77 protein-coding genes, 1 pseudogene and 1 CRISPR repeat array (2 of these 79 only partly in view) are annotated in these 115343 nt (G+C 45.4%); of the genes and pseudogenes, 16 read left to right on the top strand and 62 right to left on the bottom strand.

Annotated elements, in window-relative coordinates; genetic code table 11:
- The 7 genes from DWW23_RS06520 to DWW23_RS06490 form a co-directional block, all read right to left on the bottom strand.
- Positions 1-369, bottom strand: the 5' portion of a protein-coding gene (locus tag DWW23_RS06520) for a glycoside hydrolase family 99-like domain-containing protein (protein WP_122352467.1). 747 nt of this gene lie to the left of the window's left edge; 369 of the gene's 1116 nt are visible here — the first part of the coding sequence; its start codon is at positions 367-369; its stop codon lies beyond the left edge, outside the window.
- Between the two features lie 107 nt (positions 370-476).
- Complete coding sequence (locus tag DWW23_RS06515) at positions 477-1724, bottom strand: O-antigen polymerase (RefSeq protein WP_122352466.1); 1248 nt, start codon at positions 1722-1724, stop codon at positions 477-479.
- A gap of 5 nt (positions 1725-1729) precedes the next feature.
- Positions 1730-2749, bottom strand: coding sequence for a glycosyltransferase family 2 protein (locus tag DWW23_RS06510; RefSeq protein WP_122352465.1), 1020 nt, complete (start codon positions 2747-2749; stop codon positions 1730-1732).
- 1 nt (position 2750) lies between these two features.
- Positions 2751-4193 carry a lipopolysaccharide biosynthesis protein gene (locus tag DWW23_RS06505; RefSeq protein ID WP_122352464.1) on the bottom strand — a complete coding sequence of 481 codons (1443 nt, stop codon included), beginning with the start codon at positions 4191-4193 and terminating at the stop codon, positions 2751-2753.
- Entirely contained in the window at positions 4186-5121 is a 936-nt protein-coding gene (locus DWW23_RS06500) for a UDP-glucuronic acid decarboxylase family protein (RefSeq protein WP_122352463.1), read from the bottom strand. The genes DWW23_RS06505 and DWW23_RS06500 overlap by 8 nt, the downstream gene beginning before the upstream one ends.
- Entirely contained in the window at positions 5118-6434 is a 1317-nt protein-coding gene (locus DWW23_RS06495; protein ID WP_122352462.1) for a UDP-glucose/GDP-mannose dehydrogenase family protein, read from the bottom strand. Before DWW23_RS06495 ends, DWW23_RS06500 begins: the two co-directional genes overlap by 4 nt.
- An 8-nt stretch (positions 6435-6442) precedes the next feature.
- The gene (locus tag DWW23_RS06490; protein WP_187576559.1) at positions 6443-8377 is read right to left on the bottom strand and encodes a UDP-N-acetylglucosamine 4,6-dehydratase family protein; all 1935 of its coding nucleotides are present in this window, start codon (positions 8375-8377) and stop codon (positions 6443-6445) included.
- A 437-nt stretch (positions 8378-8814) separates the two neighbouring features.
- Here DWW23_RS06490 and DWW23_RS27035 point away from each other — a divergent pair, with 437 nt between their 5' ends.
- Positions 8815-9024, top strand: coding sequence for a PD-(D/E)XK nuclease family transposase (locus tag DWW23_RS27035; RefSeq protein ID WP_309568336.1), 210 nt, complete (start codon positions 8815-8817; stop codon positions 9022-9024).
- A gap of 100 nt (positions 9025-9124) precedes the next feature.
- A complete protein-coding gene (locus DWW23_RS27030; protein WP_309568337.1) occupies positions 9125-9616 on the top strand; it encodes an Rpn family recombination-promoting nuclease/putative transposase in 492 nt (163 codons plus the stop codon).
- A gap of 98 nt (positions 9617-9714) precedes the next feature.
- Here the strand turns inward: DWW23_RS27030 and DWW23_RS06480 are convergent, their stop codons facing one another.
- The 14 genes from DWW23_RS06480 to DWW23_RS06415 all read right to left on the bottom strand — a co-directional run bounded on the left by DWW23_RS06480 (position 9715) and on the right by DWW23_RS06415 (position 40279).
- Positions 9715-11991: a GH92 family glycosyl hydrolase gene (locus DWW23_RS06480; RefSeq protein WP_122352461.1), complete on the bottom strand. Its 2277-nt coding sequence runs from the start codon at positions 11989-11991 to the stop codon at positions 9715-9717.
- Between the two features lie 24 nt (positions 11992-12015).
- A complete protein-coding gene (locus DWW23_RS06475) occupies positions 12016-14286 on the bottom strand; it encodes a GH92 family glycosyl hydrolase (protein ID WP_122352460.1) in 2271 nt (756 codons plus the stop codon).
- 18 nt (positions 14287-14304) lie between these two features.
- Positions 14305-16620, bottom strand: coding sequence for a GH92 family glycosyl hydrolase (locus DWW23_RS06470; RefSeq protein ID WP_122352459.1), 2316 nt, complete (start codon positions 16618-16620; stop codon positions 14305-14307).
- Positions 16621-16875: 255 nt separating this feature from the next.
- Positions 16876-18444 (bottom strand): RagB/SusD family nutrient uptake outer membrane protein, encoded by a 1569-nt coding sequence (locus DWW23_RS06465; RefSeq protein WP_122352458.1) that lies wholly within the window; start codon positions 18442-18444, stop codon positions 16876-16878.
- 29 nt (positions 18445-18473) lie between these two features.
- Positions 18474-21851 (bottom strand): TonB-dependent receptor, encoded by a 3378-nt coding sequence (locus DWW23_RS06460; RefSeq protein WP_122352457.1) that lies wholly within the window; start codon positions 21849-21851, stop codon positions 18474-18476.
- Positions 21852-22011: 160 nt separating this feature from the next.
- Entirely contained in the window at positions 22012-22986 is a 975-nt protein-coding gene (locus tag DWW23_RS06455) for a FecR family protein (RefSeq protein WP_122352613.1), read from the bottom strand.
- A gap of 69 nt (positions 22987-23055) precedes the next feature.
- Positions 23056-23619: an RNA polymerase sigma-70 factor gene (locus DWW23_RS06450; protein WP_122352456.1), complete on the bottom strand. Its 564-nt coding sequence runs from the start codon at positions 23617-23619 to the stop codon at positions 23056-23058.
- A 223-nt stretch (positions 23620-23842) separates the two neighbouring features.
- Positions 23843-26740: a glycoside hydrolase family 38 C-terminal domain-containing protein gene (locus tag DWW23_RS06445; RefSeq protein ID WP_122352612.1), complete on the bottom strand. Its 2898-nt coding sequence runs from the start codon at positions 26738-26740 to the stop codon at positions 23843-23845.
- A 6-nt stretch (positions 26741-26746) separates the two neighbouring features.
- A complete protein-coding gene (locus tag DWW23_RS06440; RefSeq protein WP_122352455.1) occupies positions 26747-27892 on the bottom strand; it encodes a sugar MFS transporter in 1146 nt (381 codons plus the stop codon).
- Between the two features lie 12 nt (positions 27893-27904).
- Positions 27905-30268 (bottom strand): GH92 family glycosyl hydrolase, encoded by a 2364-nt coding sequence (locus DWW23_RS06435; protein WP_122352454.1) that lies wholly within the window; start codon positions 30266-30268, stop codon positions 27905-27907.
- A 125-nt stretch (positions 30269-30393) separates the two neighbouring features.
- Positions 30394-31488: an ROK family protein gene (locus DWW23_RS06430; protein ID WP_187576560.1), complete on the bottom strand. Its 1095-nt coding sequence runs from the start codon at positions 31486-31488 to the stop codon at positions 30394-30396.
- A gap of 31 nt (positions 31489-31519) precedes the next feature.
- Entirely contained in the window at positions 31520-33271 is a 1752-nt protein-coding gene (locus tag DWW23_RS06425; protein WP_122352452.1) for a class I mannose-6-phosphate isomerase, read from the bottom strand.
- Between the two features lie 3 nt (positions 33272-33274).
- Positions 33275-34573 (bottom strand): GH36-type glycosyl hydrolase domain-containing protein, encoded by a 1299-nt coding sequence (locus tag DWW23_RS06420; protein WP_122352451.1) that lies wholly within the window; start codon positions 34571-34573, stop codon positions 33275-33277.
- Positions 34574-34726: 153 nt separating this feature from the next.
- A complete protein-coding gene (locus DWW23_RS06415) occupies positions 34727-40279 on the bottom strand; it encodes an alpha-2-macroglobulin (RefSeq protein ID WP_122352450.1) in 5553 nt (1850 codons plus the stop codon).
- 132 nt (positions 40280-40411) lie between these two features.
- Between DWW23_RS06415 and DWW23_RS06410 the strand changes: the two genes are divergently transcribed.
- The 3 genes from DWW23_RS06410 (at position 40412) to pbpC (ending at position 43296) form a co-directional block, all read left to right on the top strand.
- Positions 40412-40618 (top strand): hypothetical protein, encoded by a 207-nt coding sequence (locus tag DWW23_RS06410; RefSeq protein WP_122352449.1) that lies wholly within the window; start codon positions 40412-40414, stop codon positions 40616-40618.
- 10 nt (positions 40619-40628) lie between these two features.
- On the top strand, positions 40629-40904 hold the full coding sequence (locus DWW23_RS06405) for a type II toxin-antitoxin system YafQ family toxin (protein ID WP_122352448.1): 276 nt from the start codon (positions 40629-40631) through the stop codon (positions 40902-40904).
- Positions 40905-40998: 94 nt separating this feature from the next.
- The gene (gene pbpC / locus DWW23_RS06400; protein WP_187576564.1) at positions 40999-43296 is read left to right on the top strand and encodes a penicillin-binding protein 1C; all 2298 of its coding nucleotides are present in this window, start codon (positions 40999-41001) and stop codon (positions 43294-43296) included.
- An 8-nt stretch (positions 43297-43304) separates the two neighbouring features.
- Here the strand turns inward: pbpC and DWW23_RS06395 are convergent, their stop codons facing one another.
- Genes DWW23_RS06395 through DWW23_RS06385 form a run of 3 tightly spaced genes read right to left on the bottom strand, consistent with a single transcriptional unit; the run spans position 43305 to position 44841 of the window.
- Positions 43305-44153, bottom strand: coding sequence for a D-Ala-D-Ala carboxypeptidase family metallohydrolase (locus DWW23_RS06395; RefSeq protein WP_122352447.1), 849 nt, complete (start codon positions 44151-44153; stop codon positions 43305-43307).
- A complete protein-coding gene (locus tag DWW23_RS06390) occupies positions 44146-44349 on the bottom strand; it encodes a hypothetical protein (protein WP_122352446.1) in 204 nt (67 codons plus the stop codon). The genes DWW23_RS06395 and DWW23_RS06390 overlap by 8 nt, the downstream gene beginning before the upstream one ends.
- Positions 44350-44394: 45 nt before the next feature.
- Positions 44395-44841, bottom strand: coding sequence for an HU family DNA-binding protein (locus DWW23_RS06385; protein WP_187576561.1), 447 nt, complete (start codon positions 44839-44841; stop codon positions 44395-44397).
- Between the two features lie 171 nt (positions 44842-45012).
- On the opposite strand from DWW23_RS06385, the gene DWW23_RS06380 reads away from it, so the two are divergent.
- The gene (locus DWW23_RS06380; RefSeq protein WP_122352445.1) at positions 45013-46146 is read left to right on the top strand and encodes an ATP-binding protein; all 1134 of its coding nucleotides are present in this window, start codon (positions 45013-45015) and stop codon (positions 46144-46146) included.
- A 42-nt stretch (positions 46147-46188) separates the two neighbouring features.
- Here the strand turns inward: DWW23_RS06380 and DWW23_RS06375 are convergent, their stop codons facing one another.
- From DWW23_RS06375 to DWW23_RS06290, 18 genes are all read right to left on the bottom strand, one after another.
- The gene (locus tag DWW23_RS06375) at positions 46189-46683 is read right to left on the bottom strand and encodes a hypothetical protein (protein ID WP_122352444.1); all 495 of its coding nucleotides are present in this window, start codon (positions 46681-46683) and stop codon (positions 46189-46191) included.
- Between the two features lie 207 nt (positions 46684-46890).
- Positions 46891-47172 (bottom strand): HU family DNA-binding protein, encoded by a 282-nt coding sequence (locus tag DWW23_RS06370; protein ID WP_122352443.1) that lies wholly within the window; start codon positions 47170-47172, stop codon positions 46891-46893.
- Positions 47165-48346 (bottom strand): tetratricopeptide repeat protein, encoded by a 1182-nt coding sequence (locus DWW23_RS06365; protein ID WP_122352442.1) that lies wholly within the window; start codon positions 48344-48346, stop codon positions 47165-47167. Before DWW23_RS06365 ends, DWW23_RS06370 begins: the two co-directional genes overlap by 8 nt.
- Positions 48347-48378: 32 nt before the next feature.
- Complete coding sequence (locus DWW23_RS06360) at positions 48379-50463, bottom strand: DUF4906 domain-containing protein (protein ID WP_122352441.1); 2085 nt, start codon at positions 50461-50463, stop codon at positions 48379-48381.
- 6 nt (positions 50464-50469) lie between these two features.
- A complete protein-coding gene (locus DWW23_RS06355) occupies positions 50470-52575 on the bottom strand; it encodes an FISUMP domain-containing protein (RefSeq protein ID WP_158583162.1) in 2106 nt (701 codons plus the stop codon).
- A 26-nt stretch (positions 52576-52601) separates the two neighbouring features.
- Positions 52602-53663 carry a hypothetical protein gene (locus DWW23_RS06350; RefSeq protein WP_122352439.1) on the bottom strand — a complete coding sequence of 354 codons (1062 nt, stop codon included), beginning with the start codon at positions 53661-53663 and terminating at the stop codon, positions 52602-52604.
- Positions 53664-53678: 15 nt separating this feature from the next.
- A complete protein-coding gene (locus tag DWW23_RS06345) occupies positions 53679-54767 on the bottom strand; it encodes a fimbrillin family protein (RefSeq protein WP_122352438.1) in 1089 nt (362 codons plus the stop codon).
- Between the two features lie 13 nt (positions 54768-54780).
- Positions 54781-55878, bottom strand: a complete 1098-nt coding sequence (locus tag DWW23_RS06340; protein WP_158583161.1) for a fimbrillin family protein — start codon at positions 55876-55878, stop codon at positions 54781-54783.
- A gap of 28 nt (positions 55879-55906) precedes the next feature.
- Entirely contained in the window at positions 55907-56905 is a 999-nt protein-coding gene (locus DWW23_RS06335; protein WP_122352436.1) for a fimbrillin family protein, read from the bottom strand.
- A gap of 61 nt (positions 56906-56966) precedes the next feature.
- On the bottom strand, positions 56967-57944 hold the full coding sequence (locus DWW23_RS06330) for a fimbrillin family protein (protein WP_122352435.1): 978 nt from the start codon (positions 57942-57944) through the stop codon (positions 56967-56969).
- 431 nt (positions 57945-58375) lie between these two features.
- Complete coding sequence (locus tag DWW23_RS06325; RefSeq protein ID WP_122352434.1) at positions 58376-58612, bottom strand: hypothetical protein; 237 nt, start codon at positions 58610-58612, stop codon at positions 58376-58378.
- Positions 58613-58751: 139 nt separating this feature from the next.
- Positions 58752-59759 carry a fimbrillin family protein gene (locus DWW23_RS06320; RefSeq protein ID WP_122352433.1) on the bottom strand — a complete coding sequence of 336 codons (1008 nt, stop codon included), beginning with the start codon at positions 59757-59759 and terminating at the stop codon, positions 58752-58754.
- Positions 59760-59863: 104 nt separating this feature from the next.
- Positions 59864-60811 carry a fimbrillin family protein gene (locus tag DWW23_RS06315; protein ID WP_122352432.1) on the bottom strand — a complete coding sequence of 316 codons (948 nt, stop codon included), beginning with the start codon at positions 60809-60811 and terminating at the stop codon, positions 59864-59866.
- Positions 60812-60820: 9 nt separating this feature from the next.
- Complete coding sequence (locus DWW23_RS06310; protein WP_122352431.1) at positions 60821-61780, bottom strand: fimbrillin family protein; 960 nt, start codon at positions 61778-61780, stop codon at positions 60821-60823.
- Between the two features lie 13 nt (positions 61781-61793).
- Entirely contained in the window at positions 61794-62678 is an 885-nt protein-coding gene (locus DWW23_RS06305) for a DUF5119 domain-containing protein (RefSeq protein WP_158583160.1), read from the bottom strand.
- Between the two features lie 16 nt (positions 62679-62694).
- Complete coding sequence (locus tag DWW23_RS06300; RefSeq protein WP_122352429.1) at positions 62695-64011, bottom strand: DUF3575 domain-containing protein; 1317 nt, start codon at positions 64009-64011, stop codon at positions 62695-62697.
- 1016 nt (positions 64012-65027) lie between these two features.
- Positions 65028-65960, bottom strand: a complete 933-nt coding sequence (locus DWW23_RS06295; protein ID WP_122352609.1) for a site-specific integrase — start codon at positions 65958-65960, stop codon at positions 65028-65030.
- A gap of 516 nt (positions 65961-66476) precedes the next feature.
- A CRISPR array of direct repeats spans positions 66477-67034; the repeat unit is 30 nt; unit sequence GGTTTAATTGTACCTTAGTGGTATTTAAAG.
- Positions 67035-67055: 21 nt separating this feature from the next.
- Positions 67056-68606, bottom strand: a complete 1551-nt coding sequence (locus DWW23_RS06290) for an ATP-binding protein (protein ID WP_122352428.1) — start codon at positions 68604-68606, stop codon at positions 67056-67058.
- 513 nt (positions 68607-69119) lie between these two features.
- Between DWW23_RS06290 and cas6 the strand changes: the two genes are divergently transcribed.
- From cas6 to DWW23_RS06265, 5 genes are read left to right on the top strand one after another with little or no spacing between them, the layout of a single operon-like run.
- Positions 69120-69779, top strand: coding sequence for a CRISPR-associated endoribonuclease Cas6 (gene cas6, locus DWW23_RS06285; protein ID WP_122352427.1), 660 nt, complete (start codon positions 69120-69122; stop codon positions 69777-69779).
- A gap of 10 nt (positions 69780-69789) precedes the next feature.
- Positions 69790-70383, top strand: a complete 594-nt coding sequence (locus tag DWW23_RS06280; RefSeq protein ID WP_187576562.1) for a hypothetical protein — start codon at positions 69790-69792, stop codon at positions 70381-70383.
- Complete coding sequence (gene cas3, locus DWW23_RS06275; RefSeq protein ID WP_122352425.1) at positions 70380-72533, top strand: CRISPR-associated helicase Cas3'; 2154 nt, start codon at positions 70380-70382, stop codon at positions 72531-72533. Before DWW23_RS06280 ends, cas3 begins: the two co-directional genes overlap by 4 nt.
- Before the next feature lie 11 nt (positions 72534-72544).
- Complete coding sequence (locus DWW23_RS06270; protein ID WP_122352424.1) at positions 72545-73864, top strand: hypothetical protein; 1320 nt, start codon at positions 72545-72547, stop codon at positions 73862-73864.
- A gap of 20 nt (positions 73865-73884) precedes the next feature.
- Complete coding sequence (locus DWW23_RS06265; RefSeq protein ID WP_122352423.1) at positions 73885-74952, top strand: CRISPR-associated protein Cas7; 1068 nt, start codon at positions 73885-73887, stop codon at positions 74950-74952.
- 270 nt (positions 74953-75222) lie between these two features.
- Here DWW23_RS06265 and nhaA read toward each other — a convergent pair whose 3' ends face one another.
- The 7 genes from nhaA to DWW23_RS06230 form a co-directional block, all read right to left on the bottom strand.
- Positions 75223-76578, bottom strand: coding sequence for a Na+/H+ antiporter NhaA (gene nhaA, locus DWW23_RS06260; protein ID WP_122352422.1), 1356 nt, complete (start codon positions 76576-76578; stop codon positions 75223-75225).
- Positions 76579-76637: 59 nt separating this feature from the next.
- Positions 76638-77840 (bottom strand): sodium:proton antiporter, encoded by a 1203-nt coding sequence (locus tag DWW23_RS06255; protein WP_122352421.1) that lies wholly within the window; start codon positions 77838-77840, stop codon positions 76638-76640.
- 102 nt (positions 77841-77942) lie between these two features.
- Positions 77943-78539 carry a YigZ family protein gene (locus tag DWW23_RS06250; protein WP_122352420.1) on the bottom strand — a complete coding sequence of 199 codons (597 nt, stop codon included), beginning with the start codon at positions 78537-78539 and terminating at the stop codon, positions 77943-77945.
- Between the two features lie 3 nt (positions 78540-78542).
- Complete coding sequence (locus tag DWW23_RS06245; protein WP_122352419.1) at positions 78543-78761, bottom strand: hypothetical protein; 219 nt, start codon at positions 78759-78761, stop codon at positions 78543-78545.
- Positions 78762-78763: 2 nt separating this feature from the next.
- On the bottom strand, positions 78764-81607 hold the full coding sequence (uvrA, locus tag DWW23_RS06240; RefSeq protein ID WP_122352418.1) for an excinuclease ABC subunit UvrA: 2844 nt from the start codon (positions 81605-81607) through the stop codon (positions 78764-78766).
- Positions 81608-81625: 18 nt separating this feature from the next.
- The gene (locus tag DWW23_RS06235) at positions 81626-82600 is read right to left on the bottom strand and encodes a transglycosylase SLT domain-containing protein (protein ID WP_122352417.1); all 975 of its coding nucleotides are present in this window, start codon (positions 82598-82600) and stop codon (positions 81626-81628) included.
- Positions 82578-83957, bottom strand: coding sequence for a gliding motility-associated C-terminal domain-containing protein (locus DWW23_RS06230; protein ID WP_122352416.1), 1380 nt, complete (start codon positions 83955-83957; stop codon positions 82578-82580). The genes DWW23_RS06235 and DWW23_RS06230 overlap by 23 nt, the downstream gene beginning before the upstream one ends.
- An 80-nt stretch (positions 83958-84037) precedes the next feature.
- Between DWW23_RS06230 and DWW23_RS06225 the strand changes: the two genes are divergently transcribed.
- On the top strand, positions 84038-85837 hold the full coding sequence (locus tag DWW23_RS06225; protein ID WP_122352415.1) for a LysM peptidoglycan-binding domain-containing protein: 1800 nt from the start codon (positions 84038-84040) through the stop codon (positions 85835-85837).
- Positions 85834-86502: a porin family protein gene (locus DWW23_RS06220; protein WP_122352414.1), complete on the top strand. Its 669-nt coding sequence runs from the start codon at positions 85834-85836 to the stop codon at positions 86500-86502. Before DWW23_RS06225 ends, DWW23_RS06220 begins: the two co-directional genes overlap by 4 nt.
- An 11-nt stretch (positions 86503-86513) precedes the next feature.
- On the opposite strand, the gene DWW23_RS06215 is transcribed toward DWW23_RS06220, so the two are convergent.
- Positions 86514-90440 (bottom strand): hybrid sensor histidine kinase/response regulator transcription factor, encoded by a 3927-nt coding sequence (locus DWW23_RS06215; protein ID WP_122352413.1) that lies wholly within the window; start codon positions 90438-90440, stop codon positions 86514-86516.
- Between the two features lie 522 nt (positions 90441-90962).
- Here DWW23_RS06215 and DWW23_RS06205 point away from each other — a divergent pair.
- The gene (locus DWW23_RS06205; protein WP_122352411.1) at positions 90963-93278 is read left to right on the top strand and encodes a family 20 glycosylhydrolase; all 2316 of its coding nucleotides are present in this window, start codon (positions 90963-90965) and stop codon (positions 93276-93278) included.
- 5 nt (positions 93279-93283) lie between these two features.
- A complete protein-coding gene (locus DWW23_RS06200) occupies positions 93284-96388 on the top strand; it encodes a glycoside hydrolase family 2 TIM barrel-domain containing protein (RefSeq protein WP_122352410.1) in 3105 nt (1034 codons plus the stop codon).
- 431 nt (positions 96389-96819) lie between these two features.
- Here the strand turns inward: DWW23_RS06200 and DWW23_RS06195 are convergent, their stop codons facing one another.
- The 9 genes and pseudogenes from DWW23_RS06195 to DWW23_RS06155 form a co-directional block, all read right to left on the bottom strand.
- A complete protein-coding gene (locus DWW23_RS06195) occupies positions 96820-97266 on the bottom strand; it encodes an HU family DNA-binding protein (protein ID WP_122352409.1) in 447 nt (148 codons plus the stop codon).
- A 205-nt stretch (positions 97267-97471) separates the two neighbouring features.
- Entirely contained in the window at positions 97472-99496 is a 2025-nt protein-coding gene (locus DWW23_RS06190; RefSeq protein ID WP_122352408.1) for a RagB/SusD family nutrient uptake outer membrane protein, read from the bottom strand.
- 11 nt (positions 99497-99507) lie between these two features.
- A pseudogene (locus DWW23_RS27025) lies at positions 99508-102789 on the bottom strand (SusC/RagA family TonB-linked outer membrane protein).
- Positions 102790-103157: 368 nt separating this feature from the next.
- Positions 103158-103619, bottom strand: coding sequence for a DUF4293 domain-containing protein (locus tag DWW23_RS06180; protein WP_122352407.1), 462 nt, complete (start codon positions 103617-103619; stop codon positions 103158-103160).
- 76 nt (positions 103620-103695) lie between these two features.
- A complete protein-coding gene (locus tag DWW23_RS06175; RefSeq protein ID WP_122352406.1) occupies positions 103696-104028 on the bottom strand; it encodes a DNA-directed RNA polymerase subunit omega in 333 nt (110 codons plus the stop codon).
- A gap of 25 nt (positions 104029-104053) precedes the next feature.
- A complete protein-coding gene (locus tag DWW23_RS06170) occupies positions 104054-104866 on the bottom strand; it encodes an outer membrane protein assembly factor BamD (RefSeq protein WP_122352405.1) in 813 nt (270 codons plus the stop codon).
- A 67-nt stretch (positions 104867-104933) separates the two neighbouring features.
- Positions 104934-105359, bottom strand: coding sequence for an amino acid-binding protein (locus DWW23_RS06165; protein WP_028726750.1), 426 nt, complete (start codon positions 105357-105359; stop codon positions 104934-104936).
- Positions 105360-105381: 22 nt separating this feature from the next.
- On the bottom strand, positions 105382-106683 hold the full coding sequence (locus DWW23_RS06160; protein ID WP_122352404.1) for a phenylacetate--CoA ligase family protein: 1302 nt from the start codon (positions 106681-106683) through the stop codon (positions 105382-105384).
- Positions 106684-106776: 93 nt separating this feature from the next.
- On the bottom strand, positions 106777-107958 hold the full coding sequence (locus tag DWW23_RS06155; RefSeq protein ID WP_122352403.1) for a 6-bladed beta-propeller: 1182 nt from the start codon (positions 107956-107958) through the stop codon (positions 106777-106779).
- 368 nt (positions 107959-108326) lie between these two features.
- Here DWW23_RS06155 and DWW23_RS06150 point away from each other — a divergent pair, with 368 nt between their 5' ends.
- A complete protein-coding gene (locus DWW23_RS06150) occupies positions 108327-109496 on the top strand; it encodes an MFS transporter (RefSeq protein WP_122352402.1) in 1170 nt (389 codons plus the stop codon).
- 160 nt (positions 109497-109656) lie between these two features.
- Here DWW23_RS06150 and DWW23_RS06145 read toward each other — a convergent pair whose 3' ends face one another.
- The 3 genes from DWW23_RS06145 to DWW23_RS06135 form a co-directional block, all read right to left on the bottom strand.
- On the bottom strand, positions 109657-110676 hold the full coding sequence (locus tag DWW23_RS06145) for a metallophosphoesterase family protein (RefSeq protein WP_122352608.1): 1020 nt from the start codon (positions 110674-110676) through the stop codon (positions 109657-109659).
- A gap of 104 nt (positions 110677-110780) precedes the next feature.
- Complete coding sequence (locus tag DWW23_RS06140) at positions 110781-112268, bottom strand: SusD/RagB family nutrient-binding outer membrane lipoprotein (RefSeq protein ID WP_122352401.1); 1488 nt, start codon at positions 112266-112268, stop codon at positions 110781-110783.
- A 15-nt stretch (positions 112269-112283) separates the two neighbouring features.
- Positions 112284-115343 carry the 3' portion of a SusC/RagA family TonB-linked outer membrane protein gene (locus tag DWW23_RS06135; protein WP_122352400.1) on the bottom strand. The gene runs 123 nt beyond the window's last position, so 3060 of the gene's 3183 nt are visible here — the last part of the coding sequence; its start codon lies off the right edge, out of view; the stop codon is at positions 112284-112286.

Raw genomic sequence — 115343 nt, 5'->3', positions numbered from 1 at the left:
TTTACTCATCCATGAATGATTAGCCCATCCTAAACAAAATGGGAAATCCGGCTGATTAGATTGAACAACTTCATCAAACGGACGTTCCAGCAACTCTTTTCCATTACCAAACCAATAATGCCAATAACAAAAAGCGGTAACTCCTGCTTCCTTAGCCAATTCAGCCTGCTGTTGACGCACCTCCGATAATCTCAAATCATAAAACCCTAAATCAGCAGGAATCCTGGGTTGATAATGCTCCTTAAACAAAGGCTTGGCACTTGCTACGTTTGTCCACTCTGTAAACCCTTTTCCCCACCATTCATCATTCTCTGGTATTGGATGAAATTGGGGCAAATAAAATGCTATTACTTTTACTTTACTAGACATTATAATATTACTTTATCATTTTCACTATACTAATTCTTGTTTATCAAATTTGAGAACTAACAATTTAATCCAACACATAGATTCTATTGATCTGAATATTATTCTATTTATCTACAAGAAATTTTAGATTTTGTTTTAGTTATAGAAAAACTTGTTTTCAAGAACAGATAAACAATAAGGTTTAAAGCGAACTCTATTACATAATTTTCAGCCCAAGAAAATCCCCCTATAAATAACTTCAAATAAACGAAAGAAAAAAAACAGACCCCTTCTATACTATAACGCTTTAACTTCAACATATTTAATGAAAAAAACAGAACAAACAATGCCATAACAAAAGTCAAATAAGGACCTATATCCACATAGATACTACCCACAAAAGTATAGAACTTAGTAATCCATCGTGTTCCTGATGTAAAATTCACAAAAGCATCATTTCCAAACAACATTTCACATCCATAAATACCATATCCAAAATCAGTTATAGGATATACACTTACATTCCAATGTAAAAAAGACATTCCCGCATAACTCAGTAATGATGTTATACCATTATATTCCTCGTAAAAACTATAATTAGAGTCTAAGTCTCCAAATCTAGAAACAGTAACAATTAGAAAATAATTCACAAATATCACCAAATAAACAATAATCACCCTATTAATTTGCTTAACTAAGCGAACAGGAATTTTTTTAAAAAAGATCAAATAAGGCACCATTATAGACATAAAAATAATCAAAAATAGCCCCCTAGAGCCATTCATTAAAGCCAACATAGACTGAGATAATACAAAACACATTAACACTATTAATGCCAAATATTTTCTTTTACCAATAATCAACATAAAAAAACTTATAGTAACCATAAAAATCTTTATGCTAGAATTAAATACAACAAATAGTTGTTCAATGAAAGAATTGTAATTAAAAGCCACTTCTAATTCTTCAGAGGCTTCTTTAGCCTCTGCCCATTCTCCAGAACTAATATTTAACACAACTGTTCCTATAGACAAATAAAAAACCACTATAGTTGACAAGATATATACAAACATCAATATATATATCTTGTTCCATCTCCCGTCTGTATAGATATTGGTAAGATTACACAAGTCTACCTTACAAAAATACCAAGTAAACATGATAAATACAGGAAATAAGTACAAGAAAGGCTCCAATGTAACATCATCAAGATCATGCAATAATTCTATTGAAATCAAATACCTAGGTATCGCCATAATTGCTACAGTAGTATATAACACTATCAATATAATCCCTAATATATTTTTGCGATTACTCCTCAGATAGCACAACAATAGGACAATATAAAGCAGAGCATTAACTATTACGTAGATCATAAAACCTATCTTATAATTTTTTTCATGCAAACCATCATAATCAAAACAGTAAACAGCAACATATCAGATAATCTATGTATAAAATATAAGCCTATGGAAATTTTTTCTATTCTATTATTAGTTGTATATTTATTAAATTTCATATCGCTATAAAATCCAACAATCCCCCTATACTTTTCATTTATATTCATTTTATCAGAAGATAAAATATATTCACCCCAAACTCGAATAGATCTATAAATACTATGTAATAAAATATCCTGAAAATCTATATCTTTAATTTCTCTTATATAAGATTTTTTATACAGAATAAAATCCATCAACATAGCAACCTCTCTCTTTGATATATGACTTTGTATCCTATCCATAAAAGAGTTAGGTCTTATATAGTATAAATATGTAACTTTATTAATGTACGAAAAAGATTGAACATATCTTTCTACATTAAAAGAAAAATATAGATCTTCACAATGATGTCCAGGTATACAACGTATACAGTTTTTCTTTAAAAAGGATAGACTATACAGCTTATTCCATGTAAACACAGGGAATAAATGATTTTCTAGATAATGATAATTCATTAATATTCCAACACCTCTTCTACTTATATTTTCCAACTGTAGGTGTTCAGATACCATTCCATTCATATTTATGGATTGACTTGATCCCACAATCATATCTACCTTCTCTTCCATCATCCTATCATACAACACCTGTATGCAATCCGGCGTAATCTCATCATCACTATCCATGAAATACAGGTATTCTCCCTGAGCATTGTCTATAGCTGTATTTTTTGTAGCCCCAGTACCTATATTATGTGGATGCTCTATGATTTTTACGTCTTTCCCTCTGGGATGATCCTTGATGGTTTGACGAACAATATCCATACTGTTATCCGTACCTCGGTCATCTACTAATAAAAACTCGATACTTTCAAATGTTTGGTTCAAAGCTGAAAGTAAAGCACGCTCCACATAGGGAGCCACATTGTAGATCGGCATAGACAAAGTGACTTTATACATCCTATCTAAATTTTTTGATCAATAATAACACTTGTTGAAATTCTCGTATCCGAAAAATAAAACCGAGTAGTATATAAATAACGAAGGCAACAATACAACCCAACGCAAGCCGTAACAACAACGTACCTCCATTAAGAAACATTTGGTAGAGATAAATACTTATCCCCATTCCCAATGAAAGCAAGAAAAAGGGTATTATATTTCGGGCTTGTTTCTCATATCCGGAACTTATCACCTTCCTTGAGTAATAAATGATGATTCCCATATCAAAGAAATTATAAAGTACGATTCCCCAACACAAGATACGGACTCCGAACGGCAACGTGGCACACAAAATACCGATAGCCACCACTTTCTTTATGATCTCTGCCCTCAAGAAATAGTCTGAACGACCTTTCACGTTCAATATCTGATTGTTGATAACCATCACCGGATACCACATATACGCAAAGCATAAGATGGACAACAGTTCCGCCGAAGGAAGCCACTTGTCCGTCAATAGCAATCTCACCAGAGATTCTGCCAACACACCTAACATCGTCATCAGAGGAAATATGATATAACATGACATCCGTAAGTATTGTATAAAAGAGGCATTCAACCGCTCATCATCATCTTGCATCTCACATTGCAAGGGATAGATTGCACGAGTTATGATCCCGACAATATTAATAGATGGAAAACCGGCTAATTGATAGGACCGATTATAGAACCCCACATCCATAGCAGAATATCTCCTTCCAATAACGAGGCTGTATAGGTTTATATAAATAGTATGCAACAATCCTGACAACAGTAACTTAGAACCAAAGAAAAACAAAGACTTGAACGCCCCCCAAGAAAAACACCACAAAGGCATCCACCTCGCAAACATCCACAGTAGAAGCGTATTTAAGAAACTACTTGATAACGTTTGGAACACCAACGCCCATACCCCGTATCCTTGATAAGCCAAAAGAACACCTATCAGACCGCTTACAATCACCGCAACCAAGGAGGCTTTCGCCTGCGTCCTGAAATCCATACGAATCATCAGTTTAGCCCGTTGAACAACAGAGAGACCGTTCAATATGAGACTTAAACCCACCCATCTCGTCACATCCGTAAGCGCTGGCTCCCGATAAAACGAAGCGATATAAGGTGCGACAGCAAACAATACCCCATAAATAATCAAAGCGATAAGGATATTGAAATAAAATACCGTAGAAAAGTCCACTTCTGTCCGGTCTTTTTTCTGGATCAAGGCATTCGAGAAACCGCTATCCACGAATGTCTGAGCAATCGCCAAGAAGATACCCAACATAGCGATCAATCCGTATTCCGAAGGTAATACCAAGCGAGCTATAATAATAGTCAGCGCAAACTGTATCCCTTGCACAGAAAACCGTTCAATAGCACTCCACATCACACCTTTTACGGCTCGATGCTTTACAGAATCACTCATGTAATTTTACAAAATAAGCAATTGCTTTCTTTAACCCTTCTTCCAATGGAATTTTAGGTTCCCAATCCAATTTCTCTTTCGCCAATGTAATATCAGGTCTTCTCTGTTTCGGATCGTCACCTGGTAACGGGCAATACACAATCTTTGAGGTCGAATGCGTCAACTCAATCACCTTCTCTGCCAATTCCAACATGGTGAACTCTCCGGGGTTTCCCGTATTCATCGGACCGATAAAGTCATCACTGGTTGCCATCATTCGGATCATGGCTTCTATCAAATCGTCTACGTATTGGAAACTTCTAGTTTGAGTTCCATCTCCATAGATTGTGATATCTTCACCTTTTAACGCTTGTACGATGAAATTAGAAACGACACGTCCGTCATTCGGATTCATTCGTGGACCATACGTATTGAAGATGCGGATGATTTTAATTCGTACACCGTTCTGACGATGATAGTCCATAAACAAAGTTTCGGCTGCGCGTTTGCCTTCATCGTAACAACTACGAATTCCAATTGGGTTCACATTTCCCCAATAAGATTCTACCTGCGGATGAATAGCCGGATCTCCATACACTTCGCTGGTCGATGCCTGGAGAATCTTTGCTTTAGTTCGTTTAGCCAACCCCAACATATTCATTGCTCCATAAATGGAGGTTTTCATTGTCTTGATGGCATTATATTGATAATGAGGAGGCGATGCAGGACAAGCCAAATTATAAATCTCATCGACCTCAGCATAATAGGGAGAGGTTACATCGTGACGAACCAACTCAAAGTTGTCATACTGCAACAGGTGACGAATATTATCCTTACTTCCGGTAAAATAATTATCCAGGCAAATCACATCATTGCCTTCTTTCACCAAACGTTCACATAAATGGGAACCAAGAAAACCGGCTCCACCTGTTACTAATATACGTTTCATTTTTGTCCGATTCTCGAATAAATAAAACCTAACTCTTTCAATTCTTCACCATCATAGATATTCCGTCCATCCACAACCACGTAATTCTTCATGGCTTTACGGATGATAGCCCAACTAGGCATACGGAATTGTTTCCACTCCGTCATCAAAGCAATAGCATCTGCATCGATCACTGCTTCATACATATCCTTACAATAAGTGACTACATCCCCTATCCTACGCTTTGTTTCATCCATAGCTATAGGATCGAATACATTGACCACAGCACCTGCTTTCAGGAGTTTATCAATCACAACCAACGCAGGAGCTTCGCGCATATCGTCTGTTTCAGGTTTAAAAGACAATCCCCACATAGCAATAGTTTTACCTTTCAGATCTCCATTAAAAGCCTTACTCAATTTATCAAACACAATATTCTTTTGCTCTTCATTTACCGATTCTACAGCTTCTATAACACGCATGTGGTATCCGTTTTCTATTCCCGTATGCAATAGAGCTTTTACATCCTTTGGAAAGCAGGAACCTCCATACCCACAACCGGCATACAGGAAACGGCTACCGATACGGGAATCCGCCCCCATACCTTTACGCACATTGTCTACATTTGCTCCGATACGTTCACAGAGATTTGCTATATCGTTCATAAAGCTGATACGGGTTGCTAACATGGCATTTGCTGCATATTTCGTCATTTCAGCTGAAGGAACATCCATGATCAGGATGGGATAGCCATTCAATGTGAAAGGACGGTATAATTTCTCCATCATTTTCTTTGCCTGTTCACTTTCAACTCCGACCACCACCCGGTCCGGAGCCATAAAGTCTTTAATGGCTGCTCCTTCTTTCAGAAATTCAGGATTAGATGCCACATCAAAAGGTATAGCAACTCCCCGTTTATTTAATTCTTCCTGAATAGCAGCCTTTACTTTCTGGGCAGTTCCAACCGGAACCGTACTTTTCGTTACAAGTAATGTATATTTATTGATGAAACGACCAACTGTATGTGCCACATCTAAAACATATCTCAAATCGGCACTTCCATCTTCTTCTGGGGGAGTTCCTACAGCACTGAAAACAACAGATACATTATCTAAACAAGTGGTTAAATCAGTTGTGAAATGTAACCTACCTGCTTCTACATTTTTTTTAACCAAGTCTTCTAAGCCTGGTTCATAGATTGGCATTACACCTGACTGCAAAGCTTTTATCTTCGCTTCATTGATATCCACACAGGTCACATCTACTCCCATTTCAGAGAAACAAGTACCTGTAACCAGGCCTACATAGCCTGTTCCTACAATTGCAATATTCATTATTAGAATTATTTATCCAGTTTTTCGTACTCCGAATTCTTACTCATGAACTCCGGCACAATCGATTTCATCACTTTCACTGTTTCCAACTTTTCTACTCGAATAGCCAAATTTACCAAATGCGAAACGATAGTTGATATATCAGTAAAATTATATTCCCTCACTTTCGCATGAAAGATTTTAGTATTGTTTGTAGGAAGAGTATTTTCTTTGGTTGCCAGCAACTCTTCATACAACTTCTCACCCGGACGAAGACCGGTATATTTTATTTCAATATCTTTTTCAGGGATAAGACCGGCCAATTCTATCATTCGACGTGCTAGGTCGGCAATCTTTACTGGAGTACCCATATCAAATACGAAAATCTCATTTCCTTTTCCCATAAAAGCTGCTTCCAAAACAAGACGACAGGCTTCAGGGATCGTCATGAAATAACGGATAATATCAGGATGGGTGACTGTTAAAGGGCCGCCTTTCGCCAGCTGTTCACGGAAACGAGGAATAACAGAACCGTTACTACCTAATACATTACCAAAGCGGGTAGTGATAAAACGGGTTTTTCCCGGGTGTAATCCTTTGCTTATCGCAATACTCAGGCTTTGCACATAGATCTCTGCCAGGCGTTTGGAAGCCCCCATCACATTGGTTGGATTGACTGCCTTATCGGTAGAGATCATAATAAATTTATCTGTTCCATATTTTACGGACATGTCAGCCATATTACGGGTTCCCTGGACATTGGTATGTACAGCTTCACAAGGATTTTCCTCCATCAGAGGGACATGTTTATAGGCTGCTGCATGAAAGACATATTGGGGATGGAAACTTTTAAAAACACTTTCTACACGGGCTAGCATCCGGACATCACCCATAATCGGAGTAAAAACAACATCCGGGAATCGGTCTTCCAACTCCAGACGAATGGTATGCATAGGTGTCTCGGCACTGTCAAACAAGATCAGTTGCTTCAAACCAAATGTACAAAGTTGTCGACAAAGTTCACTGCCGATAGATCCGGCAGCACCTGTAACCATAACGACTTTACCCCCTAATTCATCTGCAATCTCTTTCAGATTAATATTAATTTCATCACGTCCTAACAGATCTTCGATACGGACCTCCGGTAGATTTCGTAAATTGACTGTCCCCCCTTTTAACTCATCCACAGTAGGAAGCATCAACATACGAACCTTTTTCCGCTCACAATAACGAACCAGGCGCTCACTTTCTGCTTTTACTGCATGATAGTCGGTAAACAAAATAGCCTTGATACCTTTTCGGTTTACCAAACCATTAAATTCCAACTGATCCTTTACCGAATAGACCGGACATCCTCCTATGCGGATCTTACTTCTTTTTCCTATTCGTATATATCCTTCGATCTGATAATTATCAGATTGTTTCCAAAGAGAAATCGCAGGCGAATTAGAGACAGCGTCTTCCTCCCTGTAAATTAACAGCTTTTCGTTATTGGAAGCCACACTTTTGACTATCATGCTATACATTATTATTAATAAAGCACGAAATATTGTCAAAACGAAGAAAGTCAGGAATAGGTCAAGCAGACCTCCTAAAAAGATTTGTAGAAAAGATAACGAGTGGATAAAAAAGGAAAGAGCAGAAGTCATCAAAGCAACTTTCACAAAAGAGGCAATAGCAATACGCCCCGTTTCTGTAAAAGTTGAATGACGAATAATACCTTTATAAGTCTGGCAGGAAAGAAAACTGATTGTACTGCAAACGATAGCAAAGAGGCTTATATAAATAAACTCATGTATCGGCAGATTTATTTTCAAAATATTGCCAAGGGTCGCAAAAACTAAAAAAGTAGATAAAACTGAGAAAAATAGGTCTATAAAAAAGATTATCCAGCGATTAAAGTATTTTTGCTTCGAGAACAGAATGATAAGATCGTTGATTTTCAACACATTAATACTAGCCATATTTCACAAAAATGTTCGTCAGTCCCAAAATGAAACTAACACTTAAAGCTTATTTTTCAAAGCATACATAAGAAAAAGAGTGACTAGAAAAAACGATCGTTTTTTTTAGTCACTCTTTTTCTGTTTAAAATCGTTAATTGTTGATTAACAGATATTTTGCTAAATTCAAAGACAGCATATTGATATTTAAGAGAATAATTATTCAGAAAACACTTTGATTATTGGATTATAAAGAATACTTTTGCACACGAATAAATGACTAAAAAAAACGATCGTTTTTCCTAGTCATTTCACTTCAATTCAATCAATTATTCATCCTTATTTCTTAATTTATATATATAGATACAAAAACAATTCTATTTTTACACCGTGTATTAAAGAATAATTGCATACATTTGCTGAAACTCTATTTACAGAGGTAACTAAAACAATTGATTATGAACAAATTTGTTAATCCATTCTCAGACTACGGCTGGAAAAAGATTTTTGGCAGTGAAGTAAGTAAAGATCTTATCATCAGTTTCCTTAATGAAGTCATTCAACAAGAAGTAATCGTAGACATCACCTTTCGCAAAAAAGCCGACAGAAATACTTCTCCGACAGAATGCTGTATTATGCATCATTTGCTATCCAACAACAATCCATGATCGTAAAGAGAAGTTGGAGAAGGAACCGGATGAAAGGATTCGCAAACGGTGGAACTATCACATAAGTAAAGTATATGTCATTTGCGTACTAAACTATATCATGGAACCATCACGTTCGGAGAAATACCGTTGGGATATTGTACGCATGGATCGGGAACTGAAGATTCCTTTCAGTGAAACGCTTAATGAAATCTATCTGGAAATGCCGAAATTTGTATTACCTTTGCATGAGTGTGATACGCTTTATAAGAAGTGGTTATATGTATTAAATAATATCGAGATCATGGAACGATTACCTGAAGAACTGAATAATCAGATATTCCGCAAACTGAAAAGTATTGTGGAAGTAGAAAGAATGACTCCTGATCAACGACTGGAATATGAACTGAGCCTCTCTGTAGAACGTGACCTTTCCGCTGCACTCGATACCAGTTTTGATGATGGCATGGAGAAAGGGGTAGAAAAAGGAAAGGTTGAAGGAAAAGCAGAAGAACAACGCCTTATTGCTGCTAATTTCAAAAAGAAGGGAATTAATATCGAAACAATTGCCCAATGTACAGGTCTGTCAGTCGAAGAAATTGATAAATTGTAACTTATCCATTATAAAAAATCAGCAAAGTAGCTACTATCTATACTACTTTGCTGATTTTTTTTAAGTATTTTCCGGATCAAACGCGAAAAAAGAGGTCATTATTGAGGCATCGGAGCTGCTGAAGGCGGAGGAGTCTTTGTTCCCCATGTCTTATTGGCTTTCGGTCCCATCTCCAGTTCCAGCAGACCGCCCTGAGCGATGTCGCTGTGCTGGAACCACGGTTGGTTCAACACTTCACCGTTCAGGCGGGCAGACTGTACGTACTTGTTCTCAGGAGAAGCATTATTTGCTTTGACCTCGAATGTATTACCATTACCCAGGTCGACCTTCACATCCGTAAATACCGGGCTACCTATATTATATGTAGGCGAACCGGGAGTAACCGGATAGAATCCCATCTGACTGAAGACAACGAAAGCAGACATACCACCACCGTCTTCATCACCAGGAACACCCATCACGTCGTTACGGAACCACTGGTTCAACAACGTACGGATACGCTTCTGTGTCTTCCAGGGCTGACCGGCGTAGTTGTACAGATACGGGATATGCAAACTCGGTTCGTTCGCCATCGAGAACATACCCACATTACCGGTATGGTCGGGAAGGAAGGAGTAAAAACTCCATTTAGACATACCCAGCGGTTCGTTGAACATAGAATCGAGAGCCGAAGTGAAAGCTTTGTCTCCACCGATCATAGAGATCAGGTCGCCGATATTATGCTGTACGTCCCAACGGTATACATATCCGTTATTCTCGTCGTAGTAATCGCGTGCACCCAGACCACCATCGTAACGGTAATCCATCGGCTCGATGAACTTGCCGTCCTTATCCTTCGGATGGAAGAAACGGGTATCGGGGTTGAAGAGGTTACGGTAGTTGTACGATTCGCGCAGGTAATGTTTAGCTTCGTCAGTCTTACCCAGTTCAGCAGCGATCTGTGAAAGACACCACTGGTCGTAAGCCGTACCCAAGGTAACAGCTACCGGCTGGCGTTTTTCCCAGGGAGAAACATTGGCTACAGTCTCTTTTTCGCCTGGTTTCAATGCCGGGATATAACCGTGTTCCTTATAGAAATCATCCAACCATCCGGCAGGTGCAGCCGACCAGGGGATCAGTGTTTTCTCTTCGATACCTTTCTTTGAGGCAATATAAGCCTTTTCCAGGTCGAAGCCACGTAAACCTTTCTTCCAGGCATCGATCACGGTGGCTACGGCATGGTTGGAGTTCATACGACGCGAATCGCCGGTAACTTCCGGGAAGGTCGGCATCCAGTTCGTACCCATCTGTTCTGCCATCAGCAGGAAGGAGTTGATGATATCGCTTTCACGTTCGTTATCGATCAGGATACGCAACGGGTGGGTTGCACGGTATGTATCCCAAATCCAGTCGTCGGTATAGAAAGGACGACCTCCGTCTTCATGTACCTGGCCGTCGAAAGCACTGTAATAGCGTCCGTCTTCACTCAGGTTGACCGGACGTTCGTAGCAACGGTACAGGGAGGTGTAGAATACCACCTTGTCGTCTTCCGTTCCGCCTTGAGCCTGTATCTTGCCGAGGGCATCGTTCCAGTCGTTACGGGCGATCTTGGCAACCACATCGACATCATAGGCGGCAATCTCACGTTCCAGGTTCTTCTTAGCCTGTTCTTCGCTGATAAATGAGATACCGTAACGTACACCCAGCTTCTTTACATCATTTCCATAAGAGAGGACAAGAGCAGCGTCTTTTCCTTCTACTGATGTTTCGCCGTACTTCACAGTGTTGTCGCTCAATACGCCGGATTTCTGCGGTGTCTTGTCGGTTTCTGCATAAAGGTATACTTTTGTTTTCCGGTCGACGAACTGGTAACCGCTGACGTTCTTACCGTCGGTCTTCAACTGTCCGTTACGGCTGTTGAAGATCAGGTAGGCAGGACCTTCGCCTTCAAACGTAATACCATAAACGGCACTCTGGTGAGACGGGGCAAAATCTACGTCGATATTGTTGTCGTCCAGATATACCTGATAGCGATAAGGATAGATCTTTTCCTGATCGTAGCTGTAGTTGATAACCGGTTTCAGTCCGGATTCCTCTCCCTGGTACGGACTCAGGTTGAAAGCGGAACTACCGCGGTGGCTGGTCACGATAACAGGCAGTCCGCTCAACAGGTCGCCGGTAAAGTCGGCACGCTCCGGATATACGCGAAGCATACTGTTAGGCAGATGTACAGTCGGATAGGTCGGCACCAGCAGGTGACTGATATTTCCCATGTAAGGGTTCACATAGTCCACCGGGCTTTTTTGCGGGGAAGACATATCTCCCCCGGAGGCACAAGAGGCCAGTAAAAAGATGGAAGCCAAAAAGGCTACGGGTGTCTTGAATCTTTTAATCATTTTTCTGCTATAATTTATAATTGTTTATTCAGCTGACTTCGGACGGTTCTCAGGTGCTGCCCCGAACTGCTTGTTCGGAGTATTTCCCATGACAAACGTCAAATTACCGCCTTTCATAATATCGTCATACAAAATGTATGACTTATCATACGGCTGGCCGTTCAGTGTAACAGACTGGATATAGATATTATCCTTACTGTTGTTCTGTGCAACCACATCAAATGTCTTTCCGCCTTTTAAACGAACGGAGGCCTTACCGAACAACGGACTGCCGAAGACAAACACGCCGTTTGAAGGATTTACCTGATAGAATCCCAGAGCAGACATCACATGCCAGGCAGACATCTGTCCGCAGTCTTCGTTTCCGATGATCCCTTCCGGCTGGTCCGTATAGAATTCATCCTGGATATAACGTACCTTCTCGGCAGTCTTCCACTGTTCGCCGGCATAAGGGTACAGGTAAGCAACGTGATGACTCGGTTCGTTGCCATGTGCATACTGGCCGATCAGACCGCTGATATCGCTGGATGCGCCCTCTCCCATATCGCCTTCAACAACGAACAACGAATCGAGCTTGGTTATGAAAGCAGCGTCGCCTCCCAGTATTTCGATCATACCTTCCGGATGCTGGGGTACGAAGAATGTATATTGCCATCCTGTACCTTCCGTAAAGTCTCCCACTCCATGAATAGAACGGAACGGATCGTACGGTGTACGCCAGCTGCCGTCATCCATCTTAGGACGGACAAAGTTAATGTCCCGGTCATAATACTGAGCATAATATTTACCACGTTTCAGGAAATTCTCATAATCCTCCTGCTTACCCATTTTCTTAGCCATCAGTGCTGTACCCCAGTCGTCTGCCGCATATTCCATAGCAATGGAAGTGGCTTCATGGACTTTATCACAAGGGATATATCCTTTTTCAAGCACGTAAGGGACACCATTTTGTTTCTCGTAAGTCGCAGTACCTTTCATTGTCTGAAAAGCGCGTTCCGCATCGAAACCGTTAAAGCCTTTCAGATAAGCATCGGCAATAACAGGTACGGAGCTATATCCCGGCATACAGTTGGTTTCGCCTCCTACCAGATGCCAGATAGGAAGTTTGCCCTGCTGGTCGTAGATACTCAGGAAGGAATTGACGATATCGTCCACCTTCTCCGGTGCGATGATGGTATACAAGGGATTCAATGTACGGTAAGTATCCCACAAAGAGAAAGTGGAATAATTCGTCCAGTTTGTATCTGTATAGACTTTGTCGTCCTGTCTGCGAAACTCCCCGTTCACATCGCAATATAATGTCGGAGCAATGAATGTATGATAAACGGCTGTATAGAAAATCTTCTTAGCACGCTCGTCGGGGGTATCAACCACCACACAAGCCAGTTGGTCATTCCATTTGGAGACAGCTTCCTGGTGTACCTGGTCAAAATTCCAATGTGACAATTCCGCCTGCATATTCTTCAACGCATTCTCACAGCTGACGGAAGAGATGGCTACTTTCGCCTGCACATCTTTGGTGCCTTCTTTGAAAGAAACGACACCTTTCACCTTTTCGCCGGTCAACTCGTCGGTACCTGCCGGTTCGTCGTCATTGAATACTTCGAGTGAAGCGACAGGCTGGTCGAATTTCATGGTAAAGAAGACTTTATGCTGCGGACTCCAGCCATGCGAGAAGCGATAGCCTTCTACCGTATAGTCATCGATCTTCTTCAGATATGTATCGTACGCACGGTCGCCGTTCCCTTCTTTCAGGTTGATCAGCAAATGAGCCGGTTCGTTCTGCGGGAAAGCATAGCGGTGCATAGCGACACGTTCGGTAGCTGTCAGTTCGACATGAACGCCATTGTCTAAAAGTAAAGAGTAATAACCGGGACTTACCGATTCGTTTTCATGCCGGTAGTAAGAGGAACAAGCTCCTTCAATGTTATCCTGTTCACCACGTGCCGTACGGACCTTGCCGGTAAAAGGCATGACCAGGATATCCCCCAGGTCGGCACATCCGGTTCCGCTCAGATGGGTATGGCTGAAACCTATCAATACACTATCCGAATAATGATACCCCGAACACCAGTCCCATCCTTTATGGATGTTCTGCGGGCCGATCTGTACGGCTCCGAACGGGACGTTCGCCCCGACAAATACATGACCGTGTTCACCTGATCCGATATAAGGATCTACATAAGAAACGTAATCCGTCTCCGTTGCCGTCTTCTCTGTCGTCTGGCAAGAGAATACGAAAGATGTCAGGCACACAACCAGGCCTGACATCATCCATTGTTTTTTCACATTCATATTATAATTAATATATTGTTATTTCTTCTTTTTTTCATCTACAGAGAATGAATAAGGAAGATCTTCCGGGTTAACGCCCCGGTTCAGATTCGGCTTGTCGCCCATCTTGATATCGAGAACACCACCTTTCAGCAGTTCGTTATGATCGAGATAATTCTTTGTATAGTTCACGCCGTTGAACGACATCGATTCGATATAGATATTCTTGTCGCTGTTATCGGGAGCGTTGATCACCAGGTTCTTGCCGTTCTCGAAATGTAAAGTAGCCTTCTTGAACAACGGAGCACCCAACACATACTGGGTCGTACCCGGAGCAACCGGATAGAAACCAAGAGCAGAGAATACATACCAGGCAGAAGTCTGGCCGTTATCTTCGTCACCACAATACCCGTCCGGTGTCGGGGTGTACATCTTGTTCATCACTTCACGCAGCCAGTACTGAGCTTTCCAGGGCTGTCCGGCATAGTTATACAGGTAGATCATATGCTGGATCGGCTGGTTACCATGAGCATAGTTACCCATGTTCATAATCTGCATTTCACGGATCTCGTGGATCACCTGGCCGTAATAGCTATCGTCGAACAATGGCGGAACGGCAAATACGGAATCGAGCATCATAACGAAAGAATCTTTTCCTCCCATCAAGTCGATCAGTCCCTGAGGATCATGGAAAACAGACCAGGTGTAATGCCAGCTGTTTCCTTCCGTAAAGGCATCACCCCATTTCAACGGAGAGAACGGTGACTGGAATTTACCGTCGGCGTTCTTACCACGCATCAGTTTGGTTTCCTTATCATACAGGTTCTTATAGTTCATAGCACGCTTTGCATACAGGTCGAGTTCCTTTTTCGGACGGCCCAGTTCTTTAGCGATCTGGTAGATACACCAGTCGTTATAAGCATATTCCAACGTACGGGCTGCATTCTCATTGATCTTCACGTCGTAAGGAACATAACCCAGTTTGTTGTAATATTCATGTCCCAAACGGCCGGTTGAAGAAACAGTCGGATGTACATTCTCCGTACCGTGGATCAAACCTTTGTACAGGGTTTCCAGATCATCCACTTTCACACCTTTCATATAAGCGTCGACCAGGATGGAAGCCGAGTTGTTACCTACCATGCAACCACGATGTCCCGGACTTGCCCATTCCGGGAAGAAGCCGCTTTCCTTATATGTATTGATCAAACCTTCCTGCATCTCTTTGTTCATCGACGGATACATCAGATTCAGGAATGGGAACAGGGCACGGAAGGTATCCCAGAAACCGGTATCCGTAAACATATATCCCGGCAGTACTTCGCCGTTATACGGACTGTAATGAACGACATTTCCGGCTGCATCGATTTCGTAGAACTTACGAGGGAACAGCAGGGAACGGTACATGCAGGAATAGAATGTACGATACTGGTCTAACGTACCGCCTTCCACTTCGATCTTACCCAGCACATCGTTCCAGGCTTGTTTGCCTTTGGAAACCAGGGTATCGAAATTATCGTTACCCAACTCTTTCATATTGATGGCGGCCTGGTCGAAGCTGATAAAAGAAGATGCGACTTTGGCATGAACGATTTCTCCTTTCTTTGTCTTGAAACCGATCACAGCTCCCACATGGCTCGAAGTCTGTTCTTTCGCGCCTTCTTTCAAAGAATTATCGGCGAAAGTGGCTTCGTAAGTGAAAGGTTTATCGAACTCGATAATGAAATAGTTCTTGAAGTTCTCAGGAACACCACCGCTATTCTTGGTCGAGTAGCCGATGATCTTGTTTTCTTCCGGGATGACTTTGATATAAGATCCATTATCCAGTGCATCGACAACAATGTAGGAATGGTCGTTTTCCGGGAAAGTGAAACGGAACAGTGCTGCACGGTCGGTCGGCGTCAGTTCGGTTATCACATCATGGTCAGCCAGATAGGCTTTATAATAATAAGGTTTAGCCACCTCGCTCTTATGAGAGAACCAGCTGGCACGTTTATCCTGATCGAACTCCGGAGTACCTACCACCGGCATAATCGCGAACTGTCCGTAATCGTTGATCCACGGGCTTGGTTGATGGGTTTGCTTGAAACCACGAATTTTATTTGCCGTATAGACATACTGCCATCCGTCTCCCATCTTTCCGGTCTGTGGCGTCCAGAAATTCATACCCCAGGGACGCGCAATAGCCGGATAGGTATTTCCTGTCGACAGCTCGAAACTCGATTGAGTTCCCATCAACGGCATTGCATACTCTACCGGATCGAAGGCACCCGTACCGGTAGCTGCCATAGCAGGCTTCCCTACCCAGGCCATCATCGTGACCAAAGCAAGAGCCAATACACTTTTCTTATTCATGTTTTACTTATTTTTAGTTGATATATCACAAGTTTAAATTTAGCCAAATCATCAAATTCATTATTCACACAAATATAAAGACAATCCGGTACAGAAAGAACACAAATATCTTTAATTCGCATACAAAATCACATAAAGGGGCTCTTTTTATGAAAAAAGGAGGAGTAATCCTACTCCTCCTCTCCCATTTCTGACCATTGACATGTAAAATGATCGACTAAATTAAAAACACTTTTTATCCATTGCTGGTATCTTTTACCGGGCAGAATAACCAGGGTTCTGGGTCAGACTCGGATTACGCTGCATCTCATTTACAGAGATCGGCCACAACAGGTCGGTTTCCTTAAATGTCGCACCGGAAGCATTCTGTGCCCCCACCAGGTTGATATAATCGATCCGGCCGGCCTCTGTTTTGGAGATCACAGGGAATTTACCTGTACGCACACAATCATCCCATATCTTATATTCCAGCGGGAACTCACGTAAACGCTCGGTCCAACAGGCTTCGATAAAGGCTTGTTTCGACAGTTTCTGTAATTCGGAAGCGATCTGATCAGCCGTTTTACCTTCCATATCGGCACGTGCCTGCACCTGTGCCAGGTAACCGGCTGCTTCGGCCGTTACTCCCTGGCTTTGAGCGATAGCTTCGGCTCCGTCCAGCAATGCTTCGGCATACCGGAAGACATTCCAGTCTTTCGTTCCTTTACCGGTACTAAGCAAAGCGTCTTCGTCGTAATAATACCAGCAGCCCGCATTCTTGGAAGACCATGTCGCCCCGGTATTCGGATTGGTGTATTCCCAATGGAAGAACTGGTTCGGCTGGATACGCAAGTCGTTCTTTTCGTATACATTCAGGAATTCGTCCGTCGGACCATAGACACGTTCGAAGATCGAATAAGTTCCGAATACGGAAACGGCACTCGAATTAAAGGCATAAGTCGGGAACCAGTCACTGGTATTTACCGCATTATCATACTCCTGGGCATAGATCACTTCATCCAGATCGTCGGTCGAACGAAGTTTGTTGAAGGCACTGTTCATCTTCAGGTCGTCATTCGTAGCCAGGCTGTGCGGGGAATCGATTACGATCTTCGCATACGGGACTGCTTCTGCATACTTACCTTGCTGCATATACACAGAGGTCAACATCATAGCTGCCGCATATTTAGTGATCCTGTGGGAATTATCCGCAAACTTAGCCGCCGGCAGTGCATCGGCCGCCTCTTTCAGGTCGGTCTCGATCTGGGCATAAATAGTTTCCACACCCGTACGGTCCAGTTCCATGTTTTCGGCAGTAACATACGGTTCCGTATAGAACGGTACGGCACCAAAGGTCTTTACCAGATAAAAATAATTGAAGGCACGGAAGAACTTCGCCTCTCCGATGAGTTTTTTGGACAGGGCTTCCTCCATCTTGATATCCGGAATACTTTTGATGGCGGCATTAGAGACATTGATGGCCTTATAACAGGCATCCCATATCCCGTCCATCGTACCGGATATTTGCATGGTATATTGCTGGCGGTTCAACTCGCGGGAATATTTACACACGATCTCCTGTCCTTCGTAACTGTTCAGGAAATAGCCGGTCAGTAATCCGGTAATAGAGGCGAAACTTCCTACATACGCACTCGGAGCGGAGGCTATCTGACGAATGGCCCCTGTGCGGTACAGATAATTGACATTTGCCAGAGCCTGTGCTTCCGTTGTATAATACCCCACAGTAGTCAGCTGGCTTTTGGGGTTCTCATCCAAAAAATCACTGCATGCCGTAAAGCTGAACAGTCCGGCACATAAAATCGCGGTCGTTAGTATCTTTTTCATATTTTAATCGTCTTAATAAGTTAAATGAATCAGAAAGTCACATTAACACCAAAAGTGAATGTTCTTGCTCTCGGGTAAGAGAAAAACGTCATGTTCTGACCAAACTTACCGGCTCCTTTATCAGTCGAACTGGTTTCCGATGTCGATTCGGGATCGTAGCCCAGGAAATCTTTGGAAACGATCTGGAACAGGTTGTTACCGCTTGCATACAGACGTAAACCGGACAAACCGATCTTCTTAACGACATTGCTATCGAAAGTATATCCGATCTGCAACATATTACAACGCAGATAAGAACCGTTGGCAACCCATTGCGAATCGGTTGTAGTATCCTGACCGGCATGTTTTACACCGTTATGCTCGGCGCTCTGCAGATAGATCATCTGCTGCATGGTTCCCGGATTTGTTCCGTCGTAAGCATCATAAAGGATATTCTTCAGGCCATTGGTAATACCGAAACGGTCGTAAGTCGAGTGGAAGAAACGTTGCAGTGTCTCAACGCCCCAAACGAACTGCAGGTCGAGTGTAAGGTCGAAGTTCTTGTAAGAAAGATTATTGATCCAGCTACCGGTCCAATCAGGTAATCCTTTACCGATAATGGTCTTTTCGGAAGAACGTTTTGCACGGCCAACCTGGCTCTTTTCACAATTACCGGCTTCAAAATCTTCTATGGTATAAACGCCCTGACGTTCCAGGCCATAGAAGCTACCCATACTTTCGCCTACACGCAGGATACTTCCGCCACCTACCCAGTCATACAGGTACACATCGGCATCGGTATCACCCAAAGCGAGGATTTTATTTTTGTTATAATTCAGGTTCACAACAGAGTTCCAGGTGAAATCTTTACTACGCACCGGAGTGGCATTCACCATCAGGTCCATACCCTGGTTCCTTACAGAACCGATATTCTTAAAGATAGTACTGAAGCCGGTAGAGTGAGGAACCGGACAATCGAGCAACAGATCGGTCGTTTTCTTATTGTAGTAAGCAATATCGAGGTTCAGGCGATTCTGGAAGAAACCGATATCGAAACCGATATCAAACTGTCCTGTCTTTTCCCATTTCAAATCCGGGTTCGACATGGTTTTGATATAAGACCAGGGAGCACGTTTACCGTCGATCAGGTGCGTTCCGGCATCTGTCTTACCCAAAGAGTTGTACGGGCCGATTTCCGAGTTACCTGTCAGACCGTAGCTGGTATGCAGCTTCAGGTTGCTTATCACCTCGCTGTCCGCCAGGAAATCTTCCTGCGAAATATTCCATGCCAGACCTGCTGACGGGAAAAAGGCATACTTATTATTATCTCCGAACTTGGAAGAACCGTCGACACGTCCTGTTACCGTTGCCGAATAACGATCTTTATAAGTATAAGCCAAACGCAGGAAATAGGAGTTCATAGCCCAACGTTCCCAACTTGATTCCGGACTGCTCGGATTGGTTCCGACAGCCATGTTGTTGTCTTCATAAAAGTCGTCGGCAAACCCTTCCGTACGAGACTTGTTCCAACGTTGCGTACGTTCCTGCCAGGATAATCCCGCCATTGCATTTATACGGTGCTGACCGAAAACTTTGCTATAAGTCAGATAAGTTTCTTCCTGCCAGTACAGAGAATTCCAGTTCTGATATTCAGCCCAACCGTTAGGCATGGAGATGTTATTCAGGGAAATGGAAGAATAGCCTCTGTATGTCGCATTATGGCTGTCGATACCGAACTGGGTCTTCAGGTCCAGACCGTCCATCAAATGGAATGTCAGGGCGGCATTACCGAATATCTGCGTATTATAACGCATACGTTTCTGCAAGTCCAGGATCATTGCCGGATTGGACATTCCCTCCAAACCGAAATAATTACTTTCCGTCAGAGAAGTGGTGCTGGTCGTATAATCGCCGTTGGCATCGTATACCGGCAACCAGGGAACCATCTCGATCATTGTACGCCGGGCATCCTGTCCGCCGCCATCTTCCGGAGTATAACGTCCCCAGGTATGATTGACCAACAGGTTCACGGCTGTAGAAAGCCACGGGGTCGGGTTGGCATCGTAGGCGATCTTTGCATTCAGACGTTTATTATACGTATTGTTTACAATACCTTGCTGGTCGGTATAATTCAGGAAAGCACCCATGGAAGAGTTCTTACCTGCCTGCTGGATATTTATCTGATGGTTGTGTGAAACGGCTGTACGGGTAGCTTCATCCTGCCAGTCCGTATCGTACAACGGGTTACCGTTCTCATCGAAGTAATTACGGTCGTGGAACCAGTAGGAACGATCCAGAGACCAGTTCTTTCCCATGTAAGTGTTTTCATTTTCCAATCCTTTCATAAAGGTATCACACCATTCCTGAGAATTCAACAGGTCCATTTTACGTGCAATATGGCTAACGCTGATCGATCCCTGATAGCTCACGGCTGTTCCTTCGCCATCCTTCTTTCCGCGCTTGGTTGTTACCATAATGACACCATTCGCACCACGGGCACCGTAGATCGCTGCGGCAGAAGCATCTTTCAGTACTTCCATCGATTCGATATCATTCGGATTAACCAATCCGAAATCCTCCATTACGACACCGTCCACTACATATAACGGTTCGGAAGATGAATTGATAGTCGCCATACCACGGATAATAACACGGTTGGAATAGGCTCCCGGCTGGCTGGAGTTTGAAAAGATATTGACACCGGATACTTTACCTCGCAGGTTATCCAACGCACTGAAGTTCTGATTTTTCGTCAGTTCTTCCCCCTTGGCAACTCCGATAGATCCTGTTACATCCGATTTACGCATCGTACCGTAACCTACAACGACCACTTCGTCCAATGCTTGCGTGTCTTCCGCCAATACCGCACTAACTGTGGATTGGCCGTTCACCGGGACTTCACGGGTGAGGTAACCGATATAAGAAATTACCAATACTGCTTTATCCGGTATCTCCAGCGAGAACTTACCGTCGACATCGGTAATGGTACCATTGGTCGTTCCTTTTACAACCACATTGGCACCGATGATAGGCTCTCCTGACGAATCGGTCACCGAACCGGTAACTTTCTTACCATGCTGTTTGATGGAGGGCAGGCTGTTCTTCGTCAATACAATATAATCATTCTCAAAAGCGAACTTCACTTCCGAGCCTGCAAAAGCATCATTCAGGTATTGGGCGACAGTTCTGTTGCCGGCTTTTACAGGAATGGTTTTATTCACATCTACTTCATTCTTACTATAGACAAACAGATAGTCGGTTTGTTGTTCGACCTGGTCTATAAAATTCGCAATAGTCATAGTCTTTCCACTGATATTCACCTTCACGTTTTGCGAGCTTGTTTTCGATGCAAAGGAAGAGAATACACAAAGGGAAAGCAGAATGGCTGAAATTCTCATAACATTTAGAATTTTCGGTTCTTTTTTCATAACTTTGTATTGTTTACTTGTTAATACTTAATTATTTTTGATTACGTGTTAGCAGACGGCCGAATGGATGCGGGAACGTCTTTCGGCCGTTTTTTCTTCTTTATACTTCCATAGGCAATAAATAATTTAAAGGTTAAACATATTTGATGATCTCTCTATTTTATCTGATTATTATGCTATTATTTTCTTCGTCTTTCATATACGTAAAATAATAGACTTTCCGCAATGTACGGAGTGCACTTTCCACCCCGTCGCGCTGCCGGAATTTTCCACTGAATTTATATTTCATAAGCTTGCTGTTACTGACCGTTATCCCGATATCATAATACAGTTCGAGTTTCTTTATTATTTCTTCAAACGGGACGTCATCAAATGCATAAATACCCTCTTTCCACAACAGAAAATCGGTATTTCCCATAGGACGTTTTACTAATTTATTGTCTTTTAATTCGGCACATTCGTTAGGATTCATAAACAGAGCTTTAGCCTCGTCTTCCCGTTCATATATTTTGACCGAACCTTCCAGTAATGCCGTATTAAACTCATTCCTACCTTTATAGGCAAATACATTGAATTTTGTACCCAACACTTTTATATCCAGCTTTTCAGTCGATACGACAAATGGCTTTTGTTCGTCATGTTCGACCTCGAAAAAGGCCTCACCGTCCAATTCCACTTTACGCTCTCCGCTGGTAAAACGATTCGGATACCGGAGTGTGGAACGGGCGTTCAGCCAGACAGTCGTCCCGTCATGTAACTTTACCATCGCCCGCTGGCCGGAAGGTATGGAGAACTCTTCATAAGCAATATGCTCTTCCGGAGACTGTCGGTTGTCCAACACTATCCAGGTGGAAAGGATAGTCAGGCAGATGGCTGCGGCATAGCCTGCCACATGTCTCATAAAAGGTACCGGATTATGTTTCTTCCTGCAATGAGCCTGTTTGAAACCTGCCAGTTTATCGACGGCATCCAATTCATCATTTTCTTTCGGTAACCAAGAGGATAATGCATACAGATTCTGCACGGAAGAGAAGTCTTTTCTGACTTTCGCATCCGTCCGAATCATTGAGAATAACAGCTTTCTCTCTTCTGCGGTTATTTCTCCTTCAAAATATTTAGTTATTAAGTAGTGCATTTTCCGGCTTGTATACAGGGAGAGCGTTTCAAACTCCATTTACTCCCAAAGCCAGTATGCAAATAAATATTATTTAACATCCAATAGGAAGAGTAATAAAGGCAGGTAGTCCTTTAGTTCTATGCGTAGTTTCCGTAAGGCTATGGTCATCTGGTTCTCTACGGTACTCATCGATAAATCAAGTTCGTCGGCGATCTCACGGTTCTTTTTCCCTTCGATACGGCTTTTAAGAAAGACCTGGCGACAGCGTTCGGGAAGTTTATCGATAGCAGTCATCAGTATTTGTTCTATCTCTTCATCCGAAGTAAAAGAATAATTCAGTGATTCCAAAGATGCCAGTTTTGCACTAAGCTCCTCTTTATATTCGTCTGCTATGACTTTGCGCCTGAGATAATCAAGGGATTTATTTTTGACTAATGCAAAAAGATAAGAAACCAAACTTATCTGTATATCCAGCACCTCTCTCTTCTCCCATAACAGGAGGAAAACATCCTGTACTATATTCTCCGCATCTTCATCAAACAATACATATTCCTTTGCAAAACGAAACATACGGGAATAATACATCACATAGATTTTGTCAAAATTATTCCGTACATCTTTCAGCAAAATATCTGTATTTTCCACTTGCATTTTTATCTCAGGAATTACTTGTTTTTATAAAAACTCATAGACATGAATGTTATTGCCACGACAAAGATATAAAAGATACTTTCATCGCAATAAAGTTCAGGTAAGAAATATTTCCTTATCAAACGACAGAGAGGGAGAGGTAAAAAGAAATGCCGCTTATGAAAAGCCTTCCCTTCCGAAGAATCTTTCCATAAGCGGCATGCTCTATTTTTTTCATCCGAGACTACCAGGATAACTTTATAAACTTATTCTCCCACGGAGCAAAGTCTGTCGTTCCGTTTCCGGTTACAGGGTCTCCCACAACATCGCAAACCGTCACTTTCGTGAAGTTGACCTTATCGGAAGTAACGGCGAAGGTAGCCGGTTTCCCATCCACCTCGCGCAACTGGAGCATGACGGCCTTTTCTCCTTCAACAGGCTTCATGTTTACCAGCAACAGGTTGGCAGGGGTAATCGTAAAGACGGAGGCCGGCGAGATGACCTTGGAACCTTTGGCACCAGCCGGCAATACGCGGGTCAGGAACGGGATACGGTTCTCCCAGGCAAAACGGGTGGCATAGCCAAGAGAGTTGTCCTTATCGGAGTTGATGAAATAGCTCCATTGCAACTCGCCCATCTGGTCGGCATTGAAATTGGTTACCCAATAATTGTTCATCGGCCAGGAATACATATTGGTGGACTGCGGAACGGCGCCGGCTTTATAACGTCCTGTATTGATCGCACCGAACTGCATCAAAGGGATTTCCGGACTACCCATAACAACCTGCGACTCGCTGTTGCGTGCCGTGGCAAAGTTCTGGACCGTGTACCAGTCGTTCGATGATCCGGGTATCTGGTCTACACCAGCCTGAATATTTCCGCCGGGAACATCCAGGAAAATCTTACCCTGGTTGACTTCAAACGGGAAAGAGATGTAAACAGCCTCCGGATCGGTAACGGCTTTCTTACGCAGGCGGTAAACGATTTCTATCTTTTTGGTCACGTTGAAGACACGAAACTCCACCATCAGGTTGTTCGGCTCGCGGCCGGCAACCGTCTCGCCACGGAAACGGTAGGTATCCCAAATGTCGCCCTTCTCGTAACGTTCGAAACGGATCCGTTCCGGACGGCGACGAAGGAATTGCGGGGCACGGTATTGTTCCATCGGATGACGACTGTCGATGATCTCATAGATGAACTCTCCCATCTCCCACTCTGCATTCGGCGTCGTCAGTTCCTTGTTCAGTTCCTTGTCGAAGAGTTTGCTGATAGTGCCCTTACGCGGATTGAAGTCGATGGAATACCAGGAATTTTCCACATGCGCATTCTCCAGCTTCTCTGCCGATTGTATAGCTGCACGGGGAGTATCTTTTACCTTAATATAATATTGCGCATATCCCAGAGCCGGTACGTCTTTTACATAAAGAGACCAGTACGTTCCGTCCGAACGGCTTTCCGCCGGTTGGGCAGGAATGACATTGCCCGAAGCATCCACTATCTCGAATGCCTTTTCGCGCGGTAGGATCTGGTGGTCGATGTATACTTTGGCAATGCCGCTATACGTCCAGTTCAAGGTATTGAAGACGGCAACAGACGGATACTCGGCTTTTGGCACGAAAGACTGCAGCAATCCCATCGTCACCTCTCCCAGCAAGCCGGAATGGCGGTAAGCCTCCCAGGCATACGACTGTTTCAGGGAACGTTGTTCCCAGGTCTCCTTGCAATAGGCATCACGTACACTTTCGCTGTAACCGAACGTATGTTCGTCATAAAACAACAACGCTTTGTTGATATCGTATATCTGGTCGTCTATCTGTGCGGGGAGTTTGGCTCCGAGCATACTGGCAAAAGATAATCCTGCCTGATTGGCGATAATATCCGAATGGGTGATACGGGATATGGCCGCTTCACGTGCTCCGGATCCAAAACCGTCGGTCCACCAGTCGGGCCATGCGCCACGGATGGTCTGTATCTTATCGGCATAGTTCGATTCCACCTCTTTGATAAACTCGCTGGCTACGGCCGTACGGAGTTTAGGCCATTCGTATTTCTCGTTCCATTTCATCAGCATCTCGCAACTCTTGGTCGAAGGAGGCGAATTGTCCGTGAAATAACCGGAGTGCTGGGCGGCAACGATATCGTACGGATAGTTTTTCGCTTCCATCTCTCCCAGATAATTCAGAACGCGTTCCTCAAACTGTTCAAAGTTATCGGTATGGATACCGAAGAAGTTACCCTGGTTATAATGCTCGGCACGATAGGTCAGCACCTTCTTTCCCGAAGGAGACTGCCACCAGAAGACGGTCGGGATATCGAAACAGATCAGGGCACGGTGGCCGTGTGTTCCCATATTGACATACTTCACACCGGCGTCGGCAAAGAACTCGCTGAAGCACCAGCCGATACCGTTCACATCGTTCTGCATGGCGACTTCCGCCTTCAAACCGGCATCGCGGAATTGTTTCAAGGGATACAAAGAAGCGGCCAATGTCTGTTCGTCCGGCAGTTCGTCGAAGTTCAGATACATGGCGGCCAGCTCGATACGTCCTTCCGATACCCGTTTCTTCAGCCGGGCGATCTGTTCGGCGGGACGGCATTTCAAGTATTCGCTGACAGCCCAGGCGATCTCGCAAGTCCAGCGGAACTTGGCGAAGTCGGGGTAATTGTCGGTTGCATCGCAATAGTCGAGCGCATAGTCGATGTAACGGAGGTGTTCCGCCAGAATCTCGGTCTGCGAACGGGTATAACCGATATCCGTATGGGTATGCTGTACCATATTCATCTGCCAATGGCGGACAGGTTTCACTTCTACCTGAGCAGACTCTTTTTCTTTCCCAATCATTACCGTTAGAGGTAGTTGCACGGCGGACTGTACAGCCGGTATCTCAAAAAAGAACTGGTTAGCGCCATCATTCAACTTCTCCTTTCGCGACTGGTCTCCCAACATAAGCGTAGCAGTAACAGGCGCACCGCTATGCTTCACGGTTACCCGTACTTTCTGCACCGGGCCTTTCGCTGTTTTATATAAGGCTGGGAACAGGTGGGTTTCGATCGCCGGAGGCGCTGTCGAAGCACTCCATACGGAGGACGACATAGCGAACAATGCCAATCCTGCCAGAAATAAGGTCTTTAGTGTTTTCATAAGCATCTATTTTTTATCGATTCCAAAAGATATAAGACAAATATAAAGGATACAGAGCAGGAGAATGGATAATCCGGCAACCTGCCCGAAACCGTCGGCAACAATCCCCATCAGCGGAGTAATCAGCGCACCGCCGGATACTCCCATGATCATCAGGGCCGATATTTCGTTCGCACGCTCCGGTTTATGCTGAAGGGCAAACGAGAAGATGATCGAGAAGACATTCGCACAAGCCAGTCCCACAATAACGATCATCACGAACATGCTCCATGTGTCGGGAACCGCCAACAGCAGGACAAACGCCACGATGGCGACAAACATGCTGTATTTCAGGAAACGGCTTGCCGAAAGTTTCGCCAACAGGAAAGCACCGGCAAACGAACCGATTGTACGGGCGGCAAAATACAAGCTGGTTCCTAATCCGGCTTCGGAAAGAGCCATGCCGGTACGCTCCATCAGGAGTTTGGGAATGGTCGTGTTTAAGCCGACATCTATGCCGACTATAAAGAGAATTCCCAGGAACAAGGAGGTTATATATTTATCGCTGAAAAGAGATAACGTCGTTCCAAAAGTAGCCTTCGCTTCTTCCAGTTTTTCCTTTCCCGGAATGGTCGAGATCAACCAGACGGTAGAGACAAGTGTCGTTGCTGCATAGACGGCGAAAATCAGTTTCCAGTCACCCCAAAAAGAGGCGGCGGCTCCCGCTATGATCGGTCCCAGGAAAGAAGAGATGGCCTTGATGAACTGCCCCAGAGTCAGGACGCTGGTGATGCGATCCGGGTTGACGACGTTGGCGACCATCGGGTTCAACGATACCTGAAGGATCGTATTACCGATACCCAGCAAAGCAAAAGCCAGCAGGACTGAAGCAAAATCGTAGAGGAACAAGGGCAGCAACATGGCCAGAGTGGTAACGGCCAACGCTATCACAACAGTATTGCGCCGCCCGGCTTTCCCCATCAGGATACCTGTCGGGATCGAGAACAGGGCAAACCACAGGAACACCATCATCGGTATCAGGTTGGCTAGCGTATCGGAGAGGGCAAAGTCTACCTTTACATAATTGGTAGCGATGCCTACTACATCGACAAAGCCCATCACAAAGAATCCGAAGAGGATGGGGTAAATAGCTTTTGAATTTTGTTTATTCATGGTATATATTCTTTATTTGTAATCATCCACAGCCTGATTGCCCATATCCATCTCCAGACGACCTCCGGCAGTGATTGTTTCAAAAGGAATACGGGTGGCAGGATATGCCTCGCCATTCAAGCGGTATTGCTGCACATAGACGTTTTCCCTACTGTTGTTCTTTGCTTCGATAACAAACTCTTTTCCTTTATAATATCGATTGTTGAGCCGGATGGTTATCTTGTCAAATACCGGACTGCCCAAAGCAAAAGACGGCGATGAATCCGTCAAGCCTTTCACATCGAACATTCCCAATGAAGCGATCACATACCAGGCACCTAACTGGCCCTGATCTTCATCCTGTCCGTAACCATAGCCATGAATCCCGTCCGTACCATAGAACTCATCGAGGATGGCACGTACCCATTTTTGGGTCAGCGAAGGACGTCCGGCTTCATTGAACAGCCAGGAGATATGCAAGCAAGGCTGGTTACCCTGGTTATACAGGGTTTGCAGACCGGCAAAAGCACCGACTTCCGTACCACCGCTGAAAATCAGCTTTTGGGAAACAGTGAAGATACTATCCAGGCGCTGATTGAAAACATCCGCACCGACCTTGCTGACCAGTCCTGCCGGATCGTGAGGCACATAAAACGTGTATTGCCAGGCGTTTCCTTCCTGAAAACCGCGCCAGACCTGCATCGGGTTGAAATCACCGATGAACTGTCCGTCTGCCTTTTTCGGGCGTACGAAATTGGTCGAAGGGTCATAGATACGTTCCCAGCCTTTGGACAACCACATCAGTTTATCGTAATCTTCCGTCTTACCGAGCTTCTTTGCCCATTGGGCAACAGCCCAGGCACTATAAGAATATTCCAAAGTATGGGAAGCGGAGAACATAAACGCTTCGTCCGGTCCGTCGCCTTTATCCTGGTGGGGGACATAACCGTATTTGAGAAACATGTCCGTATCGACCTTACCGGCACCGAGCGGGCGGTCCGTACCATCGAGTTCATTCTTGAGGGATGCTTCATAAGCCAGGTCTACATCAAAGTCACGGATGCCGCATTGATAAGCGCCTGCCAGAATCGTACTCAGCAGGTTCGTGCCGACACCCGATACGTAACGGCTGTTGGCAATACCGTCCGCCAGCCATCCGGCATCTTTATAAACCAGCAAATGGCTGCTGATGTAATCGGAAGCATATTCCGGATAAGCCAGTATCCATACCTGCGAAAGATTCCACTGGGCACCCCAGGCGGCATCGGTGTTATACAGATTATGTACCGGCTTGCCGTCTTTCACGGGAATTTGTCCGACACTGCCGTCGTTGCGGGGATAAGCTCCGTTCACATCGCTCGCCAGCCCCCGCCCTAACAGCGCATGATACAGGCCGGTGTAGAATTTCACCTTGTCTTCCTTCACCGGAGTTTCTACCCGGATGCGTCCAAGGTAGTTTTCCCATTGCTGATGGGCGGCTTCTTTCGCCTGGTCGAAGGTGAATGTACGTGCTTCTGCCTCCAGGTTCAGGCGGGCATTCGCTACGGATGTGTACGAGAGGCCAACCTTAGCCGTAATGCTTTCGCCTTCGTTCGTTTTATAAGTGAGGTACAAACCTGATCCGATACCTGAAATATGTCGGGTGTCCGGCTGTATCTTCTCTCCGGCAAATGTACCGTAACCTTCCGGCTGTTTATCCAGTTGGGCGAAGAAATAGAGAGGAACTTCTGCTCCGGGTTGATATTTCTTTACGTATTCCGGCATAGTGATTACCCAGCCTTCCACTGTACCATCTTCGTTCAGGGTGACGGAAGCATCTTTCACAGCACCGCTCTCTCCTTGCCTGTTACCGATATCGAACAGGATACGGCTCTCGTCGGATGCCGGGAAGGTGTAACGCTGGAAAGCCACGCGGGGTGTAGCGGTCAGTTCTGCACGGATATTGTAATCTTGCAGGTTAACGGAATAATAGCCGGCCGTTGCAATCTCTTCCGAATGATCGAAACGGGAACGATAGCCGCTTCCGGTAGAATCATCCACGGCACCGGGGACAGTCTTCAACTCGCCTACCGTAGGCATCAGGACGATGCCGCCCACCTGAAACTCATGCAGGCAGGGGAAACCTTCGATCGAAGTATCCCGGTAATCATAGCCGGTAGCTTCCCAGCCGGAGTTATTCCCCAGATGCCCATTGGTCGATGGGGCAGGCTTTGCCATCCCGAAAGGATAAGCTCCCGGCGTGAAATGGAACCAACGGCAATGGGCTGTCCCGATACGTGGCTCCACATATTGGGATAGTTCTTCTGCAACTCTCTCCTCCTTCACCGGCGAACAGGCAATAGCCAATCCGCCAGCCAAAAGACAGAGAGCCGCACTTAAGAAATTGTTTTTATTCATGGCGTAACTTGTTTATTATTTTAGTTGACAGTTGACAAGTGACAGTTGACAGATATTTCGGCTTTCAGCCGATTTATTTATCGAGCGCGAAGCTAAACTGTCAATTGTCATCTGTCAACTGTCAACTAATTTGTCAATTGATTTAGTGCATAAACATAAGCACCCAAAGCTACCGAACGACTGGCACCCTGCTTACTGATCATAACTCCGATACGTTTACAAGGGTCATAATCCACTTCACGGCCTGAACCGGGAACATGTATCTTGACTGCTTCTCCTTTCGCAAACTGGCTGAATTGAGTCTCGTCATCCAGATTATAGGCTTTACTTTGCAAACGACTGAAACGACTACCGTCCATCATGCCGGTCTGGCTGTTCATCTCCTGCAAAAGTGCGGGAAGGATATATTTGGCCGCACCGGTCAGACCACCGCCGATCACGATCAGGCCGTCGATCAACGTGATTGCCTGTGCAATGGCATCCCCCGCCATCTCTCCCAGTTCGGCAAAGGCACGAAGGGCTGCTTGCTGGTTACCCGGACGGGTGCCTTCTGCCATATCGAATATATCTTTCGGAGTATAAGTGGCTGTGTCTCCGGAAAGCTCCCGGTACACTCGTTGTACGGCACGGATGCTCACGCTTTCTTCTACAATATACTGCTGATATTTCTTATTGCGGAAACACCAGATGTCACCTCCGGCAGCATTATCGCCCATCAGCAGATTTCCGTCGATAACGACTCCTGCACCGAAACCTGTACCCAATGTGACACCCAACAGGTTTTTATAACGTTTGATGCTGCCTGCCTTTTCCAAACGGTTATTTATCTCCGGCAAAGCACCGGTCAGTGCTTCCCCGTAAGCAAAAAGGTCACCGTCATTATTTATGAAGACAGGGATATTGAACTGGTCTTCCAGATACGGACCTAATGCCACACCTCCCCGGAAAGAGGGAAAATTCGGCAAGTTACCGATGATACCTGCCGGATAGTCTGCCGGACCGGGAAAAGCGAAGCTGATAGCGACCGGCGGCTCCGGCAGTTGCTCACGGATACGGGTGAAACCTGTTGCCAGTTGTCCCAAACACTGATCCAGGTCGCAGGCACAGGAGGGTAAAGTGATCGGGGTCACGATCTCATCACCCCCGCGGATAGCCGAGAAGACCAGGTTGGTTCCTCCGGCGTCGAGAGTCATTACTATGCGGTTATCGTTACTATACATTATATATATGTGTTTTAATTGATATTCGATTTTATCCTTTCACCCGAACATATGCTTTTATCGTTCCGCAGGGTTTCCCTTCGGAAATACCATACGGACGAATCGTATAATCACCGACTATGGCAGGAACAATAAATGTTTCGGCATAATGGACAATGAATGGTTCGAATGCATTCCTCGGACTCTCCACGATCAGCTCATCACCTTCGATCACATTAAGAACGTTGACTCCCCCACCTGTATTGTGCGGCACCATTCCGGTAAACCAATGACGACGGGTTTCGATAAACTCATTTTCATGCAGACCGGTACGTTCTTCCACCCAACCTTCACCTTCGGCACGCGGTTCGAAATGATTGACCAGCTGGTCGCGTACAAAATCAGTCTGCCGTTCCCACTGGATCACATGGGAGCCGTGTTTGATATTGATCGGGCGCGGCTTACCGTCCAGTCCCAGACGTCCCCAATCCCACAGTTTGAAGGTGAAAAGACTGGGTGTCGCACTGATCTCAAGCACCATCGCATTCGATCCCGAACAATGGATGGTCCCGTTCGGGATCAGGTAATGGTCATGTTTCTTTGCCGGCCATTTGTTCACATACTTCTCCGTGTCGAACGGTTCGCCCGAGACCTGCGCCTCATTCAAAGCGGCGATCATCTCTTCCGGATCGACACCGGTTTTCAGTCCGAGATAAACTGTTGCATCCTCACCGGCATCCAACAGATAGTAACTCTCGTCCTGCGTGTACCAGATACCGAACGTGTCATGGATATATTGAGTTGTCGGATGAACTTGTAAACTCAGATTGCCCCCTCCCATCGTATCGAGAAAGTCGAAACGTATCGGGAAGTCCTGTCCGAAACGCGATTCTACCGGACCACCCAACAGGTTACGTGTCTGATAGAACACTAGGTTATTGGAAGCCATCTCGAACAGTTCGCCTTCAACTTTCAGATACAAGCTATTCTCTTCCGGCACACAATCGAAACACCAGCCAAAATTCTCCTGCTCCTTATCCAGGTCGCATACTTCTTTCATCCACTGACCGCCCCAGGGTGCAGGGTCGAAGAAAGGAACAACGCGGAACGGTTTATGGGCAGTCTTTTCCAGACCGGCACGCATCGTCTCACCGGTAATCATCTTCGGCATACCGGCAATATGGGTATCCAGCCAGTAATCGACTTCAGGCAGTAATTCTTTCTTCAGGGCATCACAGACATTCCAGTCGATGAAATATCCCCGTTTATAATGGTAGGAAGGAGCTTCCTCACGGTTCTTCACACCTAACCCATCGATCTCACCCCGACGGAAACGCTGCTGGATCTCCCAACGTGCCATATCTACATAAACCAGCACATCGGCTTTGCGGACAATCTCTGCCGCGGCATGTCCGTAAATAAGAACCAACCCGGTAGACGCTGTTATCTTCTCCCGGCATTCTTTTACTTTGTCTGCATCCAGAAAATCTGCATAATAAAAGGGTGCGCGGCGTCCAAAAAGGCGATCGTCTGTCAGATAAGGATAAGTCATCTTCTCAATGTCTTTTACGCCTTTAAAACACTGATCCGAATGAATCATCAAAGAAGGTTGCAATGTTGCCAGATGTTCAGCCAGTTCTTCCGGATATACACCATGATAACACTCAATGACAACGACCTTTCGTGCCAACTTTTCCGGGACGTTGCATGCTTCCTTCAACTTATCCAGCACAGACTCCCAACCTTTCCAAAGAGCCCCGTCGACAGCTGTCGAGGGACTTTTATCATAATTACTCTTTCTCATTATTTATTTATTTTCTTCTGACCATTCATTAAACATCTCGATAGCTTTCGCCAGTACCCCTGCCGATCCTTTGAAATGACCGGAGCCGCTGGGCACACCGCCCATACCGTACCATTCGTAGAAACCCTTGTTTTTGATTACCCGGTCGATCATCGGGCGTACTTCTTCATAGGCTTCTTTTACCATCCCATTGGCAATAAGCTGCTGGATCATACGGCCTCCGAACCAGGTCCAGTCGCCGCCATTCTGATAGATATACGCTTTCGACATTCCTCCACGGAAAAAGTTTTCCGGATAAGTGGGATATAAGGTTAAACCGATACTCGGCATACCCGACAGACGGACATTTTCCAGCATCTGCGCATTGACCGTAGCGATCTCCTCCGGAGACAACAGGCCGGCTTCAATCGCAATGGCCGTTCCTCCGTGATAATGCACGTCCAGTTCATTAAAGCCTTCGGGTATCGGAGAATTTTCGGGATAGATATGCGGAATAAACTTCTGCCGCTGCGCATCCCACAGATGTTTACGGGTATTTGCGGCAATACGGGCGCGGAGTTCTTTCCAACGAGTCTGATCTGCCTCGTCCGCAGTCATCTCCTGCATATAATCGAGGGCAATGATAAACATGGCGTTGTCATAGACATCGATAGCCGGGTCGGACAGTTCGTTCATATCGCAACCGAAGTCGTCGTTTGGCTGCACGTCTCCCCAGTCTGCCGTCATGGCACCGTAGAGGAGGCCGTATTGCTCGTTATAACGTTCTTTCATCAGATAGTCGATCATTCCGACCATACGCTGGTAGACCGTGCGGCCTGCAACCGTTTCATTCAGGATAGAGGTGTCGCCGGTCTTACGGATATACTTTCCTACGATATGGATCAAAGAAGATTCCTGGTCGGTTTCGACCGTATTCTTAAAAGCGACATGGTCGGGAGCCGCATCCGAATAATACGGATGGTCATCGCCCCAGTTGAAATCTGTTTTCAGGACATAACCATCTATCATTTCGTCGTTCGGCTGTTGCAAAGCAAAGAACAGCAGGATCGCATTACGCAGGTCGGACGGGTTGCTCTCTTCACAGGCTACTTCGATAAAGGTATTCATATCGCGTGCCCATATCTGGGAATAACCGCTTCCCGCATTGAACCCGCTGCGAATCACAGAACGGGCCATACTGTCGACCACATGGAAACTCTGATCGGCAAGGATTTCTTTGGCTAACTGCTGTGTTGCCGTAGGGGCTGTACAAGATAAAAGTCCACCACAAAGCAGGGCGAATAGTAAATGTCTTTTCTTCATTAATCTATTTGTATAAATATACTGCAAAGATAGAAAGCTTGCTTCTGAATAAAGCAAGCTTTTGTTTCGATATACTTATACTATCTTACGATCCGAAACCTCGAAAAAGCCGGTCAAACAGTGTAAGTAGAGATTTTAGGCCTAAAAGCCTGTTTATTCAACAACAACCTCTTTTCCTTCTGTATTCGCACGGATCAGATTGTCGTACATCGCTTCGCAATAAACCGGAGGCAGATAGAAACGTCCCGGATAAACGGCACAAAGGTTGATCTTGACCGTCACCTGGCGACCGGAAGGCAGATAATCGATATAGCTATACACCTTATCGTCGCGGATATCCTGGTAGTTCACGCCTGTAGCCTGGTTATCCGTAGCTCCGTCATTCAGGAAGCGGGTATTGAGAATCTCCCAACCTGCCGGGAATATCTCCGTTAATACCAGATTGTTCATGCCCCGGGCAGATGGATTCTTAACCGTTACCACAGCCATAAAATTCGTTCCCTGCGGGAGTTTGGCTACATCTACGGCGCGGCCGTTCTGATCGGTATAACTGACAGCCAACGATACACCGTTCGCATAGGCCTCTTCCTTGCCCTGCTCCGGAATACCTTCGGTCAGGATGCGGGCGAACAATGTCGACTTACCGGTATTCTGCAAGTCAACCATTGCAGATGTTCCGGCTTTATCCAGTAATTTTTCCGTCCATACATTCTTCGTGGAACTTACGTTGCCCGTCTTTCCACTGCAGGAATAGGTAAAGTCCATCGAACCTCCGACCTTGTATTTCGCCATATAGTCAGACAGGGCTACCAAAGCAAATGCCGTGGACTGCGTACTCAGCCAGTCATCCGAAGAAAGAACCTTCGAGATATCGCGGGTTAGCAAAGCAGCCTCTTTACCGTCATTCAGCAAAGTCAGTGTCATCAGACGGATAGCCTCATCACGCAGGCTGCTGCCGAATGTCAGGTCGTAATCCGAATAGTCAGTCTTTACTTCCGTCGTCTTTTCGATCAGACCTTTCGCCACATCGGTACGTCCGACCAAAGCATAACCGGCAGCGAGCAACCAACGGCTCATCGGTGTCAGCGATTTATTTTCTTTCAGGCGGTTCATGGCACCGACCTCTGGTACTTGTCCCAATGCCAGCACATACAAACGATATGCCTGCGTCATCTCTTCCGAACGAACATAGTAGGAACTTACCGGCTTCCAGTCGCGCGCTACACGCCGCAGGTTATTCAATACGTTACGCTTCATTCCATCGGGAACCAGATAACCTTTAGCCTCGGCAGAAAGCAGGAAATGGGTTGCATACACCGTCCCCCAGGCGTTGCTGCTGGTACCGCCGGGCCAGTAAGAGAACGCTCCGTCCACCGTCTGGTAAGAACGCAGGCGGCGGATTACCTCCTTGACAGCATTCTCGGTTGTCATCTGCTGCTCTTTCGACAAAGCGGCAAACTCACCTATATACAGTTGCGGGAAACCTTTGGAAGTGATCTGTTCCACACACCCGTGAGGATATCCGATCAAATAAGACAAACGGGAGGAGAGGTTCAACGGCGGTACGTCCGACATCTCCAGTGTCAGCGAATTAGTCCCCTTCATACCCGGCAAACGAACAGTTTGTGTCCATGACTTACCGGCCTCCAGGGTGACAGGCAGAACCTTCACTTGCGGACGGCTGACGGAACGGATCTCTATATCCGTTGCATAGACTGATTTATCGCCTTTTCCGGATGCTGTAATCGTTACCCGTCCGGCTCCCGGCATGTCTTTCACCTTGATACGGAACGAGGCTTGCTTATCACCTGTCTTAGTGAAGTTAAGCTGCTGGGTTGCCGAACCCATTATTTCCATATTATCGGAACAACTGATTGACACAGCAACATCACCCACCCCGTTTTCCGTCGCAAAGACAGTAGCCGGGACAACCATCTCCTCACCTACACCGATCACGCGCGGCAACGTACCGAGCAACATCACCGGCTTACGCACAAAGACGCTCTTGTCGGCGTGTCCGTAGGCTTCTCCGTTTCCGGCTACGACCATCACTTTCACCCGCCCGTTATAATTCGGCATGGTATAGATATGATGTTGTTTCTTTCCTTCCCTCAGCAGGAACGGACCTTCAAACTGTACGACAGGCTTAAAGCGGTTTACGATAGCTTTCGGACCTTTGTTCAGGGCATCGTCACCGCCGATGCTGAATAGTTGCTCGATGCGTCCTCCATAAGCTCCGACGACAAAGTTATACATATCCCAGGTACTGACTCCCAGAGCTTCGCGGGCATTGAACGCCTTCCAGGGCTCGGGTGTACGGAAGCGGGTCAGGTCGAGCAGACCTTCATCCACGATAGCCAATGTATAGGCCATCTCCCGTCCGTTCTTCTCAGAGATAGTGATTTCGTATTTAGCTTCCGGTTTGATCTCATCCGGCACGCTGATCTGCGGATATAAATGGCTTTCGGGTGAAGTCACCGTAAACGGAACGACTCCGTACATACGGATCGGCAGGTCATTTTTAGTAATGCCATGAGGCTGGAGCAATGTGACGTAGACGTATGCATTCGGTTGCATTTCCCTAGTCACATCGAGTTTGATCACGGTCTGCTGATCGTCGCAGGTATGCTCGGTTACGGAAAGGACTTTCGTTCCATTTTCTATACTGACAACGGCACGGCTTCCTTTTACCGACGGGATCGTGATAATCAGTTTCTCGCCCGGCTGGTAATTGTCTTTATCTGTTTTGAATGTCAGCATGCTGGCCGATTCGCTGCCGTCGGCATTCCGGCGTCCTTCGTTGTAAGGCCAGTCGAAATAGCTCATGACTCCGGTAGAATGCTTGCTTTCCTTATCTTTTACAGAGATGAAATAAGTACCCCATTCTTCATTACTGAACGAGAGTTGGAAAGTACCCTTGCCGTTCTCCCCGGTACGGACAGTGAACTGTTTGACCGGTTTGTTGTACGAATCGGATACGTAATTAGCCAGGCTGCTGTTGTCCGAACTCCACCACCAATACCAATAGACTTTATAGACCTGCACATCCAGCTCCGTGTTTGCCTGCGGATTACCCTGGTAGTCTGTGGAAGCTACTTCATAGGTATAGTTACTCCCCGTGTTGAGTTGATCACGTGCCTGTTGCGGCGATTTGATACCGGCATACCGTTTATAAGGAGAATAAAGCATCCGGTTCGCATCAATACTGAAATCGCCCGACTCTTCATAGACACGGGTCACAAAGTTCGCCATCAACATACCCGGAGCCGTCGAGCCGATCTCGAACTTTGCCTGTATGGTTGCATCCCCTTTCTCGTCCGTCGTACCGGATATCAGTTTACTTTCCTCACTGTTGAATGTCTTCGACGGATCATCGAAATAGAAATCCTTATAACCGGCAAACGTGGTCGGTGTCGAGATGAATGTACCCTGAATATCATATTTCAGGTTCCTGGCTGTTGCTCCCTGCAACCATTCCGTATGCAGACGGGCATTCAGCGGTTCGCCCCGCAATATCGTAGGGGCGGTTCGCGAATCGCCCTTACCGATGGACAGGTCTATCTTCAAACGATTCGGTTTGATCGATTCCACACGCAGGCGTTTGGTGAAGCTGACGCCACCCACATTTACTTTTACGCTCCAGGCTCCTGTCGGTGCATCTGCCTCTGTCGGCATGGCAAACGAATATAGGCCCAGTTCACCTTTGGTCTGCGTCTTACGCAAATAGAGTTGTCCCAGCGGGTTGTACAATTCCATGACCACCGGATGATTAGCCGGGAGTTTCTTTGCCCGGTCATTCAGCATAAAGCTCAGGAACAGGGTATCACCCGGACGCCAGACACCCCGGTCGCCATAAATAAATCCTTTGATGCCTTTCTGCACAACTTCGCCGGAAACATCGAAAGAGCTTAGAGATAAAGCCGAACCACCATCCACACGCAGGTAGGAACGTTCCCTGCCCATTGAGGCTATCAGGTAAAAAGGTTTGCCGGAAGTAATCTTCAGGCGGGTTTGTCCCTGACTATCCGTGATGCCGGATGCTAGTTGCTGGTTCTGGTAATTATAGGCAGCCACATTGACCCCGTTCTCGGGGTTCGTGGTAATAAGGTTATGGACCAGGACAGTCATTTCGTTGTCCTCACCTGCCATAGCCATCAGGCCCAGGTTGGTTGCCAGGACATTTTTACCTTCTACCTTATTATAATAGTAACTGTTTGAACAAGGATTATTACGTTCGTTGTAGTTATAATCGTTCCAGTCGAAATCGCCGTTGTAATAATAATATCCGCCATTGTCGAAACGGGAACTTTCTTCTTTGAACTTGATCTCGTTATCGGCCAGCAGTTGTTCGCGGGATACCTTCACAGAGTCGTCACACGGATAAGCGGACAGGTCTTTATTAAAAGATAGCTCAACACGGTAGATAGCACCGGGTTCCGGGTCCATCAGTTGTTTCAGGTCGATGGCATAGGTATTCCACTTAGACAGATCACCGCCGTCTTCATCCAGAAAGATCGTCTTACGGGCAACCAGGCGGCCGACACGCATCAGGTCCGAAGTACCGTCCAGATTATTTACTTGCAGGAATTGTCCTATATTCTGTTCGAGTATCTTTATCACACGCACCACAACGCCCCGGAGGTAAACAGCCTGGAAAGGTACGAGCAACTGTGTAGACTGGGGAATAACAACGCCCTGCCCGATAAATTTGACATCCGGCAACAGACTGCTGATCTCCACCTGACGGGTCACATCATCCTTCAACGTCAGTCCGTTCTTGCTGCGGATCTGATGGTTCAGATGTACATTCATCACTCCTGTACGTTGCGCATCAGGATACAGATGCAACCTGTTTCCTTCCACATTCACCGTTTCAGAGGTATTACCGGCAATAAATGCCAACCCCTGCATATCCTGGGAAGAATCCAGTTCCTTAGAGAATGTCACTTCCACATAGCGTTCAGGTTCCGTTACATAGGTTACGTCATAAACTTCGAAATCATTCCGATCGGGGATACTCACGGAAAGTAATTTAGCCTCATCGACACCCAGTTTATTCGGTGCAACGGAAAGGATCAGTTCCCGGCGTCCTTCAGTTCCTGCTTCTACATTTTGCAAAGTGACCTGATGTTTTTTTCCGTCTGGACTGTGTTGCCATACGGCATCCGCCTTTTCGGAGAAACGTACCAGGGATTCTACTGTTTCGGGGGATTCCTTATCGGGTGTCAGCAAGGTACACAACACATCATAGCCAAGCTCATTCTTTTTGTTGATCTCCATCGATTCCAGATTCGCACGCAGAGCCATCGGGAAGGTAGAGAAACCAAAGGTAAATTCTTTGTCTTTACCTGTCACGTCAAACCATTCGGAAAGGTCCGCCGACAGTTTGTAGGAAGTATTCCGTTCAAATTCTTTTGCCGGTTTAAAAACAATGGTCCGGTTATTCTCGAAAGAAAACTCTCCGGCAACATCCGGTTTGATACGGACCAGTTTAGACAGCCGGTCACTCTTCAGTTTATCCTGCGGTATATCCTGATTGAATATCAGATACACCGGCGTATACCGGGATATTTTCCCCGATGTAAAGGCTTCTACATTCGGATTAAAAGGCAACTCATCCGTCTCGCCTTCGCTACTCTTTGAAGTACAACTGCCCAACAGGCACAGTAAATAGCATAAACACATCCAATAAAGATACCTTGCCATATTTCTTCCAATTAACGGTTATTACTTATTCCAGATCAAACAGATAATTTACGAATATACACATTTATTTTTACCGGAAATGAATGTGTATTATAAAAAGGACTATCTTTGTAACAACTAAAACAAAATAATATGGATACTAGAGTATTACAAAGAGCGGAGATCATAATTCCTTCTGTAGATATTAGTCTTCTAAAGAAGCTCGCACAGAAGTTTGGCTGGTCAATCCAATTCAAAGAAGAAAAGAATAAAATTGATCAATCACTGGAAGATGCCGCCAAAGGAAGAGTCTACACATCAAAAGACATTGACGATTTAATGGATCACCTTTTAAAATAGAACAAGCTTTATGTATATAACCAAAACCACCAGACAGTTTGATAAGGATTTTAAATTGTGTATTAAACGCGGTTGTGACCCTACCTTATTTCAGGAGGTGATTACTGTTTTATCACAAACCGGGAAATTACCAATAAAGTATCGTCCGCATAAATTAAGCGGAAAATATGCTAATTTATGGGAATGTCATATAACTTCAGACTGGTTGTTACTATGGGAACAAAATGATATTGAATTAATTCTACTACTAACTAATACAGGTACACATTCTGATTTATTCAAATAAGATGAATCATACAAGACTAATTACCTCACTGAAAACAAACCGTAAAAGGGTACTTCTTTTCTTTTTGCTGTTTGTCATTCTTTTGTGGGGAGGAATGTTCCTATTGGTTCCCCGTGTTTTATTTCCGGTGTCCTATTCTACTTTACTTTATTCTTCGGAAGGCAACCTGCTGGGAGCACGTATTGCGCCGGACGGGCAATGGCGGTTTCCGGCAACAGACTCGCTGCCGGATAAGTTTATCACCTGTCTGACAACCTATGAAGACCGGTATTTCTTTTATCACCCCGGGATCGATGTGACAGCTATCCTGCGTGCCGCCCACCTGAATGCCAGATACCGCCGTGTCGTCAGTGGGGGAAGTACACTGACCATGCAATTGGCACGTATCGCCAGAGGGAACAAAAATCGCACTCTTTACGAGAAAAGTATCGAAATGTGCTGGGCCCTCTTCCTCGAAACGACCCACAGTAAAAAAGAAATACTCAACTTATATGCCTCCCATGCCCCCTTCGGCGGAAATGTAGTCGGCATAGAGACTGCTGCCTGGCGTTATTTCGGACGTAGTGCCTCCGACCTGTCCTGGGCGGAAAGCGCCACACTGGCCGTCCTGCCCAACTCCCCCGCTCTGATCCATCCGGGGAGAAACCGTAGACAACTGAAAAACAAACGCGACAACCTCCTTTTTACTCTAAAAGAAAGAGGTATCATCGACAACACCGAATACGAACTGTCCTGTATGGAACCCCTACCGGAAGCCCCTGTCCCCTTGCCCGATGAAGCCCCTCACCTGTTGGAACGGCTTGCCGCCCTTACCCCCGGAACACGTATCACGACTTCGGTACATTACTCCCTGCAAAAGCAGGCACAAGAGTTGGTCAACCGCTACGCGCTCGAATATAGCTCCAATCATATCCACAACCTTGCCGCCATCATTACCGATGTCGAAACCGGAGAAGTACTTGCCTATGCCGGCAACGCTAGTTTTAAGGCCAATGAGAAACAGGGAAACCAGGTAGACGTCATCACCTCTCCCCGCAGCACGGGAAGTATACTGAAACCCTTCCTCTATGCCGGAATGCTCCACGACGGACAGATACTTCCTTCCATCCTCGTTTCCGATGTCCCACTGAATATAAACGGCTTCATGCCACAAAACTACAACAAGACATTCAACGGAGCCGTCCCTGCCCACCGGGCTATCGAACGTTCCCTGAATGTTCCGCTCGTCCGCATGTTATCGCAATACAACACCGGACGTTTCATGACACTGCTGAAAGCATTGGGAATGACCACCCTCCGCTTTTCAGAAGAACACTACGGGGCCTCCCTGATCCTTGGAGGAGCCGAAGGAACCTTATGGGATCTCTCGGGAATGTATGCCTCCCTTTCACGGGTTCTCACACATTACCGTCCTTACAACGGCCGATACAACCCGAAAGATATCCACCCCCTAACCCCTTTTATAAATAAAGAAAAGGAACCGATCCGGTCGGTCGCAGACCGGCGTCTCACCGACAAGCCCCTTCTTTCAGCCGCTTCCATCTGGTTCACCTACGAAGCGATGTCCGCCCTCAACCGCCCGGAAGAGGAGGCCGACTGGCAACAATTCGAATCGATGAAACAGATTGCCTGGAAAACAGGCACCAGCTACGGAGGACGTGATGCCTGGGCCATCGGTACAACTCCCCGTTATGTGGTCGGAGTATGGGTAGGGAATGCATCGGGCGAAGGCCGCCCGGGACTGACCGGCGTAGGCAATGCAGCCCCGGTGTTGTTCGATCTGTTCTCCTTGCTTCCTGGTGGTGGTTGGTTCGATATGCCGTACGATGAACTGGAGGAGGTAGCTATCTGCCGTAACAGCGGTCATAAAGCATCGCAGATATGCGATCAGACAGACACATTGTATATTCCCCGTTCAGGTATCAATACTCCCGTCTGCCCTTACCATCAACTGGTGCATCTCTCTGCCGACGGACGTTTCCGCGTAAACAGCTCCTGTGAATCAGTCGACCGGATGATCACCCGTCCCTGGTTTGTTCTCCCACCTTCCCAGGAATATTATTACCGCAATTACCATATAGATTATATTCCCCTCCCGCCCATCAAGCCGGGATGCGAACAGACACAAAGCCAGCAGATCGAACTGATCTATCCGGAACACCATGCAGTCTTGTATCTGCCGAAAGGATTCTCCGGCAAACCCGAAAAGTTTGTCTTCAAAGCCGCACATGCCCGGGGTGATGCTACGATTTACTGGCATCTCGACGATACCTACCTGGGAGAAACCACCGACAACCACCAGATCGCCTGTTCCGTTCCGTCGGGCAAACACATGCTTACGCTGATCGATAACTGGGGCAATCAGCGCAAAATATTGTTTGAAGTGAAGTAAAAGCAATCTCACGATCTATATCTTCTAATATAAATAATACCTGTAATGAGAATACAAACTCCAACCACAAGCCTAACTATCACACCATAACTTATTGTAGAACTGTCTTTCTGTTTATAGACCTGCTCCTTCATGTGTGTGGTATAGGATTGTTGCGAAGAGGTTTGAGTAGTAAGACTATCCGTTCTGCTTCCTGAATGGAGGAGCCGGGCAATAAGGACACTTCGCAAGGATTGCCTGCCGGAACTGTCCGGCGGGAGATATTCTATCTTTTTTATTTCCCAGGATAAGGAATCACGCAAGACAGAATGCTTTTGTAATAATACACTGTCGTTACAAATCAAATAAGCCGAATCTTCATAACTGTAATTCTCCGATTGTTTTGTATTCCTTCTTAACCCGCAACCCGAAAACAAACAAACCACACAAACCATATAAACGAGCACCTGCATCCGGTTCCTGCCGAACTGTTTCAGGGAGAGATGCAGGAAACGGCGACGTTTGTAGAGAATAGCCTGGTCAAAAGGGAGGCCTGAACGTTTCAGGAGGGAGAGTAACATTTCCGGACCTTCGGCAATATAGCAATCTGCGGCTTCACCTTTTCTGTGCTGGCTTGCGGAGACACCACCCGCCAAACGATTCACGGCTTCACTGCGATAACCACTCAGGATGGCGATCGGGGCTTTGTATAATTGGCGTAAAGGTTCCAACAGGCAGGTGACCAGGCATTGCAAAGCAGACTTAGCTTCGGCCGGAGGAGTGTTGTCCAAGGCATTCTCTACGGCAATACGGCTGTAGGTGAACTCTTCGAGGGCGAAATGATCGCTCAACATGGTTTTGTGATTTATGTTATTCATTGTTCTTGATTTTAAATTTGTAGGAATAATCGACCCCGAAAAGGGCACCCGCAAACGTACTGATCTCTCCGAAAGCTACCAATACGCTATTATCTATCAATCCCTGCGGATCGATCCAAAATCCGCTGAAGAGAAGAACAATCCCGCTCAATGTGAGCAGGATTGCAATAATCAACTGAACTGTCAACCGTTTCATAATACACCGTCTTTTAACTGTCAACTGCCAATTTTCAATTCTCAATTACTCAATCTCCGGTCTGTCGCCCTCACCACCCCCTTCGCCTTCGTCCTTTTTATCCAACGACACTTTTTCGAAGCTCGTACGGCTTTTGGCAACACGCAACTCTTTGCCGGGAAAGAAACGAACTTTCGGTTCGCGGATCATGCTTGTCGTAAAACTCTTTTCATCCGTCACCCCCTCCGAACCAAAGTTATAGCGAAAATGCCCCAGATCCCCAAAATGTACCCTTCGCCCATGCTGCAAATGACGAACCAGGATAACTACCGAACGGTCGATCACCGCTTTTACTCCGGCACTACCAACCCCGGAACTATCGGCTATTTCTTCGACAAACTCTTCGAAAGGCACATAATCGCCGCACACCATCTGTGCATACACCTTCATAGGTACCTCTTCCTGATCCGGTCCCATGTTCTTTCTAAGAACCAATTTAAACTTCATTGCCATAATTAATAATGTATTAGTTATTAATACGTGTTGAACACATAACAAAGATATGATACCCGTCAAGTCACCTTTCCGCGATAATAAGAACAGCCGGATAACTTCCTCCGGGAATATTTGCACACTTCGATCTTTATTGCGTAATTTGCGTTACGCAATTTACGCAATGAAGATATGTCAACAATTCAACCGAACAATCCTTTCCTGATAGCAGGATATTACGGCCCTGATTATTTCTGTGACAGACAACAGGAAACCGGGCAAATAATCAATGCTCTATACAACGAACGCAACCTGACGCTTGTTGCTCCCCGGCGTATGGGTAAAACAGGATTGATTAAGCATGTTTTCTATAAGTTACATGAACAACAACCCGACATTATCACTCTTTATCTCGATATTTATTCGACACAAAACCTGAATGAATTTGTGCAGGTATTCGCCAGCACCGTATTAGGCAGCCTCGACTCCATACCTCAAAAAGCGATATCACGGATCAACCGGTTCATTAAAAGTTGCCGCCCTGTTTTTACGCTGGATGAGCTATCAGGCATGCCGGAAGTCAGTATCGATATTGCCACAGATAAAGAAGAAACTACTTTAAAAGAGATATTCAATTACCTGCAATCGTCGGAAAAACGTTGCTATATCGCCATCGACGAATTCCAGCAAATCACGGAATATCCGGAAAAAGGGGTAGAAGCCTTGTTACGTTCTTACATTCAGTTTTTACCTAATGTCCGTTTTATTTTTGCCGGCAGTAAACAGCATGTTATGCAGGAAATGTTTTTGTCGACCAAACGTCCTTTTTATCAAAGTACGCAGACAATAACCATCGGGTGTATCGACAGAAAGGCTTATTACGATTTCGCCGCTACTTGGTTTGCCAGACAAAACCTCCTTATAAATGAAGATACTTTTTCCAGCATTTACGATGAGTTCGAAGGGCATACATGGTATATCCAAGCCATATTAAACCGTCTGTATGGATATTCCGTAAACCCCGATCAGGAAATGGTGAGTCGTGCTATACGTGAAATCGTCGCAGAAAATGAATATGGTTATCAAAACTTACTGGCAGCTTATACTTCCGGTGCTATACGTTTAATCAAAGCGATAGCAAAGGAACGGATCGTACCGGAGATCAATGCCGGTTCTTTCATTTCCAAATACAAGCTGAAAGCCGCCAGCAGTGTAAATTCTGCTCTTCGTACACTTACGAAAATGGAAATGGTCTACCGGACAGAAGCCGGTTATATCGTTTACGATCGCTTCTTTGCTATCTGGTTACGCCAACAGCCTTATTAATCCGACCGTATTACCGTCGTTCATTCCATTGCTGTTTTATACTTATTTCACACGAGACTGCATGTGTCCCGGTTCATCCGTGACTTCGGTCTTGTCGTTCAACATATTAAGATCTTCAGCGGTAAGCCATTCTTCACGCAGCTTGTCGCCCAGGTACTCCACCGATCCCTGATAAGAGAGGGTCAGAAGCAGGGAAAAGGCCAGGTGGACCAAAGAGGGTTTGTAATCGGGCCTGCGTTTTTCCATTTGGGCGATAAAACGCAGGATGATGTCCGGTTGCTGAAGGTCGAAACGTAAGGTACCGAGTACGGTGTATTCCAGCAGGAAATTAAGTGTCCGCTGCCAATCGCGGGTAAACAAACGGGTGAGAAAAACCTGGTAACGTACGGTCATTATATCCCATTCGCTGAAGGCCGCTTTGTAAGCTAAGCGGAGGTAATACAAACGTCTGACAGGGGGTAATTCACTTAGGAGGGCATCAAACTTATTGACGGAAGGCGTTTCCTTTCCGAACAATGCTTTTAGTTCTTCGTACATATAATATATAGTTTAGCAGGAAAGGGTGAAGTCCCTCGCCTGCCCCCGCTAGGATGTACGAGAATAAAAAATGAGATTTACCGAACGCAGATGACGCAGAATGCGCAGATTAACGCAGACTTTTTTTATTAATAATTAATCTATCTGCGAAACTCTGCGTCATCTGCGTCATCTGCGTCCGGTTTATTTGTTTAGACACATCTTGATTTATTTCCGTTTATTCAATGAATCCAACAGGTATTTCCCCGGACGGAATTTCACACTGATACGCGGGGCGATGGTAACAGCCTCCCCGGTTTTAGGATTTCGTGCCAGACGGGAAGACTGGTGCCAGGGGCTCAATACGCCGAAACCCTGCAGGTTGATGGAACGGTCCTGTTCCAGTTGTTCGGAAAACACTCTCATGAACATGTCGAGCAACTCTGTCGCTTCCGTCATGGAGCAGCCGCGTGCATGCTGTATAGCACGTGCCAGTTCATTTTTATTCATAGCTTATCTCCTTTCCCATCAATTCGCGAGCAACCGACAAGTTTGCCCTTGCCTGTCGCGGATTTTCGGGCATCGCCTTACGGAAATACTCGCAGGCACTGTCCGCATCGCCTTCCATCAGCAACAAAACACCTTGATTGATATACGAGCGGGGATCTCCTTCGCATCGCTGCAAAAAGTAACGGGCAGCCTCCCTATCCCCCATTGCCAGCGACGAAGCCATTGCATTCAGCTGCGCCACCCGGCAATCCGGGAAACGATAAGCGGCCAATTCATACACTTCGCGGTACTGCTCCGTACCGGGCCGGTAGAGTGAAGCGACTTGCAGTAACTCTTCGATCGACAAGGTTTTCGGAGACGAATACACTCGCGCCGCCAGTTCATCCAGGTCGGCGGTATTTTGCCGTTTCACCTCCTGTTCTGCCGTTACTTCCAGTTCGATACGGCGCAACCGGGCAAAACAGGTTCTTTCCAGCTCCTTATAGACAACCCCTTTATCCAAGGCACGCAGTTGTTTACGCCGACTGTCCGGATCGGTCGTTCCATCCAGAATGGGCAATACCCGTTTCGCGTAGTCTTTGCCCGAAGTCGATACAGCCTGACGCAACCCCTCCCAGTCCTCACCGGCCCAATCGACCGAAACCGTACCGTCGTTAGGCAGTGCAAACTGTTTCAACAAATAATTTTTAAATTGAATCGTCCGGCTCCCCGCCAGTTGTTCATTCACTTTCGTGCCCCCATCCGGCGACGCATAACCGGTCAGCCTGATCCGCAGTCCTTCCCGCGAACCGAGTAACGGACGAAGCCGGTCATTCAGCTTTTCCAGTTCGGCACGGTTATTCCCGTATTTGGGATTCAAAGTGACACTTCCGGCAGGATAGTCGATAAAAGCAGTCAGATGCTCAGAAAAGACCTTCCCCCCTGAATCATCCATCGGATCGGCATACACCAGCATTTGCCGGTAAACGGTAGTAGCATCCAGCCGTATCAGTGGAATTTTCACGTTACGTACTTCAGGACCGGAATTCGTTTCTTCACTTACCGTTACCTGTTCGACCGGTATAACGATCCGATCCGAAATACCATCATTTGAAGCAATCTGTTTGTGATTACCGCATGAGGTGAATGCCAGACCGAAACCCAGACATCCTTGTAAGAGTTGTTGTTTGTTCATATTTTATCATTTATATATTGCTCTACTTTTATTTATTTTTTCACGCAACGACCGATAAAACCATAATCACAATCTCGTTTACCACTTTCTATTGTTGAATGACCTTGACCCAATTGATACATTTTACGAACAGTCGTAGACCAATAAACCCCGGTTGCACCGGGTTCTCCAATTGCTCCGGTATTATAAAGCAGATAACCATAATATTGGTACCAGGAAACTCCTCTGTAATATGCTCCATAATTTGTTCCATTCCAATTTCTCATCGTATAGCCAGCCATATTAGTCGCAATTGCACCCGATGGCAATCGCCATCCGGCAGGACAAGGATCATACATCGTTTTTGAGTTATCAGACCATAATGGAACATCTATAGAACTACCACCCCACCAATATCCTGAACTGCCACTATGATTTGTTATCGCATTTGTATAAAAAATCCAAGGTTCCGAGATTGACTTGTCTACAATAAGTTGTTCCGGTGAATTTCTCTCTTCTACCGCAACTCCCGACCGCAAATAATCTCCTTTTGCATCATAAAGAGGACGCAAAACACTAGTAGAAATGTTACCACTCATAGGGAAAGGATCTTTTCTACCCCATTGATAAGCATATCCAAGTGTTGTTGCTTGTCCTGGCGTTGCAGTCAATGCCCCCAAATCCCGATCCATCCAAATTCCACCATCCTGAGAGATATTGTATACATTGCCACCTGGAACATTACCGATTGTACTTCCTATTCCGGGCTCATAGTCTGTTACCCAAATATGCCAACTCCAGAGAATTGTCCCCTGTTGTTCGGATTCGCTATACGCAGCCAGTAACAGATTTCCTGATACATTCGGTGTCACCCTAAACAGGGCCTGCCCTGTTGCTTCCAAATAAGTCAAATCCTGAATCAAACCATCCGGAGTATCCTTCGTTTGCCATAAAACACCAATACTTTTAATGTGATTTGTATTAGTTTCACTCGAACCTACTCGCGTAGCATAATCGATGCCACTGCTTGGAACAGCCTCACCCGGCGATTTCAGCAAATCAATCACAACGGTTGTTCCGGGAACTACCATGTAGCAGTTTGCAGCATCTTTGGCTGTCGGTAATATTTCTATTGTCAGCCTTCCATCAGACTCATTCATCCCTGCAACAGAGATATTTACATTATACACCCGATTAGCTTCTACATTATAATCAGTCGTATTATTTGCACCCAGATAAATTTTGAACGAAACAAACTTTGAGGCGCCACTCTCCTGATAAAGCCCACTAAGTTCCACATAAGTGCAATAATCGCCCTGACCAGAAGGAGCAGTCGAAGCCGTTTTATTTTTCGCATCGGCGGCAGTTCCCATTCCTCGTATATTTTCAGGCATATACCAGGTATATCCGTTGGTTATATTTTCTGTAAGAGATAGATAATTCAAAAAGTTTTCCGTTGAAGCTTCCGGAACAATGGCAGAAGTCTTTTCCAGGACAAGCGACTTTGGTACATTTCTTAACTGTAGACGGGCCGGAGAAAAATTAACCCCGGTAGCTACAGAACATGTTACATTCACTTTTGCCAGGCGGCGAATAAAGTTAATCGTAATTCCCTGAAGTGTATTTACTTTTGTTTTAAGAGAACAGGTCATAACCATGATCCCGTCTGCTATTCCTCCCTCATTCACTGAAATCAGTTTCTGTTTCAGTTCCCCGTATGTTCCACTGAAATTCTGTAACAGACTACCGGTGTTGGCTACAAAATAGATAAACTGTTCTTTATTCGGATCAGACTTCGGTTGCATTAATCCCAACACCAGATTATCCAGACTACTATCCACATAACGCAGTACCACCAACGGATCAGCATCATTTCCTTCCCCATCAAACTGAAAGACGGTGATATTATGGATCGTATTTTCTTCATTCCCCATATCTCCAGACAGAGTTGTCCGGCTGCCCCGGGTCTGTTTCTGATTTTGATAATCGGCAACAGTCATTGCCACCCGCACATCTACCGGTTCATAGTTTTCATTCAGACTTTCAGACTTGCCCGTTTCTTTTTCACAAGCGACCATTGCCAAAGACAATAGTACCGGCAACAAACATTTTCGTATAATTTCCAACACGTATTCCATCTTCTTTTATTTTATCTTTACACAACGTACAGACAAACCATAAGCCTTACTTTGTAGACGGTTAGGATCGACTACTCCATCCGAGAAATTACCGCCAGTAGATCTACTCTCATAATATAAACTATAAGCATTATCACTTCCTTCCGACAAAGTAGACGACCATAAATATCCATGTGTTCTCAAAGGCTGTAAACTTCCATCATTATATTGGATCCTACCACCTAACCGATAAATAGCTTTTTCACCTATACCTGTCAGATATTCAGAATATCTGTCATAATACCATGTAAAGAAATTGACGTTCTGCTTAAAGCCATTCCAACTACCATTTTTCGGTATTCTCCAACCATAAGGACAAGGATCGAATACTGTTTTTGCATTATCCTGCCATAAATCCTCTATTTCTCCGGGATCGCCATACCATGCTCCGGGACTGGTTACTTTATAAAATGTAGCCGGTTCTTTGATCGAAGAAAGAAAAGGATCAACAGGACTTGTTACAGTTGAGAAAGAAAATGAACCTCCGTTAGCTGTATACATATTATCTTTCAGGAACGGGTCTTTCCTGCCCCATTGGAACATCAATTCAGGCACGGCTATCGTTAAAGTATTCAATGCCCCCAAATTCCTATCCATCCATTCGAGATTGTTATACGTTTGTCGTGTACCGACTAATACATTCGTTTCGTTATCATTGATAATACCGGCATAGTCCGTCACCCAGATATGCCAACTCCATATAACATTACCCTCTTCATCATAAGCACCGATCAACGCATTGCCAGAAATAGCTTGTTCATTTGGTTTTACATAAATCATTCCCTGCCCATGCGAAACCGATACCAGATCCGTAGATGTCTGCCAGATCAATTTCACATCAGAAATTTTACTGTAACGATCTTCAATCAACTGAGCCTTATAAATTATCCCTGTACCATTCACATCTATCCCCGGAGCAGTATACGGACTGAATGATAACTCATTATCTTTCACAGGTGCTATCAGAAAAGAATTTGCCGATTGATAGTAGCTGAAATTCTTTCGGGTAACCCGCTTATCGAACATATTCACACCGGTTATCTCCGCTTTGACTTCATACGTATGATTCTGATAAACATTATAATCATCCGTCTGATTTTCCCCGATATAGAAACGGTAAGTCGCTAACTGGTCAGGCATATTGGGCGTACGGTAAACGCCAGCCAATTCTATATAAGTACAGTAATTATCGGGAGCTTTCTCGCCGTTTTTTTCCCAGCTGGTAACGGCAGTTCCTTTTCCGGGACGGCGATTCAACGGAATATACCACGTAAAACCGTCGTCGATACGGTCTACAATAGGGGTATAATCCTTAAAATTACCTGCTACTTTTTCCGGATAATCAACTGCAGCAGTCTCTACTCCATCAATGTACTTCAAAACCTTCGGGACATTTTTCAGCTGCAGCACAGAAGGGGTAAATGTTGTATTCGTTACTGTCGGTTTCGCGGCCCAACTAAAATGAACGCAGGCAACCAACCTTTTTAAGGTTAATCCGTAAGGAGTTGTATTCAACTCTGAAACGACCGGAACATCGACATCTCCGATCATCAGCACATTATCTCCGCTGGTTGTTTTCTGCTCCAATGTCACTGTCTCTTTTCTGAAATCGGCCAATGTTTTCCCTTCATATTGCTGAAAAATGGGACCTGCATTCGCGAGAAAAATAAGATGCTGCTTTTGGGTCGTTTGCGCACGTAACCCGATAGAATAGACATTCACCGTTCCATCTTCCGGCTCCGGAGCACGCAGATAACGGGAAGTAACACATTTGGCAGTCGCCCCATCGCCACCCTCAGTCTCCTTATCCCAATTAAACTGAAGCACGGTCAGGTTATTGATTGTTACATCTTCATTTCCCACTTTGGTTGACAGTAAACTTTCCCCGTCGGTTTCCATATCCATGATCACCAGTAACGGTTCGGGGTCGATACTGAAAGCGACCGGAACAAAACTTCCGTCTTCAACATCTGTCCCGTCTGTCTTCCCCCTCATTTCTTCCTGCGAACAACCGGTCGTAAAAAGTAATCCCGGTAACAAGAGTATTCCTATATAATATATCAGTTTGTTCATCTTATATAAATATGTATAGCCCGACATCACGCACCTCCCAAATCTCCACCCAGTTCGACCAGGCTTCCCCATTCATCCACCGAATAAGATGTACTGACTTCCTGTTCACCGCTACCGACCTGTCCCTGGTTATTGTCTACTGTAGTCCAGGGAGAGACAGTGACTATAAACTTCACGAAATCCCAGCCATAATTCACCTCAAACATATATCGCTTACCCGGCTCAAAAGCCAGGTGGTTGATTTTAGCTGAGACATTTGTTTCGACCGGAGAATTACTACCCTCTGCTATCTTGAGTCTTATATTGGCTTTAAACGATCCGTTCGTTCTCGGATAAACGATCAACGGCTTTTTCTGGATATTATAATGCTTACCGGTTCTTCCGCTCGGATCATTTTCATGATAATCAAATGTCGGGTCACTTGCATCATTTTGTATATAGATGGAGGTATAACGCTCCGTTTCACCTACTCCGGGAATAATCAGTTCATTTTCCGGTAAACGATAGTTATCTACCAACACATTACCCTGATCATCCGTATAGGTCACCATATCCTCGATCTCGATCTGTACAACATCAAATGCAGTAATCGGAGTGTTGTCTTTTACCACACGTACTGTAAATGTGATCTGCGAAGCCAAGTGCTTCAAATTATCCAGCGTGATCGTTGTTGCTTCCGAACGCATTTGTGCACGGGTCGTCGATCCCAGTGCATCGACCTGTGGTCCGATCTTTCCGTAACGCCCGTCTCCGGTCAATGTCTGTCCGGGTACGATCGCACAAAAATCGTAGGTACCTGCCGAAAGGAACATATCCGACGAATTGTCAACTTCCAAACCGTTTCCGGCAACATTTACCTTATACTGGGTTTGCGCCACAAAAGCCTTCGTATTAGGGTTATAAGCGGCAATCGTCACCTTATCACCGGCTGCAAGCACCGTCTCTTCAGCGACCGTTGCCCGTGTTATTGCCGCTATTTCCGGCAAGGTGAAACTGACGGGATAACGGGCATCCTTATTCGGCAGGTCCGCCTGATCCCGGCAAGCAGTAAATAGCAATAGCAATAGTATAATATATCCTGTTTTCATTTTCCTGTCTGTCTTTTATATCGGGTCCACTTCTACGATCTCATCCAGATTCACGCCGTCTACCACCCAGGGATCTATCCTCGGCAGCGAGAAGCTGGCGGAGTTACGTGTGATGGTTGCGTCGAAAGTGTATGTATATCCTCCTTTCAGAACCAGTTCGGAGGCATCGCCCGTCGCCATCATACGCGCTGTATAGCTTTTCGAGGGTAACGTATTTGTTCCGTTGTCAAAACTCAACCCGGTAAAATCCATCTGCAAAGGAATACCTCTGGCAGTCGTCGACACCGGAAGCAGGATAAAGGAGACGGTAAAAGTAAGGTTGTCATCCCCTTTCACTGCCTCTTTCTGCTGTCCGTCGGGTTGTTCCAGCGGCACACCACCGGTAGCAGGAACCGGATCGCTTCCATCGGTCGTGGCACGCGCAGGCCAGTAGATCATGGTAGACGGTGCAGAGGAACTCGACGACCAGGAGGCGGACAAGTCGATATAACTGTCCGTACTGTCGACAGCCGCAATACCGACAACCAGCCCCGAAGCAGTTGTATATCCGTTCGTGCCGGCCGGGCTGACCTTCAATACGATTTGAGTTGCCAGATGGCGGAAAGCCAGAGGGATCAGATCTGAAGTAGTCGATATGGAAAAGCCACTACCGCCATTGTCATTTACTGCCATCAAATAATCGACACCGTTACGAAGTGAAACCGTACGGCAATTGCTACTCAAGCCAGGTACGGCAACCTGGGCACTATTGGTCGACAAAGCATAGAAACGGTATCCAGCGGCACTCTCCACCTTCATGGCTCCACCGGTCGGTACTAATTCGTCGGCTGTTCCCGCAGCGTTATTCCGAACCGTGTACGTATTGGAGTAAGCCGCTTTTTGCATCTCAGAAGGAGTCGCTCCTTTCCAGACATGTACCGCCACATTGGCCCCATCCGTCAACGCCGTCGTCCCTCCGAGGGTACGGCTCACTTCCGGCTTCTCTGTCGAAGCGGTGAAACCCAGTTCCACCGCCCCGTCGGAGAAGTCCGTCCATTTATCATGCGTACATGCCCCAAAACAGAGCAGCATGATGCCACCTCCTATCCATTGTATCCCCTTCATTCTTCTTTTCCGATTAATTGTCCGTAATATCTCCTATCTCACCTCCGGCACTACCCGACACCCACGAATCGACAGTCACGCCGCTGAACTTTATCTCACTGCCCGACAAGGTCAGTGTATACCGGTTACTTTCCCCGGGGTTCCAGCCGGCACTGGCATCCAGTTTCCCGGTATAAGTGTGGGTGGCATATATTGTACCTCCTATGCAAATATTTGTCACTACCACCGCTACCCACAATTTCTGAACATTACCAGCTGAAGCTCCCAGCAAAGGCAACATATTATAGGTAGCGACCTGTGTCGCCGGAGTAGTCGATGCCGATTGATAGTTATCCAGTTTGACCACCTGCATCGATGCCATATTCGTATAGTCCGTCAACTGTTCTTTACCATTTGTGGTAGTTACATTACATGCGATGGGTGAACCACCCGTTAAATTGTTGAAACGTATCTCGCCCGAATTCAGACGCATATATGAATTTGCCGGATCGGTTTGCTGCACATAGACCTTGGCGAGGGCAAAATTCTCGGCTGCACTCGCATTCTCCGCCCCTACGTTTCCACCGAATATGATCGTCAACTGTACCTGTGTCCCTTTATGGGCAAACTGCAGGGGGACTTCGATACTGGCCGTTCCGAATTGTATGGCCTTATCGCCCTTTGCATGCAGATAATCGACACCATTTTTCAGGATCGCTTTCGTCGTGCCGTTCCCGTTGACGGCATCCCCCATAACGGGCTTGCCGTCGGTCGCCGTCGTGTCAAACTCCGGGACAGTTTCCGTACTACTGTTGGTTGATATGGCATAAAAGCCAAATGTACCCGAAGGAAGGATCATGGCTTTAGCAGCGTCGCCGGAGGGAACCAATTCGGTTCCGCTTACCGTATACTCCTTAGGCACGATCACCGGGCTTGTAACGCCTGATTTCTGTCGGTAGGGATGGATACGTACCTTTGCTGCATCCACCAGATTTTCCCGGTCGGTCCGGGTTCCGGCAGAGGTGCGGAAATGAATTTCCGGCAGCACTCCGTCGGGGTCGGGGTCATTAAACAGCTTGTCGGCAGTACACCCCGTCAGCGACAAGAGACAGATCATTACGATGTATTTCATTTCAGTTCCTGTATATATCATGGTTTCTCTAATCTTCAGTTACATCTTCATCGGGGAGCGAACCGGTCTTTCCTGTCCACGGATTGACAGATACTCCTTTGAATGCGATATCGTTGCCGGTTATATTTACTTTGTATGTATATTGGTTGCCGGAAGCGAATCCGCCGTCCGGTGTCGTTATATCCAGTGTATAAATTTTATCCGTTTGTACCAGTCCGTTGAATGTAATCGACGGGAACGTGATCGTCACGGGAATGGTTTGTGCAGCCTTCATTGGCAGCAGGATATATTCGGCGGTAAAGCCGGAGGTCGGGTTGCCGACGCTTTCTACTGTCGTATATGCGTTAATATCGGTGACCGGCACACCGACAGCGACAGGGGGATTGGCTCCCAGGGTGATTTTCGAACCGCCCGGATTTGTAGCAGCAAAAGTGATTTTCGGTGCCGTAGCTGCCGTTATCTTTTCATCGTTATCACCCTCGCTGACAATCGTTATTTTCAGGCTGGTAGCCAGACGGTGAAAGGCAAGGGCGACGTTTTGTGTTTCTCCCGGTTGGGAGGTGATAGCGGTATGAGAGACACAATAGAGGTAGTCGGTCTGATTACTCAATTGTACGGTTTCTGAAAACGAACCGCTGCTTAATGCAGGAAGTGCTGCCTCCTTATTGACCGACAAGGCAAAAAAAGTATAGTTGCCGGCAACAAGATACATAAGCCCTTCGTCACCGGTAACCGTCAGATTTCCATTCCCACCCGATGCCGCATAAGGACGGCTGACCACTGCGGCTGCCATTGGAGTCGCTTCCGTCTCCTGTGCATAGGCATAGACCACAACCTGTACTCCATCTGCCAGGTATGTGTCTGTGGCTTTCGTCGACAGATCGATCGAGCTGTTGAAAGAGATAGCAACCTTTTCTTCGTCAGGTACCGGAACCGGCTCGCCGCCATCTCCCGGAAGAGCGATGTCGAAAACACAACCGGTCAGGAGAAAAGCCAGACATAGGTATAATGGATAAGAATGGTTCATGTTCGATTAATTTATATATTACATATTTAAATCCGTAAAGTCAGTTCGCAAACATCCCTCTTTATGGTTCTGTCGGGGTCAGCGCACCACCGGTCTGTTCTGACCAATTGGCCACTGTTGCTCCGGTAAATTCTATCTTGTTCGCTTTCAACGTTGCGGTATAGGTGTACTGATTACCGGAAGTGAAAGCGCTGCTGGTCGATGCCGGGGCAGTAAGCGTTGCTGTATATTGTTTATCTGCTTCATCACGCCCACCGATTTTTACTTTTACATTCAGAGTGACGGTGGGATTCTGTCCACTTCCCAAGGGAAGCATGATGTAAGAGGCGGTAGCTTTTTTACTTACAACTGCTGTCGTTGTCATATTTACGGCTGCTGTAAGTGTCGTTGCCGAAGTAATCACTCCATCTGCCAAATTCATCTTTACAGTTGTTGACGGATCTGGCGGAGTAATTGTGGCATTATCATTATCGGTTGCGGCCGTAGCTTTCCATGCTGTCAGTTCCACGCCATCACCGGATTCAACATTGATAATGATTTTAACGGCTTTGCGATGGAAATCAAGGGTAACCACTTTATCCGTATTTGTCGGGACATTAAAATTTGCAGAAGTAGCCCAGATATAGTCCACTCCATTGGCTAATACATCAGAAACACCGCTGGTAAATACCGGTGCAGCAATAGCTGAATTAGTAGATACCGCATAAAAGTCATAATCTCCTTTGGGGAGATACATAACATAACTAGCATCTCCTTCAAATGTACCGACTGTCGAACCCACTGTATATCCTTTTGAGACGATAGCATCTGTAGAGGTAACAGTAGCATCTTTCGTATATGCGGAGATCGTCGCTTTTACTCCTGTTGCGACATCCGTAGTATTAGCTTTTGTCAATGTCATATCCATATTACCGCTAAAACGAACGGCATATTCCCCCTTCTCGTTGATCTGCGGTTTTTCCAGCAGTTCATCCGAGGTGCATCCGCTGACCACTAAGAGCGCCAAAGGGATGGATAGTAATAAATGGGTTGTTTTCATGTTTGTTTCAATATTGTTTGTTGCAGATATTATCAGATGTGAGCTATCCCTTTATCAAAGTCAGAGGTCGCTATCCCCTTATCAATGTGACTTCGCCATTACAGGTTCATTTGCCGTCAGTTTTAACTGACGGTTTACAAGTTGTTTCTCTGTTATTGGCTTTAGCCACATTTCTCTTCACATAGAGAGACTGTTTAAATGGGACTAAAGTCCAAAGAGAGAGAGAGAGCATTTACTAATCCGTCGGTTAAAACCGACGGCAAATGAACCTATAACTGGGGTAACTGACTCCCGATGATGATAGGGGATCATAAAAAACCCCATCATCTTTTAACAGATAATGGGGTTCAGATATAAAGGGATATTACTTCTTTTACTAAATAAGGTCGTTCTTTTTAAGCAGATCTTCCAGTTCCTTCTCGATTTCAATATTATAATTCATCGAGTAACTCTCTGGCGGGTCTTGTTCTTCCGGCTTTAACATCTTTCAATCCGGCATCGATCCCTGCCAGAAGTTCTTCTTTACTGATCGTCGCTTCCTTGCCAGCCTGCCCTTTTAATTTCTCATAGGCATGCTGAAGTTTCTTCAACAAATCCATATCATCTACTTCTGTCAATATATCACGTACCAGCATTGCCTTGCGCGCCTCTAATTCCAGTGTTGTCATATAAGTCTCCTCTCTTTTTAGGATTACTATCACAAAGATAGTAAAAAAGATAACATCGCCTATATTACCTGAACCCCATCATGTCAAAGAACGTTTTTTATTATTGTAAAGGATGGGCAAACCCCACCCCTACAAATAATTAATTAGGTACTACCGGCAGATCGCCACCTGTGGCATCTACCCAATCGACGACTTCGGTAGAAAGGGTGATGAAGTCTTTGGCTGTTTCGCTATATAATAAGGTGTACAGATAGGATTTACCTGCTTCAAGACCGGTGGCAGGAACTTTGGGAGCGATCGTTACTGCCTTATCCTGGTCGCTAGCGTCTTTCAAATTCAGAACAAAAGACAGACCGGATGCAGTATTTGCCGCCATTTCAGCACCTGATTTGGGAAACAACATCAATTGTTTGGGAATGTCTAATGTAGATGCAGCAGTGACTTCTGCAGCGACTACCGGTTGGTAAAGGGTGAAAATATTACCGCTAGCACCGGTTGCACTTAAATTACTCCAACTACCGTCAGTGATACTCATGGTGCCTTTATCATTATCCTTTATCTGGATATTTACGATGGTGACTTTATTTGCAGTCTCCGTATTCTTGAACTTGAAACGTACCTGTGTCAGGGCATGTTTGAATACCAGTTTCTGAGTGTTACCGGCCTCCGCGGTTGTACGTTTATAACCCTCAATAGGTACGGCGTACATATAATCAACCTGTGCATCCGGAGTCTTGACCAATGTGACCTGTAGTTTGGGAGAACCACCGGCAGTAGGAACTTTTATACCATCACCGGAAGCATCAGCCGTTGTATGCGGATAATAGGCATAGAAGTTATAGATGTTATCCTCCGTATAAGTTTTTAGCGGAGAATAATCCAGTCCTCCCGAACCGTTCGAGGTAGCTTCGGTGTTGTCCATTTCATTACTCGTCGCCCATGCAGGGGTCGCTGCATCCGTAAGCGCATAAATCCCGATTTTCTCCCCATCCGGAATATTCGTTCCGCTTACCATTGCTTTTGTTTCTACCTGTACGGTTGTACCGAAGGTGATGGCGTTGGCATCTGGTTTGTTCTGCCATTCGTCGTGGTCGGAACAGGCTGTGGCGGCAAATGCTACCGCTGCTAATAAAATTAGATTTTTCATTGTTACTATACTTTTAATATTAATACTTGTTTCGTTGTTTGTATTTTTACACACCCTCTGCCCCCTCTCGGAGAGGGGAAAAGTTACTCCTGGTTTCTACCTGGCTAGGTTTCTCCTGTATCTACATTGCCTCCGTCTACCGGTTGCCAGGATTCGACTGTACCCTGAAAGCCGATGCCGTCGGTTGCGTACCAGACCGTATAGAGGTAGGAGAAGCCGGCTTTCCATCCGCCTGCAGGTGTGGTCGGTTTCACTTCGTATGTCTTTCCATCGATCGTGATACTGAACACCTGCGACTTCATGACTTCTTCGCTGACAGGCAACTGGAGCAAAGCAGCCGGTACTTCATAGAAAGCATCTTTCGGAAGCGGCAACAGTTTCGTGGGCGAATACAACGTGAAAGAGGTAAAGGTGTTTGTCTTCGTCTCGTTCGCTTCGCTCCATGTACCGTCTCCCAATGAGAGAACACCGCTACCCGGCGCTTTCAACGTGATACTATTCAAGGATACCTCTTTGTCGCTCCCGTTCCAGATCCGTACACATACCTGACATAAGGCATGACGGAAGGTAAACTTCCGGACACCTGTTACACCTCCCGCCTCCGGCGTTACCCCCGGCAGGGATGCCCACAGATAGTCGTCCTGCGACTGTGCATTTGGTGCCAGACTGACAGACAGCGAAGGAGCTTTTTCCGTATCCGTATAATTGGATACTGTATACGGATAACAGGCATAGAAGTTGTATTTCTTATCCTTTTCATAATATTTCACCGGATCGTAATCGATCGCCCCTTCGGCTTCGACCGTCCCCATCAGGTTGTTCATGACAACTGTTCCTCCAACGCCACCGCTCCCACCGGAGGCGGCAAAAAGACCGATACGGCTACCGGACTGCAATACGGTTCCCGATACCGGACCTGTCGCCTTACTCACCTCTACCGAGATACCCGATACGAAGCGGATAGCATCCAGAGCCGGAGGCAATGCCCTGTCTTCCGGCGAACAACCGGAAAACAAAACGGTACAAACCATATATATCAATAACCGTTTCATCCTGTATATTTATTTTACCGCAATACCCGGGCCCAACACATACTGCCATTCCGTAACACTGGTCGACAACTGGATGGAAGACGCTCCGTAAGTGATCGTATATTCGTAAGAACACCCCGCTTTCATTCCTCCCGATGGTAAGGTCAATGTCAGACCAGTCTTATCCGTTGGTGTACTACCACCCTCTTCCGTCACACTCATATCGAATGTATAGGCTGTTCCTTCTGCCGAAACAGGCAAAAGCATCAACTGTCCTTCCACCAGGTAGGAGGCATTCGCTGCAATCTCTTTTCCGGCAGCCGGGCCATACAGATGATAGGTTGCCGACGCTCCCGCAGAACTCCATGTTCCGTTGCTGATATCCAGTGTCGCGCTACCGGGAGCATGTATTGTCAGCGAGTTCAGGGTTTGTTTCTTTGTTGTTCCGTTAATCAGTTTCACCGTCACCTGTGTCAGGGCATGGTTAAACTTCAAAACCTGTGCATTATTACTCGGCCCCTGGTTCTCCACCGAAGTCGCATACATATAATCGACCTGATCCGACGGGGTTGTCTGAAAGGTGCAGGCCAGCTTTGGCGACTGACCGGTAGCCGGGGCTGTTATCGTCGCACTGTAAGGGTAATAACCGAAGAAACTGTATTTAGCAACATCTTTATACATCTTTGCCGGATCGTAGGTCAAGCCGCCGTTACCGTTGGCGGTACATACGACATTTCCCATCAGCAGGTTATTCGCCGAACCATCCATCGCATCCGTCCAGACAGGTATTCCCCCACCGGGATTTTCAAGTGCATATACACCGACCTGGGTGCCGCCCGTAAACTGCGTACCCGTCACCGGTCCTCCTTTCGTCTGTATCCCCGATTCAAACCGGATCATTCCTGCCTCTACCCGAGTATCGGAAATATCATTATCCGCACAGGCGCTCAACAGAGCCAGACCGCTTAACATTAATACTGTTGTTTTCATTTGACTATTCTTATTAATTATTTTTTATCGGGATCTCAGGCCCTTTTCCTTCTACCCATTCGATAATACGGACTTCCAGCCGGACTCCCTCGGGAGTGATAACCACGTCTACTTCGGCCCCGTTACCCGTTTCCTCCCCTAAATCGGCTAGCTGGTCGGAAATATCCAATTCCACAGTCTTTTCCGTCCCGTCGGCAAAAGAGATATCCAGTTTCAGGTTCTTATCCGGAATATCGGGCGAACCTTCCTTCTGCTTCAATACGGTAAAGACAAGTACTGCTCCACTGAACACCTCACCGGAACGGTCGATCGGAATATCCGTTTCACCGGCGGAGGAAGGGATCGGCTGGCCTGTGCTCAGGTTCAACGCAGACGCCACATTCAGTAAGCAGCCGGCAACAGCCTCGATTTCACGATGATCGGTTATCTTCACATTGAAAGTGATCCGGTGGACCATCGGCTTCGGAGTAACGGAAAGATCGGTGACTTTCTTTTCCGTCACTTCGCAACGTGCCAGCGCCGCCGAAAAAAGCCAGTCGGGCTGACCGACCAACCCTGCCGAACGGCTGACAGGCGAGACATAGGCTTCTGCCGTTTCGAAACGCTCTTCCCCCCTGAAACCAATACTCGGTGTCGGTTTGTTACGTAACAGGACCTGATAGGTCCCTACCGGCAGGCTTCCATTGAAAGAGGTTGTATCTCCATCCATATCATACACCTGTCCGTCTTCCGCATAGAAGCGTATTCCCATATTCTCCCCGATCTGCGCTTCCGGGGGTAACTTTCCCCAATCGAACGTAAACTGCACACGGCTCATGACCGGTTCGGTAAATTCCTTTTTACAGGCGGGAAGGCTTCCCAGTAAAATCCATAATCCTATATGTATGATCCGTTTCATCTGCATTCTGCCCTCATTAAAACCGGTATATCAACGAACAATGTGCCCCCGTCGGCCCCAGGTAATACTTCTTATGGGGCTGATCTTTATAGTAAGCCGGTGCATCATAATAATAGGTGTCATACTTCACATGAGCGAAGCCGGCCCTTATCCCCAGTTCCAGGCAAAGTGCCCGATTGAGCGGAAAGACATACCCATAGGAAAGTCCGCCACCCTCATAGGAACCGACAAATCCTTTCGAGTTATAGAACATAAAATCGAAATCCCCCAAGTGACCATATACCCCTAGGTAATGCCCGGTAAAACCATACTCCTTTCCCCAAAGCCAATAGCGGAACTCGGGACTGACTTCCCACACACTCCAGGTTTTCGGATGGCTGCTCCTGGTCTGCCAGTCGGCGTATACCCCTTCCAGGTGAAAGGAAAAAGCGTTGCCGAAATAACAGTCGAACGTCAGGTTCGGTGACAATAAAGCCCAGTACAATAGATTCGTTGACAAGGATATACGGGGTACTGCCTGTATTTCTTGCCGTGATATTTTTTCTTTCGGTTGCTTTTCTTCCGGTTGTTGTATCACCGGTTGTTGCTGTATCGGTTGTTGCTGTACCGTCTGTTGCTTTACGGGTTGTTGTTTTACAGGTTGTTGTTTTGCCGGTACTTCCGGGACGGTTCTCAGCGGAGTTTCGGATTTGACCGGTGCTTTTGTCCGTTGTATCGGAATAGCCAGCCGGTAATCATCCACCTCCGAGCGATCGAACAACGGATCATTGATAACGTAAACGTCTTTCCTATATCCGTTCGATTCGCCGTTACGATATAAATTGACATAAGGAACACCTCCATAGCGGGTTATCTCTTTTTTCATGGCTTCCGGTGAATCTTCCTCACTGTAACAAATCGCCATATTCGCATACGCCGGCAGAGGTGAACGGACGAGGTAGACATGTACCTTATCGCGATAATCGCCGCTCCGGTCTATATAGAAAGCCATAGATTCTTCCGGGATTGCCAGTTTGGATAGTATGTACGCATGTATATAAGAAGCATGCCGGGATGCTTTATTGATTACCTGGGTATTAGCATAATTAAAAGCGCTGACATGGGCTACGATCAACAAATGATAAGCGCCTGCCTGTATTTTACTTCTGACGGGGATTAATTCGTTTTCCATACACCGGAGCATCTCCTGATTATCTCCGCAATCTTCTTCCAGAAGTTCAACTCCTTCAGGAAAAGAGAACAGGAAAGAGGCTGTACGGATATAACTCTGAGCTATTAGATCCGGCATACAAAGCATACAGAAAAGTAAAATCAGCAAGGCTGTTTTTCTCATTTTTTTTACCCTTTATTTGTATCTCTATTGCCAATAGAGATACAGATCGCCTTATCTGCTGTTTATCTGCCACTTATGCTTATCAATTAAGATTTGATAGTTTTCTTTAAGGAATCAGAGACTGTAAAATAATTATAAAATACGAGTGTTCACACTTTGTTAATAATTATATATTCGTTGTTTTTCAGTGTATAACGAAAATATTTATTTATTATCTTTGCAGAGTGATTTAGATAATTAAACTTAATGTATCTCTATTGGCAATAGAGATACACTCTTCTTTTAGGAACAAACTTTGAATATCAAACGCTTTTTAAAATTCCTGTCTTCCTTATTTTTTTAGCGTTATTTATACTTTCCACCGAGGAAAAGACCCTGTTTATCATTCTGTTTCTTTTCCGGTAAATCTGGTCAAATATTGTCACATATATCTACTTTTTCAATACAGGCATTACTTCTAAAAACTCAAACCAGCGTTGTTTTATCGGGGATAAGGCCCTTTTCGCCGTCGCCAAAACGGTTATAACGGTTATTTCCCGGCGGCTAGTTGTCACCATCCGGCAGCAAACATCCATTTACCCGGCAGCTAGTTTCATTTACCTGCCAGGTAATCCCGACCAGCCGGCAGGTAAATGGAGTTACCGATTCCCCAAAAGCCCGTTCAACCGGAATTTTACTGTTTTTATACTCCGGAAGGAGGAAAAAACCGGACTAAATCGGAAAAGAAATTTGTCAGTATTCGGAGAGAAATAGATACAGCTTTGAAAACTACCCGGCAGACAATCGAAAACATACTAACAATAAGTAAGTCAATTCATGTCTTTTCTTATTTCCTGCCTTCCCTAAACTCCACGAGAAGAGCTTATTTAAACCACTCTTTAACCTTCTATACATAGAATAGAAAGAAGATAGGGGTAAATTGACAAAAAGATAGATTTTCTTTGGGGAGGTGGGATGATGTTATGAAAGGTACAAGTCTTTAAAGGATATGCACCTTTCTTTGTATATCCAGACTATTATTCCAGATTGATCACTTTGTGGTTCAGTCTTCTCATTACGCCTTCGTCGAACGAATCCAGATAGATCTGTGTGGTCCGTTCGCTGGCATGTCCCAGGTAAGAGCTAATGACGGCTGTAGGCATCAATTTATTACGTGCTGCCGTAGCCCATGAGTGACGCGCCATATAGGAAGACAGGGATTCGGTGATATCTGCCATTTCCGCTATCTTTTTCAAATGCCGGTTGAAGTTTACCAACGCACTTCGATAGTGTTTATAGTTTTCCGCATCGTCGGCATCGTCGGATAATACAGGCCAGACATAACGGCTGTCGGTACGATACCTCTCGATGATTTCCTGTAACGGAGATTCCGCAAAAAAGGATATCTGCCTGCCGGTCTTTATACGTTCGTAACAGATTATTTCGTGTTCTATCCTTGCATGTTCGAGATTCACCATATCTGCAAATCCCATCCCACAGGCATAGAAGCTGAAAAGAAACATATCTCGCGACATAGCCAGCGAGGAGCTTTTTTCCAGTTCCAGGTTCTTGATCCGTTTCAGCCATTTCCGGGGCAGCGACCGTTTCCGGGTAGGCATGGCTTCCGTCGAGATCCCTATAAAAGGATTCATACGGGGCCTGATCACTTTCTCTTTCACGGCTTTGTTATAGAGGGCTCGCAGGTTCCGCAGATAGTAATGTACAGTATTCTCACAGCATCCTTCCTGCAGTAACCAGCCCTCATAGGCTTTCAGCATCTCGAATCGGAACAACTGAAACGGTACCCGTTGGCTCCCAATAAACTGCACCAGCGATTTCACGCTATTCCGATAGGCTTGTGCCATCCCATAGCGTCCTCCCCTCTCCATCTCATCTATCACCCCCACTGCATAAACCACAAACCCATTCCGCGCCATTCCCTTTTTCTTCATCTGATTGTTCTCTTCCATATTCATTTCCTTGTTTAAATTGTTATTGGCATGGAATATAACAGAAAAAGAGAGGGGATGAATTTGGAGAGAATACCAAGATGGTACAATTAAGTTAATACTTCGATCCGGGCACGAAACTCATCTATGCCATCTTTAAATACCACAAAGGTACAATTAAACCAGAACGGATTGGACCACAAAACAGGTGACTGTAAAATTTAAATACCACAAGGTACAATTATACTATGCAAATATAAAAAACACTTGGACAAATTGGATAATAAAACTTACAGATATATTAATATAATGTATATTTGGAAGCGTTATTCTGCTTTAGTGACCTATAATGTAAAATAGGTTTGTCTTTAATACAGTAGAAACATATGGCTTGAAAGGTATAAGAGTTATATGATAGTTGTCGATCCCCGGGGTATTTTATACAATTGAAGGTCGACAACTTTCATTGATAAATAAAGAAGGGACAAACAGGCTTAGAGAGTGTTTAGAATAAGGAGAACCTAAAAATTTTATAGGGGTTTAATTGTACCTTAGTGGTATTTAAAGAACATTAATTCCTGTTCACGAAACATAAGGGATAAAGGTTTAATTGTACCTTAGTGGTATTTAAAGAACATTAATTCCTGTTCACGAAACATAAGGGATAAAGGTTTAATTGTACCTTAGTGGTATTTAAAGCATTTAAGGCTCATCAAATTGTGAAATCAGGGAGAGGGTTTAATTGTACCTTAGTGGTATTTAAAGACAGTTAATGCGACCTACCTGGCAGCCGACAAAATCGGTTTAATTGTACCTTAGTGGTATTTAAAGAATTGTGGTTTGCGGAGATAAAAACGAATAACTAAGGTTTAATTGTACCTTAGTGGTATTTAAAGAGACAGATATGCGTAAGGGGATGAACTCGTTATGCGGGGTTTAATTGTACCTTAGTGGTATTTAAAGACAACATTCCCCGTCGATGGGGAGCCGGGCTTATTTGGTTTAATTGTACCTTAGTGGTATTTAAAGATTGTAGAAAATTCTCATGATGGAAAGAAAGCTCTGGTTTAATTGTACCTTGGTGGTATAATCTCATTTTGCCCAATTGCACCTGTGTTAAGATTCAACTCTCCATTCCTCTATATTACGTGTCTTTATGCTAAAATTCACTCCAATCTTAAATATTTTCCGGGGATCAGCAGTAAAAGGAAGAGCATAGCCTTTTTCATTTATCTGGCGCAAAGCCTCATCGGCTGTACCTTCTAATTTAAATTCCATAACATAGATAAATTGATCTGTCTGCAAAACAAGGTCAATACGTCCCTGTGAAGTATGATATTCTGCCTTCACATAAAGACCTATCAGTTTAAAAACTATAAACAGGACATTTTGATAATGTAATTCCAGATCGCGAATCAGTTCATAAGGTGTATCGGCAAAAAGACTTTGCAAGCGATGGAAAAAAGCGTCATAATCTCCGGCACGTACCTCACGGACAAATTGCTGGATATGGAAAGAGGAATCAACCTTATTGGTATTTGCATAAAAAGGAAGCAGATACTTCATAAAACCTTCTTCCACTTCACGATTGGGAAAACCGAGACGATAAGTACCAAATTCACGGTTATATCCTTTGATTGTGAGATAGCCACTTTGGTATATTACTGGAATCGGATTGGTAGAAGTCGAATCAAGGCTATTTAGCACATCAGCATCAGTTTCCGTATGTGCCATATTGTAAAGATTATAATTTGAACGTTTAAGTAGTTTTACTAAATAAGTCGGCGTACCAGTTTCAAACCAGTAATTACCCATCTGCAGATACTTAAATGTATTAAGTAGACTAAATAGATTATAAACGCCAGGACAATCCGGTACAAAATGATAACCGTCATAACAGTTCTTTAATTCAATACTAGCTTCTTCATCCGTTATATGCAGAGAAGAGGCCAATGCCCGAATGTCTTCACCGAAATATTCATGCAACTCAACTTCATTAATACCACAAACAGAAGCAAAGGGAGTTCTCATTGAAATATCATCCAAATTATTCAAGTCGCTGAATACACTTACTTTACCGAACTTTGTTACACCTGTCAAAAAAGCAAATTTGATATATCCATCCATACTCTTCAATACACCGTAAAATGCTTTTAATGTATTACGATACTCCTCCTGTAACTCATCATTGTCTATAGCTTGCAGCATCGGCTTGTCGTATTCATCAATTAAGATAACCACTCGTTGGCCTGTTCTTTCGTAGGCTAGGCGAATCAAGGTAAAAAGGCGGTCATCAATCGTTTGATCAGTACTACTTGAGCCATATTGTGCTTCATAAATCAGCAACTGACGATCGACTAGTCTAATCAAATCATCTTCTGTATCAAATTTTTTTGCATTAAGATCTAGATGAATAACAGGATATTCAATCCAGTCCTTTTCCAACTTTTCCATTGCTAAGCCAGTAAACAACTCCTTCTTACCTAGAAAGTAGGCTTCCAATGTAGATATCAATAAACTTTTACCAAATCGACGTGGTCGGCTCAAGAAATAATAACTACCAGTCTTCACCAATTGATAAACCAAAGCTGTTTTATCAACATATAAATATCCTTCTTTTCGAATTTTCTCAAAATTTTGTATGCCAATGGGGTAAAGCTTTGCCATAAATTTATTTGATTGAAAATGACACTTTTTATTAATGAAAATTGTCTACCTACAATTGTATAAATCACATCTTAATCAAAATCACCAACATGATCCTTCTATATCATATTATATTTCATACCATAATGGTTCAATTAATTTTTATCAACAATACATGCTCTCACGCAAAAGATCAATACACTGTTCCTATTCCACTAAGGTACAATTAAGAAGCAGTGATAGTAAAATTTTAATTACTACAGACTTTTTCTTTAAAGAAGAAGTCCTATTAATTTAAATGTACACAATACTACTTCAATGAATAATCAGTACGAAGATAAGAAAATAAAAAGAAATGACCATTTGAAAGTTTTTAAGGAAGGCTCTCTTAGCAATGAATACATTTTTAAACACGAATATTAATATTTATTCACCGTGTTTTATTCCTAGTGTATTGTTATTTTATAATTTTGCAATCACAAAAAAAGAAATAAATAGCTCAACAAACATAAAACAATAATTAACATACAAAAGATGAGACTACATATCATAACCACAAGCAATACAACAATAGTTCCTTTCAATTACCAACAAAAACTTATTGGAACTGTACATAATTGGCTAGGTAAAAATGAGTTGCATGACAAAATATCTCTTTATTCGTTTTCTTGGCTAAAAGGAAGTAAAATATACAAAAATGGTCTGACCTTCCCTAAAGGTGCGAATTGGTTCATTTCTTTTCATGAAGATATATATATAAAAAACCTTGTGAATCAAATCTCAGAATATCCTAACATATTTTGTGGCATGAAAGTGAGAGAGATTATCATTCAGGAAACACCCGATTTATCCACTCAAAATCATTTTCAACTCGGAAGCCCTGTCTTTATAAAACGCTTTTATGACGACAACCATAAACACTTCACCTATAAAGACGAGAACAGCGGAGAGTTGATGGCAGAAACTCTGAGGCATAAAATGCAGATTGCGGGATTACCGGAAGATCCTTCTCTAAAGATTGAGTTCGACCTTAGTTATCCCAATAAGAAAGAAAAACTCGTTACGATCCATAATATCAGTAATAAATGCAGTATGTGTCCCCTGATTATTCATGGCACACCTCTGACAAAAGCCTTCGCATGGAATTGCGGCATCGGATCTTTAACTGGTAGTGGTTGCGGTTCAATAATCTAATAGTCACATTATGTACTACGTAGTAAAATACTCAGGTCCTTTCGGATTTATTAAACCTTGGACAGCTGTCAGAGATAGCGAAACATTCAGTCTGCAATTTCTGATCACTTCCACGATAGAAGGGATTGAAAAAAAACTCTTCCCGGAGTTGCTGAATACGACGGAAAGAGTTCAGAAAATAAGCAGATACCGCCTGAACTACTGCGGGCTGGATTCGCAACAGGAACGAACATGGTCTAAAGGAGGATTTGTCAAAGAGAAAAAGAAAGACACGCAAGGAAATGTCTATTATCTTCCTAAAAACATTAGCATCATTACCCGAGGCGTTCTTCTATATCCTCATTTGTATCTCGCCTTCGAGAACAACGACGATGCATTGCGCGCCGCCAAACAATCTATCTGCTTATGCAGGAATGAAGATATATTACTGCCGGATCGTCCGATCGAAATGTCGGCTGACGAATTTGAACAGATAGAAGGTTTCGAATGGATACCTTCCGACGAAGAGAAAGGATTCAAAGCCGGATATAACAGATATCACGGAGGGGAAGAGATGTATGGCGTATTGCATGTGAAAGGTAATCCGATCAGAAGCACCCTATGAAAACCACCGACGAAATACTGGCAAAAAGCCCTGACAACGGCCATGTTTCACTCCTTGAACATTGCCTGCATACGCGGCAGGCTATCGAGGTCTTTGCCCGGCGAATAGATTTTCCCTTCGATGTAGCGATTGCTCTCAAAGGGGCAACTTTACACGATCTAGGCAAAGCGCATACGTACTTTCAGGACCGGATGAACAAGATTATAAATGGCTCCCTCTCAAACAGGTGTAATAAATTCATTCATCGGCATGAGTTATCGTCACTGGCTTTCCTACCAGCCTTTCCCTTAGAGGAATGGGACACTTTGATAGAAATGGTTGTAGCCCATCATAAGTCCATCACAGACGATCCCCGGCGAAGAGGTATATTGGATATTGCTTCCTGTGATCGACATTGGATAGACAACCATCTGCAGGACTGGGAAGAATGGAGTCAATATGGCATACAAATATTGAATAAACTTGGGTATACCTGCACCGGAATAAACAGGGATAAAGCCAGGATGGCTTTACTTTATGCGGTAGATTATTGCGAATCGCAGACTTTCGGATGGTCTGCCTGGAGAGGGTTATTAATGGCGGCAGATCATTTCGCTTCGGCATTTACTTCATCTACCGCAAAAGAACTCGAAACTACATTCGAAGTCCCGGACCTGTCCGCCTATTTTAAACCGGAACGAACAAATCCTCTGTACCCATTGTCACTGATCGGAGTGGATGACACCCGACCGCATACGCTGGTGGTTGCATCGACAGGTGCAGGAAAAACAGATTTTCTATTGAAAAGATGCAGAGGACGCATTTTTTACACCCTGCCATTCCAGGCTTCCATAAATGCCATGTGGGAAAGACTAAAAGCGACTATTCCCAATAAAGATATTCGTTTGCTACATGCGACATCGAAGATAGTCGTCGGAAATAATATGGAAGAAAAGATGTTACAGCCATTGATCGGGTCGAGTATCAAAGTATTGACACCCCATCAACTGTCGTCCATCATCTTCGGTACTTCCGGCTTTGAAAGTGTCATACTGGATATAAAAGGATGTGATATTATCCTGGACGAGATACATACTTATTCGGACTATTCGCAAGCGATGGTACTGGAAATCGTCAAAGCACTTCTTAGATTCGGGTGCCGCATCCATATCGGGACAGCAACGATGCCTACCGCTTTATACGATCAGTTGCTGGAGATATTAGGTGGGAAAGAGAATGTATACGAAGTCAAACTATCGGATGAAACACTGGATACATTCGACCGCCATCAGATATTCAAACTCGATAAAGAGGACAGCGTCTCCCCTATCCTGGCAAATGCCTTTAAGGGAAAAGAGAAAGTGCTCGCCATTTACAATACAGTCAATAAAGCGCAGGCTGCTTTCAAGGAGTTCAGGGAAGAATTTCCTGATATTCCCATGATGCTTATCCATAGCCGTTTCAAACGAAGCGACCGCGTTAAACTTGAAAAGCTGCTGAAAGAGGAATTCAACGGTGACGGGAAAGAATATGGGAACGGGAAATGTCCTTGCCTGGTCGTTTCGACACAGGTGGTAGAAGTCAGCCTGGACATCAGTTTCGACAGGATGATTACCCAGTGCGCTCCTTTAGATAGCCTGATACAGCGATTCGGAAGAATAAACAGAAAAAGGGTAACAGGTAGTAACCGGATTTACAGGCCGATTCATGTGATCGCTCCCGAAGGGAATGTGCTTCCTTACAAAATGGAACTACTGAAACGCAGTTTCGACCAACTGCCGGATAACGGGGATGTTTTGCAGGAAAGAAGTCTGCAGGAAAAAATAGACAAGGTATATCGATCGGTCGAAACGAAGGAGATCGATATTCACCTGGCCGTACAAGACGGAAACTTCTCGCTCATAAACCTGACCAGCCGGACTGAAGCCATTCTCCTGAAAGCGTTGGAAATAGAAAGTGCAACCTGTATACTGGCCGCCGACAGAGATAAGTATATCACTGCCACCTGGGAAGAGCGGATCAATATGGAAATACCTGTCAACTGGAAAACAATCTCCCGGTACCGGGATAAATACGAGCAGTTGCAGGATATAGGGGCAAATCCTTTTGTCATTCCTATGCCGCAGGAAGAATATGAGATTTATGGATTACAATTAGTGGAACATGATTAATTCATTTAAATATGTATACAAGCTACATCGGTAAAAAGTTCCTGAAGATATATAATGAGAAAATGAATACGGATATATCCGCAGAGGAGTTCTTTGACCGGATATTTTTCAATCTGTTTTTCAATGACGAGAGGCATCTGATACACGTCAGCAACTCTCCTTTTTTCCAAAAGCCGAAAGATGAGGATGTAAAGAAATATGGAAGCAAAGCGCTGGCCCAATACAATAACCTGAAAGTCGCCATGGCCAGCGATGAACCGAACATGTCGATCTTTGTCGGATATGCAGCAAAAGATGTGGCGGGAACAACGTCCGGTCAGATCTCCGATATACAAACCTCTATCGATACAAACGAGATGTATGCTTCGTGGATCGGTGAGGCGCTTGCCATCGGCGTAAGCGGAGGTTTTGCCATGTTACTGGATGAGCCGGATATTTTATGGCAACTGTTTTGTGGTTGGGAATATTATAGGAAGTATCTGAATCAGACACCTAATATCAAAGACAAACAGATCGAAACCTGGAACGGGCATTGGTTATCCCATTGGTGCCGGAAATTTTATAATGATCTGACACCGTACAAAGGATTTCATATCACCCCCACCGAATCGATGGGAAATCTCGCCATACCGACCAAACCCTGGCTCGAAATCATTATGGCTCTATCCAAGAAATATCCTAATAAGGTAATAACAGCTTATTCATATAATCTATCCCAGACGAACACAACGCTGGGATTTATCAACCTTTATCTCCCAGAAGTCCACTCTCTGTTCGACTTCAGGGACAAACTCTTTTTCGACGGCAAGCAAAGCATCCTATCTGATGAAGAAATAGAATCGTTCAACACCTACTACACCTTCAAATCAGCTTGCAAACTGGGTGTCATCGGATTAAAAGCGATTGAACCGGATAAACTGAGACAGTACTTTCCCATAGGCTCCATGCCTTACGCGCAGGGGAAAGAGTACAAATTCAACAACGAGGAATCGTATATCAATTATGAATTATATAAAATCTGGATTATTGCTATGATAAACAAAACAGAATTACTGGAACTGGCCACTGCGGTTGCAAAGGCCCTGATAGAGTTTGAACGGACAGCAGAAAAAGGCAAAACTGTTTATTCGAATCTGTCGAAAGAGGTAAGGAAGTCAAATAAAATCGAAGTCTTCGGGCAAAAGCTCAAAGAGATAATGGAATACGAATCTTCTGATAACGAAGTATTCAGAAAAGCATTTGTAGAGGCCTACTATATACCTAAAGATTCTTTCCCTCTATTCATGACCCTGATCGACTTTGAATATACTTACTGGAAATCAAAAAATTAAACTACTTAATACCCACAGTTATGGACAATCCCTTTATCTATTTACGTGGCCTTCGCCATGCAGAACATACAGTATTCGGCGTTAATGACGGACAGAAATACTATTTCGACCCTCAGTTCGGCAAAAGAATGGCTTATTCCAGCGGCCAACAAGTAAAACGCTCCGTTATAGAGGCGTTGAATATGCCTTTCGCTGCAATAACATTCAACTGGGAAATCGACAAAAAAGAAAATAAGGCAAACCAGAAAGAGCCCCACTCTCCATGCGATCCTACTTTTACGGATCAGTTATTGGGCGGATATATGAAAGCAGAAAGCGGCAGTATGATCGTAAAACGTCGTAGTCCCTTGTCTGTTTCAGCCATGCGACCGCTCCATCCTTTATTGGGAGGTATCGAGTCACCGACTGAAAATATCACTTTCGACAGGACTTCGCATCCGGAACATCATACCGTTAAAGTCTATTGGATGGAAAGCAAAAAGAGAGGGAGTGAATTGAGTAAGGAAGAGTTGGACGAGTGGCTGACAACCAACCGGCGTTCACTCCCCAACCGGGCTTTTATCCAGGATCAGACCCGGGCTTCCGGTCTTTTTGTCTATGACATCGCTATCGATCTGAGAACTTTGTTCTGTGTTTCCACCAACAAACTCGAACCGGAACTTTTCCCTGAAATCGAAACCAAGCTCCGGGAACAGGGCTGGACTGATGGTAAAAATATCTTTGGTAACTGCCTGGTTTGTCCCAAAGAGAGAAGGGATGAAATAACTCCGGCATTGGCAAAAGCAATCATCAACTGGCGCATCACTTCCAACCAGGCACGCACCTTTAGTTTAATGGAAACAGTAGCAATAGCCATCAGCAACGATGCCAATCAGATAGCGTATGCCATTCGCGGTGAGTTGAAAGATAACACCGAAAAGCCGGATGCCAAACCGGTAATAGATGAAACCGCCCATGCTGACATTTTCGTTACCCCTATTGCCAACAGTTATATCGCCGGTTCGATTGGTTCCGTCGATGCCCTAAAGAAGGCCGAAGACAGACTGATCGAACTAATCTCTTCTTTCGATTACGAAAATCAACTATAATGAATATCAAAGATACCTCTTACCTTTTTTTGTAAGAGGTATCTTTGATAACATATCTCCACCGACGGAAATTCGGCGTTTGCCCGGTTTTCAGTGACCTATACCAATTATTAATAGATGCTAACGACGGTACTTATGTATTGAAATGATTATCTGAGCGATAAGTTTGATTATGCTCAAATCAGACGTATGCAATAATAATTCCAATATCCATAAATTCATGAAGGTGTTTCAAATCTATCGACTTTTGAAACACCTTCTTTTTTATAGTTATTCTTTCGGGATTTTCGGTAAATACTTCTTCAGCAGCAAGTACCCGCAAAGACCGGAAACAAACGACCCGGTAAATACTCCGAGTTTGGCTTGATTCAACAAGTCAACTCCAAGTTCATCCATTCCGGTAAACGAAAGGTTGGCAATAAATAGCGCCACCGTAAAACCAATACCGCCCAACATGGAAACGCCAAACAGATTCATGCGGGTCATTCCCGTAGGCAAAGAGCCCATCCTCGTACGGGCAAAGAGGTACGTGAAAGAGAAAATACCCAGTGACTTTCCGACAAACAATCCCATAAAGACAGCCAACGGCACATTTACCAGCGATGACGGCTGAATATCGCCGAATGTGACCCCCGCATTGACAAATGCAAACAACGGAAGAATCAGGTAGTTTACCAACGGATGCAGTTTATCGGCAATACTTTGCAAAGGACTGATCGTGTTATCTGCCAACGAATGGATATTATTCAGTACCTGTATCTGTGTAGGAGTCAGGACCGAAGCCTTTTTGGATTGGCGAACCTCCGTATAATCCAGCATATTCAGATAACCAGTCATATCGCAGGTAAAATCCTTCAGATTCACTTTCGGACGGGCAGGAACAGTAAAGGCTACCAATACCCCGGCTATAGTCGGATGAATACCCGATTCCAGGAATAAGACCCAGACAAAGAAGCCGACTATATAATAAAACAGATTATTATTTACCCGCATCTTTCCCCCTACATATAATAAAGCCAGCAGGGCCAGAGAGATTAATAAGGGTTGATAAGCAATATGTCCGCTATAGAATAAAGCAATAATAATAATACCGCCGATGTCATCTACCACAGCCAGTGCCGTCAGAAATATTCGCATGCCTAAAGGAACCCGTTTTCCCAGCAATCCCAGGACAGCGAGGGCAAATGCGATATCGGTAGCCATCGGAATAGCTGCCCCACGTACTTCCGGAGCCGTATTGCAGACAAGCAAATAAAAAAGGACCGGTACGATCATACCACCACAAGCCGCAATAACCGGAAGGAGTGCTTTACGAACCGAACTCAATTCCCCGATCAATACTTCCTGCTTGATCTCCAGCCCGATTACAAAAAAGAATACCGCCATCAGGGCATCATTCACAAAGGCAAGCATCGGCATGGGTTCACCATGATGGGAGAACAAATTAAAACTGCCAATCTGAAGGTCAATAGGATAAGATAATATATGATGATAAGCGTAAGCCCAAGGGGAATTTGCCAGTAGCATAGCCAATACCGTGGCCATAAACAATAAAAAACTGGCGCTCGACTTCTGTGTGGCGAATCGGCGCAACGGTTTAAGGATAACATTAATAGTACGATCCATTCTGTTTTAATATTTGCGGAGACAGCTTGCTGGTCTGTCTCCGTAATTCCTAACTGTGTTTATTGCCTTTGCTGCTCAGCCATCTCAAGCTGATAGGCGCTGCGGGTCAATTTCTCTACCCAGATTACAAATATACCAGTTAAAATTAAATTAAACACAATAGTAAGGACAGAAATCATCAGGGCCGGTCCACCCAGATTATATCCCAGGGCAATAAAAATAATGCCAGCCCCTACTTCACCCCGTGTAAACATACCGATCGACAAAGCCAGACGTTCGCGCTTACGTCTGTCGCGATAGAAGAACAGGGGAAAAAGTTTTCCTATATTAGATAAGAAAGAGACGATCACCACATGAAGAAGGATCATCGGCCATGACATCATCGGCTGTGCACCGGTAATTGTAGATGCTTCCGCCGATTGTTTGGCAAAATCGACCCCAAAGAACACGGGCATGCTCACTCCTACCAGGAACATGAACAGGAATGAAATCGCCGTCGCCACATTGTGTTCCGTCTTCGTATCGATATGCTTATGTTTCATAATCATACCCAGTACAAAGGCCGGTAACAGCACTTCTATATGGATACTCGCTTCCTCCCCGTAAAAATGTTTGGACACCAGATAGATTCCCTGGGTAAAAGCCAACGTAACAATGGCATAAAGCAGAATGGCCTTCCAGTCTTGCCGCATATTGTAGGTTCCCATCTTCTTCCAGCCGATCATAAGCAATACCATCACGATAAGAATGATCACTCCCAACTGCCAACGCAAGCCAACCATCATGATCTGAAGCGGGATCATCAACAGGATTGTATCGAGGTCGTCGAAAATGGCCAGCACCTGTACCTTTTTATATACCCAGGATGCTTTCAGTCCCGCAGCAGCCAGCATGGTAAACAAGATACCGGCAGACGTGGGAGCCGCAAAACGGCTTAACAACAAGTTCTCTTTCCAGGCTTCCCCACTCGACCAATAGATGTCGGGGAGCAGGACGAACATATAATACAATGCCACAAATATCCAGGGAAAAGCAGCGGTAGCCATCGCTATGAAATAATCCTCCGTATAAGACCTCCAACGAGTCTTATCCATTTCAAACTCCCGGCCTACGTTGATCATAATAAAGGCCAGACACACATACAACAGTGAATTGGATACTGTCTTCACCAACGAATAATTCGCTCCTACAAGAGAAGGAAGAAACTGCGAGACAACCAAACCAACCACTAAGAAAAAAGAAAATAACAGAATCTTCTTCATTATATTACCACTATTTGCTTGTTTAGATTTCAGAGTACAAAAATAAAGAAATCCTCTCAAATCGAAAATAGCAGGTAACTCATGTTTCAGATTATTAATAATTTACTTCAGATAGGCCGACTCGACTTTCAATAAGCGGTTCTTCAACTTTTCCGCCTCTCCTTTGCGTATACGCAAAGTCATTTCACAGTCCATTTCAAACTTTTGGGATACAATAAGGGGATTATCCTCTTTCACAATACGCATGATCCCGTTCAGGTAAGGATATTCGAAAGCGACCGTAATATCTTCGTCAACCGTACGTTCCTCTATCTCGGCGGCAGCAATCGCTTCGGCGGCAGCTGTACGGTACGCAACGATAAGGCCGCTGGTGCCCAGTTCGATGCCACCGAAATAGCGAACGACCAGGATCAGGATATCCGTTAACTCGTTGGAATTGATTTGTCCCAGGATCGGTTTACCGGCTGTGGATGATGGTTCGCCGTCATCGTTCGCACGGAAAGTCAGGCGATCGGACCCCAGCATATAGGCCCAGCAGACATGGCGGGCGTCGTAATATTGTTTACGATATTTATCCAGTTGCTCCTTCACCTCTTCGACCGTACGCACCGGGATGGCATACGAGATAAAGCGGCTGCGCTTCTCCGTGTAATAGCCCTCTGCTACTTGTTTAATGGTTCTGTAACTGTCGTCCGCCATAAATTAATCCGGGATATGGGTTTCCTGTTCCTCCCGGAAGGCCCGGAAGTCTTTCATTATCTCTTCGATCTCTTCTATAAAGTAAGGATCTTTAACTTTTTTCTTCACCTCGGCGTAATAGGTCTCAATCGCCGCCAAAGCACATATATCTTGTCCGCGCAGCAGAAAGTAGGGTTCTTCCTTCTCTACGCATTGTTTGATCATTTGGATAGGATTCTTCATATCTATTTATTTTTTAATTCGTCTTTTAGGAACGGAGCCGTATAACTCTTGTTTTTCTTCTTGATCATTTCCTCGGGAGTGCCGATGAATAAGACCTGGCCGCCTTTTCGGCCACCTTCGGGGCCCATGTCGATCAGGTAGTCGGCACATTTGATCACATCGAGGTTATGCTCGATCACGATGATGGTGTTGCCTTTTTCCACGAGCTTGTTCAAGACACCCAGCAGGACACGGATATCTTCGAAATGAAGACCGGTAGTCGGTTCGTCCAATACATATAAGGTATTGCCGGTATCCTTTTTGGCCAGTTCAGTAGCCAGTTTTACACGCTGACTTTCTCCTCCGGATAAGGTGGTGGAAGGTTGGCCCAGTTTGATATAACCCAATCCCACATCCTGCAGGACTTTGATCTTAGAAAGAATGGTCGGGATATTCTCAAAGAACTCCACAGCCATATTGATTGTCATATCCAACACATCAGCTATGGATTTACCGCGGAAACGGACTTCAAGCGTTTCACGGTTATATCGCTTGCCATGACAGTCTTCACAAGGCACCAATACATCCGGCAGGAAGTTCATTTCGATGGTCTTGTATCCGTTACCCTTACAGGTTTCGCAGCGTCCGCCGGATACATTAAACGAGAAACGTCCGGGTTTGTATCCTCTCACCTTCGATTCGGGAAGATCGACGAAAAGGTTACGGATATCGGAAAAGACACCGGTATAAGTAGCCGGATTGCTTCGTGGCGAACGGCCGATAGGCGACTGGTCTACATTGACGATCTTATCCACGTTGTCGATACCTTCGATGGATTTATAAGGCAACGGATCTTCCAGTGAACGATAGAAGTGCTGGCTCAGGATCGGTTGCAGGGTACGGTTGATCAACGTCGATTTTCCGCTACCCGACACACCCGTGACGCAGATCAGCGTTCCGAGCGGAAAGGTCACGTCAACATTCTTCAGGTTGTTACCGCCAGCTCCTTTTATGGTGATGAACTTGCCGTTTCCCGGACGACGTTCGGCAGGAACAGCAATCTCAGTCTCCCCGTTCAGGTATGCAGAGGTCAGTGTATTCACTTTCAACATATCCTGCGGCGTTCCTTCATAAACGACTTCACCCCCCAGACGCCCGGCTTTCGGTCCCATATCGATCACGTAATCGGCATTCAGCATCATATCCTTGTCGTGCTCGACAACCACTACCGAGTTACCTGTATCACGAAGCTCTTTCAAAGAGTTGATCAGACGGACATTATCGCGTTGATGCAATCCGATACTCGGCTCGTCGAGGATATAGAGCACGTTGACCAGCTGACTGCCGATCTGGGTTGCCAAACGGATACGCTGGCTTTCCCCACCGGAAAGGCTTGCCGAAGCACGGTTGAGAGACAGGTAATCCAGTCCCACATCCAGCAGGAACTTCAGGCGGGAACGTATCTCCTTCAATATTTCTATGGCAATCTGTTTTTGCTTCTGGTCCAGACGCTCCTCGATACCGTCCAGCCATTCGTAAAGCTCGGAAATATCATACGAAGATACCTCTGCTATATTCTTTCCCGCAATGCGGTAGTGCAACGCCTCTTTGTTCAGACGCTGGCCGTTACATTCCGGGCATGTAGTCATTTTGATGAACTGTCCCGCCCATTTCTGTGCGGAAGCCGAAGCCTCGCTCTCCTGCTGCATCAGGATATATTTGGCAACACCTTCGTAAGACAAGAAATAATTGGAAGAACCCAGCGATTCGTTCTTGATCTGGAGACGTTCGTCCGTCCCGTTCATGATCTCATCGATCGCCTCTGCCGGGATATCTTTGATCGGCGTCTTGATCGTCACGCCGTGCTTTTCGCAAAGAGCCTCGATCTGCCAGAAGATAAGGGAGTTCTTGTATTTACCCAAAGCAACTATCCCACCGTTATAAATACTGAGAGAAGGGTCGGGTACGATCTTTTCCATATCCAACAGGTTCACCTGTCCCAATCCTTTACATTTCGGACACGCCCCCTGGGGCGAGTTGAAAGAGAAGTTGTGCGGAGCCGGTTCGCTATAAGAAAGTCCGGTTGCCGGGTCCATCAAGCGGCGGCTGTAGTGACGCAGCTCGTCGGTATCGGCATCCAACAGCATGACCAGCCCGTCGCCCTGCTTCATGGCTGTACGCAGACTTTCTTTCAGGCGGCGTTCGTCGGAGGCCGACACGACCATCTTATCGATCACCACCTCGATGCTGTGCATCTTGTAGCGGTCGAGCTTCATGCCATGAAATATCTCTTTTATCTCACCATCGACACGGACTGTCAGGTAACCCTTCTTACGAACCTGTTCAAACAATTCCTTGTAGTGTCCTTTACGGTTACGGACAAGCGGAGCCAGCAGATAGGTTTTCTTCCCTTCGTAATGTTCCAGGATCAGGTCAAGCACCTGTTCTTCGGTGTACTTCACCATCTTTTCCCCGCTCAGGTACGAGTAAGCCTCACCCGCCCTTGCATAAAGCAGACGGAAAAAGTCGTATATCTCTGTCGTAGTACCTACGGTAGAACGGGGATTCTTATTGGTCGTTTTCTGTTCGATCGAGATGACCGGGCTTAATCCGGTAATCTTATCCACATCCGGACGTTCCATATTGCCGAGGAAGTTACGGGCATAAGCGGAAAATGTCTCCACATAGCGGCGTTGTCCTTCCGCAAAGATTGTATCAAAAGCCAACGAAGATTTACCGCTACCGCTCATACCGGTTATCACAGTGAGTTTGTTTCGCGGTATCTCGACGTCTATATTTTTCAAATTGTGAACACGGGCGCCTAAAACGGAAATACGACCGCCTTCCAATGCATTTTTATCGTTCATACTTTTTATCAAGGGAATTTATCTTACCACCCAAGCCGAGTTATGCACGTAGGTGTTAGGTGTCTTGTAATACATTTCATTTTCTTTCGGGACCTGTAGCGTATAAGTCTTGCCCAGTGTCTGCAATTTCCGGTCGCGTAACCAGGGATTGAAGCGTTTCAGATCGGCATACGTTATATTATACTTCTGTGCGAAAGCAGACAAATCGGGAATGTCCGACGATACAGCCACGTCTTCGCAGGCAATCGGTTTATAAAGGTCTTCTGCGCGGAGCACGAAACCATATTTATAAGGATTCTCAAATATCTGCTTGATCGCCATGATACGGTATACGTAACGGCTTGTCTCCTCTACCAGCCAGAGGTCGAAGGTGCTATCAGCTTCCTGTTTGGTCAGTTCGCCGGAGATACGCCCCATGCCCGCATTGTAAGAAGCGGCCACATTTGCCCAGTCACCGTATTTGTCGTAAGCAGCTTTCAAATACTTACATGCTGCTTCAGTTGCTTTAGCCACATGACAGCGTTCATCCACGGTCGGGGTAACAGTCAGCCCATATTGCTTGCCTGTCCCTTCGAGAAACTGCCACATTCCCACGGCACGTGCCGGAGACGACACACGCGGGTCGAGATGGCTCTCTATGACCGCCAGGTATTTGAAGTCGTCGGGAATGCCGTTGGCTTTCAATATCGGTTCGATAACCGGAAAATAACGGTTGGCGCGTTTGATCAGCAACATAGTGGTCGAATGGAAGTATGTGAAACTACTCATCTCCCGGTCGAATCCTTCACGCATATTATAGCGGGTTAGGTCGATCGGCGTTCCACAGAAAGTGACCGACGAGGGTATATCAGGCGACGAAGTCATCGACATCACCACCGGACGCCCATCAAGCACCTTTTCCGAATCGCTCGATCCGATAGACAAACACGCAGTCAGGCAGATCAGACCGCCCGACAAAAAACTGAATATACTATTCTTCGATAATTTCATCATCTATACTCTTTGATCTAAAAATGTTAATTGAACCTTTTTTCTTTATCGGCTTACCGTCTGAGCCGGTTGCCTCTATCACATAAAAATAAACTCCGGGCGGGACATATTTACCGCCCTTCTTACCGTCCCAACCCTGCGACGGGTCGGTCCAGTAATACATCTGTACTCCCCAACGGTTGAATATCCAGCATTTGAAACGGGTCAATGAGCGGTAGGCCACTTTGAACTCATCGTTTATGCCAGGTGACGTACCGGGTGAGAAAGCATTCGGAACATCGAGGAAAGAGTCCGAGATGTTGATCGTAACCGGATCTTCAGGCTCCCATGTACACTGGGCTGTACGATCTGATACTGATAAATAAACCGTATAAGTACCGTTTTGGTTGAATATATAGCTTACTTCTTCTCCTTTGTTAAAGTCGATCACTTTTGTCCCCTTTCCCTCGGTTCCATCTTTTTTATAGATCTCCCACTTGAAAATGGCAGCAACCGGCGTATTGCAAACAGCTTTAAAATTGAACTCGACCGGGGCGGAAAGGCTATCGCCTTTTGCAACCATATTGGTTGCGTTCGTATATGATAAAGTATCTATTTTCAAAACGACTTTCACTGCGATTGCCTGGTAGACACCTGTCGTCATTGTTTTCTCCACTCCGAAATGACGGGCAAACAAATCTCCTTTCAGAGTGACATCGGTGTCGCAAAGAGGGGCTTCGATACCGACTGTAAAAATATCTTCCACCGTGTCAGTAACTGTTTTCGGCAGATATGCCGTTTGATCTTCCGATATATCCATCGTCTGGTAAGTAACATCAAATTCACGCTTCAATATTCCAGGTACTCCTGACGGATCATAATATCTCATCTCCTTCATATCAACATCCCCACCCAAATACATCTTGCCGCAATTGCTCTTTTGCGCATCTATATAGAGGCTAGTCGCCTCAAAAACATATTTACTGTAGTCTATAATCCATACATACCCGCCAGCTTTCGAATAAGCATCGTCTTCCAATATATAATACCCATATCCTTCTTCCAGATTTCGAATGACTGTTTCACTACCCTCCTGAACAGATGATATTTTTTCGGCATCGCTACCAACCCCTGCTTTCGCTTTAGTCTTATAGCGATACCATTGATACGAACCTGATGTAGGAGTATATCGTATTTCTACATTATCCATGCCATATACAAGGTAAACCTGAAACTGGCTACTGGTGGGTTGTTTATTATCAAAAGCCAACAAAGGAGTCCCTTTCCCCCCTGTCACCGTATATTTTTGAGCATGTGCTGCAAGTATCAATAATAAAAAACAGAGCGTCCCGACCACTCTTCTTATAAAATTCCTTTGCATATATATAACCTAATTAGCTTCCAAAATTAGTATTTTATACGGACATACACTATCTTTGCTGCAAATATTCGAATTAACAAATGAATAAGATCAGTATATACGTATTGACGTTGTGCCTGAGTTTCTGTAGTGTTTCATTGTATTCACAGAACAACAAAGCACGAATTATTACTACTAACGAATTAAATGATAATATATTTTATCATACGATTGAGCGGGGACAGACAGTATACTCAATCGCAACGATGTATGGAGTGACCGTCGATGACATTTACCGTTTGAATCCGGAAAGCCGCGAATCGATCAAAGCGGGTGCTACATTAAAGATTCCGCAACGGGATGCCGGTACGGCTCCGATGGGGAAAGCAGAGGATAATTTCCTGTATCACACCATACAACCGAAAGAAACGCTTTATTCGTTGTCTATCCGGTATGCCGTACCCGGAACCGATATCATCGAGGCAAACCCTGGACTGTCGACTTCCACCTTCACGATCGGCAAGACGATCCGTATCCCGGCAACACCTATCGAGACACTGCCCACCAAGGAAGTAAAGTCGGTAACCAAAGAAATCGAATATACGATCGCCAAGAAAGAAACGATGTACCGCATCTGCCGGAAGTTCAACATATCGAGCACGGAACTGATCAAACGAAACCCCGAACTGAAGAACGGGGTAAAAGCCGGAATGGTCATAAAAATACCGGTGGAAACCAAAGAAACAGTTACGGAAACAGCTCCGGTCATGCATGAAAGAGACGTAAATGCGTTGCTGTCGACCCCGAAAAAGATCGAACGGGTCAACATGATCAAAGTAGCTTTATTGTTGCCCTTCATGACAAATGAGGCAAAACCGTCCTCCAACACGCAACGTTTCATCGAATATTATGAAGGTCTGTTACTGGCCGTCGACAGTCTGCGTAACAGCGGCTGCTCGATCGAACTCTCCGTATTCGATACAGGCAACGGCACCAAAAAGGTGAAAGAAATCCTGAAAGAAGATGTCTTGAAAGAAGCCAACCTGATCATCGGAGCCGTACAGAACGACCAGATCGCGCCGGTTGCCGAATTTGCCGAAAAGAATAATATCAAATATGTGATACCGTTCACCTCCAAAAACGATGATGTATTGTCCAATGCAAATATATTCCAGGTAAACACCCCTCACTCCTACTTGTATGCCAAAGCATCACAAGCCGGTTGCGACCTGTTTGCCAACGACAACATCATCCTGTTGAAAGTACCCGGTACCGAAGAAAAGACCGACTTCGTCAAAGCCCTGCAAGGAGAGATGAAGCAACGCAACATCTCCTGGCGCGAACTAACTTATTCGAGCGAGACATTCCCGGTCGAAATGGAAGCGATGCTCAGCACAGACAAACGCAGTGTCATTATCCCTACTTCAGGCAGCCTGGAAGCATTGAACAAGTTCAAGGCGCCTTTGCGTATGCTGGCAGAGACAAAACCGGAATACAACATCACGATGTTCGGTTATCCGGAATGGCAAACTTATACCAACGAGTGCCTCGACGACTTCTTTGCATTGAATACCTATATATATAGTTTCTTCTATGCTGACAACCTCTCGCCGGAAGTCTCCGACTTTTATTCCAAATATAAGACATGGTATAGCAAGACCCTGATTAACATATTCCCTAAATATGGTATATTAGGTTTCGACACAGGTATGTTCTTTTTCGATGCCATCCGGAAATACGGTTCCAACTTCGAGAACAACCTGGGCAATATTCGTTACAAGGGCATACAGACCTGTTTCGATTTTGAACGGGTAAACAACTGGGGCGGATTCATCAATACCAGCACATTTATCGTTCATTACCAGAGTGACTATAACGTAACACGTAGCGAAGTAAGATGATCAGAAAGATAACAATCATATCCTTTTTATGCCTGGCCGTCATAACCGGTGTTATGGCACAAAATAAATTTCCCCAGGAAGTATCCGTAGGTGCCTCTTTCGGTATGAACTTCTCATCCGTCAGCTTCAACCCGAAGGTCTACACCAAGATGAAACAGGGATACAACGGGGGCCTGGTACTGCGTTGGAACACGGAAAAGAATCTGGGTCTACAGACGGAACTGAATTTCAGCCAGCAGGGTTGGGACGAGCAATTCGACGAGAATCCGACTTACAAATATACACGTACGATCAATTACCTGGAGATACCGTTCTTCACCCATATTTATTTCGGTAGTAACAAGTTCAAGTTCTATGTAAACCTAGGGCCGAAGATTGGCTTCGCTATCAGCGAAAAGACCGATCAGAACCCCGATGAGAAAAATCAGAATGCAGGAGCCAACAACCAGCACGACATGTCTATCGAACAAAAGTTCGACTGGGGATTATGTGGTGGTCCCGGTATCGAACTGCGTACCGGCATCGGTTATTTCCTGCTCGAAGGACGTTATTACTATGCGTTGGGAGACATCTTCCACAACCGTAAAACGGATTATTTCAACAAATCGGCCGGCCAGGTTTTCTCCGCACGTATCATTTATCTGCTACCTATCCGGAAGAAATAGGAAATATCTTTTCAGTTGAAATGTTCCTGACGGTATTTAGACGGAGTCGTCCCGTATATCTGTTTGAATACCGTACTGAAATACCGTTGGTTGGTGAAGCCTGCCCTCTCTGAAACTTCCAGAATGGTCAGATCCTTATCCGCCAACAGTTCTATTATACGTGCCATCCTGAACTTATTGATATAGTCGCCGATACTGACATCGGTCAACGCTTTCAGTTTTGTATACAGAGAGGCACGACTCATTGCCATATGTGTTGCGACAAAATTCACGTCCAGTTCCGGATTATCGAGGTGTTCGCTTATCAAGCCATTCAGTTTCTTCATAAACATTTCATCGGCATTACTGATCGTATCTTCTTTAGGCGAAATTAACTCTTTACCCTCTTTATAGCGTAATTTGACAGCCTCCCGGTTTTTCAGAATATTACGGGCTATGGCGAGAAGAAATTCCAGGTCGAACGGTTTCGGCAAATAAAAGTCAGCACCTTCTTTATATCCTTGTATCGCACTAGACTGATCTGTCCGTGCTGTCAGCAATATAACCGGAATATGGCTAACTTCCAGGTTCCCTTTTAACTTCCGGCAAAATTCAAAACCATCCATGCGAGGCATCATGACGTCACTGACTACGATATCCGGCTGATAACGTACGGCCATATCAAAAGCCTCAACACCATCTTCTGCTACATAGACCTGCCTGAAATATTCCTTCAACGAGTTTTTCAGATAAATCCGGAGCTCGGGTTCATCTTCCACGACCAAGACGGAATATTTCCGGACAGAAAAATCGGCAATCGTATTCACTTTAACCTCTGGCGATGCCAACAATTCATTCAGGTAAGGCCTTGCTTCAATCGAGGTTATCGCATTCTCCAAAGGCAATTCATAAAAGAAAGTGGCCCCTTTGCCGGTATTATTCTCTGCCCCTACACGTCCCCCATGCAATTCTATCAGTAAACGAGTGTACGACAAACCGATACCGGAACCTTTCCGCCCATGTTCTCCCTGATAGAAACGTTCAAACAACTTCGAGATATCGACATGATCCAAGCCAATCCCCTGATCGGAAACCGACACACGTGCATACCCTTGCTCCAATCGGGAAGAGATTGTTATGCATGAACCTTCGTCACTGAATTTAAGGGCATTCATGATCAAATTGGAAAGTGCCATTTCGCATTTCGCCTCATCGAACGGTACATCTCCAACTGAATCATCCAGGTTATACTCCAAACGGATCTGTTTATATTCCAATTCCCCCTTGAAGACATCTGAAACCTCACGTATCCAGTCATTCAAATGATATGGCCTGATGTGCAAAGTCTCTCCCCCTGTCTCCATCTTACGAACATCCAGCACCATATTGATTATATCTTTAACCCGCCGGACCTGCCTCAAAATATCCGCCAACTGCTTATAATGGCCTATACTAAATCCTTCTTCCGAAGCCAGCATGCGTTTAAGAGGTGAATAGATTAAAGTTAAAGGAGTACGTAATTCATGATTAAGATTGATCAGAAAACGTATCTTATCTTCATAAGTCCGCTGCTCATGCTCTTTCATTGCCCAGATCATCCTGTTCTCCTGCCGTTTCATAAACAGCCAAATAGTCAGGGAAAAACTTGCTATTACAAATAGAACACAACAGAATATGAACCAGTTTGTTCTCCACCAAGGTGGGGTTACTTTGATGGACAACAGTTTCACAGGAACACTCCAATCTCCGTTCTTTTTGAGACATGAAACCTTGACTTCATAATTTCCTACAGCCAGTGCATGGAACGCTATCGTATGATTGGTCGATTCCAGCATTTCTTCTTGTGTTCCTTTAATATAAAAACGAAATAGTTTTTTCCGCATCAGGTCATTTTCCCTGACAATAACCTTAGCCATTAAAGAAGTATAATTCCAAGGAACCGAAATACTGTTATTATCCGAATCGAACCTGATTCCCATAGAAACTCCATTCATTGTAATCTCCGATAATCCGATCATGGGATCAGGGTTTTCAGGGAAAGGTATATTATTCTTAATATAAACCAACCCGACGACTCCGGCCATATAAAGATCTCCCGTACGGCTTATCAATGGAGATTCCGATATATATTCATTTGGATACACGCCGTCAGACTCACCAAACACCATTATTTTGCCATCCTTCGGTGTATAAGCATACAAACCATTGTGAGTTCCGATCCACAAACGTCCGGCTTTATCAAAACCCAAAGATGTGGCTCCCAAAAAGCGATTATTTTCTACAGAGACTACGGTTCTACTCACCGGGTCATAGCAATACAGGCCAACCGTAGTCCCAATCCAGAATTGTCCCTGTCCATCTTTACAGGCTGCCGTAATTTTCCCTATAGAATCAGTTGAGGAATATATTGGTTTTAACGTATTTTCTGAATAATCCAGTTCGAACAGTTCTGTTTCCCCATGTAGAAAACTAACATCTTTTTCCTTCGCTGCCAACCGAAGGGAAGAGACTGCCAGTCCATCACATTCGTGCCTTACGGCTGATAAATTCCGTGTCGATCGATCATACAGATAGACACTGTCTGCCAATAAATAAAACTGCTTTTCATCCAACCAGATCAAATGGACCGATTTACCCTGTTTGAACAACATATTTAGTTTATCAGAATCTGTTATCGGATATTCTTTCACAGCACCTGTCTGTTTATTAAAAAGAAATAATCCTCTCCCAAAACGGGAAAAAAGAAGTTCTTCTTCTTCATAACCGATAATAGAAACGATTTTCGACGGATAAGTGGACGGATAATGCCTGAACAAGCCGGTTTGAGGATCCAGGCGATTTATACCTCCCCCATCAGTACCTAACCAAATAAATCCATCTTTATCTTCATACATGCCATTCACCGTTTTTTCACTCAAACCATAAATTGAATTCAGGAAGGTATCCTGATAAGTTTTCATATAAATCTTTTTCAACCCCACCAAACCACATCTGATACCGCCGGCCCACATATTACCATCCGGATCATTATACAAACACCAAAAAGAATCTCCAGGTAAAGAAGCTGATTTTCCCGGAACATGGTTTATTACAGTTATTTCACCCGTTTCTTTATCATAAATATTTATACCTCCGCCATCCGTTGCCAACCAGAGCTTTCCGTCCTGCTCCTTTATATCCCAAATAACATTATGGGATAGTTTCCCCGGCATATCAAGAAAGCATATCTGATTTCTATCCCAATCATACCCTATCAGTCCTTTTCCATAAGGCGACAACCACACACGCCCGGAAGAATCGACTAATAAAGCTGATATCTGGTAGTTTTTCGTTAAAGATGAAAGCCGTAAATCTCCGGTTTGAATATTGTATTCCCACAAACCACTCCAGCGGGAAGCCAGTAAAACGATGTTATCTTCCAATTCATACAAAGAGGCTTTTTCAAAAGATATTTGTATATCTTCTTTCAAATAAACCGGTAAAGAAGAGATTTTTTTCCCGGCATAACTATATTTGAAAAACTCATTGTGCCCAAAAAATAAAATACCGTCTTCGATAAGCACATAAGAGGACACATTCAATTGAGTTCCTTCAAAAACGACCGGTATAAAATTATCTTTCTCCCAGTTGTATAATGCCAGTCCCCGCGTTGTACCGACCCACAAATTCTGAATAGAATCTTCTATTAAAAAACAAATATCATTATCAGGGATAGATCCGACATCTTTTTTATTATGATAGTAATTTTTCACTCTCTCCCCGTCAAAGCTATTCAATCCTAAATGAGTTCCGATCCAGATACCCCCCTTATGATCCATCAAGATACATTTCACCATGGATTCCGATAACCCGTCTTTGAGGGAAATCTGTTTAAAATAATACTCCGGGGCAGCTTTCGTAATTATTGCACAACAAAAAATAAAAATACACACATATATATGTTTTCCTATAGTTAACATCCTAAAGTTTTGTTTAATAGATTAATACCAGTGTTCCGTAAGAACTCATGCCTTTTGGCTGTAAACAATAGGATTACAGGAGATTAATTATTATAAAAAAATGAGGTATACTTTACAGGTAGATTTTTTATAAGAAAAGAACTTTGGAAGATGGAGTCTTATCGTATCAATATATAAGATTTCTACTGTTACCTTATAATTTCCCTGTTTAATCAGTAATTATGCATTTCGTATAAAAAAAATTAAAATAAAGAAATAACCATCTGTTCCATAAAGTCTAAGAAAGGTGTCTTTTTGTAAAAAATCTTTTTTTATCTTTGCTAAGAATCCAAAAGGCATGAGTTCTTACGGAACTTATACCTTTTTCATCAAGCATAAAAATCAACGATTCTTCGTCTTTTTGGACAAATATTGAACTTTTTTGTACAAAACCGGACATCCGACCACACACATACATATAAATTTGTCTTCCAGATAATCTAATTAACACGGATGAATATGTTAACACTAAAAGCAGGTCGAATGGCGAAAGACAAACTACTCCTTATAACCTTTCTTGTCTGGTTGGTTACAGGATGCACAAACTCAACTCCTTCCGGGATAAACATCATTCCCCGGCCGGAACAACAAACCACCGGTAAAGGGCATTTCACCTTTAACAAATCGACAACAATCCGGATCGAAAATCAGGAGCAGGAAGCTGTAGCCGGATTATTAGCCGACTTATTTACGACCTCCGCCGGATTCACTCCGACAATCGGAACCGATTCGTCCTTCAAGACTGCTTCCGTCGTTTTTTCTACCGACACAACACTCGCTAAAGAAAATTATGAACTGCAAATAACGCCTTCCCATATATCCGTAAAAGCAGCTGATAACTGCGGCTTCTTCTATGCCGTACAATCCATCCGTATGCTACTCCCGCCAGCCATAGAAAGCAGAGTACCGGCCGACGGAATCGAATGGAGCGTACCGGCACTGACTTTACAGGACAGTCCCCGCTTCCCTTACCGTGGTTTAATGCTCGATGTTTCCCGCTTTTTCATTCCTAAAGAAAACGTGATTCGGATAATCGACTATATGGCGATGTTAAAACTGAACAAACTCCACCTGCATCTGGTCGATGGTAACGGATGGCGTCTGGAAATAAAGAAATATCCCCGCCTGACGGAAGTCGGAGCCTGGAGAGTGGCCCGTGACACAGATTTCTCCCAACGTAAAAACGCTCTACCGGGAGAAGAGACACCTGTAGGCGGATTCTATACGCAGGAGGAGATGAAAGAGATCATCGCCTATGCTGCAGCACGGCAGGTAGAAATAATTCCGGAAATAGAGATGCCTGCACACACCAACTCCTCGCTGGCGGCCTATCCGGAACTGGCATGCCCGGTAGTGAAAGACCCGATACATGTAATCCCCGGAATGGGTGGAGATGCCTCGGAGATTGTTTACTGTGCCGGAAATGAGAAAGTCTTTTCCTTCCTTGAGAATGTTCTCGACGAAGTGATCGCCCTCTTCCCCTCCACCTACATCAATCTGGGTGGCGACGAAGCCTCTAAAAAATACTGGAAGATATGCCCGCTTTGCCAGGCACGCATGAAAGCAGAAGGTTTTACGGATATCGAAGACTTGCAGGGCTATTTCATGAACCGCATGTCCGATTATGTAAAAAGCAAAGGCCGCCAGGTCATCGGCTGGGACGAACTGACCAACAGCAAAATCCCCAACGACGCAATCATCCTGGGGTGGCAAGGGCTCGGTACCGCCGGATACAAGGCCGGGCAGATGGGGCATCGTTTCATCATGACTCCCGCCCGTGTGCTTTACCTGATCCGCTACCAGGGACCGCAATGGTTCGAGCCACGTACCTATTTCGGAAACAATACTTTGGAGAATGTCTACCAGTACGAGCCGGTACAACCGGAGTGGAACCCTGAAGTAGCCCAAAAACTGATGGGCGTGCAAGGGTGCATGTGGACTGAGTTTTGCACTTCTGCCGAAGATGTGGAATACCTCCTCTTCCCCCGCCTGGCTGCTGTCGGCGAGATAGCGTGGTCCGGCAAAGACAAAAAGGATTGGCCCGACTTCCTGAAACGGCTGGATGTGTTGACACAGCATTATGATTACCTCGGGGTCAACTATGCCCGTTCCATGTTCAACATCGATCATCTGGTAACAGGGGATAACGATACATTGAAAGTCGCCCTCACCTGTATCCGCCCGGATATGGAGATACGTTATACGGTGGATGGCAGCGAGCCACAGGTTTCTTCCCCGCTCTACACGGATTCATTGGCCTTTACCGACAGTGTTACGATCAAAGCGGCGACCTTTGCGTCGGGAGAGCAAAAAGGGCAGACATTGACCTTGCCCCTTCACCGGAACAAAGCAACAGCCCGTCCGGTCATCGACGGTAACGAGCAGACTTACCGCCTGACCAACGGATTAAGGGGAAGTGACAAGCAATCCGATTTCGAATGGTGCGGATGGTATGACAGAGATGCCTCCTTCACAATCGACCTCGGAAAAGAAGAAAATATCGGACAGATAACGATCGGCTGTATCACCAATTACGGAATGGGTGCACATATCCCGGCAAAGATTACGTTATCCGTTTCAAACGATAACCGGACATATACACGGATTGCTGAACGTTCCTTCACACCGGAAGAGATATTCCGTGAAGGTGTCCGTATCAAAGACAAGACATTCGACAACCTGGCATCTACAGGCCGTTACCTGAAAGTCGACCTGAAGAATCCCGGAAAATGCCCCGAAGATCATACACGACCGGGACAAGGTACATGGATATATACAGATGAAATAATAATTCTATAAATACAATGAAAAAAACTCTGTTATCTATTTTCACTCTGTGCAGCCTGGGAATGTTCCAGGCTGCAGCAGAGCCTGCAGACAACACGCCCGAGTGGCAGAGCCAGTACGCAATCGGTCTGAACAAACTGGAACCGCACGCCTACGTCTGGCCTTTTGAAAACGAGAAAGCCGTATCGGCCCGCGACCACGAATCGTCGCCCTGGTATCAAAGCCTGAACGGCAAATGGAAATTCCACTGGACAAAGAACCCCGACAACCGTCCGAAGGATTTCTACAAACCTTCTTTTTATACCGGAGGATGGGCAGACATCAACGTCCCCGGCAACTGGGAACGCCAGGGATACGGCACAGCTATCTATGTAAATGAAACCTATGAGTTCGACGATCCGATGTTCAACTTCAAGAAAAACCCGCCTTTGGTTCCCTACGCAGAAAATGAAGTAGGATCCTACCGCCGTACCTTTACCATACCGGCATCATGGGACGGCCGCCGCGTGGTACTCTGCTGCGAAGGTGTCATCTCTTTCTATTATGTATGGGTGAACGGGGAAAAGCTCGGTTACAACCAAGGCTCCAAAACGCCCGCAGAATGGGATATCACCGATAAACTGCAACCGGGTGAAAACACCGTCGCGCTGGAAGTGTACCGCTGGAGTTCCGGCTCCTACCTGGAATGTCAGGACATGTGGCGCCTGAGCGGTATCGAACGCAACGTCTACCTCTACAGTACTCCGCAGCAATACATTGCCGATTACAAAGTTGTCTCTACACTCGACAAGGACACCTATCGGGACGGTATCTTCAACCTGGATGTCCGGATCGCAGGCAAATCTGATCCCAACGCACACATCGCCTACCGACTGAAAGATGCCAATGGCAAAATCATCCTGAAAGAGGAAATCAAAGTTCCCGCCGGAGACAATAACCGGATCACATTCAAAGGCGTAACTATCCCCAGTGTAAAAGCCTGGAGTGCAGAGCATCCGAACCTGTACACGCTTCTTCTCTCGCTGAAAGACAGTAACGGCAAAGAGACTGAACTGACGGGAAGCAGAGTCGGCTTCCGTACCTCCGAAATCAAAGACGGCCGCTTCTGCGTGAACGGTGTGCCGACACTGGTCAAAGGAACGAACCGCCACGAACATTCGCAGCTGGGTCGTACCGTCAGCCGCGAACTGATGCTGAAAGATATCGAATTGATGAAACAGTATAACATCAACACCGTGCGCAACTCCCACTACCCGACCGATCCGTTGTGGTACGAACTCTGCGATGAATACGGTCTTTACATGATCGACGAAGCCAATATCGAATCACACGGTATGGGATACGGCCCCGAATCGCTGGCTAAAGACAGTACCTGGCTCCCTGCCCATATGGACCGCACCCGCCGGATGTACGAACGTTCCAAGAATCATCCCTGCATCGTGATCTGGTCGCTGGGTAACGAAGCCGGCAACGGCATCAATTTTGAACGTACTTACGACTGGCTCAAATCTGTCGAAAAGAACCGGCCGGTACAGTACGAACGTGCCGAGCAAAACTACAACACGGATATCTACTGCCGCATGTACCGCAGTGTAGACGTTATCAAAGAATACCTGAATCAGAAAGAGCCGAAAATCTACCGCCCTTTCATTCTTTGCGAATATGTGCATGCAATGGGAAACAGTGTCGGCGGCCTGAAAGAATACTGGGATGTATTCGAAAACGAACCGATGGCACAAGGTGGTTGTGTCTGGGATTGGGTAGACCAGTCGTTCCGCGAACTGGATGAGAACGGTAACTGGTATTGGTCGTACGGAGGCGATTATGGTCCTAAAGGTATCCCCAGCTTCGACAACTTCTGCTGTAACGGGCTGATCGGTGCCGACCGCGTACCGCATCCGCATCTGAACGAAGTGAAAAAGGTTTACCAATATATCAAGGCCAGCCTGACTGACGAACGCAACCTGACACTCTCCGTCAAAAACTGGTACGATTTCAGCAACCTGAATGAATATACTCTGAACTGGCAACTGGTCACAGACAACGGAGAGGTTGTACGCCAGGGAACAGAAACCGTCGACTGCCTGCCACACGAAACCACCACACTGACACTCGGTAAAACCTCCTTACCGAAAAACTGTAAAGAGGCATTCCTGAATCTGAGCTGGACACCAAAGCAGGCACGTCCGTTCATCCCGATCACCCATGAAGTGGCTTACGATCAGTTTGTATGGACCGTCAACAAGAACTATCGCCCGGAATATCCCACCCTGAAGACTTCTGCCCTGAAACAGGACGACAACACATTCAGCAACGACCGCATCGGCATCTCCTTCTCTCCGGAGACAGGGGCCATGACCTCTTATAAGCTCGACGGAAAAGAAATGCTTTCCACACCGCTCACGATCAGCCTTTACCGCCCTATCACGGACAACGATAACCGCGACCGTAACGGTGCCCGCTTGTGGAAAACGGCAGGTCTTAACACGCTCAACCAACAAGCAAAAGCCTTTCGTGCAGAAAAGAACAGTGTTCAGACAACACTGGCACTACTAAACGGTAAAGGTGAGACAGTAGGGACAGCCACGCAGCACTATCAACTGACCCCTGACGGCACAGTAAAGATAGCAACCTCCTTCACTCCGGATACCGCTATCGTCAAATCGCTGGCACGTATCGGACTGACCTTCGAAATGCCATCCGAATATACACAGGTTTCTTACCTGGGACGCACCGGAGAAACATACGCCGACCGCATCCAAAGCGGACGGATCGCCCTCGACAAGACGGACGCGGAACGAATGTTCCATTATTACGTCAAACCTCAGTCGACCGGTAACCGTACGGATATGCGTTGGGCAACAATCACGAACGAAGCGGGAAACGGCTTGCACGTAACAGCCGCTACTCCCTGGCAGTTTAGCATCGTACCTTTTACGGACAGCAATATCGATGCTTCCACCCATATCAATCAGTTAAAGAGAAGCGGTACAGTGACTGTCCATCTGGATGCCGAACAGGCGGGTGTCGGTACAGCTACTTGCGGACCAGGTGTATTGCCACAGTACCTGGTACCGGTGGAAAAGACTACGTTCGAGTTTGTCATCCGACCAGTAGAATAAGAGTATAAAAACGGACAGAAAACAAAAAAACAGGAGGTTGTCCAAAAAGCTATTACTGACCGCAGACAACGCAGAATACACAGACTCTCGCAGATCTATTTTATGAATAAATAGGGTCTGCGAGACTCTGCGCTCTGTCTGCGTTATTCAGCGTTCCTTAATATGGACTTTTCGGACAGCTGCCTAAGGCCGACTTCTTCATCTCACGACGTCGACTTCTTCATCTCGGAAAGCAAACTTCTTCATCTCACAAAACACACTTCTTCAAGTATCGGAAAACACATCTTCATGTTCCGGCGCAAACTTCTTCAAGTTTCGGAGTTTGTTTCTTCATGTTTCGGAGTTGACTTCTTCATCTCGAAGAGAGAGGCATAAAAAAATCCCTTCCGGAAAATCCGGAGAGGGATCTTTTATCATTCAGAAAATAAAAATTATTCAATCTCCGGACGATCACTGCCAGAACCGCCATCTGTATTCTTTTTACCTTCCACCAGTTTGTCAATCCATACAAATTCCACTTTCTGCATGGCAGCTTTCAATTCTTCTCCGGGTTGGAAATTAATATTTACACAATTAATATCCGTAGCCTTCAAATCTTCTTTCTTCTCCTTACCCCTACTGTTTATGGAAGGATAAAAAGTACCCCAATCACCAAGTTTCACACTATGCCCGTCTGCCGTCAGACGTTGGATTATTTTCCGAAGCTGGCGGATAGACATCAACGCTTCCGAGGGATTCAGCGTCGTCTCGTCGGCAATAAGTTCGGCCACTTTCGTTTCCGGAACCAACCCGGTAGAATTCTGAACGGCATACCATTTTTTCGGCGCGTTCTTATCCCGCGGATTAGCACGTTGGATCGCTCTAATTAATATAGCCATGATAAATAAATTTTAAATTATAATTAAAATACATCGTATTCTTTAATAGAAAGCCCTTCATCAAAATGTTGAAGTCAATGACCTGATGAATGTAAGAACAGCTACCAACTTATTTCGTTGAATACGCAACATAAAATCAAAAGATATGAACCAAAGGCCCCCTCTTCGCAGAGGGGAACCTTCCCACACATCAATTAGCCTTACACTAGTATCCTATGGCTCCCGATGAGGTTAGCGGCCATCCCGGATTTTGGTAAATCACAGAAGTTCCCAAATCGTTCGGGTCGCTAGATGTATATTTGAAATGATGCAGTGCAATCGGATCAAGATAGTGCGCTTCACACCATTTATATCCATCCCACATAAGATTGTTGCCTTGGCTGATAACCCTGTAAGGACGTAAATATTCGCCGCTGTTCGCAAGGCTGGAAACATTTGCATTCTGTTGTCCTTCTGGAATAAGCAGACTTTCACCTGTGGGCTTTTTATCCTTATCCAATTTGGGATATGCATCTTTCAAACCTGATCCCCAAAGGTTTACGCCTTCCACCTGATAACCATTGACTTGATCCAGAGCTCTCCAGCGTCTCAGGTCCATCATACGCAGACCTTCTTCTACCATTTCGCAACGGCGTTCGCGACGGATGCAATATAGTAACGGAGATACTTGTCTTCCTGCAGAGTATACACCCCAATCAGACTCTTTATCCAGTTTTGTGGCATTCAGTGTAATACGGTAATCCGGTAAATTAGCCCTGTCACGGATGGCATTCCAGTAAGCCTCGGATTCAGCAGATATACTGTTCCCTCCCTTTTCCATGCAATCAGCCTCGATATAGTTCAAATATGCTTCGGCAGCCCGGAAAATAGGTGAACCTTCTACGGATCTTTGATCGCCGCCAGTGTAGTAAGTATCAGCTGCCAGACCTTTGCGCAGGCCATAACCTGTAACAGATCTTACTTCCGGGTTGTCGATGATGGCAGGAGCATAAGGCCACGAAAGTCCATTATATTCTCCGGCTTCATTGGTCTGTTTGTCCAGATGTTCGTAAGGACGCATCATAAAGAGGTTAAGCCGCGACTCCCTGTCGGTTTCTACATCTTTAACGGATTTGTCTCCTTTATACAAGGGAGAAGCGTAAATTGGCAAGCCGTCTCTGCACAAAAATGTTTCTACATATTGACGGGTGAATCCGGTGTTACCTCCGTTTAATATATAAGAAGTGGCACCATGTTTTACACCTAATGAAAAACTATACCGTTTCCACAAGAGTATTTCGGGAGCCGAATTCATATCTTCCAAAGCGAACTGTGCGAAATAAGGATTGCTCATACCACGATTAGTCGTATCCGACTGATTGACACCTGTTTTATCTGTATTTTGAGCCAACAATCCCTGGTCTGCAAGCTCTTTGGATGCCGCTTTACATTCTTTTAGGAAGAAAGCTATCTCACTGTCCAGGTTTGCGCCTGTGTATTCGCCACCGGGCCATCCGGGACCACCGGGTACTAAAGCCGTACCTTTATGGTAGGTCAGCCAGCTTGCTTCAAACAAAGCGACTCTCGATTTAACTAATAACGCTACATTGCGGGTAATCCTGTTTTTCCCTCCCGACGGAGCCGTATTACTCAAAAGCATCAGGGCAGAATCCAGGTCACTGATGATGAAGTGTGCTACTTCATTACGAGGACTGCGTTTACTGGCTTCTATTAATTCCCCTTCTTCATCTATTAATGTATTCTTGATAATGGGAAAATCCCCTAATGTTTGTAATTTGGAGAAATAATTCCATGCTCGCTGCAAGTATACTTCGCCAATGTAATGCCTGATGTTATTGTCGTTACCTTGTATGCTCTTGGAATTATAACGCGGCATTACGGTCTCAATGAAATAGTTGGCATTTCTTATTTTTTTGAAATTCCATGGATCATCATCTTCTTTGATCGATTCAGGAACTTTCCATTGCCCGGGCAGCCATTTGTTGTCGTAACTTGATTTTGCCTGGTTATCAGTGCCATTATCATTGCCCCAACTCCCGATTGTATATTTTTCTTCATGTGCAGGAAAGTCGTACCCTTTGATGGCATAAGATGCCAGGTCGGCTTCGGACCATAAGTAATTATTGGGAGTTACTTTATCCAAAGGCTCAAGGTCTAAGAAATCATTGCACGAACTCAGGCCGACCAGTCCTCCTGCTAATATAAATAAGTATTTATTTAATGTTTTCATTTGCTATTCAATTAAAAATTAACACTAAGTCCTGTTGAAAATGTCTGTGACAGCGGATGTGTCTTGGCTGTAGAAGTCCCGTCATTCCAGTTTGCTCCGTATCCTGTACCCAAAGTTTCGGGGTCGAAAGCATCGGGTAGTGAAGTTATGGTAAACAGGTTCTCGGCAGAGAAGAATATTCTCAGATTAGAGATTCTGGCCTTCTGCGTATAACGTGCCGGGATGGTGTATCCTATTTGCAGGTTCTTCAGGCGACAGTAGGCGGCATTCTGCAGGTAGCGGCTCTGTTTCTTTTGGTTCTGATCATTGAACAATGGCCTCGGCAAGTAGGCATCGTGATTTTCGCCCCAGAAGTCATCTGCGTCACGGTAAAAGTCCATCTGGCTTTTGAAAAAGCCGGATTGCCATCTGTTTCCGGTAGCACCGAACATCATGTTTCCATCTATATAATAGTCTCTTTTCAATACACCTTGCAGGAATACGCGTATATCAAAGCCTTTCCATGAGGCATCCAGGTCAAGGCCAAACTTGTAACGCGGCGTGTTGTTACCAATAATTTTCAAGTCACCCGGATTGTCTACGGTAGTTCCTTTGTGGATTGTACCGTCTCCGTCCAGGTCTTTGTACATGATATCACCGGCAGCCCAATTCTTGCCGACTTCACTTTGTCCGCCATTGGGCAGGGATGCCAGATGATCCTGCATTTCCTGATCGCTCTTGGCAATTCCAATCGTTTCGAATCCCCAGATTTCGCCCATATATTCTCCGGTTCTCCATGTAGAAAGCAAGCCTTTTTCATTCGGATATTTTAAGACTTTCTGCCGGTCGTCTGAAAGAAGCACATGTACTCCATATTGTACTGCGTCGATACGGTCTCTCCATGAAAGGTCGAGCTCGAAACCGGTAGACTGCAAGTCGGCATTATTTGTTTTAGGAACATCGGCCCCTAATACAGCAGGTAAAGTGGGAGCTGGCCCTACCATATTTACAGTTTTTCTGTTGAACCAGTCAAAGCTCATGTTGAAACGATTATTGAACATTCCCAGGTCGAAGCCGATATTCCATGAACGCATGGTTTCCCAACCTAAAAGCGCTGAAATCAATTCGGGCGAAGCAGCCGTGTTCTCAAATTTGCTATTGCTTAACAGCCAGTGACTTTTGCTATCATTGGCAACAAATGGCATTGTCTGGATATAGGGATAAAGCGCTTTGGTATTTTGGTTGCCAAGTTCACCCCATGAACCACGTATCTTTAATGTGTTGATAGTGCTTTCCAGCGGTTCCATAAATTCCTCACGTGCTACGTTCCAGCCGGCGGATACTGAAGGGAACCAGTTCTAACGCTTGTCGGCGGCAAAGCGGGAGGTGCCATCATAACGCATGTTGAACTCTACCAGGTAACGTTCTTTATAATCATAGTTCAATCGTCCAAAGAAACCGGCTGTTGCCCAATGATTTTTGTCACCTGCATCCTTATCAATTTCAATTTTATCAGGTCCTGTGGCCGTATTCAAATCGGGAACTTTCTCTGTGATGAGGTCTGTACGGCTGGCACCCAGTTTACGCCATTTATTCAGTTCGGCCTGGAAACCCACCATGACCTTAAAATTATGGCCGCTTTCCAGTGATTTCATAAAATCAGAATAAATGTTCGGATTAAAGAAATTAGTTCTTTCGGCATATTCTGCGACAGAATTGGTATCTTCGAAATATTCTGTTCCATCTACATAATGTTTGGGAAGATGTAATACATCCTTGTGTTGGAATCCATCAACAGTCTTATAATTCAACTCTCCAAATACCTTCCATCCTTTAACGGGTTCCAGTACAACCTGGAATTGCTGGTATAACCAATCAGTCTGACTGGCATCTTTACCCTGGTAAAGTAACTGTGACAGCAACCCAACCTGAGCATAACCGTTCGGATCATACATGGGTTCGGAGGGAAAACGCTTGGCCATGTCGTGATAATACTGGTTGTTATCCATGGTGGACGGCTTGCTGTAATCCTTACGCATATATTTGGTGCTGTAATTCATGTGTAGCCATGGAAATAATTCTGCATTGATTTTGGCTGTTACTGTGTATCTTTTTAGTTTATCGGGATTAAAACTGATCAGACCCGTTTGGTCCATAAAGTTACCAGAGAGGTAATACTGGAACTTTTCAGTACCTCCATTAATACTTAATGAATGTTCCTGTGAAAAAGCAGTGCCTCCGAAGAAAATATCATACCAGTCGTTATTAGAGTTTCCAAGCCAGTTCCATGTCTTGCCGTCCGCATTGGCAAATGTTGTCTGCGTGCCGGGAATTTCCCCTTTTTGATAAGCGAGCATGAGTTCCAAATTCTGAGCCGGGAAAAGGAGACCCTCTTGAGTATTGACAGCTGCCAGGTTCATGTATTGTGCATAGGTATATGAATCCGGTAATTGCGGCATGTTAATGGCATGGCTCCAACGGAAATTATCGTTATAACTGATGTTGACTTTACCTGCCTTACCTTTCTTGGTAGTGATCAAAACGACACCGAATGGCGCACGTGAACCGTAGATGGAGGAGGCGGCAGCATCTTTCAAAACGGAAATGCTTTCAATGTCATTCGGATTCAAGACATTCATATCACCTTCCATGCCGTCGATCAACACTAATGGCGAGGCATTGGAACCATTGCCGATAGTACCGGCACCGCGAATATTAATTTTCATGTCCTGACCGATTTCACCACCATTACCATCAGAACCATAGCTGAAGTTCATACCCGGCACTAAACCTTGTAAGGCTTGGGATACGTTTGTAACCGGACGGGAAGTCAACTCTTTGGCATCGACGACAGATACAGATCCTGTCAAATTCACTTTCTTTTGTGAACCGAAACCAACGACAACGACTTCGTCCAACGCTTGTGAGTCGTCTTCTAAAACGATATCCAATGATTGCTGGTTCGTAATCTTTACATTTACATCTTTATAACCGATAAATGAAACTTTCAGGGTAGCCCCTGCCGGTACTTTCAATGAGAAATTACCTTCAACATCAGTTACAGTTCCGATGGTTGTGCCAACGACAGACACGTTGGCTCCGATAACCGTTTCACCAGTGGCATCTTTTACAATACCTTTGATAGTACGTTCGTTTTGTTGGCTAGCCGGTATGTCAGCACTTTCTTTAATAGTAGGATTCGAGGCTTCCAAGCCTTTTCCTGTGTCCGCCTTCGATTGGGCGGTAGAGAATAAAAACAGGAGGGCAAACGCCACATTCCAATTTTTTATTCCCCGGAAATTTTCTTTCTTCATGTTAAATGTCATTTCTTTTTAAGTTTTTTCCAATAATTCTTAATTCTCTCTGATTAGATTTAAAGGGTAGGTTATCCCCTTTTTACTACTAGTGTTTCCTTTTTTAAACCATAGGCAATTTTTTATTTATTTCACAAAGCAAAAGAAGCGATATAGTGCCCATTCAATATCTAAAATCGTCTAAAGTATTTTCGTTATTTGATAAATCAGCCATTAGATAAGCTCTGAAACAACAATCGGAATATATTTGGAAGAATGACAAAACAAATCCGGATAACGTTAACAAACAGAAAAAGCGCAACCATGTACTTAGACATGATTACGCTTTTTATAACCTTTATTTGTCCTTTACGGACTACTATTCTAATTTATCTCAAACGGTCGAGCGAACGAACCAGAGCCTCGTCAGCACCGATATTACGGATAGCCAGGTAATCCAGTATCAAGGCAATTACAGGGAAAGACAAGGCGATCTTTACACTCAGAGCGGCACCTGCCAGTTCTTCTTTCAGTATCCATACAAAGAAACCGAACAAAGCATAGAAACCCAACATCAGGATGGCATTAAATACGCACAGACGGATTTGCAGGATTCTTTTCTTGAATAAAAAGATGGTGAGCAACGCCAGGATAGAGATCACCGCCGTCAATGCAAAAAGTCCCCACGTCGGATAAACCAACTCCGCTTCAGCGGCGATCGTGCTGACACCTGTCGCATCGAAAGAGTAAAACTGATCTCCCGCCTGCAACAAGGCAAGAGGTAAAAACAGCGTGGCTACCATCAGGCCCACGATAATAAGCAAATAAACTGTTTGTATTCTTTGTAACATGGTTATTAGTTCATTTTAAATGGAAAGGCCGACTCTATCAGGGTCAGCCTTTTCATATCTTACACAATATTTCTTCTTAGAAGTTATTCTTTTCTTTAGCAGGGTTCTTATAATAAACCTTACCTTCTTCATATTCCTGTGCTGCGATCAGCGTCGATTTCGGAAGTTTTTCATAATAACGGGAGATCTCGATCTGCTCTCTGTTTTCGAAAACTTCTTCCAGGTTATCGTTGTATGATGCAAACTCCTGCAGTTTCTTTTCCAGGTCCTGCTTCATTTCAACACTAATCTGATTAGCTCGTTTACCGATGATCATTACTGTTTCATACACATTTCCCGTGTCGGCTGACAACTTCATCATGTCACGGGTAACCGTATTCGAAGGAGCGTTAGACTTTCTGTAATCCATTTTACTTTATTGTTAAATAATATCGTTAATACGTATCTGTTATTCTCTTGTTGGCGTAATCGTAGAACTTTTGTGCCTGTTTTACGTATTTGCCTTCCGGATATTCGTTCATGTAAGTGTAGTATTCATCCACAACCTCACGATAACGACCCTGTAACTTCTCTTCCACACTGTTTATAGCCTGTTCATACTTCGAGCGCAATACGTAGAACATGAACTCTTCCCTATATTTGGAATAAGGATAGTTCTTCAACGCGTTCTCGGCAGTGATCACGGCAGACAAATAGTTATTGTCGCGCATGTAAGTACCCAAGTTATAATACAATCTTACAGCCAGCAGTTCCTTGTAAGCCAGTTTCTCCTGCAATTCAAACATGATCTTCTGGGCTTCGGCGGCACGTTCGCTCTGCGGATAATACTCCAGATAGAGCTGCAACTGGTTGATAGCTTCATACGTCTGTGTCTGATCTAACCGCGGATCGGGTGAATCCAGATACAAACCATATCCTGAATAATAACGGGCCAATTCAGTGTATTCGCCCTTCGGATAGGTGGTATAATACGTATTAAAGTATTGCGAAGCCGTCTGATAATCTTTCTGTCCGTAATAGCTCTGGGCCAGCAGGTACAAGGATTCTTCGGCATAAGCAGTTCCTTTAAAGATTGTAACCAGTTCATCCAGCAGGGTAGCGGACTTGTTATATTGCTTTGCATTGAAGTACTTCTTTGCATACGAATATTTCAGCTCATAGTCCGTACTTTTCAGTATCTTGTTGTACTCCCCGCAAGAGGATAACAAGACCGTAATCATCATCAATAAAAATACAACCTTTTTCATTCACATACTTTTAGCGCGCAAAGTTACATTATTTTCGGTAAAATAACGAAGCGCATAACGTTAATATTTACAACTTATATAAATCGCTGGCAGCAATCAGCTCCAGTTTATTGGCTTTCAGCACCTCTGCACACTTCTCCACATTGTCGGGACGGATGATCACATTCGCCGCCTCTCCCTGCGAGAAAGCATACATATATTCGACAAAAATACCTGCAGAAGTAATGATCTCCATCGCCTTAGCCAGCGCACCCGGCTGATTGGGGCAATGAAGGCATACGACATCGGCCACACTCACCGCATATAGTTTTTCACGAAGAACCTGAATAGCTTTCTCCGTATCCGACACGATCAGACGCAGAATACCGAAATCCGAATTTTCTGCCACTGTAAAGGCCGACATGTTCACTCCGGCTTCACCTAAAATCTTTGCTACTTCCGTAAAACGGCCTTTCTTATTTTCTAGAAAGATGGATAATTGTTTAATTAGCATAGCATTTTACTCTTTTAAGGGGTTAAACTAACTTACGATTGTCGATCACATGTTTAGCCTTGCCCTGACTGCGTTCAAGGCTGCGCGGTTCGACGATCTTTATATCAGGCTGAATACCGATCACGCTCTGCATGCGGGCGGCGATCTTCTTCTTCAGCGCGATCATCTTATTCATCTCGTCCGAATAATAGTCCGGACGTACTTCCACCTGAATCTGGAAAGTATCGGTGTTGTTCACACGGTCCACCACGATCAGGTAATGCGGTTCAAATTCCGGCATTTCCAACAATACGGACTCTACCTGCGATGGGAATACGTTCACACCGCGGATGATCATCATATCGTCGCTACGTCCGAGGATACGGCCCATACGGACAGCTGTACGACCGCATTCGCATTTTTCGTAGATCAGATGTGTCAGGTCACGCGTACGATAACGGATCATCGGCATACCTTCCTTGGTCAGTGTCGTGAACACCAGTTCGCCTTGTTCGCCCGGAGCAACCGGCTGCAAGGTTACCGGATCGACGATTTCCGGGAAGAAATGGTCCTCCCACAGGTGCGTCCCGTTCTGGCATTCGCATTCGCCGCCGACACCAGGACCACAGATCTCCGTCAACCCGTAGATATCATATGCCTTGATGTTCAGCTTTTCTTCCAGTTCCTTACGCATGTTTTCCGTCCAGGGTTCAGCGCCGAAAGCTCCTACCCTCAACTGAAATTCTTCCAAAGGGATACCTGAACTGTGGATCGTCTCCGCCAGATACAGGGCATACGAAGGCGTACATGCCAGTCCCTTCGCACCGAAGTCGTGCATCAACTGGATTTGTTTCTGCGTATTACCGCTACTCATCGGGATCACTGTCCCGCCGATATTTTCCACGCCGCCGTGGGCACCCAAACCTCCGGTAAACAAACCGTAGCCATAGGAAACCTGCACGGAGTCATTCTTTGTAATACCATAAGCCGTCAGGCAGCGTGCCACCACTTCCGACCAGATGGACAAGTCCTTGCGGGTATATCCTACAACGATCGGTTTTCCGGTCGTACCCGAAGAGGCATGCAAACGAACAATCTCGGACATCGGTACAGCCATCAGTCCGAAGGGATAATTATCGCGTAAATCCTGCTTAACCGTGAACGGCAGCTTGGATATATCTTCAATAGATTGAATATCATCCGGAGTAATACCCATCTCCTGCATTTTCTTGCGATAAAAGGGGGTATTATGATAAACGTGTTCGACAACCCGTTTCAACCGGATGCTCTGTAATTTCCGCATTTCTTCGCGGTCCATACATTCAATAGTTTCGTTCCAAATCATGGTATCAGTTTGTTATCATTTAATTGTTAGTAGTATAAAACTGTCGCAAAGTAATAACTTTTTTACTAACTAACAATAAATAATAACGTCAAATCAATCGAGATCGACTTCCATAAGGATCAGATTCTCGTCTTCGTCCAATGTTTTGGTTATCTCCGCCAGCTCTCCGGAGAGTTCTCCTTTTTCCATCGCTTCGAGTAACGTGAAAGGATATAAGATGTAATAGAGCTTGTTATTATTGAATACAAAATTCATCATGTCTCCGTTCTTCCAATCTTTATTCGCCAGTTTGACGTGAGAGAAGGTATTTTCTTTTACTGTATATAGATAAAGCTCGTTCCGTAATGTCATTTGGCCTTCGTCTTTCAGAAAAACAGCGTTGACAAGCATCTTATCCGGTGTCAAAGCCCTGATCTCGCAAGCGATCTTGCCGTCTTTCTCGGTCGATAGCGGGAGTTTAGCGAAGACCGGTTTCAGTTGGCGGTCGGGGGATAACAAATAGAGCGTATCGGCTGCCGGCTCACTGATCACACAACCTCCCCCGTCGCAGGCAAGCAGGTTTCTCATACGATTCAACAAGACAAAAGGACGTCCGTCACGCGTGGTCACGATCATACTGCGGTAACGCTCGTTCGAAACAAGAGGAAGACGTTCTATCTTTTCTCCGGTATCTTTATCCATTACGACAAAAGGCTGGTTGTTTGCTTCCGGATTATCATCTATCCGGGTTGTCTCCCCTTCTTTCACGAAGAGAGCGCCTTGCATATCCAGAAAAACCATCGTATTCTCGTCCACAGACTCCACGACATCCATCTGATAAGATTCCGGAATTTTTAATGTTCTTTTAAAGTTCCCCTCCGGATCATATACCTGCATTTGGGTGATCGCATCCAGAAAGATTTCCTGCCGTTTTGCATCATACAGGATATGGCGTATCCTGACATATTCTTCACCTCCCTGCCCTTTCCGGTTAAAACGGCAAATCATCTCCCCCTTCTTATCAAAGCCTATCACATCTCCGCTGGATGGCCCAAAGAAGAACAAACCGTGCTCACCCGGTGCCAACTTCATCTGATCGCCCAGCAACACATCTCCTGGTGTATGCAAACGAAAATAACGCACCTTGCCTAAATCCTGCAAGGCTACTTCCTGATCCGGTATATCTGCACGAAAGTCGAGCACCGGCAAGGGTCCTTCACTTCCCGCACGATCTTTACAACCATTCATCCCCATCAACAACATCACAGTAGCCAAACATAGTCCTATCTTTTTCATAACCTTATTAATTTAATATAACACATCGCAAATAAAAGGATTATATTTCAAAGCGGCAAGACAAATACGATTAATTCGTAATATTTTAAATATATTCGTAAAAAGAAGATAGTTAAAGGGAAATCGCTTAACCGGCAGGAAGGATTGAGGCTGGTTACACAAGAAGAAGATGTTCAAACATAAGCGTTATAGATGACAGATGACAGTTGACAGTTGACAAGTGACAGTTGGGCTTCACGTTCGATAAATAAATCAGTTGAAAACCGACATAACTGTCAACTGTCACTTGTCAACTGTCAACTTCAGATTAGCTCTTTATTGAAAAAATATATACTTTTGTCGGAAGATCCCAGAGAAGAAACTCCCGAATGAAACGAAACATACTTGCGCTATACATTATTAAATTATCCAAATGGTTCACCCTGGTCATGCCGATCATCGTGCTCTTCTATGAAGATCACGGACTGGGACTGCAGGACGTATTCATCCTGAAAAGCGTTTATTCGATCGCTGCCGTAGCACTGGAGATACCGTCGGGATATCTTGCCGATGTGTGGGGACGGCGCAAATGCTTGATAGTCGGATGTATTCTTTTCTTCTTCGGATATCTTTGCTATTCTTTTACGTCCACGTTCGCCGCTTTCGTCATTGCGGAAATACTGCTGGGTACAGGGCAGACGCTAGTCAACGGGGCAGACTCCGCCTTGCTGTACGATACGACCGTGCAATATAAAAAAGAGAATCTGTATCTGCGTTACGAGGGACGTATCACCATGATCGGAAACTTTGCGGAAGCCGTTGCCGGTATCTTCGGCGGATTGCTGGCCGCCTATTCCCTACGCTATCCTTTTTATGCCCAGGCGGTGATCGCCTTCAGCGGCATTCCTGCCGCTTTTGCACTGCGGGAGCTGAATATCAAGAGTAAGATACAAAGCCCCATACAGGAGATCATGCGGATCATCAAATACTCGCTGGTTACGAATAAGAGACTATGCTATAATATCATGTTTTCAGGTATCATCGGGGCTGCGACTCTGACGATGGCCTGGTTCGTGCAACCCTACCTGATGTATATGAATACGCCAACCTCCTGGTTCGGGGTGATCTGGACGGTACTGAACCTGACTGTCGGCATCGCCGCCCTTTATTCAGACCGTGTGGACCGCTATTTCGGACCTAAGAAGATGGGGATACTGATCCTGACATTCGTGGCAGGCGGTTACATGGCGCTGGCGTTCAACCTGACGTATGCCGGGTTGGCTATCCTGCTCGTCTTCTACGTGATCAGAGGGTTTGCTACGCCGATATTAAAAGGGTATATCAACCAGATGACGTTCTCGGAGATGCGGGCGACGGTCCTGTCTATCCGTAACTTCATCATCCGGCTGATGTTTGCCGCCATTGCCCCGTTTATCGGTTGGTTGAATGACGTCTATTCACTGCGTACCGCGTTGCTGGTATCAGCCGCTATTATTCTGGTTCCGGGAGCATTGTTCCTTTGGTTACAATTGGCCTCAAAAGCGGAAGAAGAGAAATAAGCTTACCCGACTAACTGACAAGAGATTACAGTTTCCTCGTAATTCCCCGGTCTGGAAACTCCAGTTTCCTGCGGAGGGAACCGGAGTTTCCTAGGCAAGAAACGCGAGTTTCCCAGGCAGGGAACTGGAGTTTCCTACCGGGGAAATTATACGGACACGCTCAGATAAAGGGATTGCTGTCCCCACCTTTTACAAAATCCGCCGGGTAGTGGATTGATGAAATCACTTGATTATTTTTCAGTCGTATCCAGGATTTGAAAGAACGCTCGCCTTCGGTCAGTTCGAATACACGTGCTCCGTTTCCTCCGGGTACGTCATGGTAGACCGTCTTGCCTCCTGTAAAACGTCCGTAACCCAAGAGAAGTCCTTTCCAGCGGGCGACATAATCGTTCACATGGTCATGACCGACAAACGTAGCCATCACATCCCCGGCTTCGAGCATAGCCGTGAATAGCCCGGAATTGACTACCGGTGCACAAGCTTTCTCTTTACGGATACCGATCAGCAACGTATTCTCGTCGGAAGCCGCCTGGTTATATTCAGGCACAGGGATATGGAAAAAGGCGAGTGCCGGAAGCGGCTTACCCCCATTCTTTGCCGTCAGCGCAGTACTGCATTTCCTGTACCAGTCGATCTGATCCGGCTTGATCCAGTCGTAACCCTTGGTTTCCTCCTTCCGCGAATAAGCCAGGCTGTCGAAGCCGTACAGGATAAAAGCCTCTTTCGCATCTTTCGAGCTTCGTATCGGCAAGATGAAATTGGTAACACCGCTCAACCCTTCCACCGTGCCGGTCAGACTGCCCGGCATATCCTTGATGAACGTATAGATCTCCTGACGCGTCATGTCATGTTCGTCATCGTGATTACCCAAAGTTACGGCAAACGGGATATTGCGGGAGATAACAGGTTCGAACGCCTTCCGAAACCCTTCCGCTGCCGGCTTGGCAAACACGATATCACCCGTATAGATCACGAAATCAGGCTTTTCGGCAGCCAGTACTTCGTTCATGCATTCGGCAGCCTCTTCCGAAGCCGGGTTGCCCGGAACCCAGTGCACGTCGGTAAACTGTACGATCTTGAATTTACCGTCCGTATTAAACTTCAACTTGTCCGCATGCGCTTTATAAAACGCACTATCCAGGTAAAACGCTCCAGTAGCCGTCTCTGCAACCTCTTTCATCGTACCCTTTCCGATTGCTTCTGCTCCGGAAACTCCTAAAAAAGACACCGGGAGCAAAAGCCCCGATGTCCGTAAAAACTCCTTTCTATTCATGCCATTTCTTTTTATTTAATCCACCAAAGAGGATCAGATGTCCTGTCGTTTCCTCCGAACTGCGACTGAAGGGCGGCCTGTACGCTGGCTGCATTATTATTATACTCGTCCTGCGGATACATCCAGCGGTAAGGCAGACTCACTCCGGATGCCCGGCGAAATTCAGGATAACCGGTACGCAACTGGTCATAGTAAGGCATCCACATGCTGCCTTGCAGGAAAGTAGGGATATACTTTTGCAGGATGATACGCTCTATCTTCTGCTCTTTTGTCAGCGAAGAAGCATAAGCCACCTTGTCGCCCTGCAAATAGGTATCAGCAGCATCTTCCCCCAAATACTGGGCTACGGAAGAGGCATATTTCTCATAAAAGCGGAAAGAAGCCCTGACCGCCGATTCGTAAAACTCCTTGTCATCTCCGGAAATCCAGCCGCGAACCACCGCCTCCGCCAGAAGCAACTGCTGCTCGGTATATCCCAGCAGAATCATCGGCTCGTTAGTCGGATGCTGGTAATAACGGGTAGCCGGTTTGGAACAACCACCCAATGAGACTTTATCGTTCACTAGGCTGTAAGGGATTGCCGGATCGCCGCCATCATAGGAGGCGAAATCGTCCACGGCAAGTCCCGCCTTTTCCGCAGCAGGGGTCTGCGTACAGAAAGCAAACAAACGGGGATCTTTACGGGTAGCCAGGACAGCCACATAAGTAGAATCCATATAACGCCCCGAACCGAAGTCGCTGTCATTGAAATAAGGATAGCGGTCATCCTGCTGATCGAGGAATACCAGCTGGCCGTTGTCGGCTTCGCCGGTCATCAGCGGTTCGTCCCGGAAGATACGGGCAAAGGTTGATTGCACATCTATCCCGCCTACGGTCTGTTTGTTCGACAAGGACATCAGTACCCGCAACCGGTAGGCATTGATCAGGCGGCGCCATTTCAGCAGGTCGCCTCCATAGATAATATCGCCGCTGATAATGCTATTATTGTCGGTCAACAACGTATTCGCTTCATCCAGTTTGGCCAGCACGGTAGACAGTACCGTCTCCTGCGAGTCATATTTAGGTTGGTACAATTCGTTCGTTTCGCCCTGCAAGGCTTCGCTGCAAGGTACATCGCCGAACATCATCGTCAACATATAATAATAATGTGCTTCAAAGAAAAGAGCCAAAGCCTCATAAGCCGTCTCGTTACTCTTCTCCGCTTCCTCTTTCATCTTCGTCACATCGCGCAGGTTACTGTAGTAACCGAAGCCGCCGCGTGTCCATTTATACACCTGGTAAGGACTTTCGCCGGAGGTCAGCACCAACTGTTTCGTAGCGTGGCAAACCTGTGCATCCGATTCTTCGAATGTTTTGAAAGACAATCCGGTAAGCAAGAGTGCCGGATCGGTGGTCGTCGGGTTGTTCGGATCGACATTCATCTCTTCCAGGTCGATACACGAGTTGCAGGTGAATGCCAGAGCGGCACCGGCTGCTATATATTTCAGATATTTCTTCATTGCTTTATCGTAGGATTATAATTTGATGGTTGCACTGATACCGATATAACGGGCGGAAGGGTCTTGCAGGTCCGAGTCGCTGGCACCGAAGTCGGGATCGAGGTAAGGCGTTTTCTTCCAGACTGCCAGGTTGTTGCCGAACAGGGTCAGATCCAGTCCCTTGATCACATTCGACTCGAAGAGGTTCTTCAGGTCATAAGACACAGCCACACGGCGCAGCTTCAGGTAAGAGCGGTTGAAAGTGTTGGCGAACAACTCGTTCTCGCTGGTACGGACCACGGCACGATACGGATAGTTCTGTGCCCAGGTCTGGATATTGACAGCCGTTTCATTCTTCTTGTACACACGGGTATCTGTCAGGATATTCCCGTTCACATCATAGGTAACCTCACCGCTGACGATGTTTACGCCTTCCGGCACATAGATCGCCTTGCCACCGTTCTCATATTCTTCCTGACGGTACATGGTCGACTTCGGATGTTTTCCGCCCCACCACATCTTCTGGGTGGTAGTCGACACCAATGTGCCGCCGATCGCTCCGTCCATATCGATATTGACGGTAAACTTTTTGATCTTAAACGTATTCTGAAGTCCGTAGCGAACATCGGGCGACTGGTTACCGATATGGGTGGTAAACGCGCTCTTGGTCGGCATACCGTTAGCATCCAGTATCAGCTGGCCGTCCGGAGTCTTTTCCCATTCGGTAGCGTACATGGCATCCGCCCGGTCGCCCACCTTCAGGTCGCCGAATTTATCCTGACCGCCGTAAATCTTTGTCAGCTTGCGGATATTACTGCTCCAGTTGGTCGACACATTCCAGGTGAAGTTCTTATTCTGTACAGGTGTGGCGTTCACGATCAGTTCAAAACCGTTCGTCGTATATTCATTGCCGTTCACAAAGCGGTAAGGGAAACCGGAAGCCTCGGAGATAGGCAGCTTGATGATACTGTTCTGGTCGAGCATACGGTAGTAAGTCAGATCCAACCCCAGACGGTTATGCAGGAACGAGGTCGACATACCGACTTCAAAGGAAGAGGTCTTCTGAGGCAGGATATCCGGATTCACCAGGGCTGTCACCGTTCCGGAGCCGGAAGGATCGGTCACGTCATTCGGATACGTCACCGAAGGCGTACTGCCATAGAGGATACCTTTTGCATAGGTCGCCTGCAAGGCGTACGGATCGAGGTCGCTGGATACCTGTGCCCAAGCAGCATTGACCTTCAGATAATCCATCCACGAAGGCAGCTTCACATATTCGTTCACCAGTGTACTGGCAGAAACAGAGGGATAGAAATAAGAATTGTTGGCAGCCGAAAGTGTAGACGACCAGTCGTTACGTCCGGTGAACGTCAGGAAGAGCGCTTCAAACAGGTCGATGTTCATAGAACCGTAGACGCTCTCGATTGCCTTCTCGTTCATCAGGTTGGTCGCACTGACCGGATTCAGGCTATTTCCCATATTATATACTTTCGGAACGATCAGTCCGTCGGTAGCCTGTGTTTCCTTGCGTATCTGGCGGTAGTAGAGTGAAGTTCCAAGATTGGCCGTAAAAGCGAAATCCTTGCTGACTGCCTGTGTATAAGTAGCCAACGCATCCGCATTGATATCCAGCTGATCGCTGTTCCAGGTCTTATAATCACCGTTACGTGAATCGCCGTAGTTCATATACGACTTCGGGCTTTTCATATCTTCAAACGTACTTTCCAGACGACCGGCGGCACGTCCCTGCAGGGTCAGTCCGGGCAATACATCCCAGTTGAGTTTCACCTGCCCGTTCACCGTATTGCGATCGTGTTTCTGTGTCAGCTCATTGGCTGCAAAATAAGGGTTGTTATACCAGGCATAGTTATAATTTGCCTGCCGGGTTCCTTCCGAATCCGGACGATACAGATGCTGTGACAGTTCCTTCCCGTTCACATCGTTACCCATCCACAACAGGATCGTGTACATGTGATTCTTCGGTCCGTAGCCATAGCGGGGATAGTTGGGGGAATAGACCTTATTATATGACAGGTTGGAAGAAAGAGTCACCGTATTGCTCAGGTTGAACATGCTGTTAAAGTTCAGGCCACCTGTATAGATCGAGGTATTCGGGACCTGTCCGCGTTGTTTGGAGAAATCGCCATTGAAGTTGTAATTGGCTTTCTTTGTCTTATTTGCCACGGAGAAAGTCGCTTTGGTGATCACACCCGTACGAAGGAAATCCTTCAGGTTGTCGTGTGCCTCCCAAGTGATCGGAACACGTTCGTAGCGTGTACGGTCGTCGTAGACAGAACCGGAGACATCGCCCCACCAGGGGATCACTTCACCTGTTTGCTTGTCACGGATCGGGCTGTTCCACTGGGCTATCTTCTGCCCTTCAAAACGGGGCCCCCACGTCATATCCCCATCGGAGATACCGCCGTCGGCACCATCCCAGAACTCATACTGTCCGTTTGAGCCGGAACCGAACTCATTCTGTGTCTCGGGAAACACGGTGAAACCAGCCGTTACCATGCTGGATATGCCGGCTGTTACCACCAGACCTTCTTCTTTCGCCAGCCTGGTCGTGATCAGGATCGCACCGTCCTTTCCCCTCGAACCGTACAGGGCTGCTGCGGCCGTACCTTTCAGCACGTTGATACTTTCGATATTCTCCGGAGAGACATCGAACAGGTCAGATTCCACCGGAATACCGTCCACTACCATCAGCGGTGTTTTACCCCGCAGAGAAAAACTCGGTGCCTGAAAAATACCTGTCGGGTTATTAACGGTCAGACCGGCGACTTGGCCGGAGAGGGCATTACCCACGTTCACCGTACCCGGTTGTTCAAGGGCTTCCGTGCTCACTTGCTGGGTGGTATAACCTAATTTCTTTTTCTGTTGTTTGATACCGATGGCTGTTACCACCACCTCGTCGATCAGCTTGACGTCATCGGACATCTCTACATTGACCACTTTCAGGTCGCCTATCGGGCGTTCCACCGTTTCGTATCCGACAAAAGAGAATATCAGGGTAGCGTTCTTCGGCGCTTCAATCTCGTAGTTACCGTCTATATCGGTTACTGTACCGACCGTAGAGTTCTTCACGACTAC

The organism is Parabacteroides sp. AF14-59 (assembly GCF_003479515.1).
In the GTDB taxonomy this organism is placed as follows: Bacteria; Bacteroidota; Bacteroidia; order Bacteroidales; family Tannerellaceae; genus Parabacteroides; species Parabacteroides faecis.
The sequence above is the reverse complement of the archived record's forward strand: the minus strand, read 5'-3'. Positions and strand labels throughout refer to the sequence as shown.

Coding starts and splice junctions, on each gene's coding strand:
- DWW23_RS06175 (WP_122352406.1), bottom strand. CDS start 104,028: ATGGATTACAGAAAGTCTAACGCTCCTTCGAATACGGTTACCCGTGAC.
- DWW23_RS06220 (WP_122352414.1), top strand. CDS start 85,834: ATGATCAGAAAGATAACAATCATATCCTTTTTATGCCTGGCCGTCATA.
- DWW23_RS06265 (WP_122352423.1), top strand. CDS start 73,885: ATGGACAATCCCTTTATCTATTTACGTGGCCTTCGCCATGCAGAACAT.
- DWW23_RS06515 (WP_122352466.1), bottom strand. CDS start 1,724: ATGATCTACGTAATAGTTAATGCTCTGCTTTATATTGTCCTATTGTTG.
- DWW23_RS06355 (WP_158583162.1), bottom strand. CDS start 52,575: ATGAACAAACTGATATATTATATAGGAATACTCTTGTTACCGGGATTA.
- DWW23_RS06445 (WP_122352612.1), bottom strand. CDS start 26,740: ATGAAAACACTAAAGACCTTATTTCTGGCAGGATTGGCATTGTTCGCT.
- DWW23_RS27030 (WP_309568337.1), top strand. CDS start 9,125: ATGGAACCATCACGTTCGGAGAAATACCGTTGGGATATTGTACGCATG.
- DWW23_RS06160 (WP_122352404.1), bottom strand. CDS start 106,683: ATGATTTGGAACGAAACTATTGAATGTATGGACCGCGAAGAAATGCGG.
- DWW23_RS06350 (WP_122352439.1), bottom strand. CDS start 53,663: ATGAAAACAGGATATATTATACTATTGCTATTGCTATTTACTGCTTGC.
- DWW23_RS06145 (WP_122352608.1), bottom strand. CDS start 110,676: ATGAAAGAGGTTGCAGAGACGGCTACTGGAGCGTTTTACCTGGATAGT.
- DWW23_RS06360 (WP_122352441.1), bottom strand. CDS start 50,463: ATGGAATACGTGTTGGAAATTATACGAAAATGTTTGTTGCCGGTACTA.
- DWW23_RS06225 (WP_122352415.1), top strand. CDS start 84,038: ATGAATAAGATCAGTATATACGTATTGACGTTGTGCCTGAGTTTCTGT.
- DWW23_RS06340 (WP_158583161.1), bottom strand. CDS start 55,878: ATGAAATACATCGTAATGATCTGTCTCTTGTCGCTGACGGGGTGTACT.
- uvrA (WP_122352418.1), bottom strand. CDS start 81,607: ATGAACGATAAAAATGCATTGGAAGGCGGTCGTATTTCCGTTTTAGGC.
- DWW23_RS06430 (WP_187576560.1), bottom strand. CDS start 31,488: ATGTATAGTAACGATAACCGCATAGTAATGACTCTCGACGCCGGAGGA.
- DWW23_RS06295 (WP_122352609.1), bottom strand. CDS start 65,960: ATGGAAGAGAACAATCAGATGAAGAAAAAGGGAATGGCGCGGAATGGG.
- DWW23_RS06370 (WP_122352443.1), bottom strand. CDS start 47,172: ATGAATAAAAATGAACTGGCACGTGCTATACAGCATGCACGCGGCTGC.
- pbpC (WP_187576564.1), top strand. CDS start 40,999: ATGTTCCTATTGGTTCCCCGTGTTTTATTTCCGGTGTCCTATTCTACT.
- DWW23_RS06500 (WP_122352463.1), bottom strand. CDS start 5,121: ATGAAACGTATATTAGTAACAGGTGGAGCCGGTTTTCTTGGTTCCCAT.
- DWW23_RS06425 (WP_122352452.1), bottom strand. CDS start 33,271: ATGAGAAAGAGTAATTATGATAAAAGTCCCTCGACAGCTGTCGACGGG.
- DWW23_RS06290 (WP_122352428.1), bottom strand. CDS start 68,606: ATGGCAAAGCTTTACCCCATTGGCATACAAAATTTTGAGAAAATTCGA.
- DWW23_RS06420 (WP_122352451.1), bottom strand. CDS start 34,573: ATGAAGAAAAGACATTTACTATTCGCCCTGCTTTGTGGTGGACTTTTA.
- DWW23_RS06390 (WP_122352446.1), bottom strand. CDS start 44,349: ATGAAACGGTTGACAGTTCAGTTGATTATTGCAATCCTGCTCACATTG.
- DWW23_RS06270 (WP_122352424.1), top strand. CDS start 72,545: ATGTATACAAGCTACATCGGTAAAAAGTTCCTGAAGATATATAATGAG.
- DWW23_RS06245 (WP_122352419.1), bottom strand. CDS start 78,761: ATGAAGAATCCTATCCAAATGATCAAACAATGCGTAGAGAAGGAAGAA.
- DWW23_RS06320 (WP_122352433.1), bottom strand. CDS start 59,759: ATGAAAAATCTAATTTTATTAGCAGCGGTAGCATTTGCCGCCACAGCC.
- DWW23_RS06170 (WP_122352405.1), bottom strand. CDS start 104,866: ATGAAAAAGGTTGTATTTTTATTGATGATGATTACGGTCTTGTTATCC.
- DWW23_RS06410 (WP_122352449.1), top strand. CDS start 40,412: ATGGATACTAGAGTATTACAAAGAGCGGAGATCATAATTCCTTCTGTA.
- DWW23_RS06510 (WP_122352465.1), bottom strand. CDS start 2,749: ATGTATAAAGTCACTTTGTCTATGCCGATCTACAATGTGGCTCCCTAT.
- DWW23_RS06490 (WP_187576559.1), bottom strand. CDS start 8,377: ATGGCTAGTATTAATGTGTTGAAAATCAACGATCTTATCATTCTGTTC.
- DWW23_RS06345 (WP_122352438.1), bottom strand. CDS start 54,767: ATGAAGGGGATACAATGGATAGGAGGTGGCATCATGCTGCTCTGTTTT.
- cas3 (WP_122352425.1), top strand. CDS start 70,380: ATGAAAACCACCGACGAAATACTGGCAAAAAGCCCTGACAACGGCCAT.
- DWW23_RS06215 (WP_122352413.1), bottom strand. CDS start 90,440: ATGTTAACTATAGGAAAACATATATATGTGTGTATTTTTATTTTTTGT.
- DWW23_RS06235 (WP_122352417.1), bottom strand. CDS start 82,600: ATGATGAAATTATCGAAGAATAGTATATTCAGTTTTTTGTCGGGCGGT.
- DWW23_RS06250 (WP_122352420.1), bottom strand. CDS start 78,539: ATGGCGGACGACAGTTACAGAACCATTAAACAAGTAGCAGAGGGCTAT.
- DWW23_RS06230 (WP_122352416.1), bottom strand. CDS start 83,957: ATGCAAAGGAATTTTATAAGAAGAGTGGTCGGGACGCTCTGTTTTTTA.
- DWW23_RS06325 (WP_122352434.1), bottom strand. CDS start 58,612: ATGACAACACTGGAATTAGAGGCGCGCAAGGCAATGCTGGTACGTGAT.
- DWW23_RS06155 (WP_122352403.1), bottom strand. CDS start 107,958: ATGAAAAAGATAGGACTATGTTTGGCTACTGTGATGTTGTTGATGGGG.
- DWW23_RS06280 (WP_187576562.1), top strand. CDS start 69,790: ATGTACTACGTAGTAAAATACTCAGGTCCTTTCGGATTTATTAAACCT.
- DWW23_RS06195 (WP_122352409.1), bottom strand. CDS start 97,266: ATGGCTATATTAATTAGAGCGATCCAACGTGCTAATCCGCGGGATAAG.
- DWW23_RS06475 (WP_122352460.1), bottom strand. CDS start 14,286: ATGAATGTGAAAAAACAATGGATGATGTCAGGCCTGGTTGTGTGCCTG.
- DWW23_RS06190 (WP_122352408.1), bottom strand. CDS start 99,496: ATGAAAACATTAAATAAATACTTATTTATATTAGCAGGAGGACTGGTC.
- DWW23_RS06140 (WP_122352401.1), bottom strand. CDS start 112,268: ATGAAGAAATATCTGAAATATATAGCAGCCGGTGCCGCTCTGGCATTC.
- DWW23_RS06205 (WP_122352411.1), top strand. CDS start 90,963: ATGGCGAAAGACAAACTACTCCTTATAACCTTTCTTGTCTGGTTGGTT.
- DWW23_RS06310 (WP_122352431.1), bottom strand. CDS start 61,780: ATGAAAACAACAGTATTAATGTTAAGCGGTCTGGCTCTGTTGAGCGCC.
- DWW23_RS06165 (WP_028726750.1), bottom strand. CDS start 105,359: ATGCTAATTAAACAATTATCCATCTTTCTAGAAAATAAGAAAGGCCGT.
- DWW23_RS06380 (WP_122352445.1), top strand. CDS start 45,013: ATGTCAACAATTCAACCGAACAATCCTTTCCTGATAGCAGGATATTAC.
- DWW23_RS06450 (WP_122352456.1), bottom strand. CDS start 23,619: ATGCAAGTGGAAAATACAGATATTTTGCTGAAAGATGTACGGAATAAT.
- DWW23_RS06440 (WP_122352455.1), bottom strand. CDS start 27,892: ATGAATAAACAAAATTCAAAAGCTATTTACCCCATCCTCTTCGGATTC.
- DWW23_RS06385 (WP_187576561.1), bottom strand. CDS start 44,841: ATGGCAATGAAGTTTAAATTGGTTCTTAGAAAGAACATGGGACCGGAT.
- DWW23_RS06495 (WP_122352462.1), bottom strand. CDS start 6,434: ATGAATATTGCAATTGTAGGAACAGGCTATGTAGGCCTGGTTACAGGT.
- cas6 (WP_122352427.1), top strand. CDS start 69,120: ATGAGACTACATATCATAACCACAAGCAATACAACAATAGTTCCTTTC.
- DWW23_RS06300 (WP_122352429.1), bottom strand. CDS start 64,011: ATGAGAAAAACAGCCTTGCTGATTTTACTTTTCTGTATGCTTTGTATG.
- DWW23_RS06335 (WP_122352436.1), bottom strand. CDS start 56,905: ATGAACCATTCTTATCCATTATACCTATGTCTGGCTTTTCTCCTGACC.
- DWW23_RS06180 (WP_122352407.1), bottom strand. CDS start 103,619: ATGTTACAAAGAATACAAACAGTTTATTTGCTTATTATCGTGGGCCTG.
- DWW23_RS06305 (WP_158583160.1), bottom strand. CDS start 62,678: ATGAAACGGATCATACATATAGGATTATGGATTTTACTGGGAAGCCTT.
- DWW23_RS06405 (WP_122352448.1), top strand. CDS start 40,629: ATGTATATAACCAAAACCACCAGACAGTTTGATAAGGATTTTAAATTG.
- DWW23_RS06330 (WP_122352435.1), bottom strand. CDS start 57,944: ATGAAAACAACCCATTTATTACTATCCATCCCTTTGGCGCTCTTAGTG.
- DWW23_RS06455 (WP_122352613.1), bottom strand. CDS start 22,986: ATGCACTACTTAATAACTAAATATTTTGAAGGAGAAATAACCGCAGAA.
- DWW23_RS06365 (WP_122352442.1), bottom strand. CDS start 48,346: ATGAACAAACAACAACTCTTACAAGGATGTCTGGGTTTCGGTCTGGCA.
- DWW23_RS06480 (WP_122352461.1), bottom strand. CDS start 11,991: ATGATTAAAAGATTCAAGACACCCGTAGCCTTTTTGGCTTCCATCTTT.
- DWW23_RS06395 (WP_122352447.1), bottom strand. CDS start 44,153: ATGAATAACATAAATCACAAAACCATGTTGAGCGATCATTTCGCCCTC.
- DWW23_RS06150 (WP_122352402.1), top strand. CDS start 108,327: ATGAAACGAAACATACTTGCGCTATACATTATTAAATTATCCAAATGG.
- DWW23_RS06200 (WP_122352410.1), top strand. CDS start 93,284: ATGAAAAAAACTCTGTTATCTATTTTCACTCTGTGCAGCCTGGGAATG.
- DWW23_RS27035 (WP_309568336.1), top strand. CDS start 8,815: ATGAACAAATTTGTTAATCCATTCTCAGACTACGGCTGGAAAAAGATT.
- DWW23_RS06255 (WP_122352421.1), bottom strand. CDS start 77,840: ATGAAGAAGATTCTGTTATTTTCTTTTTTCTTAGTGGTTGGTTTGGTT.
- DWW23_RS06415 (WP_122352450.1), bottom strand. CDS start 40,279: ATGGCAAGGTATCTTTATTGGATGTGTTTATGCTATTTACTGTGCCTG.
- DWW23_RS06315 (WP_122352432.1), bottom strand. CDS start 60,811: ATGAAACGGTTATTGATATATATGGTTTGTACCGTTTTGTTTTCCGGT.
- nhaA (WP_122352422.1), bottom strand. CDS start 76,578: ATGGATCGTACTATTAATGTTATCCTTAAACCGTTGCGCCGATTCGCC.
- DWW23_RS06465 (WP_122352458.1), bottom strand. CDS start 18,444: ATGAAAAAGATACTAACGACCGCGATTTTATGTGCCGGACTGTTCAGC.
- DWW23_RS06375 (WP_122352444.1), bottom strand. CDS start 46,683: ATGTACGAAGAACTAAAAGCATTGTTCGGAAAGGAAACGCCTTCCGTC.
- DWW23_RS06470 (WP_122352459.1), bottom strand. CDS start 16,620: ATGAATAAGAAAAGTGTATTGGCTCTTGCTTTGGTCACGATGATGGCC.
- DWW23_RS06460 (WP_122352457.1), bottom strand. CDS start 21,851: ATGAAAAAAGAACCGAAAATTCTAAATGTTATGAGAATTTCAGCCATT.
- DWW23_RS06435 (WP_122352454.1), bottom strand. CDS start 30,268: ATGAATAAAAACAATTTCTTAAGTGCGGCTCTCTGTCTTTTGGCTGGC.
- DWW23_RS06505 (WP_122352464.1), bottom strand. CDS start 4,193: ATGAGTGATTCTGTAAAGCATCGAGCCGTAAAAGGTGTGATGTGGAGT.